The sequence below is a fragment of the Microbacterium sp. gxy059 genome, assembly GCF_050958665.1.
Classification (GTDB): Bacteria; Actinomycetota; Actinomycetes; order Actinomycetales; family Microbacteriaceae; genus Microbacterium.
In genome coordinates, this window is the sequence record NZ_JAMXWT010000002.1 from 110681 (window position 1) to 221070 (window position 110390).

116 protein-coding genes, 3 tRNA genes and 1 pseudogene (2 of these 120 running past the window's edge) are annotated in these 110390 nt (G+C 72.5%); 77 read left to right on the top strand and 43 right to left on the bottom strand.

Annotation, left to right across the window (positions count from 1 at the left end; translation table 11 throughout):
• On the top strand, positions 1 to 14 hold the 3' portion of the coding sequence (fabG, locus tag NHL53_RS02040; protein ID WP_433774650.1) for a 3-oxoacyl-ACP reductase FabG. 709 nt of this gene lie to the left of the window's left edge; only the last 14 of its 723 coding nucleotides appear in the window; its start codon lies off the left edge, out of view; the stop codon is at positions 12 to 14.
• Positions 15 to 71: 57 nt separating this feature from the next.
• On the opposite strand, the gene serB is transcribed toward fabG, so the two are convergent.
• Entirely contained in the window at positions 72 to 704 is a 633-nt protein-coding gene (gene serB / locus NHL53_RS02045) for a phosphoserine phosphatase SerB (protein ID WP_433774651.1), read from the bottom strand.
• Positions 705 to 783: 79 nt separating this feature from the next.
• On the opposite strand from serB, the gene NHL53_RS02050 reads away from it, so the two are divergent.
• The gene (locus NHL53_RS02050; protein ID WP_433774653.1) at positions 784 to 1581 is read left to right on the top strand and encodes an ABC transporter ATP-binding protein; all 798 of its coding nucleotides are present in this window, start codon (positions 784 to 786) and stop codon (positions 1579 to 1581) included.
• A gap of 106 nt (positions 1582 to 1687) precedes the next feature.
• Complete coding sequence (locus NHL53_RS02055; protein ID WP_433774655.1) at positions 1688 to 1936, top strand: type B 50S ribosomal protein L31; 249 nt, start codon at positions 1688 to 1690, stop codon at positions 1934 to 1936.
• A 57-nt stretch (positions 1937 to 1993) separates the two neighbouring features.
• Here the strand turns inward: NHL53_RS02055 and NHL53_RS02060 are convergent, their stop codons facing one another.
• Positions 1994 to 2191 (bottom strand): hypothetical protein, encoded by a 198-nt coding sequence (locus tag NHL53_RS02060; protein ID WP_433774657.1) that lies wholly within the window; start codon positions 2189 to 2191, stop codon positions 1994 to 1996.
• Between the two features lie 21 nt (positions 2192 to 2212).
• The gene (locus NHL53_RS02065; RefSeq protein WP_433774659.1) at positions 2213 to 3151 is read right to left on the bottom strand and encodes an exonuclease domain-containing protein; all 939 of its coding nucleotides are present in this window, start codon (positions 3149 to 3151) and stop codon (positions 2213 to 2215) included.
• A 68-nt stretch (positions 3152 to 3219) separates the two neighbouring features.
• Here NHL53_RS02065 and NHL53_RS02070 point away from each other — a divergent pair, with 68 nt between their 5' ends.
• On the top strand, positions 3220 to 4101 hold the full coding sequence (locus tag NHL53_RS02070) for an alpha/beta fold hydrolase (protein WP_433774661.1): 882 nt from the start codon (positions 3220 to 3222) through the stop codon (positions 4099 to 4101).
• Here NHL53_RS02070 and NHL53_RS02075 read toward each other — a convergent pair.
• From NHL53_RS02075 to NHL53_RS02100, 6 genes are all read right to left on the bottom strand, one after another.
• On the bottom strand, positions 4072 to 5061 hold the full coding sequence (locus NHL53_RS02075) for a COG1470 family protein (protein ID WP_433774663.1): 990 nt from the start codon (positions 5059 to 5061) through the stop codon (positions 4072 to 4074). The genes NHL53_RS02070 and NHL53_RS02075 overlap by 30 nt on opposite strands.
• A gap of 65 nt (positions 5062 to 5126) precedes the next feature.
• A complete protein-coding gene (locus tag NHL53_RS02080) occupies positions 5127 to 7085 on the bottom strand; it encodes a glycerophosphodiester phosphodiesterase (RefSeq protein WP_433774665.1) in 1959 nt (652 codons plus the stop codon).
• A 154-nt stretch (positions 7086 to 7239) separates the two neighbouring features.
• Positions 7240 to 7998, bottom strand: a complete 759-nt coding sequence (locus NHL53_RS02085; RefSeq protein WP_433774667.1) for a GntR family transcriptional regulator — start codon at positions 7996 to 7998, stop codon at positions 7240 to 7242.
• A gap of 98 nt (positions 7999 to 8096) precedes the next feature.
• Positions 8097 to 8576: an Lrp/AsnC family transcriptional regulator gene (locus tag NHL53_RS02090; protein WP_433774669.1), complete on the bottom strand. Its 480-nt coding sequence runs from the start codon at positions 8574 to 8576 to the stop codon at positions 8097 to 8099.
• A gap of 118 nt (positions 8577 to 8694) precedes the next feature.
• Positions 8695 to 9258, bottom strand: coding sequence for a histidine phosphatase family protein (locus NHL53_RS02095; RefSeq protein WP_433774671.1), 564 nt, complete (start codon positions 9256 to 9258; stop codon positions 8695 to 8697).
• A gap of 10 nt (positions 9259 to 9268) precedes the next feature.
• Positions 9269 to 10129 (bottom strand): Sir2 family NAD-dependent protein deacetylase, encoded by an 861-nt coding sequence (locus tag NHL53_RS02100; protein WP_433774975.1) that lies wholly within the window; start codon positions 10127 to 10129, stop codon positions 9269 to 9271.
• 47 nt (positions 10130 to 10176) lie between these two features.
• Between NHL53_RS02100 and NHL53_RS02105 the strand changes: the two genes are divergently transcribed.
• A complete protein-coding gene (locus NHL53_RS02105) occupies positions 10177 to 11004 on the top strand; it encodes a TrmH family RNA methyltransferase (RefSeq protein ID WP_433774672.1) in 828 nt (275 codons plus the stop codon).
• Positions 11005 to 11020: 16 nt separating this feature from the next.
• On the opposite strand, the gene NHL53_RS02110 is transcribed toward NHL53_RS02105, so the two are convergent.
• From NHL53_RS02110 to NHL53_RS02120, 3 genes are all read right to left on the bottom strand, one after another.
• Positions 11021 to 11587, bottom strand: coding sequence for a TetR/AcrR family transcriptional regulator (locus tag NHL53_RS02110; protein ID WP_433774674.1), 567 nt, complete (start codon positions 11585 to 11587; stop codon positions 11021 to 11023).
• Complete coding sequence (locus tag NHL53_RS02115) at positions 11577 to 12176, bottom strand: sugar O-acetyltransferase (protein WP_433774676.1); 600 nt, start codon at positions 12174 to 12176, stop codon at positions 11577 to 11579. Before NHL53_RS02115 ends, NHL53_RS02110 begins: the two co-directional genes overlap by 11 nt.
• A gap of 220 nt (positions 12177 to 12396) precedes the next feature.
• Complete coding sequence (locus tag NHL53_RS02120; protein ID WP_433774678.1) at positions 12397 to 13227, bottom strand: SGNH/GDSL hydrolase family protein; 831 nt, start codon at positions 13225 to 13227, stop codon at positions 12397 to 12399.
• 113 nt (positions 13228 to 13340) lie between these two features.
• Between NHL53_RS02120 and NHL53_RS02125 the strand changes: the two genes are divergently transcribed.
• The 4 genes from NHL53_RS02125 to NHL53_RS02140 all read left to right on the top strand — a co-directional run bounded on the left by NHL53_RS02125 (position 13341) and on the right by NHL53_RS02140 (position 17097).
• On the top strand, positions 13341 to 15095 hold the full coding sequence (locus NHL53_RS02125; RefSeq protein WP_433774680.1) for a DEAD/DEAH box helicase: 1755 nt from the start codon (positions 13341 to 13343) through the stop codon (positions 15093 to 15095).
• A gap of 132 nt (positions 15096 to 15227) precedes the next feature.
• Positions 15228 to 16316 (top strand): VIT1/CCC1 transporter family protein, encoded by a 1089-nt coding sequence (locus NHL53_RS02130; protein ID WP_433774682.1) that lies wholly within the window; start codon positions 15228 to 15230, stop codon positions 16314 to 16316.
• Between the two features lie 117 nt (positions 16317 to 16433).
• Positions 16434 to 16519, top strand: a tRNA-Leu gene (locus NHL53_RS02135).
• A 161-nt stretch (positions 16520 to 16680) separates the two neighbouring features.
• Entirely contained in the window at positions 16681 to 17097 is a 417-nt protein-coding gene (locus tag NHL53_RS02140) for a DMP19 family protein (RefSeq protein WP_433774685.1), read from the top strand.
• A 199-nt stretch (positions 17098 to 17296) separates the two neighbouring features.
• On the opposite strand, the gene NHL53_RS02145 is transcribed toward NHL53_RS02140, so the two are convergent.
• The 6 genes from NHL53_RS02145 to NHL53_RS02170 all read right to left on the bottom strand — a co-directional run bounded on the left by NHL53_RS02145 (position 17297) and on the right by NHL53_RS02170 (position 21973).
• Positions 17297 to 17809, bottom strand: a complete 513-nt coding sequence (locus NHL53_RS02145) for a DUF1648 domain-containing protein (protein WP_433774687.1) — start codon at positions 17807 to 17809, stop codon at positions 17297 to 17299.
• A gap of 147 nt (positions 17810 to 17956) precedes the next feature.
• Positions 17957 to 18379 (bottom strand): hypothetical protein, encoded by a 423-nt coding sequence (locus NHL53_RS02150; protein ID WP_433774689.1) that lies wholly within the window; start codon positions 18377 to 18379, stop codon positions 17957 to 17959.
• A gap of 8 nt (positions 18380 to 18387) precedes the next feature.
• On the bottom strand, positions 18388 to 18834 hold the full coding sequence (locus tag NHL53_RS02155) for a hypothetical protein (RefSeq protein WP_433774690.1): 447 nt from the start codon (positions 18832 to 18834) through the stop codon (positions 18388 to 18390).
• A gap of 93 nt (positions 18835 to 18927) precedes the next feature.
• Entirely contained in the window at positions 18928 to 20142 is a 1215-nt protein-coding gene (locus NHL53_RS02160; protein WP_433774692.1) for a CHAT domain-containing protein, read from the bottom strand.
• Positions 20136 to 21719 (bottom strand): hypothetical protein, encoded by a 1584-nt coding sequence (locus NHL53_RS02165; protein ID WP_433774694.1) that lies wholly within the window; start codon positions 21717 to 21719, stop codon positions 20136 to 20138. Before NHL53_RS02165 ends, NHL53_RS02160 begins: the two co-directional genes overlap by 7 nt.
• Positions 21716 to 21973: a hypothetical protein gene (locus NHL53_RS02170; protein WP_433774696.1), complete on the bottom strand. Its 258-nt coding sequence runs from the start codon at positions 21971 to 21973 to the stop codon at positions 21716 to 21718. The genes NHL53_RS02165 and NHL53_RS02170 overlap by 4 nt, the downstream gene beginning before the upstream one ends.
• Before the next feature lie 86 nt (positions 21974 to 22059).
• Here NHL53_RS02170 and NHL53_RS02175 point away from each other — a divergent pair, with 86 nt between their 5' ends.
• The 3 genes from NHL53_RS02175 to NHL53_RS02185 all read left to right on the top strand — a co-directional run bounded on the left by NHL53_RS02175 (position 22060) and on the right by NHL53_RS02185 (position 23578).
• Positions 22060 to 22275, top strand: coding sequence for a hypothetical protein (locus NHL53_RS02175; RefSeq protein ID WP_433774698.1), 216 nt, complete (start codon positions 22060 to 22062; stop codon positions 22273 to 22275).
• 129 nt (positions 22276 to 22404) lie between these two features.
• Positions 22405 to 23121 (top strand): DUF1361 domain-containing protein, encoded by a 717-nt coding sequence (locus NHL53_RS02180; protein ID WP_433774700.1) that lies wholly within the window; start codon positions 22405 to 22407, stop codon positions 23119 to 23121.
• A 22-nt stretch (positions 23122 to 23143) separates the two neighbouring features.
• Entirely contained in the window at positions 23144 to 23578 is a 435-nt protein-coding gene (locus NHL53_RS02185; RefSeq protein WP_433774701.1) for a hypothetical protein, read from the top strand.
• Between the two features lie 11 nt (positions 23579 to 23589).
• Here the strand turns inward: NHL53_RS02185 and NHL53_RS02190 are convergent, their stop codons facing one another.
• Both NHL53_RS02190 and NHL53_RS02195 read right to left on the bottom strand, forming a co-directional pair.
• On the bottom strand, positions 23590 to 23904 hold the full coding sequence (locus NHL53_RS02190) for a DMT family transporter (protein ID WP_433774703.1): 315 nt from the start codon (positions 23902 to 23904) through the stop codon (positions 23590 to 23592).
• Complete coding sequence (locus NHL53_RS02195; RefSeq protein ID WP_433774705.1) at positions 23901 to 24290, bottom strand: DMT family transporter; 390 nt, start codon at positions 24288 to 24290, stop codon at positions 23901 to 23903. The genes NHL53_RS02190 and NHL53_RS02195 overlap by 4 nt, the downstream gene beginning before the upstream one ends.
• Before the next feature lie 75 nt (positions 24291 to 24365).
• Here NHL53_RS02195 and NHL53_RS02200 point away from each other — a divergent pair, with 75 nt between their 5' ends.
• Positions 24366 to 25688: a M20/M25/M40 family metallo-hydrolase gene (locus tag NHL53_RS02200; protein WP_433774707.1), complete on the top strand. Its 1323-nt coding sequence runs from the start codon at positions 24366 to 24368 to the stop codon at positions 25686 to 25688.
• 32 nt (positions 25689 to 25720) lie between these two features.
• Positions 25721 to 26563, top strand: coding sequence for an undecaprenyl-diphosphate phosphatase (locus NHL53_RS02205; protein WP_433774709.1), 843 nt, complete (start codon positions 25721 to 25723; stop codon positions 26561 to 26563).
• A 22-nt stretch (positions 26564 to 26585) separates the two neighbouring features.
• Here NHL53_RS02205 and NHL53_RS02210 read toward each other — a convergent pair whose 3' ends face one another.
• Positions 26586 to 27440, bottom strand: coding sequence for a PAC2 family protein (locus tag NHL53_RS02210; RefSeq protein WP_433774710.1), 855 nt, complete (start codon positions 27438 to 27440; stop codon positions 26586 to 26588).
• Positions 27441 to 27543: 103 nt separating this feature from the next.
• Between NHL53_RS02210 and NHL53_RS02215 the strand changes: the two genes are divergently transcribed.
• From NHL53_RS02215 to NHL53_RS02275, 13 genes are all read left to right on the top strand, one after another.
• Complete coding sequence (locus NHL53_RS02215; RefSeq protein WP_433774712.1) at positions 27544 to 28239, top strand: HAD family hydrolase; 696 nt, start codon at positions 27544 to 27546, stop codon at positions 28237 to 28239.
• On the top strand, positions 28236 to 29240 hold the full coding sequence (locus NHL53_RS02220; protein WP_433774714.1) for a tRNA (adenine-N1)-methyltransferase: 1005 nt from the start codon (positions 28236 to 28238) through the stop codon (positions 29238 to 29240). The genes NHL53_RS02215 and NHL53_RS02220 overlap by 4 nt, the downstream gene beginning before the upstream one ends.
• A 9-nt stretch (positions 29241 to 29249) precedes the next feature.
• A complete protein-coding gene (locus tag NHL53_RS02225; RefSeq protein WP_433774716.1) occupies positions 29250 to 30182 on the top strand; it encodes an FKBP-type peptidyl-prolyl cis-trans isomerase in 933 nt (310 codons plus the stop codon).
• A gap of 34 nt (positions 30183 to 30216) precedes the next feature.
• Positions 30217 to 32196 (top strand): helix-turn-helix transcriptional regulator, encoded by a 1980-nt coding sequence (locus NHL53_RS02230; protein ID WP_433774718.1) that lies wholly within the window; start codon positions 30217 to 30219, stop codon positions 32194 to 32196.
• Positions 32197 to 32228: 32 nt separating this feature from the next.
• Positions 32229 to 32471, top strand: coding sequence for a twin-arginine translocase TatA/TatE family subunit (gene tatA, locus NHL53_RS02235; protein WP_433774720.1), 243 nt, complete (start codon positions 32229 to 32231; stop codon positions 32469 to 32471).
• 6 nt (positions 32472 to 32477) lie between these two features.
• Positions 32478 to 33308 (top strand): twin-arginine translocase subunit TatC, encoded by an 831-nt coding sequence (tatC, locus tag NHL53_RS02240; RefSeq protein ID WP_433774722.1) that lies wholly within the window; start codon positions 32478 to 32480, stop codon positions 33306 to 33308.
• Between the two features lie 44 nt (positions 33309 to 33352).
• Positions 33353 to 35761: a DEAD/DEAH box helicase gene (locus tag NHL53_RS02245; RefSeq protein WP_433774724.1), complete on the top strand. Its 2409-nt coding sequence runs from the start codon at positions 33353 to 33355 to the stop codon at positions 35759 to 35761.
• 126 nt (positions 35762 to 35887) lie between these two features.
• The gene (chvE, locus tag NHL53_RS02250; RefSeq protein WP_433774727.1) at positions 35888 to 37045 is read left to right on the top strand and encodes a multiple monosaccharide ABC transporter substrate-binding protein; all 1158 of its coding nucleotides are present in this window, start codon (positions 35888 to 35890) and stop codon (positions 37043 to 37045) included.
• Positions 37046 to 37135: 90 nt separating this feature from the next.
• Positions 37136 to 38689: a multiple monosaccharide ABC transporter ATP-binding protein gene (mmsA, locus tag NHL53_RS02255; protein WP_433774729.1), complete on the top strand. Its 1554-nt coding sequence runs from the start codon at positions 37136 to 37138 to the stop codon at positions 38687 to 38689.
• Positions 38686 to 39912 carry a multiple monosaccharide ABC transporter permease gene (gene mmsB, locus NHL53_RS02260; protein WP_433774731.1) on the top strand — a complete coding sequence of 409 codons (1227 nt, stop codon included), beginning with the start codon at positions 38686 to 38688 and terminating at the stop codon, positions 39910 to 39912. The genes mmsA and mmsB overlap by 4 nt, the downstream gene beginning before the upstream one ends.
• 89 nt (positions 39913 to 40001) lie before the next feature.
• A complete protein-coding gene (gene trmD / locus NHL53_RS02265; RefSeq protein WP_433774733.1) occupies positions 40002 to 40688 on the top strand; it encodes a tRNA (guanosine(37)-N1)-methyltransferase TrmD in 687 nt (228 codons plus the stop codon).
• 67 nt (positions 40689 to 40755) lie between these two features.
• Positions 40756 to 41553, top strand: coding sequence for a molybdate ABC transporter permease subunit (locus NHL53_RS02270; protein WP_433774735.1), 798 nt, complete (start codon positions 40756 to 40758; stop codon positions 41551 to 41553).
• Positions 41550 to 42725 (top strand): ATP-binding cassette domain-containing protein, encoded by a 1176-nt coding sequence (locus NHL53_RS02275; RefSeq protein ID WP_433774737.1) that lies wholly within the window; start codon positions 41550 to 41552, stop codon positions 42723 to 42725. Before NHL53_RS02270 ends, NHL53_RS02275 begins: the two co-directional genes overlap by 4 nt.
• A 15-nt stretch (positions 42726 to 42740) precedes the next feature.
• Here the strand turns inward: NHL53_RS02275 and map are convergent, their stop codons facing one another.
• The gene (gene map / locus NHL53_RS02280; protein ID WP_433774739.1) at positions 42741 to 43520 is read right to left on the bottom strand and encodes a type I methionyl aminopeptidase; all 780 of its coding nucleotides are present in this window, start codon (positions 43518 to 43520) and stop codon (positions 42741 to 42743) included.
• A gap of 248 nt (positions 43521 to 43768) precedes the next feature.
• Here map and rplS point away from each other — a divergent pair, with 248 nt between their 5' ends.
• From rplS to NHL53_RS02320, 8 genes are all read left to right on the top strand, one after another.
• Positions 43769 to 44119, top strand: coding sequence for a 50S ribosomal protein L19 (rplS, locus tag NHL53_RS02285; protein ID WP_433774741.1), 351 nt, complete (start codon positions 43769 to 43771; stop codon positions 44117 to 44119).
• 78 nt (positions 44120 to 44197) lie between these two features.
• Positions 44198 to 44935, top strand: a complete 738-nt coding sequence (lepB, locus tag NHL53_RS02290) for a signal peptidase I (RefSeq protein ID WP_433774743.1) — start codon at positions 44198 to 44200, stop codon at positions 44933 to 44935.
• Positions 44932 to 45621 (top strand): ribonuclease HII, encoded by a 690-nt coding sequence (locus tag NHL53_RS02295; protein ID WP_433774745.1) that lies wholly within the window; start codon positions 44932 to 44934, stop codon positions 45619 to 45621. The genes lepB and NHL53_RS02295 overlap by 4 nt, the downstream gene beginning before the upstream one ends.
• Before the next feature lie 12 nt (positions 45622 to 45633).
• Positions 45634 to 45960 (top strand): DUF2469 family protein, encoded by a 327-nt coding sequence (locus NHL53_RS02300; protein WP_433774747.1) that lies wholly within the window; start codon positions 45634 to 45636, stop codon positions 45958 to 45960.
• A gap of 110 nt (positions 45961 to 46070) precedes the next feature.
• Entirely contained in the window at positions 46071 to 46439 is a 369-nt protein-coding gene (locus tag NHL53_RS02305; protein ID WP_433774749.1) for a YraN family protein, read from the top strand.
• On the top strand, positions 46436 to 47965 hold the full coding sequence (locus NHL53_RS02310; protein WP_433774751.1) for a YifB family Mg chelatase-like AAA ATPase: 1530 nt from the start codon (positions 46436 to 46438) through the stop codon (positions 47963 to 47965). The genes NHL53_RS02305 and NHL53_RS02310 overlap by 4 nt, the downstream gene beginning before the upstream one ends.
• Entirely contained in the window at positions 47962 to 49092 is a 1131-nt protein-coding gene (gene dprA, locus NHL53_RS02315; RefSeq protein ID WP_433774753.1) for a DNA-processing protein DprA, read from the top strand. Before NHL53_RS02310 ends, dprA begins: the two co-directional genes overlap by 4 nt.
• A gap of 53 nt (positions 49093 to 49145) precedes the next feature.
• Positions 49146 to 50048, top strand: coding sequence for a tyrosine recombinase XerC (locus tag NHL53_RS02320; protein WP_433774755.1), 903 nt, complete (start codon positions 49146 to 49148; stop codon positions 50046 to 50048).
• Between the two features lie 13 nt (positions 50049 to 50061).
• Here the strand turns inward: NHL53_RS02320 and NHL53_RS02325 are convergent, their stop codons facing one another.
• On the bottom strand, positions 50062 to 50646 hold the full coding sequence (locus NHL53_RS02325) for a peptidoglycan DD-metalloendopeptidase family protein (protein ID WP_433774756.1): 585 nt from the start codon (positions 50644 to 50646) through the stop codon (positions 50062 to 50064).
• Between the two features lie 331 nt (positions 50647 to 50977).
• On the opposite strand from NHL53_RS02325, the gene rpsB reads away from it, so the two are divergent.
• The 9 genes from rpsB (at position 50978) to NHL53_RS02370 (ending at position 57826) form a co-directional block, all read left to right on the top strand.
• Positions 50978 to 51853: a 30S ribosomal protein S2 gene (gene rpsB / locus NHL53_RS02330; protein WP_433774758.1), complete on the top strand. Its 876-nt coding sequence runs from the start codon at positions 50978 to 50980 to the stop codon at positions 51851 to 51853.
• A gap of 105 nt (positions 51854 to 51958) precedes the next feature.
• A complete protein-coding gene (gene tsf, locus NHL53_RS02335; RefSeq protein ID WP_433774760.1) occupies positions 51959 to 52786 on the top strand; it encodes a translation elongation factor Ts in 828 nt (275 codons plus the stop codon).
• Between the two features lie 195 nt (positions 52787 to 52981).
• Positions 52982 to 53710 carry a UMP kinase gene (gene pyrH / locus NHL53_RS02340; RefSeq protein WP_433774762.1) on the top strand — a complete coding sequence of 243 codons (729 nt, stop codon included), beginning with the start codon at positions 52982 to 52984 and terminating at the stop codon, positions 53708 to 53710.
• Positions 53711 to 53786: 76 nt separating this feature from the next.
• Positions 53787 to 54341, top strand: coding sequence for a ribosome recycling factor (gene frr, locus NHL53_RS02345; RefSeq protein WP_433774764.1), 555 nt, complete (start codon positions 53787 to 53789; stop codon positions 54339 to 54341).
• A gap of 102 nt (positions 54342 to 54443) precedes the next feature.
• Positions 54444 to 55370 (top strand): phosphatidate cytidylyltransferase, encoded by a 927-nt coding sequence (locus tag NHL53_RS02350; protein WP_433774766.1) that lies wholly within the window; start codon positions 54444 to 54446, stop codon positions 55368 to 55370.
• Positions 55367 to 55930, top strand: coding sequence for a DivIVA domain-containing protein (locus NHL53_RS02355; protein WP_433774767.1), 564 nt, complete (start codon positions 55367 to 55369; stop codon positions 55928 to 55930). The genes NHL53_RS02350 and NHL53_RS02355 overlap by 4 nt, the downstream gene beginning before the upstream one ends.
• A gap of 70 nt (positions 55931 to 56000) precedes the next feature.
• Complete coding sequence (locus NHL53_RS02360) at positions 56001 to 56783, top strand: transglycosylase SLT domain-containing protein (protein WP_433774769.1); 783 nt, start codon at positions 56001 to 56003, stop codon at positions 56781 to 56783.
• 9 nt (positions 56784 to 56792) lie between these two features.
• Positions 56793 to 57086 (top strand): hypothetical protein, encoded by a 294-nt coding sequence (locus tag NHL53_RS02365; RefSeq protein ID WP_433774771.1) that lies wholly within the window; start codon positions 56793 to 56795, stop codon positions 57084 to 57086.
• 20 nt (positions 57087 to 57106) lie between these two features.
• Positions 57107 to 57826 carry an alpha/beta hydrolase gene (locus NHL53_RS02370; RefSeq protein WP_433774773.1) on the top strand — a complete coding sequence of 240 codons (720 nt, stop codon included), beginning with the start codon at positions 57107 to 57109 and terminating at the stop codon, positions 57824 to 57826.
• 6 nt (positions 57827 to 57832) lie between these two features.
• On the opposite strand, the gene NHL53_RS02375 is transcribed toward NHL53_RS02370, so the two are convergent.
• Positions 57833 to 58882 (bottom strand): AI-2E family transporter, encoded by a 1050-nt coding sequence (locus tag NHL53_RS02375; protein ID WP_433774775.1) that lies wholly within the window; start codon positions 58880 to 58882, stop codon positions 57833 to 57835.
• 182 nt (positions 58883 to 59064) lie between these two features.
• Between NHL53_RS02375 and NHL53_RS02380 the strand changes: the two genes are divergently transcribed.
• From NHL53_RS02380 to ligA, 5 genes are read left to right on the top strand one after another with little or no spacing between them, the layout of a single operon-like run.
• Positions 59065 to 60867 (top strand): glycosyl transferase, encoded by a 1803-nt coding sequence (locus tag NHL53_RS02380; RefSeq protein ID WP_433774777.1) that lies wholly within the window; start codon positions 59065 to 59067, stop codon positions 60865 to 60867.
• A gap of 40 nt (positions 60868 to 60907) precedes the next feature.
• A complete protein-coding gene (locus NHL53_RS02385) occupies positions 60908 to 61837 on the top strand; it encodes a tetratricopeptide repeat protein (RefSeq protein WP_433774779.1) in 930 nt (309 codons plus the stop codon).
• 17 nt (positions 61838 to 61854) lie between these two features.
• Positions 61855 to 63015, top strand: coding sequence for a cysteine desulfurase family protein (locus NHL53_RS02390; RefSeq protein WP_433774781.1), 1161 nt, complete (start codon positions 61855 to 61857; stop codon positions 63013 to 63015).
• A gap of 49 nt (positions 63016 to 63064) precedes the next feature.
• Positions 63065 to 64168 carry a tRNA 2-thiouridine(34) synthase MnmA gene (gene mnmA / locus NHL53_RS02395; RefSeq protein WP_433774783.1) on the top strand — a complete coding sequence of 368 codons (1104 nt, stop codon included), beginning with the start codon at positions 63065 to 63067 and terminating at the stop codon, positions 64166 to 64168.
• 40 nt (positions 64169 to 64208) lie between these two features.
• A complete protein-coding gene (gene ligA, locus NHL53_RS02400; RefSeq protein WP_433774785.1) occupies positions 64209 to 66608 on the top strand; it encodes an NAD-dependent DNA ligase LigA in 2400 nt (799 codons plus the stop codon).
• A gap of 9 nt (positions 66609 to 66617) precedes the next feature.
• Here ligA and NHL53_RS02405 read toward each other — a convergent pair whose 3' ends face one another.
• From NHL53_RS02405 to NHL53_RS02420, 4 genes are read right to left on the bottom strand one after another with little or no spacing between them, the layout of a single operon-like run.
• Entirely contained in the window at positions 66618 to 68378 is a 1761-nt protein-coding gene (locus tag NHL53_RS02405) for a choice-of-anchor G family protein (protein ID WP_433774787.1), read from the bottom strand.
• Complete coding sequence (locus NHL53_RS02410; protein WP_433774789.1) at positions 68375 to 69094, bottom strand: hypothetical protein; 720 nt, start codon at positions 69092 to 69094, stop codon at positions 68375 to 68377. The genes NHL53_RS02405 and NHL53_RS02410 overlap by 4 nt, the downstream gene beginning before the upstream one ends.
• Entirely contained in the window at positions 69091 to 69711 is a 621-nt protein-coding gene (locus NHL53_RS02415; RefSeq protein ID WP_433774791.1) for a signal peptidase I, read from the bottom strand. Before NHL53_RS02415 ends, NHL53_RS02410 begins: the two co-directional genes overlap by 4 nt.
• Positions 69712 to 69751: 40 nt before the next feature.
• On the bottom strand, positions 69752 to 70426 hold the full coding sequence (locus NHL53_RS02420) for a SipW-dependent-type signal peptide-containing protein (protein ID WP_433774792.1): 675 nt from the start codon (positions 70424 to 70426) through the stop codon (positions 69752 to 69754).
• Positions 70427 to 70685: 259 nt separating this feature from the next.
• Here NHL53_RS02420 and putP point away from each other — a divergent pair, with 259 nt between their 5' ends.
• Together putP and NHL53_RS02430 are read left to right on the top strand one after the other, a co-directional pair.
• Positions 70686 to 72203, top strand: coding sequence for a sodium/proline symporter PutP (gene putP / locus NHL53_RS02425; RefSeq protein ID WP_433774794.1), 1518 nt, complete (start codon positions 70686 to 70688; stop codon positions 72201 to 72203).
• Between the two features lie 92 nt (positions 72204 to 72295).
• Positions 72296 to 73987 (top strand): long-chain-fatty-acid--CoA ligase, encoded by a 1692-nt coding sequence (locus NHL53_RS02430; RefSeq protein ID WP_433774795.1) that lies wholly within the window; start codon positions 72296 to 72298, stop codon positions 73985 to 73987.
• Here the strand turns inward: NHL53_RS02430 and NHL53_RS02435 are convergent, their stop codons facing one another.
• A complete protein-coding gene (locus tag NHL53_RS02435) occupies positions 73988 to 74425 on the bottom strand; it encodes a MarR family winged helix-turn-helix transcriptional regulator (RefSeq protein ID WP_433774797.1) in 438 nt (145 codons plus the stop codon).
• 43 nt (positions 74426 to 74468) lie between these two features.
• Between NHL53_RS02435 and NHL53_RS02440 the strand changes: the two genes are divergently transcribed.
• The 8 genes from NHL53_RS02440 to NHL53_RS02475 are packed head-to-tail and all read left to right on the top strand — an operon-like array spanning position 74469 to position 81425.
• A complete protein-coding gene (locus tag NHL53_RS02440; RefSeq protein WP_433774799.1) occupies positions 74469 to 74693 on the top strand; it encodes a hypothetical protein in 225 nt (74 codons plus the stop codon).
• A 9-nt stretch (positions 74694 to 74702) separates the two neighbouring features.
• Positions 74703 to 75002 carry an Asp-tRNA(Asn)/Glu-tRNA(Gln) amidotransferase subunit GatC gene (gene gatC / locus NHL53_RS02445; protein WP_433774801.1) on the top strand — a complete coding sequence of 100 codons (300 nt, stop codon included), beginning with the start codon at positions 74703 to 74705 and terminating at the stop codon, positions 75000 to 75002.
• Between the two features lie 2 nt (positions 75003 to 75004).
• Positions 75005 to 76516 (top strand): Asp-tRNA(Asn)/Glu-tRNA(Gln) amidotransferase subunit GatA, encoded by a 1512-nt coding sequence (gatA, locus tag NHL53_RS02450; protein WP_433774803.1) that lies wholly within the window; start codon positions 75005 to 75007, stop codon positions 76514 to 76516.
• The gene (gatB, locus tag NHL53_RS02455) at positions 76516 to 78030 is read left to right on the top strand and encodes an Asp-tRNA(Asn)/Glu-tRNA(Gln) amidotransferase subunit GatB (protein WP_433774805.1); all 1515 of its coding nucleotides are present in this window, start codon (positions 76516 to 76518) and stop codon (positions 78028 to 78030) included. Before gatA ends, gatB begins: the two co-directional genes overlap by 1 nt.
• Positions 78031 to 78040: 10 nt before the next feature.
• A complete protein-coding gene (locus NHL53_RS02460; RefSeq protein WP_433774807.1) occupies positions 78041 to 79201 on the top strand; it encodes a glycoside hydrolase family 3 N-terminal domain-containing protein in 1161 nt (386 codons plus the stop codon).
• 39 nt (positions 79202 to 79240) lie between these two features.
• A complete protein-coding gene (gene dinB / locus NHL53_RS02465; protein WP_433774808.1) occupies positions 79241 to 80503 on the top strand; it encodes a DNA polymerase IV in 1263 nt (420 codons plus the stop codon).
• Positions 80504 to 80544: 41 nt separating this feature from the next.
• Entirely contained in the window at positions 80545 to 80871 is a 327-nt protein-coding gene (locus NHL53_RS02470) for a hypothetical protein (protein WP_433774810.1), read from the top strand.
• Entirely contained in the window at positions 80850 to 81425 is a 576-nt protein-coding gene (locus tag NHL53_RS02475; RefSeq protein WP_433774812.1) for a hypothetical protein, read from the top strand. The genes NHL53_RS02470 and NHL53_RS02475 overlap by 22 nt, the downstream gene beginning before the upstream one ends.
• A gap of 16 nt (positions 81426 to 81441) precedes the next feature.
• Here NHL53_RS02475 and NHL53_RS02480 read toward each other — a convergent pair whose 3' ends face one another.
• The 3 genes from NHL53_RS02480 to NHL53_RS02490 are packed head-to-tail and all read right to left on the bottom strand — an operon-like array spanning position 81442 to position 82528.
• Positions 81442 to 81942: a DUF2017 family protein gene (locus tag NHL53_RS02480; RefSeq protein ID WP_433774814.1), complete on the bottom strand. Its 501-nt coding sequence runs from the start codon at positions 81940 to 81942 to the stop codon at positions 81442 to 81444.
• Positions 81939 to 82247: an ATP-dependent Clp protease adapter ClpS gene (gene clpS, locus NHL53_RS02485; protein ID WP_433774816.1), complete on the bottom strand. Its 309-nt coding sequence runs from the start codon at positions 82245 to 82247 to the stop codon at positions 81939 to 81941. Before clpS ends, NHL53_RS02480 begins: the two co-directional genes overlap by 4 nt.
• Positions 82247 to 82528 (bottom strand): metallopeptidase family protein, encoded by a 282-nt coding sequence (locus NHL53_RS02490; RefSeq protein WP_433774977.1) that lies wholly within the window; start codon positions 82526 to 82528, stop codon positions 82247 to 82249. Before NHL53_RS02490 ends, clpS begins: the two co-directional genes overlap by 1 nt.
• 291 nt (positions 82529 to 82819) lie before the next feature.
• Here NHL53_RS02490 and NHL53_RS02495 point away from each other — a divergent pair, with 291 nt between their 5' ends.
• The 5 genes from NHL53_RS02495 (at position 82820) to NHL53_RS02515 (ending at position 89734) form a co-directional block, all read left to right on the top strand.
• Complete coding sequence (locus tag NHL53_RS02495; protein WP_433774818.1) at positions 82820 to 84241, top strand: basic amino acid/polyamine antiporter; 1422 nt, start codon at positions 82820 to 82822, stop codon at positions 84239 to 84241.
• 35 nt (positions 84242 to 84276) lie between these two features.
• Entirely contained in the window at positions 84277 to 84963 is a 687-nt protein-coding gene (locus NHL53_RS02500; protein ID WP_433774820.1) for an esterase/lipase family protein, read from the top strand.
• A gap of 318 nt (positions 84964 to 85281) precedes the next feature.
• Complete coding sequence (locus NHL53_RS02505) at positions 85282 to 86127, top strand: DUF4132 domain-containing protein (protein WP_433774822.1); 846 nt, start codon at positions 85282 to 85284, stop codon at positions 86125 to 86127.
• Positions 86124 to 89093 carry a hypothetical protein gene (locus NHL53_RS02510; RefSeq protein WP_433774824.1) on the top strand — a complete coding sequence of 990 codons (2970 nt, stop codon included), beginning with the start codon at positions 86124 to 86126 and terminating at the stop codon, positions 89091 to 89093. The genes NHL53_RS02505 and NHL53_RS02510 overlap by 4 nt, the downstream gene beginning before the upstream one ends.
• Positions 89094 to 89323: 230 nt before the next feature.
• Positions 89324 to 89734: a VOC family protein gene (locus NHL53_RS02515; RefSeq protein ID WP_433774826.1), complete on the top strand. Its 411-nt coding sequence runs from the start codon at positions 89324 to 89326 to the stop codon at positions 89732 to 89734.
• 55 nt (positions 89735 to 89789) lie between these two features.
• On the opposite strand, the gene NHL53_RS02520 is transcribed toward NHL53_RS02515, so the two are convergent.
• The 4 genes from NHL53_RS02520 to NHL53_RS02535 form a co-directional block, all read right to left on the bottom strand.
• Positions 89790 to 90284 (bottom strand): GNAT family N-acetyltransferase, encoded by a 495-nt coding sequence (locus NHL53_RS02520; protein ID WP_433774828.1) that lies wholly within the window; start codon positions 90282 to 90284, stop codon positions 89790 to 89792.
• A gap of 154 nt (positions 90285 to 90438) precedes the next feature.
• A tRNA-His gene (locus tag NHL53_RS02525) sits at positions 90439 to 90514 on the bottom strand.
• A gap of 37 nt (positions 90515 to 90551) precedes the next feature.
• Entirely contained in the window at positions 90552 to 91181 is a 630-nt protein-coding gene (gene orn / locus NHL53_RS02530) for an oligoribonuclease (RefSeq protein WP_433774830.1), read from the bottom strand.
• A gap of 35 nt (positions 91182 to 91216) precedes the next feature.
• Positions 91217 to 91288: transfer RNA gene (locus NHL53_RS02535), tRNA-Arg, on the bottom strand.
• 149 nt (positions 91289 to 91437) lie between these two features.
• On the opposite strand from NHL53_RS02535, the gene msrA reads away from it, so the two are divergent.
• From msrA to ettA, 3 genes are all read left to right on the top strand, one after another.
• The gene (gene msrA, locus NHL53_RS02540; RefSeq protein ID WP_433774832.1) at positions 91438 to 91983 is read left to right on the top strand and encodes a peptide-methionine (S)-S-oxide reductase MsrA; all 546 of its coding nucleotides are present in this window, start codon (positions 91438 to 91440) and stop codon (positions 91981 to 91983) included.
• Positions 91984 to 92126: 143 nt separating this feature from the next.
• The gene (locus NHL53_RS02545) at positions 92127 to 92657 is read left to right on the top strand and encodes a single-stranded DNA-binding protein (RefSeq protein ID WP_433774834.1); all 531 of its coding nucleotides are present in this window, start codon (positions 92127 to 92129) and stop codon (positions 92655 to 92657) included.
• Between the two features lie 65 nt (positions 92658 to 92722).
• Complete coding sequence (gene ettA / locus NHL53_RS02550; protein ID WP_433774837.1) at positions 92723 to 94405, top strand: energy-dependent translational throttle protein EttA; 1683 nt, start codon at positions 92723 to 92725, stop codon at positions 94403 to 94405.
• Between the two features lie 152 nt (positions 94406 to 94557).
• Here ettA and NHL53_RS02555 read toward each other — a convergent pair whose 3' ends face one another.
• Positions 94558 to 95457, bottom strand: a complete 900-nt coding sequence (locus NHL53_RS02555) for a glycine betaine ABC transporter substrate-binding protein (protein ID WP_433774839.1) — start codon at positions 95455 to 95457, stop codon at positions 94558 to 94560.
• Between the two features lie 153 nt (positions 95458 to 95610).
• Here NHL53_RS02555 and NHL53_RS02560 point away from each other — a divergent pair, with 153 nt between their 5' ends.
• Complete coding sequence (locus tag NHL53_RS02560; protein ID WP_433774841.1) at positions 95611 to 96288, top strand: GntR family transcriptional regulator; 678 nt, start codon at positions 95611 to 95613, stop codon at positions 96286 to 96288.
• A gap of 55 nt (positions 96289 to 96343) precedes the next feature.
• On the opposite strand, the gene NHL53_RS02565 is transcribed toward NHL53_RS02560, so the two are convergent.
• The 3 genes from NHL53_RS02565 to NHL53_RS02575 form a co-directional block, all read right to left on the bottom strand.
• Complete coding sequence (locus tag NHL53_RS02565) at positions 96344 to 97252, bottom strand: glycine betaine ABC transporter substrate-binding protein (RefSeq protein WP_433774843.1); 909 nt, start codon at positions 97250 to 97252, stop codon at positions 96344 to 96346.
• A 101-nt stretch (positions 97253 to 97353) separates the two neighbouring features.
• Positions 97354 to 98307, bottom strand: a complete 954-nt coding sequence (locus NHL53_RS02570; RefSeq protein WP_433774845.1) for an ABC transporter permease — start codon at positions 98305 to 98307, stop codon at positions 97354 to 97356.
• A complete protein-coding gene (locus NHL53_RS02575) occupies positions 98307 to 99641 on the bottom strand; it encodes a quaternary amine ABC transporter ATP-binding protein (RefSeq protein ID WP_433774848.1) in 1335 nt (444 codons plus the stop codon). Before NHL53_RS02575 ends, NHL53_RS02570 begins: the two co-directional genes overlap by 1 nt.
• Before the next feature lie 277 nt (positions 99642 to 99918).
• Between NHL53_RS02575 and NHL53_RS02580 the strand changes: the two genes are divergently transcribed.
• The 4 genes from NHL53_RS02580 to sufU all read left to right on the top strand — a co-directional run bounded on the left by NHL53_RS02580 (position 99919) and on the right by sufU (position 102793).
• Positions 99919 to 100398, top strand: coding sequence for an acyl-CoA thioesterase (locus NHL53_RS02580; protein WP_433774851.1), 480 nt, complete (start codon positions 99919 to 99921; stop codon positions 100396 to 100398).
• Positions 100399 to 100469: 71 nt separating this feature from the next.
• Positions 100470 to 101030 (top strand): acyl-CoA thioesterase, encoded by a 561-nt coding sequence (locus tag NHL53_RS02585; RefSeq protein ID WP_433774853.1) that lies wholly within the window; start codon positions 100470 to 100472, stop codon positions 101028 to 101030.
• Between the two features lie 75 nt (positions 101031 to 101105).
• Positions 101106 to 102359 carry an aminotransferase class V-fold PLP-dependent enzyme gene (locus NHL53_RS02590; RefSeq protein ID WP_433774856.1) on the top strand — a complete coding sequence of 418 codons (1254 nt, stop codon included), beginning with the start codon at positions 101106 to 101108 and terminating at the stop codon, positions 102357 to 102359.
• The gene (gene sufU, locus NHL53_RS02595; RefSeq protein ID WP_433774858.1) at positions 102356 to 102793 is read left to right on the top strand and encodes a Fe-S cluster assembly sulfur transfer protein SufU; all 438 of its coding nucleotides are present in this window, start codon (positions 102356 to 102358) and stop codon (positions 102791 to 102793) included. The genes NHL53_RS02590 and sufU overlap by 4 nt, the downstream gene beginning before the upstream one ends.
• On the opposite strand, the gene NHL53_RS02600 is transcribed toward sufU, so the two are convergent.
• Positions 102790 to 103623 (bottom strand): acyl-CoA thioesterase, encoded by an 834-nt coding sequence (locus NHL53_RS02600; RefSeq protein WP_433774979.1) that lies wholly within the window; start codon positions 103621 to 103623, stop codon positions 102790 to 102792. The genes sufU and NHL53_RS02600 overlap by 4 nt on opposite strands.
• Before the next feature lie 110 nt (positions 103624 to 103733).
• Between NHL53_RS02600 and NHL53_RS02605 the strand changes: the two genes are divergently transcribed.
• The gene (locus NHL53_RS02605) at positions 103734 to 104396 is read left to right on the top strand and encodes a hypothetical protein (RefSeq protein ID WP_433774860.1); all 663 of its coding nucleotides are present in this window, start codon (positions 103734 to 103736) and stop codon (positions 104394 to 104396) included.
• Positions 104397 to 104400: 4 nt separating this feature from the next.
• Here NHL53_RS02605 and NHL53_RS02610 read toward each other — a convergent pair.
• Both NHL53_RS02610 and pepN read right to left on the bottom strand, forming a co-directional pair.
• Positions 104401 to 104804, bottom strand: a pseudogene (locus NHL53_RS02610) (globin).
• On the bottom strand, positions 104804 to 107377 hold the full coding sequence (pepN, locus tag NHL53_RS02615; RefSeq protein WP_433774862.1) for an aminopeptidase N: 2574 nt from the start codon (positions 107375 to 107377) through the stop codon (positions 104804 to 104806). The pseudogene NHL53_RS02610 and the gene pepN overlap by 1 nt, the downstream one beginning before the upstream one ends.
• Positions 107378 to 107541: 164 nt before the next feature.
• Between pepN and NHL53_RS02620 the strand changes: the two genes are divergently transcribed.
• The 4 genes in view from NHL53_RS02620 to NHL53_RS02635 are tightly spaced (at most 34 nt apart) and all read left to right on the top strand, a layout consistent with a single transcriptional unit that may run on beyond the window.
• Entirely contained in the window at positions 107542 to 108768 is a 1227-nt protein-coding gene (locus NHL53_RS02620) for a ferrochelatase (protein ID WP_433774864.1), read from the top strand.
• Positions 108769 to 108802: 34 nt separating this feature from the next.
• Positions 108803 to 109300 carry a ribose-5-phosphate isomerase gene (locus NHL53_RS02625; protein WP_433774866.1) on the top strand — a complete coding sequence of 166 codons (498 nt, stop codon included), beginning with the start codon at positions 108803 to 108805 and terminating at the stop codon, positions 109298 to 109300.
• A 1-nt stretch (position 109301) separates the two neighbouring features.
• Entirely contained in the window at positions 109302 to 110303 is a 1002-nt protein-coding gene (locus tag NHL53_RS02630; protein ID WP_433774868.1) for an Fpg/Nei family DNA glycosylase, read from the top strand.
• Between the two features lie 8 nt (positions 110304 to 110311).
• On the top strand, positions 110312 to 110390 hold the beginning of the coding sequence (locus NHL53_RS02635) for an amidohydrolase (protein ID WP_433774870.1). 1433 nt of this gene lie beyond the right edge of the window; only the first 79 of its 1512 coding nucleotides appear in the window; the start codon lies at positions 110312 to 110314; its stop codon lies off the right edge, out of view.

The following is a 110390-nucleotide window of genomic DNA, read 5'->3' on the forward strand; positions in this document are numbered from 1 at the left end:
GCATGGGTCACTGACCCGCGTCCTCCGCGCCCCGGACGCCGCCGCAGGCGGATCGTCCGGGGCGCGTCGCGTCAGGGGAGGAGCGGGATGACCTGCGCGAGGTCGACGGGGCCGACCACGACGGGCGCCTCGCCGCGGACGCGGGGTTTCGCGTTGAAGGCGAGGCCGAGCCCGGCCGCCGCGATCATCCGCAGATCGTTGGCGCCGTCGCCGATCGCGATCGTGCGGTGCGGGGCGACGCCGTGCTCGGCGGCCCACGCGGCGAGCTGGTCGGCCTTGGCCTGCGCGTCGACGATCGCGCCGGAGACCTCGCCGGTCAGCGCCCCGCCGGAGGTCGCTAGGCGGTTCGCCCGCCAGAGGTCCACGCCGAGCCGGGGCGCGAGGTCGTCGAGGATCTCGTGGAAGCCGCCGGACACGACGCCGACGAGCCCGTCGCGCGCGTGGACCGCGTCCACGAGGTCGCCCACGCCGTGCGTCGGCTCGACGCGCGCTCGCACGCGCTCGAACGCCCCGGTCTCGACGCCCGCGAGCGCGGCGACGCGCGTGCGCAGGCTCGCGGCGAAGTCGACCTCGCCGCGCATCGCCGCCTCGGTCGCCGCGGCGACCTCGGCCCCGCGCCCCGCCTCGTCGGCGAGGAGCTCGATGACTTCGTTGCGGATGAGGGTCGAGTCGGCGTCGAGGACGATGAGGAAGCGCGCGGTCACGAGACCCGAGCGTACCGGGAGCGACGGGCGCGAGGGTGTCGCGTGCGCCCCGGGGCTCCGCGGTCGGTAGGCTCGAGGCATGACCCGTGTGCTCGAGATGAACGACGTCATCGTGCGTCGAGGCGGCCGTCACATCGTCGATCGGCTCGACTGGAGCGTGGAGGACGACGAGCGCTGGGTGATCCTCGGGCCCAACGGCGCGGGCAAGACGACCGTCCTGCAGATGGCCTACACGCTCATGTTCCCCACGAGCGGCTCGGTCGACGTGCTCGGGGAGCGGCTCGGGAAGACCGACGTGTTCGGGCTGCGCCCCCTCATCGGCTTCGCCTCCACGGCGCTCGCGCGGCGCATCCCCGCCGACGAGACGGTGCTGAACGTGGTGCTCACCGCGGCCTACTCGGTCATGGGGCGGTGGAACGAGGAATACGAGAGCATCGACGAGCGCCAGGCCCTCCGGGTGCTCGCCGACTGGAAGCTCGAGCACCTGGCCGATCGGCTCTTCGGCACGCTCAGCGACGGCGAGCGCAAGCGCGTGCAGATCGCCCGCGCCGTCATGACGGATCCCGAGCTGATGCTGCTCGACGAGCCCTCCGCGAGCCTCGACCTGGGGGCGCGCGAGGAGCTGCTGCAGCTGCTCAGCGCCTACGCGACGGCGCCAGGGACCCCGGCGATGGTCATGGTCACGCACCACGTCGAGGAGATCCCGATCGGGTTCACGCACGTGCTCCTCCTGCGCGAGGGCCGCGCCGTGGCGCAGGGTCCGATCCGCGAGACCCTGACCAGGGAGAACCTCTCGGAGACGTTCGGCATGCCGATCGCCGTGGTCGAGATGGGCGGTCGCTGGATCGCCCGCGCCGACGCGTCGTCTCGCTCCTGACGGCCGGATCCGTTCTGCTAGAATCGACGGCTGGCGCTCGAGGTGCGCCGGCATCGCCCCCGGCGATGCGATTCCCTCCTCACACACGCACCCGCAAGGACTCCGCATGAAGACTGACATCCACCCCACGTACAACGCGGTCGTTTTCCGCGACCTCGGCTCGGGCGACACGTTCCTCACCCGCTCGACCGCGACGAGCGACAAGACCATCGAGCTCGACGGCGTCGAGTACCCGGTGATCGATGTCGAGATCTCGTCGGCGTCGCACCCGTTCTACACGGGCAAGCAGCGCATCATGGACTCGGCCGGTCGCGTCGAGAAGTTCAACCAGCGCTTCAAGAACTTCGGCAAGTAAGCCGCGTACGACGAGGGCCCCGCTTCTTCGGAAGCGGGGCCCTCGTCGTACGACCGGTCAGAGGCGCAGCGTGGCCGTGCCGGCCTCGAGGTCGATGCCGTCGGGGCCGCCCGACGCGGTCGGGACGGGCGCGATGAGCATCCTCTGGGTCTGCCGTTCGCCGTCGGCGTCGTGCGCGCTCGGGCGCCACACGGCGTCGAACGATCCGCCGATGGCGGAGAGCCGGTACCGGCGGGCGAGACGATCACGGGGCATGGCGCGACCGTATCAGGGGGATCAGCGGATCGGCCAGCCGCCCTCGAGGGTTTCGCCCGGCTGCAGCTTCCCGATCTTCACGAAGTAGGCGCCGAGGCTGTCGGCCTGCGCGCGGGCCCAGCCGACCTGCTGCGCGTGCAGCTCCGCCGGGGTGCCGGGCAGGTCGGCGGCGTAGCGCTCCGCCTGGGCGAGGGCGATGCGGCCCGCGGCGATCGCGTCGGCCGACGCCTCGTGTGCGTCGTCGAGCGAGACGCCGTAGTGCGCCGCGACGATGTCGAGCGTGCGCTTCCCGCGGCGGTAGGTGTCCTGCTGCTTGTCGATCACGAGGGGATCCACGACGGGCGACGGATCCGCGAGCGGCGCGAAGCCGTGGCGGCGCGCCTCGTTCGCCAGCACGGAGAAGTCGAAGGGCGCGTTGTAGGCGACGACGGGGATGCCGGCGTCGAGCAGGCGGCCGAGGGAGGCGACGATCTCGCCGACGACCTCGCGGGCGTCGCGCCCCTCCGCGCGGGCGCGCTCGGTGGTGAAGCCGTGCACGGCCGCGGCGCCGGCGGGGATCTCGATGCCCGGATCGGCGATCCAGCTCTCCGCCTCCAGCACGGCGCCGGTCTCGTCGAGCACGCCCACGAAGGCCGTGACGATGCGGTCGGAGCGCACGTCCACTCCGGTCGTCTCGAGGTCGAACACCGCCACGCGGGAGAAGAGGCGCCCCGGCTGGGGGGCGAACTGCGCGGCGAGCTGCTCGAAGGCCATCGTGATCTCCTGATCGGCGGTGTCGGGGGAGTCGGCCGGGATCCGGCCGTCGGCGTCGAAGAGCGCCTCGACCAGCGCGTCGTCCCGACGCGTCGGGCGTCGGCGCGCGCCCGACGCGGGGCGCGGCAGCCAGCTCGGCTTCTCTCCGGGGTGGTCGAGATCGGACACCGCGAACAGCGGCGGCGGATCGGGCCACGTGGTGGTCATGCCTCGACGGTAGGCGCTGGCGGGCGGCGCACAGGGCACGCCACTCCGTGCGCCTTAGACTTGCGGCCGTGCCGGTGCCCTCTCCCTACGACGCGCTCCTCGCGCGGGTCCCCGTCGTCCGCCGCGAGATCGAGGCGGGGGGAACGCGCACGGCGTTCTGGGAGTACGGATCCTCCGACGCCCCCGTCACGATCCTCGCGGTCCACGGCTTCCGGGGCGACCACCACGGGCTCGAGCCCGTGGTGGCGCACCTCCCCGAGGCCCGATGGATCATGCCCGACCTCCCGGGGTTCGGCGAGACGCCGCCCGTCGCGGGACGCGAGCACGATCTCGACTGCTACGTCGACTGGCTCCGGGCGTTCGCGTCCCGCATCGCCCCGGGGGCGGTGGTGCTCGGGCACTCGTTCGGGTCGATCGTCGCGGCGGAGGCGGTGGCCCGCGGGCTCGAGACGCCGCGGCTCGTGCTCGTCAACCCCATCGGCGCGCCCGCCCTGGCGGGTCCGCGCGGGCTGCTCACGCGCCTCGCGATCCTCTACTACTCCGCGAGCGCACGTCTCCCGCGACGCATCGGCGAGGGACTGCTGCGGTCGCGCGTCATCGTGCGGATCATGAGCGTCGCGATGGCGAAGACGCGCGAGAAGCGGCTGCGGCGCTGGATCCACGACCAGCACGACCGGTTCTTCTCGGGGTTCAGCGACCGAGACACCCTGCGCCAGGCGTTCGTGACGAGCGTGTCCCACGACGTGCGCGCCGCCGCCCCGCGCGTCGCGCAGCCGACGCTGCTCGTCGCCGCGGTGCAGGACGACATCACGCCCATCGAGGCGGAGAGGCGCCTCGCGACGATGTTCGCCCGCGCCGAGCTCGTGGAGATCGACGGCGTCGGGCATCTCATCCACTACGAGAAGCCGGCAGAGGCCGCCTCAGAGATCCGCGGATTCGTCGGGGCGTGAGCGCTTCCTCGCCCGTGCGACGCGGGTGACGATCACGGCGACCACCAGCACGGCGGCCGCGAGGATCATCCACCAGCCCGGCGCGATGGCGAGCGCCTCGATGGCGAGGGTCTGCTGCTCGACGACGGGTGCGGTGCCGGATGCGGTGGCGGGGACCACGGGCGAGACGGCGACCGCGGCGCGGAAGAAGGGCGACCACGACGAGAGGCCGTCGAGCTGGGTGCGGACCGTGACCTCGGCGGCGGGCAGCATCTCCTCGAGGTCGTGCAGATCGGCTGCGGAGCCGGCCGTGGAGATCAGCTCGACGTCCTGCATGCGGATCAGCTGCGCCGCCGAGAGCCGCGTGTTCCCCGCGTTCTGCGCGGTGTAGGCGACCTCGGCCGATGCCGGATCCCAGGGCCAGAACCCCGTCTCGACCGCGAGCCCTCCGTCGGCGAGGCGGAGGGATGCGCGGAGGTCGCCCGCGACCTCCACGGTCACGCGCGTCGCGTATCGCATATCCGCCGAGACGGCGTCTCCTGAGCTCTCCAGGACGGTGAGCAGGGCAGCCGCGTGCTCTCCCGGCTCGGCGTCGTCGGGCACGGCGACCGAGAACGGGAGCCGGGCGGTGTCGCCGGGGGCGATCGTGAGCTCGTCGAGCTCGGGACGGATCCATGCTCCCGCTCCGTCGGGTTCGGCATCGGCGATCTCGAGACGCCCGATCTCGTCGGTGAGGGCGTCGGCCGCGGCGACGTCGAGGGTCAGCTCATCTGCTCCCGCGTTGCGGACGAGCACCGCGTCGGAGACCTGCTCTCCCGCGTCGACCGCGTAGGCGAACGAGGTGCGCTCCTCTCCGACGTTCGTGATGACGGGGGTCATGCTCCAGGCGACATCCCCGTCATCCGCGGCGGCGGGGCTGGGAGCCCAGAGGACGGCGGATGCGGCGAGGGCGGCGAGCAGAGCGAGGGACGTGCGGTGCATGGTCGGTTTCCTTCGGAAGGGGCGGGGAGGGGAGGGGCAGGCAGACTGCCCCTCCCCGCCGGGGATCACTGGATGACGGTGACGGACAGCGTCGAGGTGTAGTCGCCCGCCGCCTGGCCGAGGGGCAGGCGCAGCAGCAGGTCGGCTCCGATCACGGCGGTGTCGAGGCCCTTGAACTCGTCGCTCGGCGCGGCGGCGAGCACGGAGCTCTCGGCGAGTCCGCCGTCGACGCGCGGCGTGACCGCCTCGCCGGCGACGGCGCCCGCGCCCTCGTGTCGGACGGCGGGCGTCCAACCGAGCGCTTCGGACCCGAACGACTCGTCGCCCGCGCGGAACTCGTCCGCGCGGCCCGTGATGCTCCAGGTGCCGACCGGGTGCGCACGCGTGTCGGTGACCTCGATGTCGTTGAGGACGCCGGAGGCGACGTAGCCGTCGCCCAGCTGCCGGGCGGTGCCGAGCGAGACGACGTCCTGCGAGCGGAAGCGCCAGGTGAACTCGCCGCTCGGCCGGGGAGCGTCGGGCACGGAGACGGCGAGCGCCTGCTCGTTCTCGGCGAGCTCCGGCTCCTCGGGAGGCACAGCGCCGCCCTGGTTGTAGCGCAGGTTCCAGCCGACGAGCTGGTCGGGGCGGTCGGTGATGATGCCGTCGACGCCCATCGCCGTGAGGTCGGCCCAGCGCGACGCGTCGTTGTGCGTCCACGAGAACACCCCCATCCCCGCCTCGTGGGCGGCGGCGACGGCCTCCGGCGTCGGCGCGGACGGGTTCACGGCGTCCGCGCCGAGCGCGGCCGCTCGCTCGATCGTCTGCTGGTCGAGGCCTCCGACGAGCCACCCGAGCGTGAGATCCGGGGCCGCGGCGGCGACGTTCTCGACCGTCGTCGCGCTGAAGCTCTGCGCGAACACGCGGTCGGCGAGGTCGTAGTCGCCGATCATCCCGATGGTCATCTCGACGTCTTCCGGCGACCAGTCGCCCTTGTACTCGAGCAGCAGGTCGGCGCCGCCGTTCGAGACGTAGGTGAGGACCTCGTCGAGCGTCGGGATGACCGTGCCCGCGTAGGCGGGCGAGAACCACGAGCCCGCATCGAGCGCGCGGATCTCCTCGAGCGTCAGGTCGGAGACGCGGCCCGTGCCGTCCGTGGTGCGATCGACGGTGTCGTCGTGGATGACGACGGGCACGCCGTCCTTCGTGAGGTCGATGTCGATCTCGAAGTAGTCGGCGCCGGCGCGGGTCGCCGCGACGAAGGCGGGCATGGTGTTCTCGGGGGCGAGCGACGAGTTGCCGCGGTGCGCGGCGACGACGCCGGTCTCGCCGGGGCTGCGGTGCTCGATCGCAGGCAGGGGCTCGACCTCCTCGACGACGAGGTTGTCGAAGCGCACGCGGGAGCCGTTGACGATGAGCCCGAGCACGCCGTCGCCCGAGCGCACGAGCTGGCGGGTGCGCATGATCTCCTGGCCGTCGACGTACCAGATGCCCGTCGATCCGCGCACCTCCACCCGCAGATGCGCGTCGGCGCCGACGCCGATCGGCTCGGCCGTCGATCCCGTGTCGGTGACGTTCCAGGTCTGCCCCGCCGTGCGCTGGGCGAACTCGACGCCGTTCGGAGCGCTCGAGCCGTTGCGCAGCGCGGCATGCTGCCAGGGGACGGATCCGTCGGCCGGGGCGTCGAGCACGAGCGCGAGCCAGCGCGCGCTGTCGCGCGCGTCGTCGAAGCGGATGTCGACGTCGATCGCGTAGTCGCGGTGGTGGGAGCCGAAGAGGATCTTCGCGTCCTTGTCTCCGCTCGTCCCGACGAGCGCGCCGTCCTCGACCGCCCAGTCTCCGTCGATCACGGTCCAGTCAGCAGGGATCTCCCCGTCGTCGAACGACTCGGAGAGGAGGGTGCCGTCGTCCTCCGCGGAGGCGGGCGCGGGCGGGGGATCGGCGATGTCGGCGGAGGCCGGGGCGGACGCGAGTCCGGCGATCAGAGTCGCGGCGATCGCGCCGACGGCTCCGGACCGCACGAGATGCGCAGTGCGCATGGTCATGTGGTTCCTTCCTGAGCGGTGAGGTCGCGGGCATGTCGCCCGGGACCTCACCAGACAAGAAGGCGTCGGCGTCGCGCGGCTGTCGATCGGGCGACGTCCGGATCGCGTCGCGGCGAAGAACGGGTGTCGCGCCTCTGACGGTTCCGCCGAGCGGTCATGCGTCGTCGTCACGGGCCGAGTTGACGATGCTGATCGCCGTCGCGGTCGCGAGGTACCGATCGTCGCTGCTCTCGAAGGGGCGGCCGTCGAACGTGCGCGCGGCGCGCTGGATCCGCAGCAGCGGGGTCGTGCGGCTCACGCCGAGCAGGCGCGCGTCTTCGGATGTCGGCAGCGTCGCGGAGATGAGGTGCTCGCCGTGCGCGAGCTGCGGGCCGTGCTGACGCTCGACGATCTCCATGATGGATCGCGCGTCGTCCGGCAGATCGGAGATCGTCGGGATCAGCCACTCCGGGTAGGTGGTGCGCTTGACCATGACGGGAGCGTCGTCGATCGACTGCAGGCGCGTGAGGCGGAACACGGGGCTGCGCGGACGGATCCCGAGGGTGCGCGCCTCGGTGGCGGTCGCCCGGCCGAGGGCGCCGGACACGGTGCGTCCGCCCGGCTCGTGGCCGATCGCGCGCGCCCACTGTCCGAAGGAGCGCAGGCGGGTGGCGTCCTGAGCGAGGATGCGTCGGTGGACGATCCAGCGATTGCCCTGCCGGGAGAGGAGCTCCCGCGCGTCGCTCAGCTCGTCGAGTGCGCGCCGCACGGTTCCTCGCGCGACCCCGAAGCGGCGGGCGAGCGCCGACTCGCTCGGCAGGAAGTCACCTGGGCGCAGGCGTCCGGCGTCGATGTCGGCGGCGAGCGCGGACGAGACCGTGCGGTGCTTCGGAGCCGGGACGGATGCGGGGTCGTCGTCCGGGGAAGCGAGCATGGCGACCATCGTGGCGATGGCTCATGAACGGCGGGTGTCCTCCCGGTGCCGTGCGGCGGCCGCCTCAGCGATCCGCGGATTCGTCGGGGCGTGAGCGCTCAGCGGGTCGGCTCGCGGCGGGCGAGCTCCATGAGGCCGGAGACGCGGTAGGGGATCGCCTCGCTCATGACGAGCTGGGTCTCGGTGCGGGAGACCCCCGCGATGGCGAGGATCCGCGCGTCGACGTCGAAGAGGTGCCTCGCGTCGCGGCAGGCGACGAGCGCGACCATGTCGATCTGACCGGAGACGCCGTGCACCTGCACGATCTCGGGCACGCGGCTCAGCTCGTCGGTGATCGCCTGGAGGGCCGACTGGGTGACCCCGATCGAGATGAACGCCTGCAGCGGGAAGCCGAGGGCGGCGGGCGAGATCGAGCGCTCGGCCGATTGGAACACGCCGGCCTTCTCGAGGCGCGACATGCGCGCCTGCACGGTGTTGCGCGACAGACGCAGCTTCTCGGCGAGCGCGACGACGGTCGCGCGCGGGTCGGCCGACAGCGCGGCGACGAGCTCGAGATCGACGTGATCCAGGGAGGTCATAGTGCGGAACGCTACCAGCTCTCCGCGACGTCGAATGCACAGAATGCTCATCCGTTATCGGAACGATTGCGCGTCGTGCGCGTCTTCCCGCACAGAACTGCGGGTAACGCGCGGTGCGTCAGGACCCGCTGTAGGACACGACGCGCAGATCCGAGCCCGCGACCTCGATGACCTGCTGCGACCCGTTCCCGATCCGCTCGCCCGTGCGGGGCAGGCGCCCGCCCGTGACGTCGCGCAGGAGCCGGGCGATCAGGCCGCCGTGCGCGACGGCGATGACGGGCCGCCCCTCGGCGTCGTCGGCGATGGCGCGCAGCTCCCTCCGCGCCCGGGCGACGACCTCCTCGTCGGTCTCGGCGCCGGGGATCTCGACGCCGCCCGGGTAGCGCTCCCAGTACTCCTCGAGGCGCATGCCCTCCGCGTCTCCGTAGGCGCGCTCGCGCAGGTCGGGCCGCACGGCGGGCTCGCCCAGGCCCAGTGCGCTGCCGATGATCTCGGCGGTCTCGCGGGCGCGCACGAGCGGGCTGGCGACGAGCAGCTCCCAGTCTCCGCCGCGCAGTGCCTCGGCGGCCGCGGCCGCCTGCGCGCGCCCCGTGTCGTTGAGCGGGATGTCGCTCAGTCCCTGCAGCCGCCCCTCGCGGTTCCACTCGGTCTGTCCATGGCGTACGAGAGCGATGAGAGTCACGCCCGTGAGCCTATCGGGCGGCGTCGCTCCCCAGCGCCGCGGCGAGGCTGGAGAGCGCCTCGCTCGTCCCCGCATCGATCCTCAGGTCGACGCGCGCGTCCGCCTTCGTCTCGCCGCGGTTGACGACGACGATCGGCAGCCCGCGTCGTCGCGCGCGCTCCACGACGCGGATCCCGCTGTTGACGGCGAGCGAGGATCCGGCGACGAGCAGCGCGTCGGCCGAGGCGACGAGCTGCTCCGCGGCGCGGAACCGGGCCCGCGGCACGAACTCCCCGAAGAACACCACGTCGGGCTTGAGCACGCCGGAGCAGACCGAGCAGACGGGGACGGTCGCGTGATCCGCGGTCTCGGGCACGACATCGCCGTCGGGCCCGAGGGGCACGTCGTCCGGCACGGCGAGCCACGGATTGTCGCGCTCCATCCGCGCGGCGATCGCTCGCCTGTCGAACACCTGCCCGCAGCGCAGGCAGAGCGCTCGGCGCATCGTGCCGTGCACCTCGACGACGCGGGACGAGCCGGCGCGCAGGTGCAGGCTGTCGACGTTCTGGGTGATGACGCCCGTCGTCCGCCCGTCGGCCTCGAGCCGCGCGAGCGCGAGATGGCCGGGGTTGGGGCGCGCGGCCTGGAACGCGCGCCATCCGAGGTGGGATCCCACCCAGTAGCGGCGCCTGGCCGCCTCGTCGGAGAGGAACGTGCGCCACGTCATGGGCGTGCGCGGGCGGGCGTCCGCGCCGCGGTAGTCGGGGATCCCCGAGTCGGTGGACACGCCGGCGCCCGTGAGGACGGCGATCCGCCGGCCGTCCAGCAGATCGGCGGCGCGCGAGACGCCCTCGGAGAGGGGGAGGATCGTCGGAGACGTCACGGTCCCGATCCTAGGAGTCACGGAGGGCGCGCAGGCCGGTGCGCGAGGATGGTCGCATGCAGATCGAGCGGATCGACGACCCTGCCCACCCGAGCCTGTCGGACTACCGCGACCTCACGGACGTCGCGCTGCGCCGGGTGCTCGAGCCCGCGGAGGGGCTCTACATGGCCGAGTCGGCGAAGGTGCTCGGGAGGGCGATCGCGGCGGGGCATCGGCCGCGGTCCGTGATGACCGCGGAGAAGTGGCTGGACGACGCGACCGCCCTCGTCGGGGATCTCGACGTGCCGGTCTTCGTCGTGCCCGACGCGGTGGCCGAGCAGGTGACGGGATACACCGTGCACCGGGGGCTCCTCGCGGCGATGCGCCGGCCCGCGCTCCCGGCCGTGGCGGACGTCCTCCGCGATGCCCGCACGGTCCTCGTGCTCGAGGACATCGTCGACCATACGAACGTGGGGGCCGCGTTCCGCGGCGCCGCGGGGCTCGGAGCTGACGCGGTGCTCGTGACGCCCCGGTGCGCCGACCCCCTCTACCGTCGCAGCGTGCGCGTGTCGATGGGCACGGTGTTCCAGGTGCCGTGGACGCGTCTGCCCGACTGGTTCCCGAGCGAGGGAGAGGGGGCGCGCGACCTCCTGCACGCGAGCGGGTTCCGCATCGCGGCGATGGCGCTCGACGACGACGCGATCCCCCTCGACGCCTACGCCGCGGATCGACCCGAGCGGGTCGCGTTCGCGATGGGATCCGAGGGGCCGGGGCTCTCGCGGCGCGCGCTCGCCGCGGCCGACGACACGGTCATGATCGCCATGGCGGGCGGGGTGGACTCCCTCAACGTCGCCTCGGCGAGCGCCGTCGCGCTCTGGGCGCTGCGGCACCCGCCGGCGCGCTGACGCCTCGCCCGGGGCGTCAGGCGCCTGCCGTCAGGCGCGCGACGGCCCGCGCGACCTCCCGCGGGTCCCGGTCGCCGTCATCGAGGGCGCGATGGATCGTGAGCCCCTCGATGAGCGCGTCGAGGAGACGGGCGGTCTCGGCGTCGAAGTGGCGCTCGAGCGCGGCGCGGCTGCGGGCCATCCACGCGGCGGTGAGCGCTCGATAGGCCGGTTCGCGGGCCGCGAGCGTGTACAGCTCGTGGGTGAGCACGAGCTCGCGCGGACTCCCGAAGACGTCGTCGAGGACGATCGACACGATCGCGTCGCGGGCCGAGGCGGGGTCCGGGGCGTCGGCCATGCGCCGGGCGAAGCGGTCGCTGACCGCGGAGGAGAAGCGGGAGAGCGCCTCGTGCAGGAGCTCGTCGATCCCGTCGAAGTGGTAGGTCATCGACCCCAGAGGCACGCCAGCGGCGTCGGCCACGCGGCGGTGCGAGACGCCGGCGACGCCCCGCTCGGCGATGACGTCGAGACAGGCGTCGATGATGCGGTCGCGCCGGTCGGGGTCGTTGCGTCGGCCGCGGCGGCTCCCGGGCTCAGGCGTCATCGTCCGCCTCCCGGACGCTCCGGATCACGCGCGCGGGGTTGCCGACCGCGACGACGTCCGCGGGGATGTCGCGCGTGACGACGGATCCGGCACCCACGACGCTGTTGTCGCCGATCGTCACACCCGGGCAGACGATGACCCCGCCGCCGAGCCAGACGTTGTCGCCGATGACGATCGGCTCCGCGGCCTCGAGCTTGTCGCGTCGGGGGTCGGGGGCGATCGGGTGCGTGGGGGTGAGGAGCTGCACGTGGGGGCCGATCTGGCAGTCCTCGCCGATCGTGATCGGGGCGACGTCGAGCGCCGTGAGACCGTAGTTGGCGAAGCTGCGCGCTCCGATCGAGATGTTCTCGCCGTAGTCGACGAACAGCGGCGGCTTCACGTACGCGTCGTCGCCGAGGCTCCCGATGAGGTCGGCCAGCACCTCGCGGGCGGAGGCGTCGCCCGCGGCCTCCCGGCGGGCGTAGAGCCCCATGAGACGCACCGCGCGGCGCGCCCGGCGCTCGTTCTCCGGATCGTCGGCGATGTAGAGGTCGCCCGCCAGCATGCGCTCGCGGTTCGTGCGGGGGTCTCCGGCGAAGTGGTCGGTCATGAGCAGGACGCTACCATCTTATGCGTACGATCGTACGCACAAGATGACAGGTCGAGCGGATCCGGTTCGCGGGTCGTCCGCTGTGTGGGCGGGCGCCGTGGGGTCCTGGCGGTGATCGCGAGAACGGCGGATCCCGGGGCGACGGGGTTCGCTGTTCTCGGGTCGTCCGCTTTCCCGGGGCGCGTCGTGGTCTCAGGCGGTGAGCGCGGGTCCGTCGCGGTCAGGCGCCCGCGTCGCCCCCGGCGAACGGCGCCGCGTCGGGGCGCTTCGGCTGCAGGCCGTCTCCCGACGACTGGTGACGCAGGCGGCGCAGCACCCACGGCACGAGATGGGTGCGCGCCCAGACGAGATCCTCGCCGCGCGCCGCGCGCCAGGTGCGGGCGGGGAGGGGATCCGGCTCGAGGTGCGCGAGATCGTTCGGCACGTTGAGCGTGCGCAGCGCCATGCGCGCGACCTCGTGGTGGCCGAGGGCATTCAGATGCAGCCGGTCGTCGGCCCAGAAGCGCGGATCCTGGATCTCCCGCAGCGCCCAGAGGTCGGCGACGATGGCGTCGTGCCGCTCGGCGACGGCGCGCACGTTCTCGTTGTAGATCGCGATCTTGCCGCGCATCGCCCGGAAGACGGGGTTCCAGCCGACGTCGAAGCCCGTGAACACGACGACCGCCGCGCCCGTCGCGGACAGGCGCGAGACCGCGCCGTCGAGGAGATCCGCGATCTCGTCCGGATCCGTGCCCGGCCGCAGCACGTCGTTACCGCCCGCGCAGATCGTGAGGAGATCCGGCTGGAGCGCCACGGCGGCGTCGATCTGATCGTCGAGGATCTGCCGGATGAGCTTGCCGCGCACGGCGAGGTTCGCGTACGAGAACCCCTCCGCCTGCTGCGACAGCACCTCCGCCACGCGATCGGCCCAGCCGCGGTGCCCTCCCGGGGCGGACGGCTCGGGGTCGCCGATGCCCTCCGTGAACGAATCGCCGACCGCGACGAAGCGCCGCCAGGGGTGGGAGTCGTCGTTCGGCACGTACGGCGTGCGCGGGTCGTTCGGATCGGTCATCGCTGCTCCTCATCGGTCGACCAGCCGAATCTAGCCGCTCGACATGTGCGGCGGGGCGGCGCCTGTGAGGATCCGCGTCTCGATGTCGGAGGTCGCGACTATCGTGGACGCTCGTGGTTCTGAGTCCGTCCTTCCCCCAGAGAGCCCCGCGGGGCACCGCGGGCAGGCTGCGCGCCTGGCAGCAGGAGGCCCTCGACCAGTTCTTCGAGGCCGACAAGCGCGACTTCCTCGTCGCGGCGACCCCCGGCGCCGGCAAGACGACCTTCGCCCTCACCGTCGCGCGCGAGCTGAGGCAGCGCGGGGAGATCGACCGCGTCATCGTCGTGTGTCCCACCGAGCACCTCAAGACGCAGTGGGCCGACGCCGCCGCGCGCGTGAGCATCCGCCTCGATCCGACCTTCTCCAACAGCGCGCCCCACCTGGCGCGCCACTACCACGGCGCCGTCGTCACGTACGCGCAGGTCGCCGTGAAGTCCGCGCCGCACACGAAGCTCACGAAGGAGGGGCGCACGCTCGTCATCCTCGACGAGGTGCACCACGGCGGCGACGCGCTCAGCTGGGGCGACGCGATCCGCGACGCCTACACCCCGGCGAAGCGCCGGCTGCTGCTGAGCGGAACGCCCTTCCGCAGCGACGACGCGCCGATCCCGTTCGTCGAGTACGCGCCCGATGCGCAGGGCCTGCGCACGTCGGTCACCGACTACAACTACGACTACGGCCGCGCGCTCGCCGACGGCGTCGTGCGGCCCGTGCTGTTCCACGTCTACTCCGGCCACATGACCTGGCGCACGCGCGCCGGAGACGAGTACGAGGCGCACCTCGGCCAGGACAACACGAAGGACATCACGAGCCAGGCCTGGCGCACGGCGCTCGACCCCGAGGGCGACTGGATGCCCGCCGTGCTCCGCAGCGCCGATCAGCGCCTGTCAGAGATCCGCCACCACGTGCCCGACGCGGGCGGCCTCGTGATCGCCACGGATCAGCAGAACGCGCGCGCCTACGCCGAGATCCTGCGGCGCCTCACGGGGCAGCGGCCCACGGTCGTGCTCAGCGACGAGGCCGACGCGTCGAGCCGCATCGAGCAGTTCTCCCAGAACGCCTCCCGGTGGATGGTCGCCGTGCGCATGGTGTCGGAGGGCGTGGACGTGCCGCGCCTCGCCGTCGGCGTGTACGCGACGAGCTCCTCGACGCCGCTGTTCTTCGCCCAGGCGATCGGGCGCTTCGTCCGGGCTCGCCGCCAGGGGGAGGCCGCGAGCATCTTCCTGCCGCAGGTGCCGCAGCTGATGAGCCTCGCGAGCGAGATGGAGAAGCAGCGCGATCACGTGCTCGATCGTCCGAAGGGCGACGAGGACGGCCTCGACGACGGGCTCCTCGCCGAGGCGGAGCGCGAGGAGCGCGCCTCCGACGATCTCGCGCAGGACGAGGAGTTCTCGTTCCAGTCGCTGTCGTCGACCGCGCACTTCGACTCGGTCGTGTTCGACGGGCAGCAGTTCGGACAGCTCGCGGTGCCCGGATCCGAGGAGGAGCAGGAGTTCATCGGGCTACCGGGCCTGCTGGATCCCGAGCACGTGCACGACCTGCTCATGCAGCGCCAGGCGCGGCAGTCGAAGCACCGTCAGGCGCGGGAGGCTCAGGAGCAGCAGACGGGCGTCGAGCCGAGCCTGCCTGCGCCCCTGCATCGCACGCTGAAGGAGCAGCGCCAGCTGCTGAACAGCCTCGTCGGCGTCTACGCCAACCAGACGGGCGAGGCACACGGGCAGGTGCACGCCTGGCTGCGGCGCACGTGCGGAGGGCCCGCCGTCGCGCAGGCGACCGTCGCCCAGCTGCAGGCCCGCATCGACCTGCTGCGCAAGCGCGTGCGCCGCTGATCCCGGGCGCTCTTCGGCGCCCCGAAAAGCTTCGAATGCGGCTGACCGCGGCACGGCGGGCGGGGGCGTCGGCCTACGTTGGGTGAGGCCCCGCGGAGCATCCCGCGGGGCGAGCCACGACCCGGGAGCGACATGCCCACCCCCGCAGCAGACTCCGCACCCGCGACGGCATCCGACCGCCGCCGCTGGGCGCAGTACCTCGCAGACGAGCGCGCCGAGGGCGCCGTCTACCGCAGCCTCGCCGCGCGCCGCGCGGGGGAGGAGCGCGAGATCCTCCTCTCCCTCGCCGAGGCCGAGAAGCGGCACGAGGAGCACTGGCTGGGCCTGCTCGGCGGGGAGCCCCAGAGGATGCCGCGCGCCAGCCTGCGCTCGCGCTCCACGGCGTGGCTCGCGCGCCGCTTCGGGTCGATCTTCACGCTCGCGCTCGCGCAGCGCGCCGAGGCGCGCTCGCCGTACGACACCGACCCGCACGCATCGCCGGCGATGGCGGCCGACGAGAAGGTGCACCACGAGGTCGTGCGCGGGCTCGCCGCCCGGGGGCGACGCCGCCTGTCCGGCACGTTCCGCGCCGCCGTGTTCGGCGCCAACGACGGCCTCGTCAGCAACCTCGCCCTCGTGATGGGCATCGGCGCCACGGGCGTCGCGCCGCAGTTCGTGCTGTTCAGCGGCGTCGCCGGGCTCCTCGCGGGCGCGCTGTCGATGGCGGCGGGGGAGTTCGTCTCCGTGCGATCGCAGCGGGAGATGCTCGACTCGACGGAGCCGAGCGACTACGCCGACGCCGGTCTGCCCGACCTCGACCTCGACGCCAACGAGCTCGCTCTCGTCTATCGGGCGCGCGGCATGGGCCAGGACGATGCGCTCGAGCAGGCGAACCGCGTGCTCGCCCGCGCCCGCGCCGGCAAGACGCCCACCCGCCCGACGGCGATCGACGGACACGAGGTCGTGGGCGGCGCGTGGAAGGCGGCCGCGTCGAGCTTCCTGTTCTTCGCGGGGGGCGCGATCATCCCGGTGCTGCCGTGGATCTTCGGGCTGTCGGGCATCGCGGCGGTCGCGCTCGCGCTCGCCCTCGTCGGGCTGGCGCTCCTCGCGACGGGCGCGACGGTCGGCCTCCTGTCGGGGGCGGCGCCGCTGCCGCGCGCCCTGCGCCAGCTGGCGATCGGCTTCGGCGCCGCGGCGGTGACCTACGTGCTGGGCCTCGTCTTCGGCGTGTCGCTCGGCTGACGGGAGTGTGGCGCGCCCGGGATCCGCTCTGGTTCGCCCGCGCCCCGGAGGGGTGGTAATGTTTTCTCTTGGTTCGCCCCGCGGAACGAAACGGGAAGCGAGCGGACCACACCCAATGCGCGGGTGGCGGAATAGGTAGACGCGCTAGCTTGAGGTGCTAGTGCCCGTATTAGGGCGTGGGGGTTCAAGTCCCCCCTCGCGCACAGAGTTCGAAGGCCCCGGATCCTGATGGATCCGGGGCCTTCGGCGTTGGCGGGAGGTACCGCCGCGCTCAGCGTACGATCTGCGGAGGACGCCTGCTCACGTGCCGCACGGGGACGGCAGGCTGCGTGCAGGGCGCACCGAACGCCACGAGGAGCGCGAGATGGACACGGATCACCTGGAGAGCATCATCGACGCGTATCAGCGCGGCGAGGCCGATTCGGATGCGCTGCGGCATGCGGGAGCGCTCTTCGCGTTCGACGGGATCGCCGGGAACGGCGGCCTCGTGGGCGGCGCGATCGAGAACTGCTTCCACGCCGGTGATGAGGACACGCTGGTGCGGGACGCGGTCGAGGCGTTTCGCTGGTACGGCCTGGGCGACGTGGCCGACCTGATCGAGCGCGCTGACCGGGAGTACCGGCGCTTCCGGCCGACGGGCGGGGAGGACATCGACGAGGCCGACGAGAAGCTCTGGGACGAGCTCGACGAGCTCTACGAGGAGGTGGCGTCGGACGAGGCGATCGAGTCCGTCGTGCGTCGGCGGATCCCGGAGCTGTTCGTCGGCGACGCACCGCAGTAGCGGCGGGGGACTGCCGGCAAGGTCGCGGAGGCCGTCGGATCGGTCCAGGCCACCCGAGGCCGGCAGGGGTGCGTGGTGCTCAGGATGCTCTGGCCGATGCGGCTGGCGATATGCGCGACGCGTTCGGTTCCGTCCGGGCGGAGGCGGACAGCCGTATGCTGCGCTCGCGGCCACGCCAGCCCGATTCCGAGGCCCTCGCCTACGTCGTCCCCGCGACCCGGAGCGTGTCGATGAGAGCCCAGACCACCATCACGGCGAGCAGCGGGAGGGCGAGCACAGTGGCCGGCACGCCGAAGGAGCCGAGGACGAGGATCGCGTCGAGGCCGACGAGGAAGAGCAGGATGCGGACCATCATCCGCTCGCTGCGCCGATGGAACTCCTCCGCCTCGTCCTCCTCGACCCTCGGCGCGTTGTTGTGCAGGTCGGTGCGGCGCGACAGCCATGCGACGCCCACGATGACCGCGAGGAGGACCGCCCCGAGCAGCAGCGCGACCCAGCGCGGACCGAATCCGTCGGCCCGACCGAGAAGGTCGAAGTGCGTCGGGATCGTCGCGGGCAGGAACGGGAACCGGACGACGAGCGCGACGGAGAGCACCGCGGCGACGATGAGACCCCCGCGGCGGGCCGGAGGCACCCAGCGGATGCTCGTGAACCGATCGCGCCCCGCGTGCACGTGGTTCACGTGCCGGGGCGCGGGATCGCTCGGGGTCATGCGTCTTCCTCCTCGCCGGCGTGCGTCGCTCCCTCCACGGTAGGGCAAGGATCCGCGATGGTGCGTCCCGTCTGAGTCCCCAAGTCTTCGCGAAGTCCCCAGCCAATGGCGGGGGAATTCGCGAAGACTTGGGGACTTGTGGGGCGCTCACCCCAGCAGCAGCGCGTGGGGGTCGGCGGGGGAGACGCGGAACGGGAGCACGCGGCCCGGCTGCCAGTTCGGCAGGGCCGCCGCGGCGATCACCGTGCGGTACGCGGTCTCGTACGGCTCGCGGCCGTCGATGCGCACCTCGAGCCGCACGTCGTAGACCGTCGCGCCCTCGAACGCCTCCGCAGTCGGGGCGAGCGAGAGCACCCGCCCCGATGCGGCGAGGCCCCGCTGGTGGAAGGCGAGGTTCGCGAACGGATCCGGCACCGCGGCCCCGTACACTCCGCGCGACGCGTCTCGCGCGACGCGCGACCAGTGCTCGGCGGCGTCGGCCGACACCCGGATCGACTCCGCGATGTCCATGTGCCGCCGGTTCTCGCGCGCGACCGCCCAGAGCCGCCGCAGGTCGCGGAAGAGGCCCATCGGCCGGCTCAGCTCGTGAACGCGATGCGCTGGCGGTCGGCCGGATCCACGGCCACCGCGTGCGCGGATCCCGCGGCGTAGTTCGCGACGAACTGCGCCGGCACCATCTCGCGCTTGCGCACCGTGTAGGGCGCCTCGCCCGGCAGCGTCACCTCGACTTCGAGGAGGAACCACGCGTTGCCCGCCGTGCGCTCGCCCGTGTCCGTCGCCTGGACGATGACCGACTCGCCCGGCGCGCCGACGGCGATGATGCGGTTCAGCTCCCGCCCGTAGGCGTTCAGCTCATCGTGGTCGGCCTGCATCTGCGCCCCGACGGCCGGAGCGGTCGCCATCGTCGGCAGCGAGCCGTCGGTCCAGCCGGCCTGGGCCATCTGCTCCGCCGCGAGCCGCTGCGCCGCCTGCGCCTGAGCCGCCGCGTCGCCGGCCGCCTTCTTCGCTCGGTCGAACAGTCCCATGATCCGCTTCCTCTCGGTTCCGCCGGGCGCGGGTGCGTCCGGCGGAACCAGCCTCGCGGCGCCCTGCGCCTCCCGATCACGGATTCGGCGGCGTCAGGGCGCCCACGCCGTCGTGAACGCGGCCCAGAGGAGGGGCGAGCGCGCCGGATCCCCCGTTGCCGCCCACTGCTCGGCCTGTGCGCGCTGCCATGCGCCGAGCGCGGCCACCGGATCCGGGCGATCCTGCGCGTCGTCGACCGCGCGCACGGCCTCCGAGAACGCGAGGACGGGCGACCCCGTCGCCTGGGCGATGCCCGCGTCGGTCGGCAGCGTCCACCGCGCGGCCGCGACGTGCTCGGTACCGCGGCGCACGAACGCCGACACGAGGCCAGACGGCTCGACGAACCCGTGATCGCCGCCCGACGCGCACGCGAGGAGCGCGACGCGTGCCGGGGCGCGCCACGGGCCGTCCCGATCGCCGTGCACGATGTCGGCGGCGCTCAGCGGGCGGTGCGCCCCGACAGGCTCGGCCCGCCCGGGCGCGTCCGCCGCATCCGAGAGGTGCAGACGTACGTCGAGGCCGTGCGCAGCGCCCGAGACGTGACCGACGTAGAGCAGGCGCCCTGCACCCTCCAGCATCACGCGCAGCCGCGTGCGGTCGAGCGCGCCGCCGACCGCCGGATCCGGGCCGCGAAGGCGGGCGCCGAGCCGCTCGACGACCTCCCGGATGGGGCCGGCCGACGGATCCAGCACCCGCCCGAGCACATCGCCGGGGATCGCGGGATCCAGCGCCGCGACGACGGGCGCGCCGGCCCGGAAGCGCGACACCCGCCGACCCCGTGCGTTCCGCACCGGGGCGGGCGGCAAGAGCGACACGTCGGCCTCGTGCACGAAGCGGCGTCCGTCGTCGACGAGGAGCGCCTCCCACGGCACGAGGGCGACCGACCGCGACGGCTGGATGCGCACGTGCGGGCGCTCGCCGTGGAGGAGCACCGCGTTGAGCTCCGCGCCGAGACGCGCCGGGATCAGCGCCCCCGCGAGCGAGGTCGCGAGATCCGACTCGCGGGCGGGATCCCCGAATGGGCCGTCGACGGCGCGCTCCAGCGCCCGCGCTACGTCCTCGTCGGGCCGCGGGGTGGGCACGGCCCCCGCCAGCGCGTCGAGGGCCGGCTGCACGGCCTCGCGGGGGATCGCGACGGCCCGGGGCCTGGCGATGTCGTCCTCCCAGCGCCACGTCGCATACAGGTCGCCCGCGTCGACGAAGGAGAGCTGCACGCGCGGCGACCCGGGCCGAGGGATGCCCGTCGTAGCGATCCGGTCCGTCACCACGCGACGACCTCCTCGTCGGCGCGCACGCGGAGGCCGTAGCGGTCCTGGGCGATCGCGATCCACCCGTCGAGCTCGCCGCCTTCGGGCAGGGCGCGGATCCGGGGCGGGAGGTCGGCGCCGTCCCACCCGGACGACCCCGTGGAGGGATCCCCGCCCGCCGTCAGCGAGAACGCGCCCGCGAACGGCGACGCCGGGTGCGCCGCGACCCCGACGGTGGGACGCGTCGGCGCGGGGGAGAGATCGGGCGACGCCGCGGCGAACGCGAGCAGCTCGATGACGAGCACGGGGCGGGGGAGGCGCTGCGGGATCCCGAGCGCCGCGCTCAGCGCGACCGTCGCGACCTCCGAGATCCATCGCTCGCGCACCGCGCCCGGCGGGAAGCCCGCGCGCATCGCGTCGGACGCGAGCGCGGCGGGCAACGCCAGGTCGAGCGCCTGTTCGAGACGCCGTCGCGCGTCGTCCGGGCGGATCGCGGCCGCGGCGGCGGCGTGGGCGATCACCGCGCGGCGCGTGTCGATGCGCGCGGCCTCGTGGGGGAGCCCGCGATCCGCGGCCTGCTCGCGGGCGCGCACGAGGTGCCCCTCGGCCTCGTCGAACCGGTGCGCCCGCGCCGCGATCTCCCCGAGCAGCACGAGCGTCTCGACCTGCGCGGCCCTGTCGCCCTGCGCCTCGGTCTCCCGGAGCGCCTCCTCGGCGAGAGCCTGGGCGGCGGCCAGCTGCCCTCGCGCGACGAGCGTCGCCGCGCGCCCGTACCGGGTGTGCGCGGCGCGCCGGGGGAGCCCGCCGCGCGCGTATCCCGTCTCCGCCCGGGCGAACAGCTCCTCGGCGGCCTCGACGTCGCCCTGATCGATCAGCAGCCGCGCGAGCCCCTCGTCGGCGCTCGCCGCGGAGGCCCGATCCGTCGCCTGCAGGCCGCGGGCGAGCTGCGCGTGCTGGCGGGCGCCGGCCGAGTCGCCCGTGCGCTGGGCGACCGCCGAGAGCCCGGCCACGGCGTGCGCGGCGAGGCGGGGGTCGTGGGCGAGGGCGGCGTCGAGCGCGCGCCGGAAGGCGTCTTCGGCCGCGGCGAGCCGGTCGAGGGCGAGGAGCGCGTTCGCCCGCGTCGTGATCAGGGAGATCGTCAGGAGCGGCGGGGAATCGGCGTCGAGCGCGGACTCGGCGGCGTCGAGATCCGCGAGCCCGTCGTCGTGGGCGCCGACGAGCGCGTGCGTCTGCGCGCGCCCGATGAGGCAGGCCGCCCGCGCATCGGCCGACCGCCGCGCGTCGCCGAGGTCCCGCTCCGCGCGCAGGAAGAGCGCGACGGCGTCGCCTGCGAAGCGCAGCGACGCATCGAGGTCGCCGCGCGCCTCCGCGATCGCCGCGAGGTTCGTCGTCGCCCTGGCGCGGATGTCGAGCCCGACCGCGTCGACGTCGCCCGCGACGGCGGAGAGGATCCGGATCGTCTCCTGCTCCGCCGCGGCCGGGCCGCCGCCTCTGAGCGCCTGCGCCATCTCGTCGAAGAGCGGCTCGACGTGTCGCCAGCGGTCGGGGAGACCGCCGGGCCCGCGCAGCCCGACGAGCGCCTCCGCGTCGCCGCTCATCGCCGCGTCGCGGCCTCGCGCTCGGCCGCCGTCGCGAGGGGAGCGCCCGGCGCGAGTCCCGCGCGGGCCGCCGCGAGGAGCGCCTCGACGTCGGCGGCCCCTCCGTCGCCGAAGCCGGGGGAGGAGACCCGGAGCACGCGCTGCTCGGGGCGGGCGAGCAGGATCCGGGACGAGCCGGGAACCCTCACGACGAACCGCGCGCGCTCCGGGGCGAGGGCGACGCCGACCCCGCCGAGGTGCAGGCGGTCCTGCACCGCGTGCGGCTCGCGCAGGGGCTGCTCACCCCCCCCCCAAGCAGCTCCGCATCGCCGAGGAGCGGGTCGACGCCCAGGCCGTCGTGATGGAGATGCGGTCGACGGGCGAGGTGCGCCGCGGCTCGGCCGTCGTCGACCTCCTGCTCCGGGTGACGCGGCCAGACGGCTCGACGTACGACGCACGGGTCGAGAAGGCGCTCCCGGCCGTGGCGCTCGCCGACGTGCGGCCGGGCGCCGTGCTCGCGGCGAAGTACCTGCCCGAGGCGGAGCACGACGTGTCGATCGTCGTCCGCGCGGCGTGAGGGCGGGACACCCCCGGGCCTCAGTCTCCACGTCTTCGACATGTCCGCTGCCATTGGCGGAGGACTTGTCGAAGACGTGGGGACGTGTGCGTCGCGGGACGGAGCGCCGCGCTCCTCTAGGCTGAGAGCGTGCTGCTGCTGTTCCTCGGCGCGGTCGCGTTGAACCTCTACGCCGCGATCCTCGTCGTCCTGCGCGCCGTCGTCTACCGCACGCGCCTGTACCGGCCGATGCTCTGGAACATCGCCCTGTCGATCCTGCCGGTGCTCGTGCTCGTCGGGGGCATGCTCGTGTGGGTGGCCACGGCCGTCGTGGCCCCGCCGCTCGCGATCGCGGCCCTCGTCGTCGCCGGGCTCGCGTGGCTGCTCGCGCTGCCGAACGCGAGCTACCTCATCACGGAGCTGAACTTCTCGCACCGCCCGCAGGGCGAGGAGAGGGTGCCGCTCTGGTACGACATCATCCTCGTCATCACCCTCGCGATGTCGGGGGTCGTCAACACCGTGCTGAACGTGTTCCTCGTGCACGCCTTCTACGCGATCGTCTTCATGGACGACGGCCGCGCCTTCGCGGACGCGCGGGTGCTCGGCGCCGTCGGCATCGTGATGCTCCTGCTCGGGTTCGGTATGTACCTGGGCCGCTACCTCCGGCTCAACAGCTGGGACGTGAAGCACCCCGCGTCGTTCGCGCACAAGGTGATCGACCACTTCCGCACGGGCGCGAACGTCTGGGCGTGCCTCGGCTTCACCCTCACCTACGCGCTGTTCCTCGCCATCATCTACGTCGTCGTCGCGGGCCCGCTCATCGAGGGGCTCATCCGCCTCGGCGACGCCGTCACCGTCACCGGGTGATCCCCGAGAGAGAAGGAGCGCGATGACCGCGTCGCACGTCCACGACCGGGCCGACTGGCACCTCGACGAGGACTTCCCCGACGACCTGCCTGCCCGGGCGGCGACCACCCACATCGGGATTTTCCTCGGCTGGGTCGTCGCCCGCGGGCTCGAGAGCGACGCCTGGCGTGCGGAGGCGGCGCAGGAGATCGCCCGCGTGCGGGAGGGGACGGCGCAGGGATCCGCGCTCCTCGCGCTCGCCGACGACGCCCTGAGCGACGACCTCCTCGGCGCCGAGGCCGCGGCGTTCGCCCGCGACTACTACGCGCAGCAGTACCTCGACGACTACGTCGACCTGTCCGACGACGCGCTGCCGACGATCTACCACGAGCCGGACACGGCCGCGAAGCAGGAGCAGGTGTCGGAGATCCTCGACGCGCGCCTCGCCGTATGGCGCTCGCGCGGCGGCAGGGGCTGAGCCCGGCCCGCTCAGCCGATCTCGACGAGCACGACCCCGATCACGATGAGCGCGATGCCGAGGAGCATCCGCTTCGTCAGCGGATCCCGCCAGATGGCGCGGGCGAGCAGCGCCACCATCGCGACGCCGGTCGCGCTCCAGATGCCGTAGGCGACGCCGACGGGCATCCCCGCGGCGAGCGCGAAGCCGAGGAACGTGAAGGCCGCGCCGTAGCCGAGGGCGACGGGGATGAGCCAGAGCCGCCTGCGCATGCCGTCAGAGGCGCGCAGGCTGAGCGTCGCCAGCAGCTCGAACGCGATTGCGCCGGCCAGCCACAGCCAGGTCACGAGGCCGACGCCCTCGCCTCGCCCGACGGAGCCCCCGTCTCGACGATCACGACCCCGATGACGATCGCGGCGATGCCGACGATCGCCGTCGCGCTGAGGGCCTCGCCGAACAGCCAGGCGCCGAGGATCGCCGTGAGCGCGACGCCGAGAGCCGCCCACACGCCGTAGGCGACGCCCACCGGCATCCCCGCGCGCAGCGTCAGCCCGAGCATCGCGAACGCCGCGATGTAGGCGACGGCGACCAGGCCGACCCATGCGGGGTGGTCGAGCACGGCGCGCAGCGCCATCGTCCCCGTGACCTCGGCGACGACCGCGCCGACGAGGAGCGCCCACGTGCGCCCCGCCCCCGCGGATCCCCTGCTCTGCGTTCGCGTCCCTCCTGTCACGTCCGCGAGGCTAGCGAACGCGGCGGAGCGTCCGGTGGACGCCGGACCTCGAGGGCCGCCCGGTAGCGTGGGGACATGGCAGAAGAGCACGGCACAGGCGACGCCGCGGCGGACGCCCTCCCCGAGGTCGCCCGGATCGCCCGCGACCTCATCCGGATCGACACGACGAACTACGGCGGGGGAGACGCGAAGGGCGAGCGGGAGGCCGCGGAGTACGTCGGCGCCCAGCTCGAGGCGCTGGGGCTCGAGGTCGCCTCCTACGAGCCGGTGCCGCGCCGCACGAACGTCTGCGCGCGCGTGAAGGGACGCAACCCCGATCGTCCCGCTCTCGTCCTGCACGGCCACCTCGACGTCGTGCCCGCGATCGCCGAGGACTGGAGCGTCGACCCCTTCGCGGGCGTCGTGCGCGATGGGATGCTCTGGGGGCGCGGCGCCGTGGACATGAAGAACATGGACGCCATGATCCTCGCCTCGGTCGCCGACCTCATCCGCTCCGGCGAGCAGCCCGACCGCGATCTCGTCCTCGCCTTCTTCTCCGACGAGGAGAACGGCGGCGTGGAGGGATCCGCGCGGGTCGTCGAGGACCGTCCCGAGTGGTTCGCGGGGGCGACGGAGGCGATCAGCGAGGTCGGCGGCTACTCGATCCCCGTGGGCGACGACTCCGCCTACCTCCTGCAGGTGGGGGAGAAGGCGCTCCTCTGGATCACGCTCACGGCGAGGGGCCGCGCGGGGCACGGCAGCCGCGTGCACCCCGACAACGCCGTCACGCGCCTGGCCGAGGCCGTGGCCGCGCTCGGCCGCACCGCCTGGCCCGTCGAGCTGACCGACACGACGCGCCAGCTGCTCGCCGGCATGTCCGAGATCTGCGGCGACGCGACGGGCGACCCCGACACGATCGCCCGCGCGGCGGGTCCCGCCGAGGCCTTCCTCGCCTCCACATGGCGCACGACGGCCAACCCGACCGGCGCGACGGCCGGCTACAAGCACAACGTCATCCCCGACCGCGCGACCGCGACGCTCGACGTGCGCGTCCTCCCCGGCACGGAGGACCGCGTGCTGGCCGAGATCCAGCGCATCGTGGGCGACGACATCGAGATCGGGATGTTCCACCGCGACATCGGGCTCGAGCTGCCGTTCGAGGGGGAGCTCGTCGACAAGATGGTGCGGGCGATCGGACGCCACGACCCGGGCGTGCCGGTGCTGCCGTACCTGCTCGGAGCGGGGACGGACAACAAGGCCCTCGCGACCATCGGGATCGCCGGATACGGCTTCGCACCGCTGAGGCTTCCCCGTGAACTCGACTTCACCGGCATGTTCCACGGCGTCGACGAGCGCGTCCCCGTGGATGCTCTGGTGTTCGGCCAACGCGTCCTGACGGATCTCATCCGCAGCGCCTGACCCTCCAGACAACGACAGAAAGCACGCATTCCATGCAGATCATCGAGGCGATCATCCTCGGTCTCGTCCAGGGCCTGACGGAGTTCCTCCCCATCTCGTCGAGCGCGCACATCCGCATCGTGGGCGAGTTCCTCCCGTCGGCGGCCGACCCCGGCGCGACGTTCACCGCGATCACGCAGATCGGCACCGAGCTGGCCGTCGTCGTCTACTTCTGGGGCAAGATCGTGCGGATCGTGCGGCAGTGGGCGCTCTCCCTGGTCGGCAGGGTGCCGCGCAGCGACCCCGACGCGCGCATGGGGTGGCTCGTGATCCTCGGATCCGTGCCCATCGGGATCCTCGGCTTCACGCTGCAGGACTACATCCGCGACACGTTCCGCAACCTCTGGGTCGTCGCGGCCGTCCTCATCGTGTTCGGCATCATCCTCGGCGCCGTCGACCGCGCGGCGCGGCGCGACCGCGAGATGGACGACGTCACCTATCCGCACGGCCTCGCGATCGGCGTCGCCCAGGCGCTCGCCCTCGTGCCCGGCGTGTCGCGCTCCGGCGCGACGACGACCGCGGCCCGCGCGTTCGGCTACACGCGCACCGCCGCGGCGGAGTTCGCGTTTCTCCTCGCCGTGCCCGCCGTGTTCGGATCGGGCCTGTACGAGCTGAAGCACGGGCTCGAAGAGGGCAGCGCGGGACCGTACGGCTGGGCGGGGACGATCGCCGCCACGCTCGTGGCCGGGGTCGTCGGGTGGCTCGTCATCGCCTACCTCATGCGCTACCTGAAGACGGGCAGCTTCCTGCCGTTCGTGGTCTACCGGATCGCGCTCGGCGCCGTCGTCATGGTGCTGCTCGCGATGGGCGTGCTGACGCCCTACGGCACGGCCTGACCGCGCGCGTCGCGCCCTCCGCTCAGGCCGGAGGGCGCCCCTTGCCCGGGTCGTCGCGCAGGTAGCGCTCGAACGCCTGGGCGATCGCGTCGCCCGACGCCTCGGGGGAGTCCCACGCGTCGCGCGCCTCCTCCAGCTGGCGGATGTAGTCGGACATCTCGTCGTCGTCCGCGGCGGCGATGTCGACCGTGGCCTCCCACGCCGCGGCCTCCGTGGGCAGCGTGCCCGGGTCGACCTCCCGCGCGGTGAGGTCGCCGAGGCGCTCGACGAGCGCGAGGGTCGCCTTGGGGGAGGGCGTGGTGCCCGCCACGTAGTGGGGAACGCTCGCCCACATGGTCGCCGTGGGGATGCCGGCGTCCTCCGCCGCGGCCGACAGCACGCCGAGGATCCCCGTGGGGCCCTCGTAGCGGCTGCGCTCGAGCTCGAGCTGGTTGCGCAGGAGGGCGTTGTCGGTCGAGGTGTGCACGGCGATCGGACGCGTGTGCGGCACGTCGCTCATCATGGCGCCGATCGTGATGAGGCCCGTCACGTCCTCCGCGAGGAGCGCGTCGACGAACTCCGACGTGAAGCTGCGCCACGCCCGCGCCGGCTCGACGCCCGAGAGCGTCCAGAACCCCTCGGGGGCCTGCGGGCGGTGCAGGGTCGCCTCGGGCCAGTCGACGACCCTCCTGCCCTCGCCGTCGAGCCGCAGAGCGGGGCGCGTGTACTGGTAGTCGAAGAACAGCTCCGGATCGACCGCGGCGACGAGCTCGTGAGGCTGGGCGGCGCGGAGCGCCGTGACGACGCCGCTCGCGGCCTCGCCCGCGTCGTTCCAGCCGTCGAAGGCGGCCACCGCGATCCGCGGTCCGAACGCCTGCTGCGTCGTGCTCTCCTCCACCGGGCTCCCTCCTGGTCGGGCGTCACCCCAGGGTAGTCCCCGGCGCCTCGCCCGGGGCCGCCCGCGGGCGAGGCGCCCAGGCTCCCGCCCTTAGGCTGGTCGGGTGACTCCCCGCGAAGCCCCCGCCCCCGAGGCCGTCCTGTGGGACATGGACGGAACCCTCGTCGACAGCGAACCGTACTGGATGGCCGCGGAGGGGCCGCTCGTCGAGAGCTTCGGCGGCACGTGGACCCACGACGACGCCCTCCGGCTCGTCGGCAGCGACCTCGAGGGATCCGCGAGGATCCTCCAGGGCGCCGGGGTCCGGATGGGCGTCGAGGAGATCATCGAGCACCTCACGGACGAGGTCCTGCGCCAGATGTCCGAGCAGGGCGTCCCCTTCCGCCCCGGGGCGAAGGAGCTCCTGCGCAGCCTCCGCGCCGCCGGCGTGCGCACCGCGATCGTCACCATGTCGCGGCACCGCATGGCGCAGAGGGTCGTCGAGCTCATCGACTTCGACGCGTTCGACGCCGTCCTGGGGGGCGACGACGTGCCGCGTCCCAAGCCGTTCCCCGACCCGTACCTGGCGGGCGCCGAGGCCCTGGGCGTCGACATCGCGCGATGCGTCGCGATCGAGGACTCGCCGACCGGCCTGCGTGCCGCGGTCTCGTCGGGTGCGGTGTCTCTCGGCGTCCCCCACCTCGTCTCCCTCGACGGCCTGGGCGCCGACGCCCTGTGGCCGAGCCTCGAGGGCGCGGACGCCGAGGCGATCGGCGCGCTCTGGCGCGGCGCGCGCGTCGGCGAGGGGGCCGGGCGGTGACGGGGGCGACGCCCCGCGGTCCGTTCCGGTACGGCGACCGCGTGCAGCTGACGGGGCCGAAGGGCAAGCTGCAGACGATCACGCTCCGCGAGGGCGGCGAGCTGCACACCCATCTCGGCGTGCTCAGGCACGACGAGATCGAGGGCCGGCCGGACGGGTCGGTCGTGCGCAACAGCGGCGATCACGAGTTCCTTGCGCTCCGTCCGCTGCTGCGCGACTTCGTCATGTCGATGCCCCGCGGGGCGGCGATCGTCTACCCGAAGGACGCCGCGCAGATCGTGCAGCAGGCCGACATCTTCCCCGGCGCGGTCGTCGTCGAGGCGGGCGTCGGATCCGGGGCGCTGTCGATGTCGCTGCTGCGGGCGGTCGGATCCTCCGGGCGCCTCATGTCGTTCGAGCGCCGGATGGAGTTCGCCGAGGTCGCGCAGGCGAACGTCGAGACCTTCTTCGGCGAGCTGCCGGAATGGTGGTCCCTCCACGAGGGGGACCTCGCCGAGGCGCTGCCTCGCGACGTCGAGGACGGGGCCGTCGACCGGGTCGTGCTCGACATGCTCGCCCCTTGGGAGGTGCTGCCGGCCGTGAGCGACGCGCTGGCGCCCGGCGGCGTCGTGCTCTGCTACGTGGCGACCGCGACCCAGCTGAGCCGGATCGCGGAGTTCCTGCGCGGGATGGGGAGCTTCACCGAGCCCGAGGCGACCGAGACGATGGTGCGCGGATGGCACGTCGACGGCCTCGCCGTGCGCCCCGACCATCGCATGGTCGGGCACACGGGCTTCCTCATCACGGCCCGCAAGCTCGCCCCCGGCTCCATCCCGCCCGAGGTGAGGCGCCGCGCGTCGAAGCGCAGCTACGGCGACGAGGACCAGGAGATCTGGACGCCGGGCGCCGTCGGCGACAGGGAGATCACCGACAAGAACCTCCGCAAGCGGATCCGCGAGGCCGAGAGGGCCGCCGACGGCGCGCGGCACGCCGCGGCGCTGCGTGCGCGCGACGACGCTTAGACTGTTCCGGTGCGTAAGACGACTGCTGTGGCCGGAGTGCTCGGCCTGACCGCCCTCGCTCTCGTCGGCTGCTCGTCGCAGCCGCTGACACCCGAGGGGTGCGGCCGCGTCGCCGACTCCGCGCCCTCGGTCATGGGCGCGGTCGACGCATCGGGGGCCTCGACCAGCGTCCCCCAGAGCTTCGTGGCCGACGAGGCCGCCCACCTCGACCTGGAGGAGGGCGCGGGCGCCGTCATCGAGTCGATCGATCAGGCGGCCGTCGTCGACATCTCGCTCGTCGACGCCGCGACCGGCGCCGAGCTGCCCTACGTCGTCACGGAGGGCGACGAGACGAAGGTGGTCCCGCTCTCCGCCCTGACCGCGCAGATGCCCGGGCTCGAGCCGGCTCTCGCCTGCGCGGGCGAGGGATCCCGCTTCGTCGCCGCGCTCGGCGACGGCGGCATCGACGAGGCGCTCGCGGCGCAGCTGCAGCAGGCGGGCCTGTCCGGAGACGCCTCGCGCATGCTCGCCGTGGTGGACGTGCACCGCGTGCTTCCTGGCGCGGCCGACGGCTCGCCCGTCTACAACGCGGGCCACGGTCTTCCCTCGATCGTCCGCAGCCCCGAGGGCGTGCCGGGCGTCGTCGTCCCCGATGCGGCGGCGCCGACGTCGACGGCCGTCGAGACGCTCCTGAAGGGCGACGGTCCGGCCCTCGCCGAGGGCGACGTCGTGACGCTCCACGTGCAGAGCGTCGACTGGACCTCGCGCAGCGTCGGCACCTCCACGTGGACGCGCGAGTCGCCGGCCACCGCGCCGCTCGCCGAGATCGGACTCCCCGAGGAGGTCGTCTCTGCGCTCGACGGTGCGACGGTCGGATCGCAGGTCCTCGTGGTCGTCCCCGACGGCGAGAGCGGTGCGACGATCTGGGTGGTCGATCTGCTCGGGGCGGCCGCCGCGAGCTGAGCGGGGAGTCCCGCGCGAGCGATCAGGAGGCGCAGTGAGCGATCGGATCCCCGCGGAGGAGCGGCTGATGAACCTCACGGTCGCGCTGCTCGGGACCGAGGTCGGCCTCACCCGGCAGCAGATCTTCGACAGCGTGTCGGGGTTCTTCGAGCGCGCGGACGCCGGGACGGGCAGGGAGGCGCTCGAGCGGATGTTCGAGCGCGACAAGGAGACCCTCGTCTCCCTCGGCATGCGCATCGAGGTCATCGGAGACCCGGCGAACCCGCAGGATCTGCGGGGCGCGCGCTACCGCATCCCGCGCGAGGACAACGCCCTCCCCGACGACATCGACTTCGCGCCGGACGAGCTCGCGCTGCTGAGTCTCGCGGCGGAGGCGTGGGGCGAGGCGGCGATGTCGGGCGAGGCGCGCGCCGCGCTGCGGAAGATCCGCGCCCTCGGCATCGACGTCGACGAGCCGATCCTCGGGTTCGCTCCGCGCCTCGCGGTGCGCGAGACCGCGTTCGGGCCGCTGCAGCAGGCGATCGACGCCGCGCGGGTCGTGCGGTTCTCCTACCTCAATCCGGGGCGGTCGGAGGCTCTGGCGCGCGTCGTGCGGCCGCTCGCACTGGTGCAGTTCGAGGGGCGCTGGCACCTGCGCGCCTGGGACGAGGAGCGCCGAGCGGCGCGCACCTTCCTCCTCCGCCGCATCACGAGCGACGTCGCCGATGCGGGACGCGGCTTCGATCCGGCCGAGCGATCCGGCGCCGCGGATCGGGCGATCGCCGATCTCGCGGCCCTGGCCCGTCGACAGAGCGCCCTCATCGAGGCGTCGCCCGGATCGGAGGCCGAGCTGCGGCTGCGCCGTCGGGCGACCCGCGAGAGCGACGGCGCGCTCGCCGTGCCGTACGTCGACGAGGAGGTTCTGGCCGACGAGATCGCCTCCTACGGCCCGGAGGCCAGGGTCGTCGCCCCCGGCGGGCTGCGCGACCGGGTGATCGCCCGGCTGCGGGGCGTGCGGGCGGCGCACTCGGGCGCGGCGGACGCGGCCGACCTCCAGATCGAGCCCGCGCGCCGGCGCCGGCGCACCCCCCTCGCGTCGTCGGATCGCGTGCGCATCTACCTGACGCTCGTCCCCTGGCTGCTCGAGCGGGGCGACGCCCCGCTCGCCGAGGCGGCCGCGGCGTTCGACGTCGCGGAGCGGGAGATGCGCGTCATGATCGAGCGGCTCGCTCTCGTCGGCGAGCCCGCCCGCGGCATGTACACGGGCGACATGTTCGACATCGACTGGGATCTCCTCGACGAGCGCGGCATCATCCGGCTCACGCACGCCGTGGGCATCGAGCGGGTGCAGCGGCTCACGACCCGCGAGGCCGCCGCCCTCATCGCCGGCCTGCAGCTGGTCCAGGCGCTGCCCGGCGTCGACGCGGCGCGGATCGCGGCGCTCCGCGACAAGCTCGGCCGCGGCTCGTCGGCGATGCCGGCCGAGCCCGTCGTCGTGCCGACGGAGATCGACGAGCTGCGCACCGACCTCACGCGCGCGGTTGCCGAGCGGCGCGTCGTGCGCTTCTCCTACCGCCCGCTCCGGGGCGACCGCGCCGACAGGGCCGTCGATCCGTCCGGGCTCCTCCTCGCCGACGGCGAGTGGTATCTGCAGGGGTGGTGCCACCTGCGCCGCTCCGTGCGGACGTTCCACCTCGAGCGGATGAGCGAGGTGGCCGTGACCGAGGAGCCCGCCGCCCGCACCGAGCGCATCCGGGCCTCGATGTTCCAGCCGGCGGACGACGACGAGATCGCGATCCTCCGCTTCCCGACCGCGATGCGCCCCGTCGTCGCGGACTTCCTCGAGCATGCCGAGGAGGACGCGCGCGGGGAGCGCACCATCGCGCGGCTCCCGGTCGGCGACGCGCGGGTCCTCAAGCGGCTCGCGGGCCGCGGCGGGGGAGCGATCGAGGTGCTCGCCCCGGCCGCCGCGCGAGAGGCGGCGAGAAACTGGGCCGCGGATGGGGAGACACTGCAGATCGCGGCGTTAGACTGACCGCACCATCTCTCTCGACGACCGGAGAAATCATGCCTTTCGGGAACGCCGGCATCTGGCAGATCCTGCTGATCCTCGTGATCATCCTCCTCATCTTCGGGGCCTCCCGCCTTCCGGCGCTCGCGAAGAGCATCGGCCAGTCGGCTCGTGCCTTCAAGGGAGAGATGAAGCAGCTCAAGGACGACGACGGCAAGACGGAGAGCACCGAGGCTCCCTCCGCCGAGACGTCGAACGGGCGCGGGTCGTCCGATACGACGCCCGACGCCAAGCCCTAGCCCGACGTGGCACGTCCCCGCCGCGGCGCGGGCGCATCCGCCGATCCCGACCTCCCCCGCGAGCGGCGGATGACGCTCATCGAGCACCTGAAGGAGCTCCGCAAGCGCCTCACGATCGCCGCCGTCGGCCTCATCGTCGGAATGATCGCGGCCTTCCTCATCACCGACTGGGTGATCATGTGGCTCGGGTATCCGATCGAGCAGGTCGCCGACAAGCTCGGCGACGACTCCATCCGCCTGCAGTACACGACCGTCACCGGGCCGTTCAACATGCGGATGCAGATCTCGTTCGCCATCGGCCTCATCATCTCCGCGCCCGTGTGGCTCTGGCAGATCTGGGCGTTCATCATGCCCGGGCTGAAGAAGCGCGAGGTCTGGTACACGGTCGGGTTCATGGCCGCCGCGATCCCGCTGTTCTTCGGCGGCGTGGCGGTCGCGATCATGCTGCTGCCCAACATCATCACGATCATGTCCTCGTTCATGCCAGACACCCATGTCGCCGGGCAGTTCTACGAGGCGGACAAGTACTACAGCTTCGTTTTCAAGACGCTGACGGTGATCGGCGTCTCGTTCGTGCTGCCCGTCTTCCTCGTGGCTCTCGATCTCGCGCAGGTCATCACGGGCAGGCAGGTGTTCCGCGCCTGGCGCTGGGCGCTCATCATCTCGCTCGTCATCGGCATGTTCGCCTCTCCGCCCGCCGACATAGTGACGATGGTGCTCGTCGCCGGGATCATGTTCGGCCTCTACGCGGCCGCGGGGATCGTCTGCCTGATCTTCGACCGGGTGCGCCGCAGGAGGGATCCGGACACGTACGTCGATCTCGACGCCGCATCCTGAGCGCGTCCGTCCCCCTCGCCCTCCCGGGGTGATGGGATGGGGACATGACCCCCTCACCGGCCGACCGCTCCGCGGAGGCCCGCGACGTGCGGACCCATCCCCTCACGGCCGCGTTCGCCGCGTCGCAGCGCTTCGAGCTCGATCCATTCCAAGTCGAGGCGTGTCGCGCGCTCGAGGGCGGCACGAGCGTGCTCGTCGCGGCGCCCACCGGTGCGGGCAAGACGATCGTCGGCGAGTTCGCCGTGCACCTCGCGATGAGCGCGCCGGGCGACAAGGCGTTCTACACCACCCCCATGAAGGCGCTCTCGAACCAGAAGTTCCGCGAGCTGCAGGCCGTCTACGGACCGGACGAGGTCGGTCTGCTGACGGGCGACACGAACATCAACGGGGGCGCGCGGATCGTCGTCATGACGACGGAGGTGCTGCGCAACATGATCTACGCGCAGTCGTCGGCGCTCGACGGGCTGCGCTACGTCGTCATGGACGAGGTGCACTTCCTCGCCGACCGCTTCCGCGGTGCGGTGTGGGAGGAGGTCATCATCCACCTCCCGGAGAGCGTGCGCCTCGTGTCGCTGTCGGCCACGGTGTCGAACGCGGAGGAGTTCGGCGACTGGCTCGGCACGGTGCGCGGCGAGACCGAGGTCATCGTCTCGGAGACGCGGCCCGTTCCGCTCGAGCAGCACGTCCTCGCGCGCGGCGACCTCCTGCCGCTGTTCGACGAGGCCGGCGCGGAAGGCGAGGTCAACGCCGAGCTCGCCCGCCTCGGACGGGCGCTCCCCGGCGCGGGCGGGCGGCGCGGGCGCGGCGGACCGCCGCGTCGACGGAGCGGTCCGCCGCGCGGGGGAGGACGGCTCGACCGCGCGCAGGCGGTGGAGCTGCTCGAGCGGCAGAACCTCCTTCCGGCGATCTTCTTCATCTTCAGCCGCGTGGGCTGCGATCAGGCGGTGCAGCAGGTGCGCCGCGCCGGGATCCGCCTCACCACGCGGGAGGAGCGCGACGAGATCCGCGAGATCGTGCGCAGGCGCACCGCGACGCTGCCCGAGCAGGACCTCGGCGTGCTGGGCTTCTACGAGTGGGCGTCCGACCTCGAACGCGGCCTCGCCTCCCATCACGCGGGCCTGCTCCCCGCGTTCAAGGAGGTCGTGGAGGAGCTGTTCCAGCGCAAGCTCGTCAAGGCCGTCTTCGCGACCGAGACCCTCGCTCTCGGCATCAACATGCCCGCGCGCACCGTGGTGCTCGAGAAGCTCGAGAAGTTCAACGGCGAGGCGCGCGTGCCGATCACCTCGGGGGAGTACACCCAGCTGACGGGGCGCGCCGGGCGCCGCGGAATCGACGTGGAGGGCCACGCGGTCGTGCACTGGACCGACGGGCTCGACCCCCACGCGGTCGCCTCGCTCGCCTCGCGGCGCACCTATCCGCTGAACTCGTCGTTCCGCCCGACCTACAACATGGCGGTCAACCTCATCGACCAGTTCGGCCGGGGAGCGGCGCGCGAGATCCTCGAGTCGTCGTTCGCCCAGTTCCAGGCCGACCGCTCCGTCGTCGGTCTGGCCCGGGAGGTGCGGCAGGCGGAGGAGTCGCTCGAGGGGTACCGCCGGTCGATGGCGTGTGAGAAGGGCGACTTCGCGGAGTACGCCGGTCTGCGCCGCGAGCTCAGCGACCTGGAGAAGAAGAGCCGCAGGGATCAGGGCGCCTCGAAAGCGCGCCAGGAGCAGCGCCGGCGGCAGATCGCGACGCTCAAGCGGCGCCTGCAGACCCACCCGTGCCACAACTGCCCCGATCGCGAACGGCACGCCCGGTGGGGGGAGCGTTTCCACAAGCTCAAGCGCCGCACCGACAGGATCCGGCGCCAGATCGAGGGGCGCACGGGCAGCGTCGCGCGCCAGTTCGACCGCATCGTCGACGTGCTGGCCGACCTCGACTACGTGCGGCTCGACGGCGGCGAGGCGCGGCTCACCGACAGCGGCCGGCGGATGAAGCGGATCTACGGCGATCGCGACCTCCTCGTCGCCGAGGCGCTGCGGCAGGGCATCTGGGCGCGCCTGGATCCCGCGTCCCTCGCCTCCCTCGCCTGCGCCCTCGTGTACGAGCCCCGCCGCGACGAGCAGAACGGCGAGGCGCCGCTGCCGCGGGGCGCCTTCCGCGAGGCGCTCGACCGCACCGAGCGCCTCTGGGCCGAGCTCGACGACCTCGAGCAGGATCATCGGCTCCCCGGCACCTCGCCGCTCGCGGCCGGGCTGTCGCACGCGATGCATCTCTGGGCGCGGGGGCAGCTCCTCGACCGGGTCCTCGGCGACGCCGACATGGCGGCGGGCGACTTCGTCCGCTGGGCGAAGCAGACGATCGATCTGCTCGATCAGATCGGCCAGGTCGCGGAGGGCGACCTCGCCCGCACGGCTCGCCGCGCGGTCGACGCGGTGCGCCGCGGCATCGTCGCGCACACGAGCGTCTGACGCGCGGATCCGCGAACATCACGATGCGGTCTCAGCCGCAAGATCGTTGATATCTCGCCGATGGAAGCGTTAACATGGCCGAAGAACGCCGGTGTTCTCCGGCTCTCGATGAAGAGAGGTAACCCCATGAAGCGACCCCTGATGCGAACGATCGCGACATCCGGCGCGATCGCCCTGGCGCTCGGTCTCGCCGCGTGCTCGAACGACGCCGAGACGGGCGGAGACGACGGCGGCGACGCGCAGGAGGCGAGCGACATCACCGTCGGCGTCGCGATGCCCACGGAGACCTCGGAGCGCTGGATCGCCGACGGCGAGGCCGTGCAGTCGCAGCTCGAGGAGGCCGGGTACGAGGTCGACCTGCAGTTCGCCAACGACGACATCCCGCGCCAGCAGCAGCAGCTCGACCAGATGATCACGAACGGCGCGGACATCCTCGTCGTCGCCTCCATCGACGGCACGGCTCTCGCGACCCAGCTCGAGAACGCGCGCAGCAAGGGCATCCCCGTCATCGCCTACGACCGCCTCATCAACGGCACCGAGGCCGTCGACTTCTACGTCACGTTCGACAACTACACGGTGGGCGTGCAGCAGGCGCAGTCGCTCCTGCGCGGGCTCGGGTACCTCGACGAGAACTACGAGGAGACGGACCTCTCGGACGAGAAGATCATCGAGCTGTTCGCCGGCTCGCCCGACGACAACAACGCGACCTTCTTCTACCAGGGCGCGATGGACACGCTCGAGCCCTACCTCGAGGACGGGCGGCTGACGATCGGATCGGGTCAGGACGACTTCGACACGATCTCCACGCTGCGCTGGGATCAGGCCACGGCGCAGAAGCGCATGGAGGACCTCATCACGAGCACCTACGACGGCGGATCCCGCCCCCTCGACGGCGTGCTGTCGCCGTTCGACGGCATCTCGCGCGGCATCATCACCGCCCTCGAGAACGCCGGCTACGGCTCGACCATCGAGGAGGGGCTGCCGGTCGTCTCGGGCCAGGACGCCGAGATCGCCTCCGTCAAGATGATCAACGACGGCGTGCAGTACGCCACGATCTTCAAGGACACGCGCAAGCTCGCGGCGCAGGCCGTCGAGGCGGCGACGTCGTACGCCGAGGGCGAGGAGCCCGAGGCGAACGACACCGAGACGTACGACAACGGCGTCAAGGTCGTGCCGTCGAACCTGCTCGAGTCCGACATCGTCGTCCAGGACAACATCCAGGAGCTCCTCATCGACTCCGACTACTGGACCGAGGACGAGGTCTCCTCGGGCGTCGCGGACTGACTCCCGCTCGCGTGCTCGCCGCCCTCGACCGTCGGGGCGGCGAGCACGCGGGACGACCCGCATCCGTCATGCACAACGACAGGAGCACCGATGTCTGACGCGATCCTCGAGATGCGCAACATCACCAAGGACTTCCCCGGCGTCAAGGTCCTCAAGAACGTGACGCTCGGCGTCGACCGCGGCGAGATCCACGCGATCTGCGGCGAGAACGGAGCCGGCAAGTCGACCCTCATGAAGGTGCTGAGCGGAGTTTACCCGCACGGCTCGTTCGAGGGCGAGATCGTCTTCGACGGCGAGACGCAGCGCTTCGACGCCATCAAGGACTCGGAGCGCGCGGGTATCGTCATCATCCACCAGGAGCTGGCGCTCGTGCCGGCGCTGTCGATCGCCGAGAACATCTTCCTCGGCAACGAGATCACCCGTCGGGGGCTCATCGACTGGAACGAGGCCAACGCCCGCGCGATGACGCTCATGCACCGCGTCGGCCTCGACGAGAACCCGACGACGCCGGTGGGGCAGCTCGGCGTCGGCAAGCAGCAGCTCATCGAGATCGCGAAGGCGCTCACGAAGGACGTCAAGCTGCTCATCCTCGACGAGCCGACGGCGGCGCTCAACGACACCGACTCCGAGCACCTGCTGAACCTGCTCCGCGACCTGCGCGAGCAGGGGATCACCTGCATCATCATCAGCCACAAGCTCGGGGAGATCGTCGACATCGCGGATCGGACGACCATCATCCGCGACGGCGAGACCGTCGAGGTGCTCGACATGTCCGCTCCCGACGCGACGCAGGACCGCATCATCCGCGGGATGGTCGGGCGCTCGCTCGAGAGCCGCTTCCCTGATCGCACGCCGAACGTCGGCGAGGAGATCTTCCGGGTCGAGGGGTGGCGCGTCATGCACCCCACCCAGGCGGGCCGGGTCATCGTCGACGACGCGTCGATCTCCGTCCGCGCGGGCGAGATCGTCGGCATCGCGGGGCTCATGGGCGCCGGCCGCACCGAGTTCATGATGAGCGTCTTCGGCCGCAGCTACGGGCGCGACGCGTCGGGTCGCGTGCTGCTGCGCGGGAAGGAGATCTCGACGCGCACGGTGCGCGACGCGATCGCCAACGGCATCGCGTACGTCTCGGAGGACCGCAAGCAGTACGGGCTCAACCTCATCACCGACATCAAGACGAACATCTCGTCGTCCGCCCTCGGCAAGCTCTCGACGGCGTCGATCTTCGTCGACGGCAACGAGGAGATCCGCGTGGCGGAGCAGTACCGGCGAGACCTCAACATCAAGTCGCCGACGGTCGCGCAGATCGTCGGCAACCTCTCCGGCGGCAACCAGCAGAAGGTCGTGCTGTCGAAGTGGCTGTACACCGACCCCGACGTGCTCATCCTCGACGAGCCCACCCGCGGCATCGACGTCGGGGCGAAGTACGAGATCTACGAGGTGATCGGCGCCCTCGCCGCGGCGGGGAAGGCCGTCATCGTGATCTCGAGCGAGCTGCCCGAGCTGCTCGGGCTGTCCGACCGCGTCTACGCCCTCGCCTACGGCCGCATCACGGGGCAGATGCCCGCGGCCGAGGCCACCCAGGAGAAGCTGATGGCTCTGATGACCATGGAACGCACGTCGCCGAAGGAGACCGCGGCATGAGGAACAACATCTTCGCCGAGGTCAGGGATCTGCTCACGCACAACCTGCGCACCTCCGGCATCTACATCGCCTTCGTCGCGATCATCCTGCTGTTCACGATCCTCACGGGCGGCACGCTGCTGAGCCCCGAGAACGTCACGAACATCATCCTGCAGAACGCCCACATCCTCATCATGGCTCTGGGCATGATCCTCGTGATCGTCGGCGGGCACATCGACCTGTCGGTCGGCTCCGTCCTCGCCTTCGCGTCAGCGGTCTCCGCGGTGCTCGTGATCCGCATGGGGATGCCCTGGTGGGTGGGCGTGATCGCGGCGATCGTCACGGGCATCGTCGTGGGCGTCTGGCAGGGCTTCTGGGTGGCGTTCGTCGGGATCCCGGCGTTCATCGTGACGCTCGCCGGCATGCTCCTCTTCCGCGGGCTCACCTGGCTCGTGCTGGGCAACGTGTCGCTGTCGCCGTTCCCCGCGCAGTACCGCGAGGTCGCGAGCGGGTTCCTCGACGGGCTGTTCGGATCGATCACGATCAGCCAGGGGGAGGGGCTCCTGGCCGTTCCGCAGACGGTCGACGTGTTCACGCTCCTCATCGGCGTCCTCGCGGTCGGCGGCCTCGTCGTCAGCTCCTGGCGCACCCGCCGGGCGCGCCAGGGCTACAACCAGACGGTCGAGTCGATGCCGCTGTTCGTGCTGAAGCTCGTCGCCGTCTCGGCCGTGCTGCTGGCGTTCGCCTGGGCGCTCGCCTACAACCGCGGCTTCCCCGTCGTGCTGATCCTCGTCGCGGTGCTGATCCTCGTCTACCAGGTCGTCACGAACCGCACGGTGTTCGGCCGGCACGTGTACTCGGTGGGCGGCAACCTGTCGGCCGCGCGCCTGTCCGGCGTGAACGTCCGCAGCGTCAACTTCTGGATCTTCGTGAACATGGGCCTGCTCACCGGCATCGCCGCAGCGGTGTTCTCGTCGCGGTCGAACGGCGCGCAGCCCGGCATGGGCAACATGTTCGAGCTCGACGTGATCGCGGCGTGCTTCATCGGCGGCGCCTCCACGATGGGCGGCGTCGGCCGCGTCGGCGGAGCGCTCGTCGGCGGCCTCGTGATGGCGGTCATGACCAACGGCATGCAGCTCATGGGCGTCCCGCAGTCGAGCCAGCAGATCGTGAAGGGCCTCGTGCTCCTCCTCGCCGTCGCGTTCGACATCTACAACAAGCGTCGCGCGGGCGCCGTGCGCTGACCGCGCGGCTCTCCTCTCCGCCCCGTCCGCTCCTCGCGGGCGGGGCGGCGCCCGTCGGGGCGAGAACCGGGCGGAACTAGGATGGGAAGATGCGCATCGACATCGTCACGATCTTCCCGACGTTCTTCGACGTGCTGGGCGTGTCGCTCATCGGGAAGGCGCGCGACAGGGGGCTCCTCGACCTCCGCGTGCACGATCTGCGCGACTGGACCCACGACCGCCACCGCACGGTCGACGACACCCCCTACGGCGGCGGCGCGGGGATGGTCATGAAGCCCGAGCCATGGGGCGAGGCGCTCGACGAGATCCTCACCGAGGGCGCGCTGCTCGTGGTGCCGACCCCCTCGGGCGAGGTGTTCTCGCAGCCCGTCGCCCGCGAGCTGGCCGGCGAAGAGCACATCGTGTTCGCCTGCGGCCGGTACGAGGGCATCGATCAGCGCGTCATCGACCACTACGCGGACAGCGGGCGCGTGCGCCTCGCGAGCATCGGCGACTACGTGCTCAACGGCGGCGAGGTCGCCGCGATGGCGATGATCGAGGCCGTCGGCCGCCTCGTGCCCGGCGTCGTGGGCAACCCCGAGAGCCTCGTCGAGGAGTCGCACGAGCAGGGGCTGCTCGAGTACCCGATCTACACGAAGCCCGCCGAATGGCGCGGGCGCGCCGTGCCGGACGTGCTGCTGAGCGGCAACCACGGCCGGATCGCCGAGTGGCGCCGCGAGCGCTCCCTCGAGCGCACCCGGGAGCGCCGTCCCGACCTCCTGCCGGACGGAGCGTGACGCCGCGCCGCGCGCTCGATGGCACATGGGCGGGATATCGGGCAGGATCGTGGGGGAGGAGGAACGCATGACACGCACCGCGCAGGACGCGCCCGCGCGCGTCGGATTCCCCGGGGCGCTGGCCGTCCCCGCCGTCCTGGCGGCGCTGCTCGTCGTCGCCCCGATCGCGTTCATCGCCCTCCTCGCCGATCCGGGAGCGCTCCCCGGCGCGCTCGCCGCCCCCGAGACGCTCGCGGTCCTCGCCGCGTCCGCCGCCTTCGCGGGCGTCGCGACCGCGCTGTGCCTCCTCGTCGGCCTGCCGCTCGCCGTCGTCATCGGGCGCTCCCCTCGCGTCGTCGCCGGCTTCCTGCGCGTCCTCGCCGCGCTGCCGCTCGTCGTGCCGCCCTTCGTCGTGGGCGCGGGGATCGCGTCCGCCGCGTCCGGAGGCGGGCCCGTCGCCGGAGCCCTGCGCGCGTTCCTGCCCGAGCAGATGCTCGCGCCCGCCGGCGTCGTCCTCGCGCAGAGCGTCGTGGCCCTGCCCTTCCTCGTCCTCGTCGCCGAGCGGGCCCTCTCGGGCGGCCCGGCGTTCGAGCGCGCCGCCGGCCAGCTCGGAGCGGGACGCTGGGCGACGCTCTGGCGGGTCACGCTGCCGCTCGCGCGCGGCGGGATCGTCGCGGGCGTCCTGCTGTGCTTCGCCCGCGCGTTCGGGGAGTTCGCCGCGACGGCCTTCATCGCGCCGGGCGAGCAGACCGCTCCGCTCCTCGCCGTCTCGTCCCTCGCGGCCGGCGACCCCGCCGTCGCCGTGGCGCTCGGGGGCGTCTTCGTGCTCGTCGCCCTCGCCGCCGTGCTCGGCGCCAGGGCCTGGCGGACGGGGAGCGACCGATGACGGCCTCGCGCCGCGCGCGGCGTCGTCAGGAGCGCGCGCCGGAGGGCGCCGTGCTGTCGGGCCGGGTCGTCGTGGCGCGGCGCAGCGGGGCGCAGGTCGACGTCGCCCTCGAGGTGGCGCGCGGCGAGACCCTCGCGATCCTCGGTCCGCGCGGGGCGGGCCTGTCGACGCTGCTCGGCGCGATCGCCGGTTCGGTGCCGCTGACGGGCGGCGAGCTGCGCATCGGCGAGCAGCGCGTCTCGCGCCGCCGCCGCGTCGCGCCGAAGCGCAGGGGGACGGTCCTCGTCGACTCGGATCCCCGTCTGTTCCCGCACCTCACGGCGCGCGAGAACGTCGCGTTCGGCATGCGCACCCGCGGGGTCTCCCGTGCGCTGGCGCGGAAGGACGCCGACGAGTGGCTGTGGCGCGTGGGGCTTCCGGGCCTCGGCGATCGCCGGCCGCGCGACCTGGACGACGAGCAGCGCCTGCGGGCGGCTCTCGCGCGGGCCTTCGCCGCCCGCCCGCAGATCGTGCTGCTCGACGACCCCGTCGCGGGGCTCGAGCCCGGCCCGGCCGCCGACGTGCGCGCGCTGCTGCACGACATGCTCGTGGGCACGCACGCGACCGCCGTCGTGGCCGTCCACGAGGCGGTCGACGCCGTGGCCGTGGCGTCCCGGGTCGTGGTCGTCGAGGACGGCCGGATCTCGCAGAAGGGCGATCTGCGCCACGTCCTCGCCCGTCCCGCGACCCCGTTCGTCGCCCGCGCATCGGGGCTGAACCGCCTGCGGGGCACGGCGGATCGCGGCGGATGGGTCGCCGAGTCCTTCGGCGTCCCGGTCCGGCTCGACTCGGCGGAGCCGGGGCCCGCTCCCCGCGACGGCGAGCCGATCGTCGCGGTCTTCCGCCCCGCGGACGCGCAGATCGCGCGCGCCGAGGAGGAGACGTGGACGGGCGCCCTGCGCGTCGTGCGCGGCGCGGACGAGATCGATCAGAACCCGGAGCCGGGGCGCTGGCTGGCCCGCGTCGAGCGCATCGAGCCGGCGCCGGGCGGCGCGCTCGTGCACGTCGCCCAGCCCGAGCTCGCGGTCGACATCCCGAGCGCTCAGCTGGCCGCGCTGGGGATCCGGCGGGGCGACCCCGTGCACGTGTGGGTGCCGGCCGAGGCCGTGCGGCTCATCCCCGCGACGAGCTGATCGCGGGGCGGGCGCTCAGCCCAGGTGCGAGCGATCCGTGAGGATGATCGGCCCGTCCTCCGTGATCGCGATCGTGTGCTCGCTGTGCGCGCCGCGCGAGCCGTCGGCGCTGCGCAGCGTCCAGCCGTCGCGGTCGTCGGTGACGAGCTTCTTCGTCGTGTGCAGGAACCAGGGCTCGATGGCGATCACGAGACCCGGCTTGAGGGGGAATCCGCGCCCCGCGCGCCCGTCGTTCGGCACGTGTGGGTCGCCGTGCATCGTGCGGCCCACCCCGTGTCCGCCGAAGTCGGTGTTGATCTCGAGCCCCTCGGCGCGCGCGATCTCGGAGATCGCCGCCGAGATGTCGCCGACCCGGCCGCCCGGCTGCGCCGCGGCGATGCCCGCGGCGAGGGCGCGCTCGGTCGTGTCGATGAGGGCGAGGTCCTCGTCGCGCGGCGTTCCGACGACGAAGGAGACGGCCGAGTCGGCGACCCAGCCGTCGACCGCGACGGCGAAGTCGAGCGTCACGAGGTCGCCGTCCTTCAGGGCGTAGTCGTAGGGGCGTCCGTGGAGGACCGCGTCGTTGACCGAGGTGCAGATCACCTTGCCGAAGGGCCCGGAGCCGAACGACGGCGCGTAGTCGAGGTAGCACGACTCGGCGCCCGCGCGCCGGATGAGATCGTGGGCTCGGCGGTCGATCGCGAGCAGGTTGGTGCCGACCTTCGTCTCCTCGCGGAGCGTCGCGAGCGTCTCGGCGACGAACCGGCCCGCCGGTCGCATCGCATCGATCTCGGCCGGTGTGCGCAGTTCGATCATGGGAGTCCTCTCGTTTCCGTCCATTCTCCCGCACGCGGCCGCACGGCGGCTGGGGGAGCGCTGTCGCGGGAGCGGCGGAAGATGTGGCAGAATAGACGTTCGTGCCTTGGTCGGCGCGCCCGTCGGTGCGCCAGGCTTCGACTCTGCCACAGGGGAGTCGAGGATCGCCCTCCGCGATCTCAGAGCACACGCGAACCCTTCTCATCTCGACGCAGGCGGCCCGTGGCGCCCGCAGGAAGTGACATCCCATGAACATCATCGATGCCGTTGACTCCGCCTCGCTGCGGAACGACATCCCCGAGTTCGGCCCCGGCGACACCGTCAAGGTGCACGTCAACATCGTCGAGGGCAGCCGCTCGCGCGTCCAGGTCTTCCAGGGCGTCGTGCTCGGCCGCCAGGGCGACGGCGTGCGCGAGACGTTCACCGTCCGCAAGATGAGCTTCCAGATCGGCGTCGAGCGCACGTTCCCCGTGCACTCGCCGATCATCGACAAGATCGAGGTCGTGACGCGCGGCGACGTGCGCCGCGCCAAGCTCTACTACCTGCGCGAGCTCCGCGGCAAGAAGGCGAAGATCCGCGAGAAGCGCGACAACGCCTGACCCGAGTCGGACTCCCGACTTCCGCCCCGTGACGTCCGCGTCGCGGGGCGGAAGTCGCATGTGGGATCCTGGAAGATGATGACAGCCGAACACGTCCCGTCCGACGAGCCCCGCCCCTCCCGGGGCAGGGGCTTCGCCTCGTTCCTCCGCGACATCGTCGTGATCGTCGTGGTGGCCGTCGTCATCTCGGTGCTCATCAAGACCTTCGTCGTCCGGTCGTTCTACATCCCCTCGGCCTCGATGGAGGACACGCTCATGACGGGGGATCGGATCCTCGTCGACGAGCTCACCGTGCGCTGGAACGAGTACGACCGCGGCGACGTGGTGGTCTTCGAGGACCCCGGCGGGTGGCTTCCCTCGTCGGCGCAGAGCGGCCCGGAGAACCCGATCGCCGCCGGGGCCGACTGGGTGCTGCGCGCGGTCGGCCTCGCGCCCGACGGCGACGACCACCTCGTCAAGCGCATCATCGGGCTGCCGGGCGACCACGTCGAGTGCTGCAACGCCGTCGGACAGGTCGAGGTGAACGGCGTCGGCGTCGACGAGCTGTCCTACCTGCGTCTGCCCGACGGCAGCTCGCTCGCGTCGGCGGACGACTTCGACGTGACGGTGCCCGAGGACGCCATCTGGGTGATGGGCGACAACCGCAATCGCTCGCAGGACTCCCGCTATCACGCGCAGCAGCCCGGCGGGGGCTTCGTGCCCCTCGAGAACGTCGTGGGGCGCGTCGTCCTGCTCACCTGGCCGTTCGACCGCTTCGGGCCGTTCCACGGCGGCCGCGACGCCTTCGTGGGCGTGCCGTCCGCGAGGGACGAATGAGCCCCGCCGTCCCCACGCTCGACCTCGAGAGCAGACTGCTCGGCGCGTCGCCGCTCGTGATCGGACTCGACGAGGTCGGCCGGGGCGCGCTCGCGGGGCCGGTGGCGGTCGGCGCGGCGGCGGTGGACGCGGGGGTCGCGGCGACCCCGCTGCCCGAGGGGCTGCGCGACTCCAAGCTCGTCTCCGAGAAGCGGCGCCCGGACCTCGCCGAGCGGACGGCCGACTGGGTGCGCGCCGGCTCCGTCGGGTGGGCGACGCCGGGGGAGGTCGACGAGATCGGCATCCTCGGCGCGCTCGGCCTCGCCGGGACGCGCGCTCTCCTGCGCCTCGCGGAGGCGGGAGTCGACGTGCCGGCGGGCGTCGTCCTCCTCGACGGAGACCGCGACTACGTCTCCCGCCCGGCCAGAGACGAGTTCGGCGCGCTCGATGTGAGGCCCGTCGTCAAGGGCGACCGGGACGCGGCGTCGATCTCGGCGGCGTCGATCGCCGCGAAGGTCGCGAGGGACGCCGTGATGGTCGACCTGCACGAGCAGTTCGCGCCGTACGGGTGGGATCGGAACAAGGGATACGCGAGCGCCGCGCATCGCCAGGCGATCGCCGAGCACGGGCTCACCCCGCACCACCGCGCCTCATGGGCGATCGCGCCCGCCGCGGGGCTGTTCGGACGGCGCCCCGTCGGATCGTAGGATGGAGGAACCATGGACGACGATATGTTCGACGACTTCGACCGTGAGCTCGAGCTGGCGCTCTACCGCGAGTACCGCGACGTCGTCCGCCAGTTCCAGTACGTCATCGAGACGGAGCGGCGCTTCTACCTCGCGAACGAGGTCAACGTGGTGCGGCACGACACCCCGCACGACTTCTACTTCGAGCTGACGATGCGCGACGTGTGGGTGTGGGACATCTATCGCGCCGACCGCTTCGTCACCTCCGTGCGGGTCCTGACGTTCAAGGACGTCAACATCGAGGAGCTCTCCCCGCGGGATCTCGAGCTGCCCGACGACCTGGCGCTCGGCAAGGACTGACCCTGCCACTCCGCGTCACACCCGGGGATCCGCGCCGCCGATCCCCGCCACCCGCATGATCCCGGGGATCCTCGGGAACGCGCGCCCCGGGATTCGCTCATGCTGGGCGCATGCTCCGCACCCACAACGACTCCCTCGGCCGCGCGGGCGAGGCGCGCGCGGCGTCCTACCTGGAGCGCGCCGGGTACCGCGTGCTCGACCGCAACTGGCGCTGCCCCGACGGCGAGATCGACATCGTCGCGACGCGCGACGGCACGATCGCGATCGTCGAGGTGAAGACCCGCACGAGCCGCCGGTACGGGCACCCGCTCGAGGCCGTCGACGACGGGAAGGTGCGGCGCCTGTGGCGTCTCGCCTTCGCCTGGGCGCGCGAGCACCCCGATGCCTGCGTCGGCCGCGAGCTGCGCGTCGACGCGATCGCCCTCACGGGGCGCGACCCCGCGACCGCCGATCTCGAGCACGTCAGGGGCCTGCGATGATCGTCGTGCGCACCTGGTCCGTCGCCCTGACAGGCCTGAGCGGCGCGCTCATCGAGGTCGAGGCCGACATCACCTCGCATCGCCCGGACTTCCGCATCATCGGGATGCCGGACAAGGCGCTCGGCGAGGCGGCGCGGCGGGTGATGAACGCGAGCGAGAACACGGGGCTCCCGCTGCCCGACCGGCGGCTCACCGTCAACCTCTCTCCGGCGGGGCTGCCCAAGCAGGGCGCGGGGTTCGACCTCGCGATCGCCCTCGTCGCCCTCGCGACCGACGGGCGGATCGACCCCGACTCGCTCGCCAGGACCGCGCACATCGGCGAGCTCGGGCTCGACGGCCGCGTGCGCTCCGTCCCCGGCGTCCTCCCGGCGGTGCTGGCCGCCGTCCGCGCCGGACGGCCGCGGGTCGTCGTCCCCGAGGCGAACCGCGCGGAGGCCGAGCTCGTCCGGGGCGCGGAGGTGCTCTCCGTGCGCACCCTCGCGGAGGCCGCCCGCCTGCACGGTGCCGAGGTCGACGACGCGATCATCGAGGGCGCGGGAGAGGAGCCGGCGGCCGACGAGACAGCGTCTCCGGAGGAGCGGGCCGACCTGGCGGACGTCGTGGGGCAGCCCCAGGCGGTCGAGGCCCTGCTCGTCGCGGCGGCCGGCGGGCACCACGTGCTCATGTCGGGGCCTCCTGGCGCGGGGAAGACGATGCTCGCCCGTCGGCTGCCCGGCATCCTCCCCGAGCTCGACGACGAGGAGGCGCTCGAGGTCGCCGCGATCCGCTCGCTGTCCGGGCAGAGGATCTCCTCCCTGTCTCGCACCCCTCCGTTCGAGGCGCCCCACCACTCGGCCACCCTCGCGGCCCTCGTCGGAGGAGGATCCAGGCGAGCCGCTCCCGGCGCGGTCGCGCGCGCCTCCCGGGGAGTGCTGTTCCTCGACGAGGTGGCGGAGACGCCGCGCTCGGTGCTCGACGCGCTCCGCCAGCCGATCGAGCACGGCGTCGTCGACATCCACCGGTCCGGGTTCACCGCCCGGTTCCCCGCGCGATTCCAGCTCGTGCTCGCCATGAACCCGTGCCCCTGCGGCGAGTTCGGCGCGGCCGGCGGCGCCTGCACCTGCTCGCCGACCGAGGTGCGCCGGTATCAGGGGCGGCTCTCCGGGCCTCTCCTCGACCGGGTCGACATCGACCTGCGGATGGAGCGCGTCGTCCGGCTCGACGACGGCTGGCGCGCGCCCTCGTCCGCGGAGGCGCGCACGCGGGTCGAGGAGGCGAGGGATCGGGCGGCTCGGCGACTCGCGCAGACGCCCTGGCGCCGCAACGCCGAGGTCTCCGGCAGGTGGCTGCGCGACGGCCCGCACGCGCTGGAGGGAGCGGCCAGGGGCACGCTCGACGCGGCTCTGGAACGCGGCCTCATCACCCTGCGCGCCTACGACCGCATCACCCGCGTCGCCTGGTCGATCGCCGATCTCGAGGGGCGCGACGCGCCGAACGCCGTCGACATCGGGCGCGCCCTCTTCCTGAAGAAGGGAGTGCGGGCATGAGCGCGTTCGAGCACGACCTGCTCTCCGCCGATCTCGTCGACGCGGTCGCCGACTGGCTCGGCGCCGACGACGCCGAGGATCGCGCGGCGCGCGCGGCGTGGTCGGTGCTCCTCGAGCCGGGCGACGGCACGGCGGGGGAGCTCATCGCGCAGCACGGCGCCGCGGGCGCCCTCCTCCGCGCGCGTCGGGGCGCGGTGCCCGAGGCCGCCGAGCGATGGAGGCCCCGCTGGGATCCCGACCTCGTGCGCGCCGCGGTCGCGCGAGCCCGCTCGCGGGGGATGACGCTGGTCGCTCCGGGAGACGAGGCCTGGCCGTCGGGACTCGACGATCTCGGCCCTCACGCTCCCGCGGCGCTCTGGGCGCTCGGAGACCCCGGAGCGTCGCCGTCCGCGCCCTCGGTCGCGATCGTGGGGGCGCGCGCCGCGACCCCGTACGGAGAGCACATCGCCGCCGAGCTGTCCGGCGCGCTCGCCGCGGAGGGCGTCGCGATCGTCTCGGGCGCCGCCTACGGCATCGACGGCGCGGCGCACCGCGCCGCCCTGCGGGCGGGAGGGCGCACCGTCGCGTTCGTCGCCGGCGGCGCGGATCGCGTGTATCCCGCGGGACACGCGCATCTGCTCTCGCAGATCTCCTCGTCGGGGGCGGTCGTCGCCGAGTGCGCGCCGGGCACGACGCCGACGCGGTGGCGGTTCCTCGCGCGCAACCGGCTCATCGCGGCGATGACCGACGCGACGATCGTCGTCGAGGCGGGCGCGCGCAGCGGGTCGATCAACACGGCGGGGCATGCCTCGGCGCTCGGTCGCCCGGTCGGCGCCGTGCCCGGCCCCGTCACGAGCTCGACCTCCGCGGGCTGCCACCGGCTGCTGCGCGAATACGGCGCGGTCTGCATCACGGGGCACGGCGACGCGCGTGAGCTCATCGGCCGCACCGAGGCGCCCGCGTCCCTCGGCCGCGAGGCCGCGGAGACGGTGCGCGTCTCCGACGCCCTCTCGCGCCGCACGCCGCGCACGATCGACGAGCTCGCCCGCCGGAGCGGCATGGCTCCGCGCGAGGTGTCCGCGGCGCTCGGGCTCCTCGCGCTCGAGGGGAGGGCCGCGGAGAGCGGGGCCGGCTGGCTCGGAGCCTGAGGGCCGCGGCGCGGCGTCCCCCTCCGGCGGCGCGCCCGCGCGATCCTGGGCGGATGATGCTCTCGCAGGCGACGGCCGACTTCGTCGCGCATCTCGAGCAGGTGCGCCGGCTCTCGCCCGCGACGGCGCGCGCCTATCGCGCGGACCTGGCCGACCTCGCCGCGACGACGGGGGACGTCGAGATCGGCCTGATCGATCTCGAGCAGCTGCGCGACTGGCTGTGGCGGGCCACGCAGCGCGGCGACGCGCGATCCACGATCGCCCGCCGCACCTCGTCGGCCAAGGGGCTCTTCCGCTGGGCGCTCGATGCCGGGCTCGTCGACGCCGATCCCTCCCTCCGTCTCGTCGCCCCCAAGCGCGGGCGCACCCTCCCGCGCGTCGCGACCGCCGATGGGCTCGACGGGGTGCTCGCGGACGCCGAGCGCGCGGCCGCCGACGGCGATCCGGTCGCGCTGCGCGACCACGCGATCCTGGAGACCCTCTACGGCTCCGGCGTGCGCGTCGCCGAGCTCTGCGGCCTCGACCTCGACGACGTCGACCTCGACCGGGCGACCGTGCGGGTGCTCGGCAAGGGATCCCGCGAGCGCACCGCGCCGTTCGGGCGGCCCGCGGTCCGCGCTCTCTCCGCCTACCTGACCCGGGGGCGTCCCGCCCTCGCCGCGCGGACCGACGAGACGACTCCCGCGGTCTTCCTCGGCGCCCGCGGGCGGCGCATCGGCCCGCGCTCCGTCTACGACCTGGTCGCCCGGGCCGTCGGCCCCCTCGTCGGCAGCTCCGCCGTGGGGCCGCACGCCCTGCGGCACTCGGCCGCGACGCACCTGCTCGACGGCGGGGCCGACCTGCGCGCCGTGCAGGAGCTGCTGGGGCACGCGAGCCTCGGCACGACGCAGATCTACACCCACGTGTCGAACGAGCGGCTCGCCGCCGCCTACCGTCAGGCGCACCCCCGCGCCTGACCCGTCCGGGCCCTCAGCCGCAGCAGGGCAGGAGCACCGGCCGCTCGGCGGCGCCGAGCAGCGCCGACGGATCGATGTAGCGTCCGTCCCGCCGCGCTCCGAGGTGCACGGCTCCCGCCGGCGCGTGCCCGCCCTCCGCGAGAGCGCCCACGACCTGACCGTGCGCGACCGCGTCGCCGGAGGAGAGGCCGCTCGCGACGGGCTCCAGCGTGGAGACGAGGCCGCCGCCGTGGTCGATCGTGATCAGGGGGCGGCCGGCGACGACGCCGACGAACGCGACGACGCCCGCGTCGGGGGAGACGATCTCGTCGCCGGAGACCGCCAGGTCGACCCCGCGATGCCCGGGACCGTATTCGTGCTCCGGGGCGACGAACTCCCTCACGATGCGCTCCTCTCCGCCCGGCCACGCCCACGTGCCCGACGCGCGCACGGGGGAGGGCGCGGTCGCTGCGTGAACCGCGCCGTCGACGCCCCTCGCGCCCGAGGCCTGCGCGGGGGAAGCATGCGCCGTCGGGGGCGCCGCGACCGCGGGCGGCCCTGTGAGGGCGACGAGGGGGAGGACGACGGCGATCGTGAGGGGGCGGAGGAGAACGGGCATCTCCCCAGCGTGGCCGGGCGGGCTGATCCCCGCGCGCCGCACCCCGCAGAATGGGGAGAACGCGGCCGGATCGGCGCCCCGGGAGGCGACGTCGAGGCGCCCGGAGCGCGGGCGCGCACGGGGATCCCTCCTGCTACACTGGAGGTCGCATCCCGTGTGCACGGGATGACTTCGCGTGTCTCGCGCGGCCCTCGCGGTCGCGGAAGCGCTTCCCACGGTCCCTCCTCGCGGAGGGCGGGAGCGCGCCGAGGCACCAGGCTCGCCGACGTCGTCGGCGATATCAACCGGAACAGGCGCGGCTCGCCGCGCCCAGACGCAAGGAGAACGGCACATGGCCGTCGTCACCATCCGCCAGCTGCTCGACAGCGGCGTGCACTTCGGACACCAGACCCGTCGGTGGAACCCGAAGGTCAAGCGCTTCATCCTCACGGAGCGCAGCGGCATCCACATCATCGACCTCCAGCAGTCGCTCGCGTACATCGACCGCGCGTACGACTTCGTGAAGGAGACCGTCGCCCACGGCGGCACGATCCTCTTCGTCGGCACCAAGAAGCAGGCCCAGGAGGTCCTCGCCGAGCAGGCCACCCGCGTGGGTCAGCCCTACGTCAACGAGCGCTGGCTCGGCGGCCTCCTCACGAACTTCCAGACGGTGTCGAAGCGCCTCGCGCGCATGAAGGAGCTCGAGGAGCTCGACTTCGACGACCCCGCCGGCACGGGCTTCACCAAGAAGGAGCTCCTCCTCAAGAAGCGCGAGCTCGACAAGCTCCACAAGTCGCTCGGCGGCATCCGCAACCTCACGAAGACGCCGTCGGCCCTCTGGGTCGTCGACGCCAAGCGCGAGCACCTCGCGATCGACGAGGCCCGGAAGCTGGGCATCCCGGTCATCGGCATCCTCGACACGAACGTCGACCCCGACGACCTCGCCTACCCGATCCCCGGCAACGATGACGCGATCCGCTCCGTCTCGCTGCTGACGCGCATCATCGCCGACGCCGCCGCCGAGGGTCTCCAGCAGAAGCACAACCCCGAGAGCGACGCCGAGGCCGAGCCCCTCGCCGAGTGGGAGCGCGAGCTCCTCGAACAGGGCGCGCAGGCCGAGGAGGGCGCCGAGGCTCCCGCCGCCGAGGAGGCTGCCGAGACGCCCGCCGCCGAGGCGCCTGCGGCTGAGACCGAGGCTCCCGCAGCCGAGGCTCCGGCCGCCGAGTGATCGTCCGAGGGCGGGTGCCGAACAGGCATCCGCCCTCGCTCGCGGCGCACCCCGCCGCTCCCACCCACTTTCCGGTCCACCACCGACACCAAAGGGAAGCCACGCATGGCAAACTTCACCATCGCTGACATCAAGGCGCTGCGCGAGCAGCTCGGCACGGGCATGGTCGACACGAAGAAGGCGCTCGAGGAGGCCGACGGCGACCTCGAGAAGGCCGTGGAGATCCTCCGCCTCAAGGGCGCCAAGGGCAACGCGAAGCGCGCCGACCGCGCCGCGACCGAGGGCCTCGTGGCCGCGGTCGAGAACGACGGCACGGCGACGCTCATCGAGCTGGCCTGCGAGACCGACTTCGTCGCGAAGAACGACAAGTTCATCTCGCTCGCCGACAAGGTCCTCGCCGCCGCGGCCGCGACCGGAGCGAAGACCCCGGCCGAGGCCCTCCAGGCCGAGGTCGACGGCCAGACCGTCGAGCAGCTCATCGCCGACGAGGCCGCCGTCATCGGCGAGAAGATCGAGCTGCGGGGCGTGTCGACGCTCTCCGGCGACGCCTTCCAGATCTACCTGCACAAGACGAGCAAGGACCTGCCCCCGCAGGTCGGCGTCGTCGTGGCGTTCTCGGGAGACGACGCGGAGACCGCGCGGTCGATCGCGCAGCACATCTCGTTCGCCGCGCCGCAGTACCTCACGCGCGACGAGGTGCCGGCCGACGTCGTCGAGAAGGAGCGCGAGATCGTCACCGAGATCTCCCGCAACGAGGGCAAGCCCGAGGCCGCCCTGCCGAAGATCGTCGAGGGCCGCGTGAACGCGTTCTTCAAGCAGGTCGTCCTGCTCGACCAGCCCTACGCGAAGGACAACAAGCTCTCGATCCAGAAGGTCGCGGACGACGCGGGCCTGACGATCCAGGGCTTCGCCCGGTTCAAGGTCGGCGCGTAAGCGCGACCCGGTCGCACCGGCATCCGAACGGGGCCGGGAGCTCTCCCTCCGGGGAGGCTCCCAGCCCCGTTCGCGCGTTCTCGGCGGGTCGTGGGGCGTCTGCACAGCCATGACTCGGCAGGATGGATCAGACCCCCTCTCTCGACCGCGCGGGATCCGCGCGCGAGAGGGAGACGACGAGAGGAATCCGACATCGTGACGACCGACCAGACGACGTCCCCCGCCACCCGGCGCGTCCTGCTCAAGCTCTCCGGTGAGGCGTTCGGAGGAGGCCAGCTCGGCGTCGCCCCGGATGTCGTGGGCCAGATCGCGCGGGAGATCGCCGAGGCGGCGCGCGAGGTGGAGATCGCGATCGTCGTCGGCGGAGGCAACTTCTTCCGCGGCGCGGAGCTCTCCAAGCGCGGCATGGACCGATCCCGCGCCGACTACATGGGCATGCTGGGCACCGTCATGAACGCCCTCGCCCTCCAGGACTTCCTCGAGCAGGCCGGAGCGGAGACCCGCGTGCAGTCGGCCATCGAGATGCGCCAGGTCGCGGAGCCCTACATCCCGCGCCGCGCCGAGCGCCACATGGAGAAGGGCCGCGTCGTGATCTTCGGCGCCGGCGCGGGCATGCCCTACTTCTCCACCGACACGGTGGCGGCCCAGCGCGCTCTGGAGATCCGCGCGACCGAGGTGCTCGTCGCCAAGAACGGCGTCGACGGCGTCTACACGGCCGATCCCCGCACCGACGAGAGCGCCGTGCGCCTCGACCACGTCACCTACGGCGAGGCGCTCGTGAAGGGCCTGAAGGTCGTCGACTCGACCGCGTTCAGCCTCTGCATGGACAACGGGATGAGCATGCGGGTGTTCGGCATGGAGCCCGCGGGCAACGTCACGAAGGCGCTCATGGGCGACCAGATCGGAACGCTCGTCACGCGCTGACGCCGCGAGCCGTGCGCGCGGGGGCCGCCCGTGCGCCGATAGAATCTTCTGAGCACACCGACGAATGGAGTCTCCCGTGATCGCCGACGTTCTGGCCGAAGCAACCAGTCGCATGGACCGCGCTGTCGAAGCCGCGAAGGAGGACTTCGCGACGGTGCGCACCGGTCGCGCGAACCCGCAGCTCTTCCAGCGCGTCATGGTCGACTACTACGGCACCCCGACGCCGCTGCAGCAGCTCGCGGCGCTCGCGAACCCCGAGGCGCGCACGGTCGTCATCACGCCCTACGACAAGTCGGCGCTGAAGGCGATCGAGGAGGCCGTCCGCGAGATGCCGAACCTCGGCGCGAACCCCACCAACGACGGGAACCTCGTGCGGGTGACGATGCCCGAGCTCACCGAGGAGCGGCGCAAGGAGTACGTGAAGCTCGTGCGCACGAAGGGCGAGGACGCGAAGGTCCGTCTGCGCGGCATCCGGCGCCAGGTGAAGGACGATCTCGAGGCGCTGAAGGACGAGATCGGCGAGGACGACGTCGCGCGCGGCGAGAAGGAGCTCGACGCCCTCACGAAGAAGCACGTCGACCTCGTCGACGAGGCGCTCAAGAACAAGGAAGTCGAGCTCCTCGAGGTCTGAGCCATGACCGACGCGCCGGAGACCAGTGACCCGCGGCACGACGTGCCGTCGGGCGCTGACCCGTCGCCGCCTACGGGCTCCTCGGGCTCTCTGCACGACCGTATGCAGACGGCCAGGGACGAGCTGGAGGATCGCGTCGAGCACGCTCGCGACCAGATCGAGGCCGCGAACGAGAAGATCAAGCAGCGCACGGGCCGCGACCTCTTCGCCGCGATCGGCGTCGGGGTGCTGGCCGGGGGAGCGGTGCTGGCCTCGCTCGTCTTCCTCAAGTGGATCTTCGCCGTGCTGGCGATCGCGATCGCGGTGCTCGCCGTGTTCGAGTTCGCCCGGGCGCTCCAGGCCAGGGGCAGGCGGATCGACCTCGTCCCGCAGATCGCGGGCGCCGTGCTCATCATCGCGGCCGCGTTCTGGTTCTCGTCGGTCGTGCACTGGATGTCGCTGTTCATCGCGCTGGCGCTGGTGATCGTCTGGCGCGTGCTCGCGCAGATGACGGCGCGCGACGGGCGCGTGTACGCGTCGATCTTCAGCGACATCCTCATGGGGTGCTTCGTCGTCCTCTACGTGCCGTTCTTCGCGAGCGCCGCCCTCGTGCTGCTCGCCCAGGACGGCGGGGAGCGATGGGTGATCGGCTTCCTCATCAGCGTCGTCGTCGCCGACACGGCGGCGTACGCCTCTGGCCTCCTCTTCGGGCGCGGGAGGAAGCACCCGCTCGCGCCGCGCATCAGCCCCAACAAGACCTGGGAGGGCTTCATCGGGGCCTTCGTCGTGTCGCTCGTCGCCGGCGCACTCATCGCGCACTTCCTCCTCGATCTGCCCTGGTGGGCCGGGCTGATCTTCGGCGTCGCCCTGCTCGCCTCTGCGACGCTCGGCGACCTCGGCGAGTCGATGATCAAGCGCGACCTCGGGGTGAAGGACATGAGCTCCTGGCTGCCGGGTCACGGCGGCGTCCTCGACCGCCTCGACAGCATCCTGCCCTCCGCGGTCGTGGCGCTCGCCCTCTTCCACGTACTGGAGCCGCTCGCCTCATGACCGAGACCGCACCCGCCGATCCCTCGCCCTTCACGCGCGTGGGGCCGCGTCGCCGAGGCTACGACCCCGAGGCGGTGGACGCCTTCCTCGCGTCCGCTCGCGCGACGTTCCACGGCATGGACCGCACGACCACGAGCGACGACGTGCGCGCCGCGTCGTTCCCGATGGTGCGCGACGGATACGCGGTGCGCGCGGTCGACTCCGCGCTCGCGCGCCTCGAAGACGCCTTTGCGCAGCAGGAGCGGGCCGACGCGATCGAGGCGGCCGGCGCGGAGCGGTGGGTCGGACGCGCGCGAGAGGAGGCGCAGGAGCTGCTCGCGCGCCTGACGCGTCCGCCGAAGCACCGCTTCGAACGCGTCGGGTGGATGCACAAGGGGTACGCCGTCGACGAGGTCGACGCGGTCTCGGCGAGACTCGCGCGATTCTTCGCGGAGGGCGCCCCCGTCTCGATCGAGCAGGTGCGCCACGCCGCGTTCCATCCCCAGCGCCGCGGCTACCGCGAGGATCAGGTCGACGCCGTCCTCGACGCGGTCGTCCGCGTGATGCTCGCCGTCCGATGACGACGATTTCCCGTGAGTTCGATGCGGGATGGTCACGTTCGCGTAACGCTCGGGTAGACTTCATGGCACTGTGACTTCTGCTGACAACGACTCCCGAGCCATGACCCGCCGTGAAGCGCGAGCGATCGAGCGATCCGCCGTCGCCGAGGCGCGACAGATGAGCCGTGCGACGGCCGCCGCGCGGCGGGCACGTCACCAGCCTCGCCGCTGGGGCGTCCGCCGGGTCGTCGGAGCGTCGTTCGGCGTGATCGCGGCCGCGGGCGTCCTGGCCGCCTCCCTGGCGCCGGTGATCGGCACGCAGGTCGCGAGCGCGAATCAGGACGCGCGTCTGTCGGTCTACGCCTCGGCCGCCGACGAGGCGCAGGTCTTCGCGGCATCCGCCAAGGGCGGCACGCTCTCGGCGCTGGCGACGGTCTCCTACGAGGTCGAGGTCGTCACGCCCGAGCCGGAGCCCGAACCCGAGTCGGAGCCCGAGGTGGCGGCGGCCGGAGAGGTCGAGGCCGAGTCCGCCGGCGACGAGCAGCCCGTCGAGGAGACGCTCCCCGCGCCGATGGCGCCCCCGATGTACGAGGGCGGCGGCTCCAAGGAGGAGTGGATGACGGCAGCCGGCATCGCCGAGTCCGACTGGGGGTACGTCGACTACATCGCCACCCGCGAGAGCGGATGGAACCCGAACGCGACCAACCCCTCGTCCGGCGCGTGCGGCGTCATCCAGGCCCTGCCGTGCAGCAAGGTGCCCGGCAACGGCTACGACCCCGTCGACAACCTGCGCTGGGCGCAGGGGTACGCGGTCGACCGCTACGGCAGCTGGGCCGCGGCGTACGAGTTCTGGACCGCCAACCACTGGTGGTGACCCGCGACGGTGCCCCGCTCCCGACGCCGTCGCCCGCAGGACCGTCAGCAGCGCGCTGACGCCTCGTTCGACCGCCTCCTCTCCGGCTGGCGCCGCACCGAGACGCGGCGCGGCGCGGAGTGGTCCGTGCAGCCCATCGGGCCCGGCCGCTCCGAGAAGCCGTACACCTGCCCCGGCTGCGGGCGCACGGTGGAGGCGGGCATCGCGCACGTCGTGACCTGGCGCGAAGACGGCGTGCTCGGCGCGCGCGCCGACCTCGAGGCGCGGCGGCACTGGCACACGCACTGCTGGACCATCTTCTAGGAAGCGGAGAGAGACCGGTCATGGAGATCCGAGCATCCGTCGTGCTGCCTGCACGGCGCGAGGACATCGAGCTGCGCACCTCAGACGGGCTGACGCTGGTCGGCGAGCTCGCTCTGCCCGCGTCGACGGAGCCGGTCGCGACGCTCGTGACGCTCCATCCCCTGCCGACGCACGGCGGGTTCATGGACTCCCACATCATTCGCAAGGCCGCCGCCCGGCTGCCCGCGCTCGCGGACCTGGCGGTGCTGCGCTTCAACACCCGCGGCACGTCGTCGCCGCGCGGGACGAGCGAGGGCTCCTTCGGGGACGGCGTCGCGGAGGAGGCGGATGTCGCCGCCGCGATGGCGTTCGTCGCCGATCGCGGCCTGCCGCGCCCGTGGCTCGTCGGCTGGTCATTCGGCACCGAGCTGACGCTGAAGTACGGGCGGCAGCACCCGATCGAGGGCGCGATCCTCCTGTCGCCCCCGCTGCACCGCACGACCGACGCCGAGCTCGCCGCCTGGGCGGGGGAATCGCGCCCCCTCGTCGCGCTCATCCCCGAGCACGACGACTACCTGCGTCCGGAGGAGGCGGCCGAGCGCTTCGCGTCGTGCCCGAACGCGCGCCTGATCCCCGTCGAGGGCGGCAAGCACCTGTGGGTCGGCGAGACGCAGACCGCGCGCGTGCTGAACGAGATCGTGGGGGTCGTGAACCCCGGCGCCGCCCCGCTGCCCGTCGAGTGGAGCGGCGAGACCGTCTGACGCGCCTCAGCGGGCGTTCATCCGGGGGATGAGCACCTGGCGGTAGACGATGAGCACGCTCGCCGCGACGGGGATCGCGATGAGCGCCCCGAGCAGGCCGAGGATCGCGCCGCCCGAGAGCGCGGCGACGACGACCACGCCGCCTGGCACCGAGACGGCCCTGCTCATGATGCGCGGCGAGAGGACGTACGCCTCGATCTGCATGTACACGAGGTAGTAGACCGCGGCGATGAGCGCGGTGGTCGGGGTGCCGACGGCGGGCAGCAGGCACACGAGCACGATGATCGTGGAGCCGCTGATCGTGCCGACGAGGGGGATCATCGACCCGAGGAAGGCGACGACCGCGAGCACCATCGGGAAGGGCGCACCGATGATCGACAGCACGATCGCGCTGAGGAATCCGTTGATCGCCGCGAGCGTCACCTGCCCCATCACGTAGTAGCCGACGGAGTCCGTGATCTGCTCGGCGATGTGCCGGAAGCCCTCCCGCTTGGAGGCGGAGACGATCTGGTAGATCGCGTTCTTCAGCGACGGCGTCGAGGCCGTGAGGTAGATCGTCAGGATGAGGATGATGAGCGCGCCGAAGAGCCCGTTCGCGACGCTCACGGTGAGGCTCACGAGGCTCTCGCTGATGGAGAAGATGTTGCGGGTCAGCCAGCCGTTGAACGCGTCGAACACGACGGCGACGTCGACGTTGGGGAAGGTCTCCTCGACCCAGGCCTCGGCGTCCGCCTGCCAGTCGGAGCGGTTGAGGAGGTAGGTGATCCGCCGCACGAACTGCGTGACCTGCTCGACGAGGACGGGGAGGACGATGAGCAGGATCCCCGTGACGGCGCCGAGCACGCCGACGACAGCCGCGAGCACCGCGGCCCAGCGGGGGAGGCCCCGGCGCTCGAGCCAGGAGACCACGGGGTCGAGGCCGAGCGAGAGGAACAGCGCGGTTCCCACGTAGAGCAGCACGCTCGAGAGGCTGGCGACGCTCTGCAGCAGGATGATCGCCAGGCCGACGCCGAGCGTCGCGACGAACGCGAGTCGGAACGGGTTGTGGATCTTCATGCGGCTCCCCGGTCGACGGTCACGTCGCGAGGCTACCGCCGCGAGGGCCCGAGGCCCGCGCGCCCCGCCCGAACGTCGCTCGAGACGCGTCGCTGACGGCGCTTTCAGCGGGCCCCGTTACCCTGGTGCGTCTGAGCTGTCGGGGTGAAGCGCCCCGGCGCGCGAACGAGGAGAGCTGATCGGTGCGATTCGTATGGGCCGTCGTGGCGTTTCTCGCGGCTGTGGGACTCATCGGGGGAGGCGTCGCGCAGCTGACCGTGCTGCGCGGGCCCGATACCGTGACGAGCGAGGTCGCCCCCGCTGACGAGGAGCTGGCGTACACGCTCGTCGACTCGGCGGTCCTCGCGCAGCATCCGGGTCAGCAGACGCTGACCGCCGCCGCGGACGGCGAGGTGTTCGCCGCGTACGGGCGCACGACCGACCTCGAGGCCTGGCTGTCGGATGTCTCGTACAACCACGCCACGCTGGACGAGGGCGAGGTGAGCGTCGAGTCCGTCGACGCGACCGACGTCTTCGCCGATCTCGGCGAGCGCGGCACGGTCGATCCCCGCGGCAGCGATCTCTGGATCGAGGAGCAGGTGGCCGACGGCGAGCTCACCGAGCAGTTCACGCTGCCCGAGGGCATGAGCCTCCTCCTCGCGACCGACGGCGCCGCCCCCGCTCCGCAGGAGGTGAGCGTGTCGTGGCCCGTCACGGTGACGACGCCGTGGGCGGGGCCGCTCATCGTCGCGGGCGGGATCGCGCTCGTCATCGGCCTCGTGCTCTGGGTCCTCGGCATGATCCACCTGCGCCGTCGCCGCGGACCGCGGCGCAAGGGGCCGCAGCAGCCCTCGCGGCGCGCGATCGGCGGACGTCGCGGCGGGCGCCGCGAGGTGGGTCCCGGCGCGCGGCGCGCGTTCGCGGCGATTCCCGCGTTCGTCCTGGCGGGCGCCGTGCTGGCGGGGTGCTCGCCGACCGCGTGGCCCGACCTCTCGTCGGCGCCGGCGCCGACGCCCACCGAGGAGGAGACGGCTCAGCCCGATGAGGAGCAGCAGACTCCCGCGATGACGCAGGCGCAGTCGGAGCGCATCGTCACGAGCATCGCGCAGACCGTGCAGAAGGCCGACGAGGAGCGGGACCTCGACCGGCTCGGCAGCCGGATGACCGACACGGCGTACGAGCTCCGGAGCGTCAACTACGACATCCGCGGCGAGGTCTCCGACCACGCGATGCCCCCCGCGATCCCCGAGGGGCCCGTGCAGGTGCTGCTCCCGCAGGCGAACGACGGCTGGCCGCGTACGGCGCTCGTCGTCGTCGGCGAAGAGGACGGCGAGACGAGCCCGACGATCTTCACGATGACCCAGAGCGACCCCTGGTCGCGGTACAAGGCGTCGTACATCGGCACGATCGGCCCGAACGTCGAGATCCCGGCGCTCGCTCCGGCCTGGCTCGGCGCGGCGCTCGTGCCGCCGGACTCGTCGTTCCTGCAGATCGCGCCCGACCAGATCGGCCGGGCCTACGCCGACGTGATCGCGAAGGGCGAGGACAGCGAGTACGCGTCGCTGTTCGACCTCGAGAACGACCCGTTCCGGGCGGCGCTGAAGGAGAAGCGCGACACGACGCGCACGCACTTCGACGAGACGGCGGAGAGCGACGATCTCGGCGAGCGCACGGCGGAGATCGACTTCTCGCAGGGAGCGAGCGACGCCGCGCCGGTCGCGCTCGCGACGCTCGACAGCGGGGCGATCGTGTCGGTCGCGCTGCGCGACTGGGAGACGATCCGCGCGACGAACGAGGACGCGACGATCCAGATCACGGATCCGCTCGTGCAGCACCTCACGGGCGAGGAGGAGACCGCCACGGGCGTGCAGACGCGCTACGAGAGCGAGCTGTTCTTCTTCGTGCCCGCGCGCGCCGCGGAGGAGCCGATCCGCCTCCTCGGCTTCGGATACGGCATCGTCGGCTCCGAGATCCTGCCCGAGGAGGACGAGGATGCGGGAGAATAGGGGCACGTCTCCCCACACCCGAACCACGGAAAGGTGATCGATGTCTGACGCCTCCCTCGGAGCCGCGCTGCGCGGCGCCGTCGACCTGTCGTCCCTGCGCAACCGTCCGCAGGATCAGCCCCCGCAGGGCGGATCCGCGCCCGCGGGCGCGGGCGGCGTCGTGATCGACGTCACGGATCAGACCTTCGAGCAGCTGATGCAGCTGTCGACGCAGGTGCCGGTCGTCATCCACTTCCGCACCGACCGCAGCGCGGCGTGCGGCGAGCTCGATCCCGTGCTCGAGAAGGTCGTGCGCGAGCACGGCGGCCGTCTCGTGCTGGCGCGCGTCGACGTCGATCGCAACCCGCAGATCGTGCAGGCCTTCCAGGTGCCGCAGGCGCCCATGGTGGTCGCGCTCGTCGGGCAGCGGCCCGTGCCGATGATGAACAGCGCGGCGCCGGAGGAGCAGGTGCGGCAGGTGTTCGATCAGCTGCTGCAGCTCGCCCAGCAGGCGGGCGTGACGGGATCGGTCGACGTGTCGGAGGACGACGCGGCGCCCGAGCCCGAGGAGCAGCCCCTTCCGCCGCTGCACCAGGCGGCGTTCGACGCGATCGCCCGCGAGGACTACGACGCCGCGATCGCCGCCTACGAGAAGGCGCTCACGGAGAACCCCCGAGACGACGAGGCGCGAGCCGGCCTCGGACAGGTGCGCCTGCTGCGCCGCGTGCAGGGCGTCGACCTCGACGCCGTCCGCCGCGCGGCCGCGGAGTCGCCGGCGGACGTCGACGCGCAGCTCGCCGTCGCGGATGCCGACATGGCGGGCGGGCACGTCGACGACGCCTTCTCGCGGCTCCTCGACCTGTTCCAGACCTCCTCGCCCGACGACCGCCCCCGTGTGCAGGAGCGGCTCGTCGAGCTGTTCGGCGTGGTCGGCGCGGCGGACCCCCGGGTCGTGTCGGCGCGCGGACGCCTCGCGAGCCTGCTCTTCTGACCGGAGGCGCGCGAGGAGTGACGGTCTATCTCGACCACGCGGCCTCGACCCCTCTGCGCCCGGAGGCGCGCGAGGCGTGGCTGGAGGCCCAGGTCGCGGGGAATCCGTCGTCGGTGCATGCCGAGGGCCAGCGCGCGCGTCGCCTGCTCGAGGATGCGCGCGAGCGCCTCGCGCGGGTTCTGGGGTGCGAGCCGATCGAGGTGGTGCTCACCTCGGGCGGGACGGAGTCGGCGAACCTCGCCCTCACGGGCCTGTGGGGCGCGAGGCGCCAGGGGCGCGACGCGATCGTCCTGCCGGACGGCGAGCATCATGCCGTGATCGAGCCGGTCGATCACCTCGCCCGGGAGGAGAGCGCCGACGTGCGGGCGGTGGTGCTCGACGCGGAGGGGCGCATCCTCCCGGAGCGCCTGGCCGACGCGCTCGCCCCGGGCGACGCGGCGCTCGCGACGGCCCTCGTCGCGAACAACGAGGTCGGCACGCTGCAGGATGCGGACGCGCTCGCGCGGGTCGCCGCCGAGGCGCACACGCCGCTGCATCTCGATGCGGTGGCGGCCCTTGGCCACGCGCCGGTCGACTTCGCCCGCTGGCGGGGCGACGCGCCGGGCGGATCGGGGCTCGTGGCGATGAGCATCAGCGGGCACAAGATCGGCGCCCCGGCCGGCACGGGCGCCCTGGTCGTCTCCCGCACGGCGGCGCTCGCTCCGCTCCTGCGGGGCGGCGGACAGCAGCGAGCCCTGCGGGCGGGGACGCAGGACGTGGCGGGAGCGATGGCGCTCGCGACGGCCGCGGAGCTCGCTGAGGCGGAGCGGGAGGAGGCGGGCGTCCGCCATGCCGCGCTGCGGGAGCGGCTCCTCGCCCGTCTCGCGCGCCGCGCGCCGCGGATCCGCGCGCTCGGCGACCCCGTGCGGAGGGTGTCCGCCAACGTGCATCTCCTGCTTCCGGGCGCGGAGGGGGAGTCGGTGCTGTTCCTGCTCGACGTCGCCGGCGTGGCCGCGTCCACGGGATCCGCGTGCCAGGCCGGCGTCGCGCAGGCGTCGCACGTCGTCCGGGCGATGGGGTTCTCGGAGACCGAGGCGCGTCAGGTGCTGCGGATCACGATGGGACGCGACACGACCGAGGCCGACGTCGATCGCGCGGCCGACGCGATCGCCGACGCCTGCGCGCGTCTGACCGGGTGACGCCGATCCGCGGATCCCGCGGTCAGGCGCCGAACCTACAATCGGAGGTATGCGTGTTCTGGCGGCGATGAGCGGCGGGGTCGACTCCGCGGTCGCGGCCGCGCGGGCGCTGGAGGCCGGGCACGACGTCGTCGGCGTGCACCTCGCGCTCTCGCGAGCCGGAGGGACGCTGCGCACGGGCAGCCGCGGGTGCTGCACGATCGAGGACGCGATGGACGCCAGGCGCGTCGCCGACCGGCTGGGCATCCCGTTCTACGTGTGGGACTTCTCGGAGCGGTTCCGCGAGGACGTGATCGACGACTTCGTCGCCGAGTACCGCGCGGGTCGCACGCCCAACCCGTGCATGCGCTGCAACGAGCGCATCAAGTTCGCCGCGCTGCTCGAGCGCGCGCTCGAGCTCGGCTTCGACGCCGTCTGCACGGGCCACTACGCGACCCTCCGCGAGGGGCCGCGGGGTCTCGAGCTGCACCGGTCGAGCGAGGAAGCGAAGGACCAGTCGTACGTGCTGGGCGTGCTCACCGCCGAGCAGCTCGCGCACACGCTGTTCCCCCTCGGGGAGACGCCGTCGAAGGACATCGTGCGCGCGGAGGCGGAGCGCCGGGGCTTCTCCGTGGCGTCCAAGCCCGACAGCTACGACATCTGCTTCATCCCCGACGGCGACACGCGCGGCTACCTCGCGGAGAAGGTCGGCGCGGAGCCGGGCGAGATCGTCGACCGGTCGGGCGAGGTCGTCGGCTCCCACGAGGGCGCGCACGCCTTCACGGTGGGCCAGCGGCGCGGGCTGAAGATCGGCGTCCCCGCGCCCGACGGCAAGCCGCGCTTCGTGCTCGAGGTGCGCCCGGTCGACAACACGGTGGTCGTGGGTCCGAAGGAGGCCCTCGCGGTGTCGGAGATCGCGGGATCCCGCTGGACCTGGGCGGGAGCGGAGCCGGACGACCAGGCGACGCCGTTCGCGTGCGATGTCCAGATCCGCGCCCATGCGGATCCCGTCCCCGCGGTCGCTCGGATCGACGGCGGCGAGCTCGTGATCGTCCCCGACGAGCCCCTGACGGGCGTGGCGACGGGGCAGACGGCGGTCGTCTACATCGGCACGCGGGTCCTCGGGCAGTGCACGATCGACCGCACGGCGAGCGCCGCGCCGGTCGAAGCCTGATCGGAGCTTCTTCGTCGGAGGGGAAATCTAGACTCGCTGTGTGACCGATTCCGACAGCTCCCTCAGCCTCGCAGGCGCCCGCGCCGAGGTCGACGACCTCACGGCGCGCATCACGGACGCCAGAGACGCCTACTACGGCTCAGACACGTCGCCCGTCGACGACGGCACCTACGACCGATGGGTGCGGCGGCTGGAGCAGCTGGAGCAGCTCTTCCCCGTGCTCGCCAGCCAGGACTCGCCGACGCAGGTCGTCCCCGCCGCCGTCGGAACGGGCCTCGAGACGATCGCGCACGCCGAGCGCATGCTCAGCCTCGACAACGTGTTCTCCGTCGACGAGCTGAGGGAGTGGTGCGACAAGACCGAGCAGGCGGCCGGTCGGCGCGTGCGGTGGCTGACGGAGCTGAAGATCGACGGGCTCGCGATCGCGCTGCGCTACGAGGACGGCGTGCTCACCTCGGCGGCGACGCGCGGAGACGGCCGCGTGGGGGAGGTCGTGACCGAGAACGCCCTGCGCGTGGAGGGCATCCCCGAGCGCCTCGCCGGCGACGGGCATCCGCCTCTCGTCGAGGTGCGGGGCGAGGTGTTCATCCCGGTCGAGAGCTTCCACGAGCTCAACGCCCTCCAGGCGTCTCTCCGCGACCGCGCGGTTTTGGAGGCGAGGGAGAGGTGGGAGGCGATCCGCAGCGCCGCCCGCAAGCCGTTCGACGAGGAGAGGCAGCGGCAGGCGGCCGAGCGGCGCTTCCCGTCGTTCGCCAACCCCCGCAACGCGGCGAGCGGCGGCCTGCGCCAGCAGCTCGACAAGAAGCAGGGGCTGGAGCTCGAGGCCGGACGCGCGCGTCTCGGCGCTCTCCGGCTGTTCGTGCACGGCATCGGCGCGTGGCCCGATCCTCCTGTCCGGGCGCAGAGCGAGGTCTACGAGCTGCTCGCCTCGTGGGGGCTGCCGACGAGCCCCTACCTGCGCGTCTGCGACGAGGTCGACGAGGTCGCGGAGTTCGTGGCCCACTACGGCGAGAACCGCCACGCGGTCGCGCACGAGCTCGACGGCATCGTCGTCAAGGTCGACGAGCTCGCGCTGCACGACGAGCTCGGCGAGACGAGCCGCGCGCCGCGCTGGGCGATCGCCTACAAGTACCCGCCGGAGGAGGTGCAGACCCGGCTCCTCGACATCCGGGTGGGCGTCGGCCGCACGGGGCGGGCGACCCCGTACGCCGTCATGGAGCCGAAGCTCGTGGCGGGCAGCGTCGTCCGCCAGGCCACGCTCCACAACCGCGACGTGGTGCGGGAGAAGGGCGTGCTCATCGGCGACGTCGTCGTGCTGCGCAAGGCGGGCGACGTGATCCCGGAGGTCCTGGGACCGGTGGTCGATCGCAGAGACGGCTCGGAGCGCGCGTTCGTCATGCCCGAGGCGTGCCCCGAGTGCGGCACGCCGCTGCGGCCGATGAAGGAGGGCGACGTCGATCTGCGCTGCCCCAACGGCGAGGACTGCCCTGCCCAGGTGCGCGGGCGCGTCGAGCACATCGGATCGCGAGGCGCCCTCGACATCGAGGCGCTCGGCGAGGTGACGGCCGCGGCCCTCACGCAGCAGGGGTTCTCGACCGAGACAGGGGAGGCCTCCGCGCCGCCCCTGCGCACGGAGGCGGGCCTGTTCGACCTCTCCCTTCCGGAGATCGTCCCGATCGAGGTGGTCGTCCGCGACGCGGAGACGGGGGAGGAGCGCACCGACCCCGAGACGGGCGAGCCCGTGCGCCGCGCGCCGTTCCAGCGCATCGAGCTGACCTATCCTCCGGGCTGGGAGGACGCGACGCCGGCCGAGCGCCGCAAGGCGGGCATCCGCAAGGACCACCGCGTCGTCCATCCGTCGGCGCAGGCCGAGAAGCTGCTCAGTGAGCTCGAGACGGCTAAGACGAAGGACTTCTGGCGGCAGCTCGTCGCGCTCAACATCCGCCACGTCGGCCCCGTCGCCGCACGGGCGCTCGCCCAGCACTTCGGCTCGCTCGACGCGATCCGCGAGGCGAGCGCCGACGACCTCGCGGCCGTCGACGGCGTCGGCGAGACGATCGCCGCCGCGCTCGCGGCGTGGTTCGAGGTGCCGTGGCACCGGGAGATCGTCGAGCGCTGGACGGCGTCGGGCGTGTCGTTCCGCATCCCCGGCCATCCCGGGCCGGGGCGGCTCGACGATGGGGGAGGCGTGCTCGCCGGCCTCACGGTCGTGGCGACGGGAACGCTCGACGGGTTCACTCGCGACGGGGCGAAGGAGGCGATCATCGCCGCGGGCGGCAAGGCGGCGTCGAGCGTGTCGAAGAAGACCGACTTCGTCGCGGCGGGTCCGGGCGCCGGGTCGAAGCTCGCGAAGGCCGAGGATCTCGGCATCCGGGTGCTCGACGCGGAGCAGTTCCGGCTGCTCGTCACGGAGGGGCCGGACGCCCTGCCCGAGGCCTGACCTCGGCGATCAGTACCCGGGGCAGTCGGTCGCGGCCCGCGCGAGGGAGCAGAAGGGCCCGACCGACCCGCGCCCCAGATAGAGGCGCACGTTCGCGGCTCCCGCGGCGTCGAGCACCCCGACCCGCAGCCCGGCGACGTCGTACCTGCCGGGGTCGAGGCCCGCCCAGTCGGCGGGCTCGGGCGATCCCGTGAGCGGATCGCTCTGGGCGTTGACGGTGAGCGCGACGACGCCCGAGAGGAACAGACGGTCGTACACGCCGCTGACGGTGCCGAGGAGCGCGGAGACGGCGGTCGTGAGCCCCGACACGAGATCCCCGACCGCGGGGAGGAGACCCGTGACGAGGTTCGCGACGACGGGGCCGAGCCCGGAGACGAGCGCGCTGACGAGGCGGTTGAGGATCCCCGCGTCGATGATCCCCAGAATGCGCGCGGACGCGGTGACGCCCTGTCCCGCCGCGAGCGCGTCGAGCCCGACGCCGTCGATGGCGATGTCGATCTCCGCGACGGGGAGGATCCCGAGCGCGCGGATGGCCACCGTGGCGGTGAGATCCACCTCGATCGTGCGCAGCGCCTCGTCGAGCGCGTCGACGACGTCATCGAGCCAGGCGTCGAGCGCGTCGCCGAGCGCGTCGGTGAGGGCGCGGAGCACCTCCTCGCTGCCCAGGAGGTCGGTGTTGGGATCGAGCCCGTTGAGGGTCTCGCCCGATCCTCCGTAGGCGGCGCCGAGGAGCGCCGCGGTGCTCACGCGGATCGTCCCCGCCTCGAGGTCGATCGAGACGACGCCGCCGTCGTCGGAGATCTCCGTGGTGGCGAGCGTCAGGACGTCGCCGAGGGGGACGGAGAGGGCCAGGCTGTCGATGCTGATCGTCCCGAGCCGCAGGGTGCCCAGCAGGCCGCTCAGCAGGCCGGAGATGCCGCTCGTGAGGCCGTTCAGCAGCCCCTGATCGCCGGCGAGGCCGCTGACCAGCGTGTCGAGGCCGCCCGCGACCCCGATCAGGGTCGACGACAGGGTCTCCACCGCCGGAGACGAGAGCTCGAGGGCGACGTCGCTCGCGAGGTACTCGCGGGCGAGGCTGGCGGCGAGATCGCCGGTCCAGGCGCTCCGACAGCCGTCGAGCTCGGCACGGCCCGCGACGGCGCCGATGTCGAGCGACAGCCCGGTGATGCCATCGACGAGCTGCGCCGCATCGGCGTTGACGCTCGACAGCAGGGTGAACAGGTCGAGGCGTCCCAGCTCGGGATACGCGTTTCCGGGATCGAGGCGGATCGCGCCGCTGTCGCTGACGTATCCGGAAGCGCCCGCGGCCGTGCCGTCGTCGTCCGCGCGGCCGTACTGCGCGAGCACGCCCGTCTCGGTGTCCGTCGGCAGCGCCAGCAGGTCAGTGAGGGGCAGGTTCAGCGCGCTCAGCGCGGTCACGTCGAGGGGGTTCGCGTAGGCGTGGTCGCCCACGGGGCTCGCGGTGCCGGGAGTGACGCGCGAACGGCTCCCGTCGTTCGTGACCTCGACGCCCGAGGCCTCCGCGACGGCGTCGAGATCGATGCCGAGGAGGCCTCCGCTGAGGGCGTGTCCCTCGCCCCGGGTCGCGAACGCGCCGTCGGCGTCGGCGCAGTCGACGGCGGCGACGGGCGCGGAGTCCCACTCGTCGTCGCGCCAGCTCGCCTCGGTCGTGACGGCGGTCTGCGCGAGCAGGGAGGAGGCGACGACGACCGAGACGGCGGCGAGCGCGCCGCGCCGGACGGCGCGCAGGATCCCGGCGCGGCGCCTCATGCGCCAGCCTCCGTCCGCCGGGCGCTGCGTCGGAGGGCGAGGCAGATCCCGGCGCCGACGGCGCCGAGTGCGAGGAGGCCGAGCGCGATCGCGTCGGCGGCGAGGTCGCTTCCCGTGGGCGCGAGCGGATCGGGCGAGCGGGCGTCGTCTCCCGCGGCGTGGAGGCCCACGCCGATGCGGGCGCGGGCGTCGGCGATGCCGGCGGGATCCGCGTCGGGGGAGAGCGCGAGGGTGACGAGCAGGTGCCGAGGCGCGTCGCGGCGCAGGTCGGCGAGCGCGATCCGGTCGGCGTCGGCGGAGATCTCGGCGAGCGAGGTCGCGGGGAGCACGACGGCGCCCCCGGGCTCCGCGCAGCGCGGGACCGCGCCGTCCTGGAAGGGCGCGGGGCAGGAGGAGACGCTCGCGGTCATCCCTCCGCGGTCGACGAGCGCGCCGTCGGCGCGCAGCTCGAGGCTCAGCGAGCCGATGTCGGCGTCGGCGAGCGACGCCTCGATCAGCCAGTGCACGCGGTCGCCGGGGCGCAGGTGCGACCACGCGGGGGCGGCGGGATCGCTGCGCAGCGCCAGGAGCCCCGGCTGCCCCGTCTCCTCGACGCGCTCGAGCGCGGCGGCGGCCCGCTGGACCACGAGTGCGCCTCCCGCGAGCGCGACGAGCAGGAAGACGAGGGCGAGCGCGCCGGCGGCGCGGCGGCGGAGGGCGCGCTGCGCGGGGTTCATCGGCGGCTCCCCTCGAGGAGCGCGCGGTGCTCGCGGCGCGTGAGCGGGCCGGGAGACGCGGCCGCGGGAGCCGGATCCTGCGGCTCCTCGTCCTCGTCGTCGTCCTCGTCCGGTCTCCGCGGCCAGAACGCCCAGGCCGTGAGGGCGCCGGCCACGAGCGTCATGGCGCCCATCCCGAGGGGGGACTGCAGCACCATGAGAGCCGCGCCGACGTGCGGGACGGCGACCGCGACGCGGCGCGCCTCCGTCACCACGTAGGGGTGCAGATCGACCGCGTCGTTGTCGTCGCCGCGCATCACCAGCTCGCGGCCGCCCTCGGGGAGGGGATCCGCGCTCGTCGCCTCGGCGTCGTCGCGCACCTCGACGACGCGGTGCGTGACGGGGAGCGATCCCTCGCCCTGCGAGACGGTGACGACGTCTCCGACGCGGATGTCGGCGGCCGAGATCGGGAACGCGACCGCGACGGCGCCCTGCGGCATCGTCGGGGACATCGAGCCGGTGCGGAACGTGATGAGCGTCGCGCCGGTGAGGGCGGAGAACAGATACCAGAGCACGACGGAGGAGGCGGTGACGACGAGGATCGTCGTCACCGCCGTGCCCAGCGCGCGCCGCAGCATCCGGCTCACCCTCCCCGGGTGATCGCGTCAGGCGCCGCGATCAGGGAGCGACCGACTCGGACGCGAACTCCCACGCGGGCGAGATCTGCTGGCCCTGGAGCGCGTCGTCCGCGCCCTCCGGCAGCGTGATCGCGAAGCAGTAGTGCTGCGTCGACCCCGCGTCCGCGTCGAGGCTCTGCGGCCCGGACGACGTGGTTCCGAGGGGCTGGTCGGCGAGGATCTGGGTCCAGCCGGCCGGGTCGAAGGTCGCATCACAGGCGGGAGGAGCCGCCGCGTCGGTCGTGTAGACGGAGACCTGCACGGCCGCGGCGAGCGCCGCGTCGTGGGTCGGCGCGGGGGAGCCAGCGGCGGGCACGGCCCCCTGCAGCTCGACGCTCGCGGCCTCCGAGCCGGCGGTGGTGCGCAGCGCCACGGGGGCGTACACGGTGTCGCCGGGGGTGAGGGCGAGAGCACCCGGGGAGAACTGCAGCTCGCCTCCCGGGTTCTCCTCCTCGTCCGTCCAGCCCGCGGCGTCGTCGAAGGGCGCCGTGGTGTTCTGCTGCACTTCGAAGGTCGCCGTGCCGATGCCGGGGTCGCCGTCCGCGCCTCCCCAGACCCACTCCGAGTCGTTCCACGAGGCCAGCGTGTAGGCGGCCCCGAGGCCCACGACGAGCGCTCCGGCCGCGATCGCGGCGATCTTCCTGTTCCTGCGCGAACGCGCGATGTCTCCGGCCATGTGCCCGAGCCCTTCTCGATATGGGGGTGAGGGGAGGGATGGACGTCCTGCTCTTCCGCGTCGTTGCGGAATATCGGCTCCCAGGGCAACAGTAACCCGGGGAGGTCTTCCGGACAAGCTCGGGGATCTGCATGATGAGCGCAGGAGGGTCTACGCGTACGCGCGAGTACCAGGAGCGACGTGTCGGGTCCAGTTGGAGACGACCGCGATCCGGTCGTATGGTGGGGCGCTGCAATCACGGGTTCTGGAGGTTCCCTGAATGACTGACATCACGATCTACCTGATCGCGCTCGGCGTCTACTTCGCCGCCATGATCGCGATCGGCTTCTACGGCTACAGCCAGACGAAGAGCGGCGAGGACTATGTGCTCGGCGGGCGGAGCCTGCCGGCGCCGGTCGCGGCGCTCAGCGCCGGCGCGTCCGACATGTCCGGCTGGATGATGATGGGCCTTCCCGGCGCCATCTACCTCAGCGGGCTCATCGAGGCGTGGATGGCCATCGGCCTGACGCTCGGCGCCTACCTCAACTGGAAGCTCGTCGCCCCGCGTCTGCGCGCCTACACCGAGGTCGCGAAGAACGCGGTCACGGTGCCGACGTTCTTCGAGAACCGCACGCACGACAAGACGCACATCCTGCGCATCGTCGCGGGTCTCGTCATCCTCGTGTTCTTCACGCTGTACGTCTCGAGCGGCATGGTCGTCGGCGGCAAGTTCTTCGTGAGCTCCTTCGGCGGCGAGTACCTGGCCGGCATGCTGCTCATCGGCGGCATCACGATCCTCTACTCGCTCTTCGGCGGATTCCTGGGCGCGTCGTTCACCGACGTCGTGCAGGGGGTCATGATGATGCTCGCGCTCGTCGCCATCCCGATCATGGCGTTCATCGCCGTCGTCAACGCCGGCGAGGCGAGCGACATCGTGAACAACATCACCCCCGAGCAGGCGTCGTTCTTCGGCGGGGAGATCTCGGGGCCGACGATCCTCGCGATCGTCTCGGCGTTCGTCTGGGGCCTCGGCTACTTCGGTCAGCCCCACATCATCGTGCGCTTCATGGCTCTCCGCAGCGCTCACGAGGCGAAGGTCGCGCGCCGCATCGGCATCGGCTGGATGGCGCTGTCGCTGCTGGGTGCGGTGATCTCGGGCTTCATCGGCATCACCTACCTGCAGACGCAGGGCATCGTGCTCGACGACGTCTCCGCGGAGACGGTCGTGCTCGAGATGGCGAAGCTGCTCTTCCACCCGTTCATCGCGGGCCTCGTGCTCTCGGCCGTGGTCGCAGCGATCATGTCGACGATCTCGAGCCAGCTCATCGTGTCGTCCTCGGCGCTCGTCGACGACATCGCGAAGATCTTCTTCAAGAAGCAGCTCTCGGCCAAGGCGGGTCTGTGGCTCGGCCGCGCCGGCGTGCTCCTCGTCTCGGTCATCGCGGTGCTGCTCGCCCTCGACGACGAGAGCTCGATCCTCGGCCTCGTGAGCTTCGCCTGGGCCGGATTCGGCGCGGCGTTCGGCCCGATCGTGCTGCTGTCGCTGTTCTGGCGCAAGCTCACGAGCTGGGGCGCGATCGCGGCGATGGTCGTCGGCTCGGTCACGGTCTTCACCTGGCCGCTGCTCGAGACGGGGCTCTACGAGATCCTCCCCGGATTCGTGTTCGCCCTCGTCGTGGCGATCGTCGTGAGCCTCGCGACGTACAAGCCGGGCACGAAGGACGACGACGAGATCCAGAAGGAGTTCACCGACACGGGCGCGATCGCCATCCAGGGCGCGCCGTCGAAGGACGCCTGACCTCTCATCGCGACGAGGGCGCCTCCGCGGGATCCGTTCCCGCGGAGGCGCCCTCGTTCGCTCCCGCCGTGCGCGGCCCGTAGCATTGTCGGGTGACATCGACGTTCGACCCGCCTCGTCCCTGGGTGAGCTCCTACGCCCCCGGAGTGCCCGCTGACCTCGGCCCGCTGTCGGGATCCCTCATGGATCTCGTGGCCGCCTCCGCCGCCGACTATCCCGACGCCCCGGCCCTCGAGTTCTTCGGGCGCGCGACGACGTACGCCCAGCTCGCCGAGGCGATCGACCGCGCGGCGGCGGGCCTGTGGGCGCAGGGCGTGCGCGCGGGCGACCCGGTCGCGATCATCCTGCCGAACTGCCCGCAGCACATCGTCGCGTTCTACGCGGTGCTGCGCCTCGGCGCGATCGTCGTCGAGCACAACCCCCTCTACACCGCCCGTGAGCTGCGCAAGCAGTTCGAGGATCACGGCGCGGCGCACGCCATCGTGTGGAGCAAGGTGGCCCACGTGCTGCAGGAGTTCCCGGACGACCTGGCGCTCGACACGCTCATCTCCGTCGACGTGACGAAGGGCATGCCGCGGGCGATGCGGCTCGCGCTCCGGATCCCCCTGCCGCCGCTCGCCGAGAAGCGCCGGCAGCTCACGACGAGCGTGCGCGGCGCCGTGTCGTGGGAGCTCGTCGTCGCGTCGGATCCGATCGCGGCCGACCACCCGGGCCCGTCGACGGACGACATCGCGATCATCCAGTACACGAGCGGCACGACGGGCGACCCGAAGGGCGCGACGCTCACGCACCGCAACCTGCTGGCGAACGCCGCGCAGGCGCGCGCGTGGACCCCCGAGGTCGGCCGCGGCGAGGGCACGGTCGTCTACGCGGTGCTGCCGATGTTCCATGCGTACGGGCTGACGCTGTGCCTCACCTTCGCGATGTCCCAGGCGGCGCGTCTCGTCCTGTTCCCGAAGTTCGATCCCGACATGGTGCTCGCCGCCGCGAAGCGGCACCCCGCGACGGTGCTGCCGCTCGTGCCGCCCATCGCCGAGCGGCTCCTGGCGCGGGCGAAGGAGAAGGGCGTCTCGCTCGCCGGGACCGGCATCGGGGTGTCCGGGGCGATGGCCCTCGACGACGCGCTCGTCACGCCCTGGGAGGCGGAGACCGGCGGCATGCTCGTCGAGGGGTACGGGCTCTCCGAGTGCTCGCCCGTCATCGCGGTCAACCCCGTGTCGGACGCGCGCCGGGCCGGATCGATCGGGCTGCCCCTGCCGGGCACGGAGTGCCGCGTCGTCGATCCCGAGGAGCCCACGCGCGACGTCGCGCCGGGCGAGGCGGGGGAGCTCCTCGTGCGCGGGCCCCAGGTGTTCGGCGGCTACTACGGCCGGCCGGAGGAGACCGAGCGGGTGTTCGTCGACGGGTGGTTCCGCACGGGCGACGTGGTCGAGATGGACGAGCGCGGCTTCTTCTCCGTCGTCGACCGGATCAAGGAGCTCATCATCACGGGCGGCTTCAACGTGGCGCCGACCGAGGTGGAGATCGCGCTGCGTCAGCATCCCGCGATCGCCGACGCGGCGGTCGTGGGCCTGCCGGGCAGGAACGGCGAGGAGGTCGTCGCGGCGGTCGTGCTCGACGGTCAGCCGGACTTCGAGCCGGAGGAGGTGCGCGACTTCGTCAAGCGCGTCCTGACGCCTTACAAGGCTCCGAGGCGCTTCGTCGTCGTCGACGAGCTGCCGAAGTCGATGATCGGCAAGGTCATGCGGCGCACCGTGCGGGAGAGGCTCCTCGAGGAGGGCTGATCACCCGCTCCAGCGGGAGAACGGCGCGAGGGCGTCGCGCAGGGCGGCGATCTGCTCGGGCGCGGTGCCCGTCGCGGCCATGACCTGGGAGGGCACGTCGAGCGCGCGTTCGCGCAGCTCGCGCCCGGCGTCGGTGAGCGTGATGTCGAGTCGTCGCTCGTCTCCCTGCCGTCGCTCGCGTCGGACGAGCCCGTGCTGCTCGAGACGCTTGACGAGGGGGGACGCCGTCGCCGGCTCGAGCGACAGCGCGTCGGCGAGGTCGCGCAGGCTCCGGGGGCTGTCCTCCCAGAGCGCGAGCATGACCAGGTACTGCGGATGCGTGAGCCCGAGCGGCTCGAGGATCGGGCGGTAGATGGACACGACGTTGCGCGCGGCCGTGACGAGCGCGAAGCAGAGCTGGTTGTCGAGCTTCAGGAGATCGTCCCGCGGATCCGTCATGCTCCGATCCTAGTGCGCACGAAAAGTTCGTACACTAATCCTTATGACGAAGAAGAAGCCGCTGCGAGAGCGGATCCGCGAGGCGGGTGGGTTCTACCACTGGTTCAACTCCCGCCTCATCCGGTTCGCCGGGCCGCCCCAGGTGGGCCCGTACGGCCCGGATGTCCCTCCGCCGTGCGGCCGGTGCGGTCAGGCGAAGAGCGCGCACGAGGAGACCGCCGACGGCGCGCTCCGCTGCCCCGAGGGAGCACCGACCGACGCCGCGTAGACTGGGGGCGTGTCTGACATCACCCCCGATCTCGTGCGCCATCTCGGCGTGCTCGCCCGGATCCAGCTGACCGACGAGGAGGTGACCAGCCTCACCGGCGAGCTCGGCGCGATCGTCGAGAGCATCCGCAAGGTGAGCGAGGTCGCCACCGACGACGTCGCCGCGACGAGCCACCCGATCCCGCTGAAGAACGTGTTCCGCGACGACGAGCCCGGCGACATGCTGACGCTCGAGGAGGCGCTGAGGAACGCGCCGGACGCCGAGGACGGACGCTTCCGCGTGACCGCGATCCTGGGGGAGGAGCAGTGACCATGAGCGACATCACCCGTCTCACCGCGGCCGACCTCGCGGCGAAGCTCCGCTCGGGCGAGGTCTCGAGCGCCGAGGCGACCCGCGCCCACCTCGACCGCATCGCGCAGGTCGACGGCGACGTGAGCGCCTTCCTCCACGTCAGCGACCACGCCGTGTCGCAGGCGGAGGAGATCGACGCCCGCCGCGCGGCGGGCGAGGAGCTCGGAGAGCTCGCCGGCGTGCCGCTCGCCGTCAAGGACGTGCTCGTCACGACCGACATGCCGTCGACCTCGGGCTCGAAGATCCTCGAGGGCTACATGTCGCCCTACGACGCGACCGTCGTCGAGCGCGCTCGCGCGGCGGGCCTCGTCGCCCTCGGCAAGACGAACATGGACGAGTTCGCGATGGGCTCCTCCACCGAGCACTCCGCATACGGCCCCACCCGCAACCCGTGGGATCTCGACCGCATCCCCGGCGGCTCGGGCGGCGGATCGGCCGCGGCCGTCGCCGCCTTCGAGGCGCCCCTCGCGCTCGGCTCCGACACGGGCGGATCCATCCGCCAACCGGCGCACGTGACGGGCACCGTCGGGGTCAAGCCCACCTACGGCGGCGTCAGCCGGTACGGCGCGATCGCCCTCGCGTCGAGCCTCGACCAGATCGGCCCCGTCACCCGCACGGTGCTCGACGCCGGTCTGCTGCACGACGTGATCGGCGGCCACGACCCGCACGACGCGACCTCGCTCGCGACCGACTGGCCGTCGTTCGCCCAGGCCGCCCGCGAGGGCGCGAGCGGCGAGGTGCTGAAGGGGCTGAAGGTCGGAGTCGTCTCCGAGCTCCCGGACGCCGCGTTCCAGCCCGGCGTCGCGGCGTCGTTCCGCGCGTCGCTCGCGCGCCTCGAGGCGGCGGGCGCCGAGATCGTCGAGATCAGCGCCCCGCACCTCGAGTACGCGGTCGCGGCCTACTACCTCATCCTCCCCGCCGAGGCGTCGAGCAACCTCGCGAAGTTCGACTCCGTGCGCTTCGGCCTGCGGGTCGAGGGCGGGGGGACGGTGGAGGACGTCATGTCCGCCACCCGCGAGGCGGGCTTCGGCCCCGAGGTCAAGCGCCGCATCATCCTCGGCACCTACGCGCTGTCCGCGGGCTACTACGACGCCTACTACGGCAGCGCCCAGAAGGTGCGCACGCTCATCCAGCAGGACTTCGCACGCGCGTTCGCGGGGGTCGACGTCATCGCGACCCCGACGGCGCCGACGACGGCCTTCCGCCTCGGCGAGAAGCTCGACGACCCGCTGGCGATGTACGCCAACGACCTCACGACGATCCCCGCGAACCTCGCAGGGATCCCCGGCATCTCGGTCCCCTCGGGCCTCGCGGAGGAGGACGGGCTGCCCGTCGGCATCCAGTTCCTCGCGCCCGCCCACGAGGACGCCCGCCTCTACCGCGTGGGCGCCGCGCTCGAGACGCTGCTGACGGATGAATGGGGAGGCGCCCTGCTCGATCGGGCGCCCGAGCTCACGGGAGGGGCGCGCTGATGGCCGCCGCCAAGCTGATGGACTTCGACCGCGCGCTCGAGCTGTTCGAGCCGGTGATCGGGCTCGAGGTGCACATCGAGCTGAACACGAAGACGAAGATGTTCTCGGCGGCGGGCAACCCCGCCAACGAGGAGTTCCACGGCGCCGAGCCGAACACGCTCGTCGCGCCCGTCGACCTCGGCCTGCCCGGCTCGATGCCCGTCGTGAACCGCGAGGCCGTGCTCGGCTCGATCCGCCTCGGCCTCGCGCTCGGCTGCTCGATCGCGCCATCGAGCCGGTTCGCCCGGAAGAACTACTTCTACCCGGACCTCGGCAAGAACTACCAGATCAGCCAGTACGACGAGCCCATCGCCTTCGAGGGATCCGTCGAGGTGGAGCTCGAGGACGGCGAGATCGTGGTCGTGCCGATCGAGCGCGCGCACATGGAGGAGGACGCGGGCAAGCTCACGCACGTGGGCGGATCCGCCGGCCGCATCCAGGGCGCCTCGTCGTCGCTCGTCGACTACAACCGCGCGGGGGTCCCTCTCGTCGAGATCGTCACGAAGCCGATCTTCGGGGCCGAGCACCGCGCGCCGGAGCTCGCGAAGGCGTACCTCGGGACGATCCGCGACATCGCCCGCTCCCTCGGCATCTCCGAGGCGCGCATGGAGCGCGGCAACGTGCGCTGCGACGCGAACGTGTCGCTGCGCCCGCGCGGGGCGGAGAAGCTCGGCACGCGCACCGAGACGAAGAACGTCAACTCGATGCGCTCCGTCGAGCGCGCCGTGCGCTACGAGATCCGCCGTCAGGCCGCGATCCTCGCAGGCGGCGGCGTCATCACGCAGGAGACCCGCCACTGGCACGAGGACACGGGGGAGACCTCGCCGGGACGCCCGAAGTCGGACGCCGACGACTACCGCTACTTCCCCGAGCCCGACCTGCTGCCGGTCGCGCCGAGCGCGGAGCTCGTCGAGGAGCTGCGCGGGACGCTGCCCGAGGCGCCCGCCGCACGTCGCCGTCGGCTGCGCGAGGAGTGGGGCTTCACCGCTCTCGAGTTCCAGGACGTCGCCAACGGCGGCCTGGTGGACGCCGTCGAGGCGACCATCGCGTCCGGCGCCGCTCCCGGCGCGGCGCGCAAGTGGTGGACGGGCGAGATCACGCGCATCGCCAACGCGCGCGAGGCCGAGCCCGCCGACCTCGTCAGCCCCGCGCACGTCGCCGCGCTGCAGAAGCTCGTCGACGAGGGCGTGCTCACCGACAAGCTGGCTCGCCAGGTGCTCGAGGGCGTCATCTCGGGCGAGGGCGACCCGCGGCAGGTCGTCGACGCCCGCGGCCTCGCGGTCGTCAGCGACGACGGGGCGCTCATCGCCGCCATCGACGAGGCGCTCGCGGCGCAGCCCGACGTGCTCGAGAAGATCCGGGGCGGCAAGGTCCAGGCGGCCGGAGCCATCATCGGCGCCGTCATGAAGGCGATGAGGGGTCAGGCCGACGCGGCGCGCGTGCGCGAGCTCATCCTGGAGCGCGCGCAGGCGTAGTCTCGTGCCCATGCACAGGAGGCGGCCGCTGCTCATCGGGGTGGCGGCCGCCTCTGTCGTCCTCGCGGGGTGCGCGCCGTCCGCGGAGAGCGGGGAGGCGCCTGGCGCGCCGCCCGCAGAATCCGCATCGCCGGCGCCTGAGACCTCCGAGACGCCCGATCCGGAGACGCGCGGGGCGGAGGAGATCGTCGCGGAGATGACGCTCCGCGAGCGCGCCGAGACGGTGGTGATGGGATACGTGCCCGGCACCGACCCCGGGGCGATGGCCGCCGGGAGCCCGCAGGCTCTCATTCTGATGGGAGACAACGTCCCCGACGCCCCGGAGGCGCTCGCGGAGCTCACCGCGCGCGTCTCGGAGAGCGCATCGCCCGCTCCGCTCATCGCGATCGACCAGGAGGGCGGCGTCGTCTCCCGTCTGCCATGGGACGACCTCCCCTCCGCAGGAGAGCTGCAGGGTGCCTCGCCCTCGGCCGCCGCCGACGCTTTCGCCCAGCGCGCCGAGCTCGTCGCCGATGCGGGCGCGACCATCAGCTTCGGTCTCGTCGCCGACGTGCCGCGCAGCGAGGGGTCGTTCATCTTCGAGCGCTCGTTCGGCACGGATCCGGGGGCCGTCGCCGACCGGGTGGCGGCCGTCGTGGAGGCGGAGAGGGGAACGGTCGCGACGACCCTCAAGCACTTCCCCGGACACGGCGCGGCCGAAGGCGACTCGCACGAGGCGATCCCCTCGACCGACCTCGACGAGCAGACCTGGCGCGAGACCGACGCGGTGCCGTTCCAGGCGGGCATCGATGCCGGCGCGGAGCTCGTGATGGCCGGGCACCTCCGGTTCACCGCGATCGACCCGGACGCGCCCGCCTCCCTGTCGAGCCGCTGGTACGAGATCCTCCGGGACGAGCTCGGGTTCGACGGCGTCGCCGTGACGGACGACCTCGGGATGCTCCTCTCCTCCGGCGACAAGCGGTACGCCGACCTCGCGCAGGACGCCGTGCTCGCGCTCGCCGCCGGCGCGGATCTCGCGCTCGTCATCGCCGGATCCACCCCCGAGACGCCCGCGCAGGTCGCCGACGCGATCGCGGCCGCGGTCGAGGGAGGCGAGCTCCCCGAGGAGCGGCTCGACGAGGCGGCGACGCGGGTGATGCAGCTGCGTCTCGATCTCGATCCCGAGCTCTGATCGCGCGCGAGGGCCGCCCGCGCGCGGGAGAATGGATCCGTGGGACGACAGGACGGCACCGGGCGGCTCGTGTCGCGCGACGGCGCGGATGACGAGGGCGCGACGATCCTGCACGCCGACATGGACGCCTTCTACGCGTCCGTCGAGGTGCGCGACGACCCCTCGCTCGCGGGGAAGCCGATCGTCATCGCCCACCGCGACGGGCGCTCTGTCGTCTCGAGCGCGTCGTACGAGGCGCGCCGGTTCGGCGTGCGCTCCGCGATGCCGCTCGGCCGCGCGCTGGCGCTCTGCCCGCACGCTGTCGTCGTGCCGCCCCGCTTCGAGGCCTACCGCGAGACGTCGTCGCGGGTGATGGACGTGTTCCGCGGGGTGACCCCGCTCGTCGAGCCGCTGTCGATCGACGAGGCCTTCCTCGATGTCGCGGGCGTGCGGCGCCTCTGGGGTCCGCCGGGGGACGTGGCGCGGCTCGTGCGCCGACGCGTGCGCGAGGAGACGGGCATCGTCTGCAGCATCGGGGCGGCCGCGACGAAGCACGTGGCGAAGATGGCCTCGACGCTGTCCAAGCCCGACGGCCTGCTGATCGTCCCGGCCGCCCGCACGCAGGAGTTCCTCGATCCGCGTCCGGCCGGCGCCATGTGGGGCGTCGGGCCGAAGGCGGCGGAAGCCCTCGCCTCGCGGGCGATCCGCACCATCCGCGACGTGCGCGAGACGCCCGTCGGGGTGCTCGCGCGCATCGTCGGGCAGGCGCAGGCCGCCAGGATCCACGACCTCGCGCACGGCAGGGATCCCCGCGGCGTCGAGACGCAGCGGATCGAGAAGAGCGTGTCGCACGAGGAGACCTTCCACGAGGACGTCTCGGACGTCGGGCTGCTGCGCGCCGAGCTGCTGCGGCTCGCCGACCGCGTGGCGGTGCGGCTGCGGCGGGGAGGGGTGGAGGCGGCGGGCGTCGCGATCAAGGTGCGATACGCCGACTTCACGACCGTCACGCGCTCGCAGACCCTCGCCGAGCCGACCGCGGTCGGCCAGCGGATCGGCCGGGCGGCGCGGGATCTCTTCGACGCGCTCGACCTGCGCGGTGCGGTCCGCCTCGTCGGGGTCCGCGCGGAGCGGCTCCTGCCCGCGGGGTCGTCGGCTCCGGCGCTGTGGGACGAGGACGGCGAGTGGAAGCAGGTCGAGGGCGCCCTCGACCGGGCGAGCGAGCGCTTCGGCGCAGGGGCCGTCACACGGGCCGCGTTCCTGGCGTCCCGGGATCGGGACCGCCACGTGCCGACCCACGCCCGCCCGCCCGAGGATTCGGACTGACGCGCGCGTCGCGCGGGCGCGAATCGGGGTACCGTGGGGCCATGCCCAACATCGCGATCGAACTCGGCAAGCTCTCGTCCAACCTCGGCGTCACCGCGGCGTACGGGGAGCAGCAGGATCTCGACGGCGTGAAGGTGCTGCCCGTCGCGGCCGCGTGGTCGGGATTCGGCGGCGGATCCGATGAGGCCGGCAACGGCGGAGGCGGCGGCGGCGGATTCTCCGTGCCCGTCGGCGCGTACATCCGCCGCGGCTCCGAGTTCCGCTTCGCGCCGAACGTGGTGACGCTGCTCGCGGTGCTCACGCCCTTCGTGTGCGTCGCCGGCCGCGCGCTCGGCTACGTCATCAAGTGCCTGAAGAAGCGCCGCTGACCGTTCCGCCCGCCGCGAGCGCCGTCGTCGAGACGGCGCTCGCGGCGGTGCGAGAGGCGGGCGTCGCCGCTCCTCGGATCGTCATCGACGGCCGCAGCGGAGCGGGCAAGACGACGGTGGCGCGCGCCCTCGCCGCCGCGTGGCCGGGCGCGTGCCGGCTCGTCTCTCTCGACGAGTTCTATCCGGGCTGGTCGGGGCTCCGCGAGGGATCGCGCATCGCGGCCGGGCTGCTCGCAGCACACGCCTCGGGGCGGACGGGCCGATACCGCCGGTGGGACTGGGAGCGCGGCGTCTGGGACGCCGAGGGCGACCCGGTCGATCCTGCCGTGCCGCTCGTCGTCGAGGGGTGCGGAGCGCTCAGCGTCGCGGCGGCGCGGCACGCGACGGCATCGATCTGGATGGACGGCGACGCCGGTCTGCGTCGCGAGCGCGCGCTCGCGCGGGACGGAGAGGGGTTCGAGCCCTTCTGGGACATGTGGGCGGACCAGGAGAGCGCGCACATCCGGCGCGAGGATCCGCAGGCGCTCGCGACGACCGCGATCACGGCCTGCTGAGGAAGCAGGCGCCGGATCAGTCCTGGTCGCCGTCCTCGCGCTGCTCGGCGACCTGGATGAGGCCCTCGAGGCGGTAGCCGAGCCAGTTGTACAGCGCGACGCGAGGATCCTCCTCGTCGCGCTCGGCGTCGTCGTCGGACGCGATGCCGAGGCGGCTCGCGAGCACGAGACGCAGGGCGGCGAGAGTGCGCAGCCACGGGTCGAGGTGCTCCGCGGCGATCGCGACGTCGACGGGGGAGAGCGCCTCGTCGAGCTCCGCCTTCTCGATGCGGTCGAGGTCGGCCGACACGGTGGCGGCATCGTGGGCGCGCCGCCCGAGCAGCTCGCTGCGGGTGACGTGGCGGAAGTCGGTCGAGGCGTCGGGGTCGTCGGGGTACGCGTCGGGCGTGAGACGCTGCACGGCGGGGTCGCCCGCGGTCGGCTGCTCCGTCACGAGCTCGGAGAACTGTCCGACCAGGTCGCGCAGGTGCGTCGCCTCGATGCGGGTGAGGGTGAGGATCACGAGCGGGTCGCTCATCGGGGGGCCTTTCTCACGGTGGCCCAGAGGCCGTAGTCGTGCATCGCCTGCGCGTGCAGCTCCATCTGCTCGCGGGCGCCCTCCGCGACGACCGCGTGGCCGTCGTGATGCACCCGCAGCATGAGCTCGGTCGCCTTCTCGGGGGAGAACCCGAAGTACTCGCGGAACACCCGCGCGACGTAGCTCATGAGGTTCACCGGGTCGTCCCAGACGACCGTCTGCCAGGGGCTCGCGGGAGACGGCGCCTCGGCGCGCTCCGTCTCCTCGTCCCGCACGGGCGAGGCGAACACGGCGTGCGCGCCCATCAGGCCCACCCCAGCTCGTGCAGCCGCTCGTCGTCGATCCCGTAGAAGTGGGCGATCTCGTGGACGAGGGTGGTGTGCACCTCGTCGCGCAGCTCGTCGAGCGTCTCGCACTGGGCGAGGTGCGGCTCGCGGTAGACGATGATGCGATCGGGCAGCTCGCCCGAACCGTAGCGCTCGCGCTCGGTGAGGGCGAATCCGTCGTAGAGGCCGAGGAGGTCGAGGGATCCGTCCTCGGGGCGGTCCTCGACGACGAAGATCACGTTGTCGAGGCCGTCGATCATGTCGTCGGGGAGGGCGTCGAGCTCGGAGACGACGAGCGCCTCGAACCGCTCCGCGTCGAGATCGAGCGCGGCGTCCGTCCGGTCGTCCTGCTGCTCCTGCACGTGATCCACCCTATCGCCCGGCGCCTCCGGGAGGCCCGGACGCCGCGGGCCGGGCCGGGGCGGGATCCGCTCCTCCTGCCGTCCCAGCGGTTCGGCAGGAGGAGCCGCGTAGTGTTCTGCCCGCGCGAGAACGGCCGAGGCGTCCGCCGCCGCGCGAGCTGACGGACACCCGGCGAGAAGGAGCCCTCCATGGCGCAGAGCGCGCAGGCGCCGTCGCGCGCGACCGTCTCGCTCGTCGGGCTCATGGCGATGGTCGTGGGATCGATGATCGGCGCGGGCGTCTTCTCGCTTCCGCAGCGCTTCGCCTCCTCGACGGGCATCGCCGGGGCGCTCGCGACCTGGGCCGTCGCCGGGGCGGGGACGCTGGCGATCGCGCTGGTGTTCCAGCGGCTCTCGACGCGCCGCCCCGACCTCGACGCCGGCATCTACACCTACGCCCGCACGGGATTCGGCGAGTACGTCGGCTTCCTCTCTGCGGCCGGCTACTGGGCGAGCTCGTGCATCGGCAACGTCACCTACTGGGTGCTCATCATGTCGACGCTCGGCCAGTGGATCCCGGCGCTCGGCGCGGGAGACACGCCCCTCGCGATCGCGTGCTCCTCCGTCGGGCTGTGGCTCTTCTTCCTGCTCGTGCGCGCGGGGGCGACGCAGGCCGCCGCCGTGAACCGCATCGTGACGGTCGCGAAGATCATCCCCATCGTCGTGTTCCTCGCCGTCGCGGCGGCGGCGCTCGACCCCGCGGTCCTCGCCGAGAACTGGCGCAGCGGCCCCGAGGCGGGGACCTTCTTCGAGCAACTGCGCGGCACGATGCTCCTCACGGTGTTCGTCTTCCTCGGCATCGAGGGGGCGAGCGTCTTCTCGCGGCACGCTCGGCGCCGGTCGGACGTGGGTCGGGCGACGGTCCTCGGCTTCCTCACGGTCCTCTCGCTCTTCGCCGCCGTGACGGTGGTCTCCTACGGCGTGCTCCCGCGCGAGGAGATCGCCCGTCTCCAGGAGCCCTCGATCGCGGGCGTCATGGAGGCCGTCGTCGGGCCGTGGGGCGCGGTCTTCATCGCGGCGGGGCTCATCATCGCCGTGCTCGGCGCGTACCTGTCGTGGACGCTCATGGCGGCCGAGGTGATGTTCGCGGCCGCGAACGACGGGGTGATGCCCCGCGTGCTCGGCAGGGAGAACCGTCGCGGGGCTCCGGGGAACGCGCTGCTGATGAGCACGCTCCTCGCCCAGGTCGTGCTGATCCTGACCGTCTTCGCGGAGGACGCCTTCGCGTTCGCCCTCGACATGACGGCGGTGATGGCGCTGTTCCCGTTCCTCCTGACCGCGCTCTTCCTGCTGCGCATCAGCGGGGTGCGTCCCCGGGCGGCGCACCGCGGCGACGCGGCGATCGCGCTCGCGGCGAGCGCGTACGCGATGCTCCTGCTCGCCTCGGCGGGCGTCGAGCTGGCGCTGCTCGCGTCGCTCTTCGCGGCGCCGATGACGCTGCTGTACGTCTGGACCAGGCGGCAGAGAGGACGGCGCCCGTTCCGCACGGGGGAGGTGGCGCTGTTCGCCGGGATCGCGCTGACGGCGGTCGTCGTCGTGTGGGCTCTCGCGACCGGGCGCCTCGCGATCTGACGCGCGTCCTCCGCGCGGTCCCGTAGATTCGACGCATGCCGAAGCCGAGCGGACGCGTGCGCATCGGGCTCGAGCGCGCCGCGGCGCGAGCCGTCGACTACGGCTGGTCGCTGCGGGAGATCGGCGCGGGGATCCTCCGTCCGCGGATGCCGCCGGAGTTCGCCGCGGGAGAGCGCGCTCCCGTGCTGCTCCTGCCTGGCGTCCTCGAGAACTGGACGATGATGCGCCGGATCGCCCGGAGCCTCCACGCGGCGGGCCACCCCGTGCACGCGCTTCCGGAGCTGAGGCGCAACACCGTCTCCGTTGCGGAGGCGGCGGATCTCGGATCCGCGTTCCTCGCAGCGGGAGCGCTCGAGGGGGTCGTCCTCGTCGCGCACAGCAAGGGCGGCCTGATCGGCAAGCTCATGATGCTCGAGGACGACGGGCGGCGCATCGACCGGATGGTCGCCATCGCCACGCCGTTCGCGGGCTCGACGCTCGCCCGCCTCGTGCCGCACCGCACGATCCGCGCCCTGCGTCCCGATGACGCGACGATCCTCGACCTCGCCGCGCGCCGCGACGTCGACGCCCGGATCACCTCGATCTTCCCGCGCTTCGACCCGCACATCCCCGGCGGCTCCCGCCTCGAGGGCGCGACGAACGTCGAGATCGACGCCGCCGGCCACTTCCGCGTGCTGGGAGATGACGCGGTCCTCGCCGCTGTCCACGCGGCGGCGGACTGAGGGTCCGCGCGGTGCGCCACCGCTCGGCGGGCGAGAGGGCGGGGCTGCTCCTCGATGATCAGCTCGGCCGCGGCGCGGCGGATCTCCTCGCGTCGACCTGCGGGGCCCCTGGGGGCGTCGTGTCGGTCATGCGACCTCGTCTCGGTGCGGATGCACCGGCGCATCTGCGCCGAAGGCTGTGAGGGCATGGACCCGTCGCACTGAGGGCCCGCGGGCGTCTCCGCGGCGTGTGGCATTCTGGCACGGATCAGCCGCAGGCATCCGCGCGACCCCGAACGGGGCGAGGAGCGGAGTGACCGAGAGGATCCCATGGCCTGGATGACCGTCTCCACCGGACACGAGATCACCCTGCGCGACGGTGCGATCGTCGCGCGCAGCGCCGCGGGCCGCGAGCTGAAGTCGGTTCCCGTCGCTGTGCGGAAGACAGAGGAGCACGCGCAGCTCGACGCGCTGCGCGGGTTCCTCGCTCGGCACGACGAGGAGGCGGGAGCGACGGTGCAGGGGTGGCTGCTCGGATCCGAGCCGGTGAGCCGCCTCCTCCTCGCGGAGGTCTGGACCGATCCCGTGTGGCGCAGCTGGCTCGCGGACCTCGTCGTCACGGAGGCCGATGTCGCCGCGCCGCGCACCGGCTTCCTCCGCGCGGCGGACGCCGATGGGCTCGGCGTCGTCGACCTCGACGGCGACTCCGTGCGGCTCGCCGCCGACGCCGTCCTGCTGCCGCACCCCGCTCTGATCGACGATCTCGACGAGCTCCGCGCGTCCGCCGCCGATCTGGGGATCGAGCAGCGGTTCGACCAGCTGTTCCGCGACGTGCACGCCCGGCCCGAGGATCCGCCCGCGGGCGTCGACCGCGTCGACGACTGCGCCGGGGGAGAGTTCGCGGAGCTGCGGCACGCCACGGCGCGCGCCGTGGCGGCGGGATACCGCATCCGGGGCGGCTTCGCGGTCGTCCGCGTCGCGGAGGGCGGCCGCACCGTCACCGCCGCGTACTGGGTGGGAGCCGAGCACCCCGAGGCGCCCACGATCACGGGGCATCTCCAGTGGACGGCGGACGGCGCGCGCCTGCCGCTCGGCGACGTCGGCCCCGTCGCCTGGTCGGAGGGGATGCGGATGGCCGCGCACATCTTTGCGGGCCGCACGATCGAGCAGGAGGAGGAGCGATGAGCGTGCGCCCCGTCGAACAGGTCCCCGTCGCCGCCCGCGCCTCCGCGCATCCCGTGTTCGAGGACGTGCGCGTCGTGCGCCTCGTCCAGGAGCCGCTCGTGGAAGCCTCGGATGCCGAGCTCGCCGCGGTGGGCCTCGTGCCCGCTGAGAACGCCACGGGATCCGCGCCGCCCGTCGTGGGCCGCGCCCCCGCGCGGGCCGTCGGGTTCCCGGCGTGGCCGATCCTCACCGATCCGGACAACGCGCCGCACGCGCTCGCCCTCGTGGGGGACCTGCGCCGCATCGAGCGCCGCGCCGGATCGAAGCCGGGCGCGGCCGCCCAGCTCGCGCTCGACGCGGCAGAGACCCTCGACGGCACGGCCCCGCACTTCCTCCCCACCTTCTACGAGGAGGTCGCGCGGATCTTCCTCACCCACGACCAGCCCGCTCAGGCGGGCCGCTTCTTCAGCCGTGCCCGCGACGTCGAGCGCACCCACGCCCTGGCGATCGACGAGGCGCGCCACCGGCAGGCGCTCCTCGAGTTCGCGCTCGCGGGCGCGCTCCCCGTAAAGGCCCTCACGGCGGAGTCGAAGGATCTCCCGAGCCGGATGGCGCCCGCCGACGCGCTGGAGGAGTTCCTCACCCTGCTCATCGAGCGCACTCGCGCCGGCCTCGCTCCCTACGCCGGCGCCATCGCCGACCTCGGGCGGCTCATCCGCGGGGCGAAGCTCTCCGCGCCGGAGCGCGCGCAGACCGAGGCGAGGCTCTTCGACGCGCTCCTCGACGCCCCGGCGCTGCAGCGGGCCGCGGCGGGGTTCTGGAAGAGCGCGAGGGATCCGCTCGGCGCCTATCTCGCCGCGCGTCCGGACGCCGCAGACGCGCTCTTCTCCGAGATCCCCGCCGAAGCCGAGCCCGCCGACTGGCTCGACCTCGTCGAGCGCAGCGGCGCCGCGGATCGGCTGCGCGACGGCTCCGCGGATCCGGTCGTCTGGATCGAGGGCTTCCTCGCGCACGTCGCCGCATGGGGGACGAAGCACCGATCCGCGCCCGACTCCGCGCGGGGGACGGAGAAGCTCGTCGCGCTGATCGAGACACTGCCCGACCTCGACGGCGCGCGCCTGACGGTGCCCGCCGCGATCGACCGCATTCCCGTGCGTGTGCTCGACGCGATCCTGGACCGCGGCGCGTCCACGCTGCACGTGGCCGAGCCGCGTCGTCTCTCCGACAGCGATCGCGCCCTCGACATGGAGGGGTGGCTCGCAGACGACGCCCGCCTGCCCCTGGACCGGCTGGCGGCGGATCCGGAGATGCGCGTCCGCGCGGCGCTCGCGCTCCTGCCCGAGCCCGGGCATCGGCGTTCGGGACCGCCGCGGGCGAACCCCGCTCTCGTCCGCGCGCTCGCGCAGAGCCCGAGCGGCCGGGCCGTCATCGCCCAGGCGCTGGAACCGGACTGGAGCAGCGATGCGCACCTGCGGAGCCGGTGGATGCCGGATGCCCGGCAGACGCGCTCGCCCTCGCGAGAGCGCGGGGAGGGCCTGCTCTCCGCCGATCGCGCGGGGAGGCGCCGCCCCACGCTCGCCCAGGCGCACGCCCGTCTTCCCCGGCTGTCCGCGCTTCTCGCCCCGGACCTCCTGGGCCTTCTCGAGGACGCGTGCCCGGAGGCGATCGCCGCCCTCCGGCGCGACTACGACCCCGCGCGCCTGACGGCGAGCGCCCTGCGCCAGGGCCTGCGGACGGAGCTGACCTGGCCCGCGTTCGAGGCCGCGTACGCCGAGCTGGCGCGCGCGCACGCGTCGGACGACGGACCGCCGAGCGGCGTCGGCGGTCCCGTCGAGGCGTTCCCCGCCGTGGGGCTGTGGACGACGGAGGGACGCGTGGTGTTCGTCGACGGAGCGCGCCGCGTCGCCGAGCACGTGTTCGACGCGCCGCGGGGCGACGAGTACCGCGACTTCTCGTTCGCTCTCTCGGACGGGCGGATCCTCTTCTCCGTCAAGCGGTCCGTCCGAGGGAAGACGCAGACGGTGCTGCGCTGGTCGCACCAGGATCGCGAGGGCGTGCTCGACGGCGGGGACTGGCGTGCGTGGAACTCCGACGAGAGCATGTCGATCGTCGTCCCGGGCGGCCGCCTCACCGACGTGGGGCTGCTGCGCGCCGGCGAGATGATGCTTCCCGAGAAGCAGCGGGCGGGTGCGGTCGTCCACGACGACGGCGCCTTCGCCACAGGGGCGGGCCTCGCGCTCGACCCGGAGACGGGCGAGATCGGGGCGAAGCGCTGGCCCGACGCGATCGCGGAGCTGCTCGCCCCGCACGACGCCGAGGGGTACGTCGTGCACGCGGTGCGGTGGCAGCCGGTCACAGAGACCACCGCCGACTCGCTGTTCGATACGCACGACGGTCGGCACGCGACCGTCGTGCTCGCCCGCAGCCGCTCCGAGGGGCGCCTGCGGGGAGTGACCGACGAGCGCATCATCCACGCCGACGGATCCGTCGACGATCTGCCGGACGCGGAGCGCATCGGCGCCGGGCGTCTCGTGCGTCCGGGCGGAGGCCACTGGGACGTGCTCGACTGGCACGAGCAGTTCGCCGACGACGAGGGGTTCGTCGTCCCCACCTCGCTGACCCGCTGGGGCACCCCGCACGCGGTCCACCGCACCAGCCTGGCGGGGATCCATCAGCTGAGGGTGCGCGACGCGGCCGTGAGCGCGCGCATGCGGACGCTCACGGAGACCGACGTCGCGCCGCTGGCCGACGCGGCCCGCGCGTGGGTGAGCGGGATCGACGCGGATCTGCTCCCCGGGCCGCAGGATCTCTTCCAGGCCCCGGCGGAGCGCACCCTTCCCGACGAGCTCATCGCGCAGGCCGCGGCGGTGCTCGGCACGGACGACCCCGCGCTGACCGAGGCGGCCGCGTGGGTCGCGGCGGAGGCGGCGGCCGTCGCGGAGCGCAGTGGGCTCGCCGTCGACTCGCGGGAAGAGGAAGGGCCGTGACCGGTCGCCGTCGCTCTTCGCCGACGCGGAGCCTTCCGCCGCACTCCTGCACGGACGCGTGATCCGCGAGCTGCCTCCACGATCCTCGCGTCCCTTCACGCGCGCGGAGATCGTCGAGCTCACCGCGCGTCTGCGGCTCGGCGCGGGAGAGCGGACCGCGCCGTACTGAGGTCGAGCAGGTCGCGCCCGACCGGTGGAAAGCGGATCGCGCGACCCCTACGGTGAGGGGCATGCCTCTTCTGGACCATCTCGGGATCTCCGTCGTCGACCTCGAACGCGGGCGCGAGCAGTTCGATCCGGTGCTCCGCGCCCTCGGCTACGAGCGGTTCGACGCCGACGGCAGCACGGCGTGGAGCGTCGGCGACGAGTCGGAGTTCATCATCTTCGGCGCGCGGGGCGAGGACGCGCCGCCGCACGCGCACGGCGAGGTCGGCTGGCAGCATCTCGCCTTCGCCGTCGACTCCCGCGACGACGTGGATCGCCTGCACGCCGTCGCGATGGACGCGGGCTGGACGGCCGTGCGCGACCCGAAGACGTACCCGCGGTTCTCCGAGCGCTACTACGCGTCGTTCGTCGAGGACGACAGCGGCATCCGCATCGAGTTCATGCACAACCCGCCGAAGGAGGCCGCCGTAGGCTGAGCGCCCTCGGGCCGTCCCGAATCGCGGATCGAACGCCCCGGTCGACGAGACGGCGTCAGAGCAGGGCGAGCGCCCAGACCCGCGTGCGCAGCACGACTCCGCGGAAGGGGACGTCCCGTTCCCCGAGGTCGTCGAATCCGGCGCCCCGGCAGAGGGCATTGGACGCGGCGTTGTCCACGGAGGGGTGGGCGAACAGGCGCTCCCGCGGCGGCGCCTCGTCCGCGATGAGCGGGATGAGCGCGCGGACGGCCGTGCCGGCGACGCCCTTCCCCTGCCACCGCGGCAGCACGTTCCACCCCGTCTCGTACGCGGCCTCGCCGTCGTGGTCGATCGGCCAGAAGCCGATGCCGCCCGCGGGCTCGCCATCGGCTTGGATGGCGTACATCCGCGCCCCCTCGCTCCCATCGAGCCGCAGATAGCGCTGGTGGCGTCGACGGATCTCCTCGTCGCTCTCCGGACCGCCGAGATGGCGCGTCATGGGCGCGGTGTTGGCCGCGATCAGGAGCGGGAGGTGCTGCGGAGCCCAGGGCGCCAAGGTCACATCGGTCACGACGACAGGCTATGCCGCACCTCTGACACCCGAAGACGGCGTCTCAGCGCACCGGCGACACGCCGCGCGATCCGCGGGCGCGGGGCGACGCGCCCACCTGGGGTCGACGCGAGAAGCGGATCAGCCCCAGCATCGAGATGCTGGGGCTGATGAGTGGGGTGGCTAACCGGGCTTGAACCGGCGACCTCCTGGACCACAACCAGGCGCTCTACCGACTGAGCTATAGCCACCGTGGCCGCGCCGTGACGCGGCAACCCGACTATCTTGTCACAGGTTCGGAGCGAACTCGCTCACGACATTCTCAGCAATCGCCTTGACCTCGTCGGTCGTCGGGCCGGGCTCGGGGAGGAACGCCGCGCGGCGGTAGTAGCGCAGCTCGCGGATCGACTCGAGGATGTCGGCGAGGGCGCGATGGCCGCCGTTCTTCTCAGGCGCGTTGAAGTACACGCGGGGCATCCAGCGGCGTGCGAGCTCCTTGATGCTGGAGACGTCGACGTTGCGGTAGTGCAGGAAGCCGTCGAGCTCGGGCATGTACTTCGCCAGGAACATGCGATCCGTTCCGATCGTGTTGCCGGCGAGCGGAGCGCGGCGCTCCTGGCCGACGAAGCGGCGCACGTAGGCGAGCACCTGGTCCTGGGCCTCGGCGAGCGGCACGCCGTCCGGGATCTCTCGGTCGAGCCCGCTCGTGCGGTGCATGTTCGTCACGAACTCGTTCATGTTCGCGAGCGCGGCGTCGCTCGGGCGGATCACGATCTGCAGCCCGGGGTCGAGGATCCGCAGCTCGAAGTCGGTGACGACGACGGCGATCTCGACGAGCTCGTCGACGGCGGGGTCGAGACCCGTCATCTCGCAGTCGATCCAGACGAGCCGATCGTTCTCGGACGCACCTGCAGCCATCTCGGGCCTCTCCTCGTGTTCGCGATAGGACGGAGTCCCCCCGGAGAGATTCGAACTCCCGACCGTCGGATTAGAAAGCCGCTGCTCTTCCACTGAGCTACGAGGGGTGAGCGGGGCGGAAGCGCCGCGAGCCGCCAGACCAGGGTAGCGCCCTCCGCTCCGCGCGCGCCGGAGCCGGGCGCCCCACGCGGGCGTACCGTGGGAGGGAGGCGCCCGGTTCCGGGCGCGGCGCAGATACGCGAGGAGCGGGATCGACATGCAGACGTTCGTGCTGGCCGGGGGATGCTTCTGGTGCCTGGACGCGGCCTACCGCGCCCTCCGCGGCGTGGAGGAGGTCGTCTCGGGGTACACCGGAGGAGCCGCGGCGAGCCCCACCTACGCGCAGGTCTGCACGGGGACGACGGGGCACGCGGAAGCCGTTCGGGTGACGTTCGATCCCGAGGTCATCCCGGCCGAGGTGATCCTCGACGCGTTCTTCACGATGCACGACCCGCGTCAGCTGAACCATCAGGGCGCAGACAGGGGCACGCAGTACCGCTCGGCCATGTTCCCGGAGGATGAGGCGCAGCGCGAGCTGTTCGAGACCGCGCGGCGCCGCGCGAGCGATCTGTGGGATGCGCCGATCGGCACGCGAGAGGGCGAGATCGTCACGACGATCGAGCCGCTCGGGGTCTTCTGGGACGCCGAGGAGGACCACCAGGACTTCTTCGCCAAGAACCCGGGCCAGGGCTACTGCCTCGCCGTGGCCGTGCCGAAGGTCAACAAGGTCCGCGCGCGCTTCGGCGAGTACGCCCGGGCCTGATCCCGCCCGACTCCGCCTCCACAGCCGCGGATCCGCCGGATCCGTTCCCCTTTCGGCCGATCCGGCCTGCGAACAGGCCTGCGGACGGGCCAGCCTGGCCTCACCCGGTCGAAGCGCGGCTGGGCGAGGCGAAAGGGAAGAGCATGTCCGACAGCATCACCGTCATCGGAAACATCGCGGAGCACCCGATGCTCATGACGAGCAGCACCGGCTCCCCGTACACGCGGATCCGCATCGCGAGCCCCAGCAGGCGCCGGGATCCGCGCACGGGGGAGTGGCGGGACGCGGCGCCCAACTGGTACTCGGTCGTGCTGTTCCGCGCGCTCGCCGAGAACGCGGTCTCCTCGCTCGAGAAGGGGCAGAGGGTGATCGTGACCGGCAAGCTGAACGTCGAGCGGTGGGAGCGCGACGAACGCTCCGGCACGCACGTCGAGATCCTCGCCGACGGCATCGGACCCGATCTCCGCTTCGGCACGGCGCGGTTCGCCCGAGCGGTCGCTCAGGCGAGCGCCGAGCGGCCGGCGGACGACCAGGCGCCGTCGGGGGCCGCCGCCCCGCAGGCGTCCGACGCGCGCGCCGCCGCTCCGCCGAGCGAGTGGGCCGCGCCGGGTGAGGAACGGGCGACGAGCGAGACGCCGGAGCACTCGCTCGAGGACGCCCCGGTCCCGTACTGATCCGGGCGCGGCGCACCCGCCCGATCCGCCTTTTCCCGGGCGATCGCCGTAGACTGAGCGGCAACATGGCTGAGTACATTTTCCAGATGGTCCGGGCCCGCAAGACCGTGGGCGACAAGGTGATCCTCGACGACGTCTCGATGTCGTTCTTCCCGGGGGCGAAGATCGGCATGGTCGGCCCGAACGGCGCCGGAAAGTCGACGATCCTGAAGATCATGGCGGGTCTCGACCAGCCCTCGAACGGCGAGGCGACGCTGACGCCGGGCTTCACGGTCGGCATCCTCATGCAGGAGCCCGAGCTCGACGAGTCGAAGACCGTGCTCGAGAACGTCGAGATGGGCGTCGCCGACATCAAGGGCAAGATCGACCGGTTCAACGAGATCTCCGCCGAGATGGCGAACCCCGACGCCGACTACGACAAGCTCCTCCCCGAGATGGGCGAGCTGCAGGAGGCGATCGACGCCGTCGACGGCTGGGAGCTCGAAGGGCAGCTCGAGCAGGCGATGGACGCCCTGCGCACGCCCCCGGGCGACGCGCAGGTCGCTCATCTGTCGGGAGGCGAGAAGCGCCGCGTCGCGCTCTGCAAGCTGCTCCTCGAGAAGCCCGACCTGCTGCTCCTCGACGAGCCCACCAACCACCTCGACGCCGAGAGCGTGCTGTGGCTCGAGCAGCACCTGCAGCAGTACCCGGGCGCCGTCATCGCGATCACGCACGACAGGTACTTCCTCGATCACGTCGCCGAGTGGATCGCCGAGGTCGACCGCGGCCGCCTCATCGGCTACGAGGGCAACTACTCGACCTACCTCGAGAAGAAGGCCGAGCGCCTCGACATCCAGGGCAAGAAGGACGCGAAGCTCCAGAAGCGCCTGAAGGACGAGCTCGAGTGGGTGAAGTCGAACGCGAAGGGGCGCCAGGCCAAGTCGAAGGCGCGCCTCGCCCGCTATGAGGAGATGGCCGCGGAGGCCGAGCGCACCCGCAAGCTCGACTTCGAGGAGATCCAGATCCCGCCGGGGCCGCGTCTCGGCAACCTCGTGATCGAGGCCAAGAACCTGCAGAAGGGCTTCGACGGCCGCACGCTCATCGACGGGCTCAGCTTCAGCCTGCCGCCGAACGGCATCGTCGGCGTCATCGGCCCGAACGGCGTGGGCAAGACGACGCTGTTCAAGACGATCGTCGGCCTCGAGCCGCTCGACGGCGGCGAGCTGAAGATCGGCGAGACCGTGAAGCTCAGCTACGTCGACCAGTCGCGCGGCGGCATCGACCCCGAGAAGACGCTCTGGGAGGTCGTCTCGGACGGGCTCGACATCATGATGGTGGGCAAGACCGAGGTTCCCTCGCGCGCCTACGTCTCGAAGTTCGGCTTCAAGGGCCCGGATCAGCAGAAGAAGGCCGGCGTGCTCTCGGGCGGCGAGCGCAACCGCCTGAACCTCGCGCTGACGCTCAAGCAGGGCGGCAACGTGCTGCTCCTCGACGAGCCGACCAACGACCTCGACGTCGAGACGCTGCAGTCGCTCGAGAACGCGCTGCTGGAGTTCCCGGGATGCGCCGTGGTCGTCACCCATGACCGGTGGTTCCTCGACCGCATCGCGACGCACATCCTCGCCTACGAGGGGACCGACGAGGACCCCGCGAAGTGGTACTGGTTCGAGGGCAACTTCGAGTCGTACGAGCAGAACAAGATCGAGCGTCTGGGTCCGGACGCGGCGCGCCCGCACCGCACGACCCACCGCAAGCTCACGCGCGACTGAGCCGAGAGGTGCCCGAGCTTGCTCGGGCACCCGAGGCGACTGAGTGCGTCGACGAGCGAAGCGAGGACTACGCGCGACTGAGGTCGAGCGCACAAGACGACGGCGCGCCCCGAGGAGAGATCCTCGGGGCGCGCCGTCGTCTGCGCGGGGAGTCAGTCCGCGACGAGCGTGTCGTACGCGTCGGGGTTCTCCTCGATCCACTGCGCGACGGCGTCGGCCTCCTGGCCCTCGTCGTAGTCGTTGACGACGGTGTTCTCGAGCGAGCTCCACTGGTCGTCGTCGAGCACGAAGCCGGCGAAGTACTCCGCGGCCTCGGGGAACTCCTCGGCGAAGCCGGCGTGCGCGAAGGTGTGCATGGTCTCGGGCTCGCCCATCCCGCCCTTCGGGTCCTCGAGCTCCTTCAGGTCGAACGCCCCGTTGGCCCAGTAGGGCTTCCAGAGCGTCACGACGATGTCCTCCTCGTTCGCGATGCGCGCTTCGAGCTCCGTGAGCATCGCGGCCGTCGACGAGGTGACGAGCTCGAAGTCGCCGTCGAGCCCGTACTCGGGCATCGCGACCGTCTGCGTCTGCTCGGTGAGGCCCGCGCCCGACTCGATGCCGATGATCTCGCCGTCGAACATGTCGGGGTTCTCCGCGAGATCCTCGATCGAGTCGATGTCGGTGTAGGTCGGCACGGCGAGGAAGTTCTGCGCCTGATCGTAGAACGTGCCGAGATCCTCGAGATCGCCCTCGTACTGCTCCACGTACGTCGCGTGCGTCATGTCGGGCCACGCGGACGGGTAGATGTCGAGGTCTCCGTTGGCCAGGGCGGTGTAGACCACGCCGACCTCGGACAGCTCGGTGAGCTCCACCGAATAGCCGAGGCGCTCGAGCTGGTCCTGCGCGAGGAAGGCGGTCACGAGGGTGTCGGTGTAGGAGGGGATGTAGCCGATCGTGAGCTCCCCGAGAGAGTCGCCGTCCGACCCGCCGCCTCCGTCGCTCGAGCATCCCGCGAGCACGAGGGTCGCGGCCGCTCCGAGGGCGAGTGCTCCGGTCAGATGGCGCTTCGTCATGGGTCGTTCCTTTCCTCCCGCTCTCCGCGGGCCGAGGTGGAGCATCGCGACCCGGTCCGATTGCTCATCGGACGACGAGACGCAGATGTGATCTGTGATCACACGCCACGTTAGCGCAGTCGGAACCGGGATCCGAATCCCTACAATGAGCGCATGGCACTGCCCCCGCTCGACCCCGGCTCGCGGGTCGCCGACCGCGCATTCGAGGCGATCCACGCCGCGATCCTCGACGGCGACCTTCCGCCGGGCGCCCCTCTGCGCATCCGCTCGCTCGCCGACGAGCTCGGCACGAGCATGATGCCGGTGCGAGAGGCGATCCGCCGGCTCGAGGAGCAGGGGCTCATCGTCTCGAGCCCCTATCGCGGAGCCGTCGTCCGGGGCTTCACGCCCGGCGAGATGCTCGACGTCTACGCGGTCAGGCGCCTTCTGGAGGTCGAAGCCGCGCGTCTCGGGGCGTCGGATGCCGAGCGAGAGGAGACCGCGTTCCGGATGGAGGAGTCGTACGGGGCGGCTCGACGGGCGCTGGGGGAGGTCCGCGCCGCGGAGTACCTGGCGCGGGACGAGGAGATGCTGGAGACGCTGTATGCGGCGTCGCGCAACCTCGTGCTCGTCTCCTCGATCCGCGCCCTGTGGCACCGCTCGCGCGCCTACAAGCTCGTCGGGGTGCGCGAGTCCGTCGACGCGGGGGAGAGCGCGGCGCTGCTCGACTACCAGCCGGCCCTCATCGCCGCGGTGCGCTGCGGAGACGGCGCGCGCGCCGCCGAGGTCACCGCGTCTGCGATCGACGCCGCCATCGCGCGCATCGGCGGCGCGCTGACCGAGGCCGGATGACAGCGAAGGAGCCCGCTCCCCGAGGGGAGCGGGCTCCTTCCATCGCGTCAGCGCGTCACTCGGAGACGACCCAGTCGTACTGGTCGCCGTTCTCCTCGAGCCAGACGTCGATGGCCTCGTCGGCCTTGCCCTCGTACTGCTCGTCGGTGACGATCTCCTCGAGCGAGCCGTACTGGTCGTCGTCGAGCTTGATCTGCGCGACGAGCTCGGCGGCCTCGGGGAACTCCTCGGCGAAGCCGTCCTTGCCGAGGAAGTTCAGCGTCTCGGCCTCGCCCATCGCGCCCTTCGGGTCCTCGAGGTCCTTGACGGGGTAGGCGCTGTTCGCCCAGAAGGGGCGCCACAGCGTCACGACGATGTCCTCCTCGGCGGCGACCGCCGAGTCGAGCTCCGCGAGCATCGCCGCCGTGGACGAGGTGACGAGCTCGTACTCGCCATCGAGCTCGTACTCGGGGATCATCTTCTCCGCCGCCCCGGTGAGGCCCGCTCCCGGCTCGATGCCGATGATCTTGCCGTCGAACCGGTCGCCCTGGCCCTTGAGGTCCTCGATCGAGTCGATGTCGTCCATGTAGTCAGGGACGGCGATCGTGAGCACGGCGCCGTCGTAGTACGCGCCGAGATCCTCGATGCTGTCGCCGAACTGCTCCATGTACTCCGCGTGGGTGACCTCGGGCCAGCCCGACGGGTACATGTCGACGTCGCCCTGGGCGAGCGCGGTGTACAGCGGTCCCGCCTCGGTGAGCTCCTGCATCTCGACGTCGTAGCCGAGCTTGCCGAGCTGGTCCTCGAGCAGGTAGGCGGTGCTCAGCCCGTCCGTCCACGAGGGGAGGAAGCCGAGCGTGATCGTGCCCTTGTCGCCATCGCCTTCGCCGCTGCCGCCGCTGCCGCCGTCTGAGCTGCAGCCGGAGAGCACGAGGGCGCCGGCGGCGCCGATCGCGAGGATGCCGGTCAGGTGTCGCTTGTTCATGAGGTGTCCTTTCCTCCCGCGTGCTGTGTCGCGGGTGTAGGGGAAGCGCGTCCGAACGGAGCCGGGCGCAGAGCGGGTGAGCCCGCTCGATCTGAGGTGGATCACGGCGCGGCGCGGCGCATGGACTGCTGGGCCTGCCCGGCCTCCTGGCGCGCCTCCTCGTCGGCCGCGAGCTGCCGGCGCGCGTCGCGACGACGCGCGAGGATGCCGAGGAGCGACGAACGGTAGTCGGCGGGATTGCCCATCGCGGCGGTGACGCGGTCGAGGAAGACCGCGATGAACACGACGCAGAGGCCGGCCTCCGCGCCCTGCGCGACGTTGACGGTCGACACGGCCTGGACGACCTTCTGGCCCAGCCCGGGAGCACCGGCCATGCCGGCGATGACGGCCATCGACAGCGCGAGCATGATGACCTGGTTCACACCGGCCATGATGGTGCGCATCGCGAGGGGCAGCTGGATCCCGAACAGGATCTGACGCGGGGTCGCGCCGAACGCGTGCCCGGCCTCGACCGTGTCGGCGGCGACGCTGCGGATGCCCAGCTCCGTGAGGCGGACGCCAGGGGGGAGCGAGAAGATCACGGTCGCGATGACGCCGGGGACGAACCCGATGCTGAAGAACATGATGACCGGGATCAGGTACACGAAGGCCGGCATGGTCTGCATGAAGTCGAGCACCGGCTTGAGCACCGCGCTGACCGTGTCGTTGCGCGCCGCCCAGATGCCGAGCGGGATCGCGATCACGAGCGTCACGAGCGTCGCGATGAGGACGAGCGCGAGGGTCTGCATCGTCTCGTCCCATTGATCGACGCCGATGACGATCGCGAAGGTGATCACCGTGCCGACGGCGAGCTGCCATGAGCGGAACAGCCACGCGATGAGCGTCAGGACGACGATGATCGCGATGGCCGGCGGCGCGAGCAGCAGGTCGGCGAGTCCGTCGACGAGGAAGCTCACGACGGACGAGATGACGTCGAGCAGGCCCTTGAGATTGTCGCGGACCCAGTCGACGACGACGCTCACCCAGGAGCCGAACGGAACGCGGAAGCCCTCCATCAGCGCACCTCCCCCTTCTCGGCGGCGGGATCCTCGGATGCGGCGAGGACCTCGTCGATGACGTCGTTGGACAGCGGTGCGGTCGGCAGGGTGATCTCCTGGGTCTCCGAGCTGCTCGGCCCGAGAGCCGCGAGCAGGGTGATGCGGGGGATCACGCCCACGAGGCGCTCCTCCTCGTCGAGCACGGCGAGAGGCAGCGGGGTCTCAATCGCGGGGACGAAGATGTCCATCAGCACGTCGGTGTCGCGCACGGTCGCCGGGGCCGGCTTGATGCGGGAGGCGATCGAGCGCTCGCCCTTCTGCACGAGCCGCATGGCGTCGTGGTCGGTGATCATGCCGATGAGGTGGCGCTTCTCGTCCACGACGTAGGCCGCGCCGAGGAACGGATCGCGCATGGCGCGCAGCGCGACGCGCGGTCCGGCCTTCTGGTCGACCACGGGACGCGGGCGCTCCATGACGTTCGCGGCGGTCAGCACGCGCGTGCGGTCGACGTCCTGCACGAACTGCTCGACGTAGTCGTTCGCGGGGTCCGTGAGGATGTCCTCGGGCGAGCCGATCTGCACGATGCGGCCGTCGCGCATGACCGCGATCCGGTCGCCGAGGAACATCGCCTCGTTGAGGTCGTGCGTGATGAAGATGATGGTCTTGTTCAGCGTCTTCTGCAGATCGACGAGCTGCTCCTGCATCTCGCGGCGGATGAGCGGGTCGAGCGCGCTGAAGGCCTCGTCCATCAGGAGGATCTCGGCGTCGGAGGCGAGGGCGCGTGCGATGCCGACGCGCTGCTGCATGCCGCCGGACAGCTCGGACGGCAGCTTGCTGCCCCAGCCGCCGAGCCCCACGAGATCGAGGATCTCGTTCGCGCGCGCACGGCGCTGATCCCGGTCGACGCCGCGCAGCTCGAGCGGGTATGCGACGTTGTCGATGACGGTGCGGTGGGGGAGCAGCGCGAAGTGCTGGAACACCATCGAGACGTCGTCTCGACGGATCTCGCGCAGCTCCCGATCGGACACCTGCGTGATGTCCTTGCCCATGATCGTGATGGAGCCGGCCGTGGCGTCGTGCAGGCCGTTGACCATGCGGATGAGGGTGGACTTGCCCGAGCCGGACAGGCCCATCACGACGAAGATCTCTCCCCGTCGCACCTCGAAGGAGGCGTCGATGACGGCGGCTGTCGCGCCGTCGAGCTCGTCGCGCGGGGTCCCCGCGCGGAGTCGGTCAACTGCTTCGCGCTGCTTCCGGCCGAAGACCTTGTAGAGTCCCTCGGCTCGGACGAGCACATCATTCGGATTGTCGGTCACGTTCCCCTGCAACGAGCGCGGTCTGCGGCGCACCATGCGCGCTCGGCCCCTGTTCGAATCGTGAAGAGATGGTCAGCCTGCGGTCGTGTCGGACGCGTCGCCGCGGCGGTGTCGGAGACGTCGGGTTGCGCGTCGACGCCTCTTCAGCGGATACAGCCTACCCGCAGGATCAGGACTTTCTCGAAAATCGGTGATCAGCCCCGGGGTTTCGGGGGCGCTCGGGAGCCGTGAGGACCCCGAGCGGTCGCCGATAATGAGCCGTGGGCGCGTCGCTCGGCGCGCCCTCTCGAACGCGACGAAGGGACCGCAGGCGATGACGCGGATCCGCATCTCCCTCCCCATGCGCTGGGGCGATCAGGACGCCCTGGGGCACCTCAACAACGTGACCCTGCAGCAGCTTCTCGAGGAAGCGCGCATCCGCGCGCTGTGGCAGCACGAGGATGCCGAGCGGCGCCTGCCCTGCCAGGTGTTCGGGGAGGGCATGCTCGTCGACGGAGAGGGTCCGTATGCTCCCCTCATCGGGCGGCAGAGCGTGGAGTACCTCGCTCCCGTCGTCTACCGGCAGCTGCCCCTCGACATCGACGTCTGGTTCGGGCGCCTCGGCGGGGCCAGCGCGGATCTCTGCTACGAGATGTCGGGCATCGAGCGCGGGGAGCGGGTCGTCTACGCCCGGGGCATCACGACCATGGTGCTGACGGACGGCGAGACGATGCGTCCCGTGCGCCTGCCGCGAGTCGTCCGCGCGGCGTGGGAGCCGCTCGTGGAGGAGCCCGTGGCGCTGCGCGGGGCCTGAGGTCGGCGGGCGCTGGAGGAATTCTCCAACGCTTTCGGGGAAACGGGGGAGGATCGATACGATCCTGCTCCGTGAACGTGATCTGGCGCACCCTCCTGACACTCCTCCGCGCTCGTCTCCGCGTCCGCCGCGGCGAGGCGCTCGACGCCATCGACGTGGGGCGGATCCGCCTCACGACGCTGCCGACCGATCTCGACCTGCTGCGGCACATGAACAACGGCCGCTACCTGTCGCTGGTCGATCTCGGACGCTGGGACCTGCTCATCCGCACCGGCCTGTTCCACGCCATGAAGGAGCGGGACTGGTACGCCGTCGTGGCGAACGAGACCATCACGTTCCGCCGCTCCCTGCAGCTGTGGCAGCGCTTCGACGTCGAGACGCGCTTCGTCGGGTACGACGATCGGGCGCTGTTCCTCGAGCACCGCGTCGTCGTCGACGGGGAGGTCTTCGCTCGCGTGATCGTGCGGGCTCGGATGCTCCGCCGCTCCGGCGGCACGGTCCCGCACGACGAGCTCTTCGAGGCGCTGGGGCATCCCGAGGGCCTGCCGGGCGTGGACGGCTGGGTGCACGACTGGGCGCAGGCGTCGTCTCTCCCGTCGACGAAGAGGCCAGCGCCGAGCGTCTGGGAGTGAGGCCATCCCGCGCCTCGCGGCGCGGGATGGGGGAAGATGGAGAGCACACCCCATCCACCCTCGGGAGTCCCTCGCATGCCCATCACCCCCGGAGCATCGGCGCGAGCCGCCGTTCCCTTCTTCCAGGCCAACGCCGGCGTCGCGTATCTCGATTCGGCGGCGACGTCGCAGCGACCGGAGCGGGTGATCTCCGCCGAGGCCGACTTCGCGCGGCGCGACTACGCCGCGGTGCACCGCGGATCGAGCCTCGCCACGGGCGAGGCGACCTGGGCCTTCGAGAACGCGCGGGCCGCGGTGGCGCGGCTCGTCGGGGCCGGTGACAGGGAGATCGTCTGGGCAGAGAACGCGACCGACGCGCTGAACATGGTCGCCCTCGGCATGGCCGACGCATCCGCGGGGCTCGGGGGCGAGCGCTTCGCGCTGCGTCCCGGCGACGAGATCGTCGTGACCGAGGCGGAGCACCACGCCGACCTCATCCCATGGCAGCGCCTCGCCGCGCGCACGGGCGCGACGCTGCGCTGGGCGCCGGTCGACGAGCGAGGCGTCTGGACGCTCGACGGGCTGCGCGGGGTCGTCTCGCCCCGCACGCGGGTCATCGCGTTCTCGCACGTGTCGAATGTGACGGGCCTCATCGCGCCGGTCTCCGACGTCGTCGCGATCGCGCGCGAGGTCGGCGCGCTCACGGTGCTCGACGCGTGCCAGTCCGTTCCCCACCTCCCGGTCGATCTGCGGGGGCTCGGCGTCGATTTCGCGGCCTTCTCCGCGCACAAGATGCTCGGCCCGACGGGCATCGGCGCCCTCTACGGGCGCGATGAGCTGCTCGACGAGCTGCCCCCGGCCCGCACGGGGGGATCCACGATCACGACCGTCACGATGGAGCGCGCCGAGTTCCTTCCCGCGCCGCTCCGCTTCGAGGCGGGGACCCAGCCGGTCGCCCAGGCGATCGGGTTCGGCGCCGCGGCGGAGATGCTCTCCGAGATCGGCATGGACGCGGTCGCCGCGCACGAGCGCGAGCTCGCCGGCCTGCTCGTCGACGCGGTGAGCCGCGTGCCGGGGGTGCGTCTCGTCGGTCCCGAGCCGGGTCAGGAGCGCGCCGCGCTCGTCAGCTTCATCGTCGACGGCGTGCACGCGCACGACGTCGGCCAGTTCCTCGACGACAAGGAGATCACCGTGCGCACCGGACACCACTGCGCTCAGCCGCTGCACCGCGCCATGGGCGTCACCGCCACGACCCGCGCGAGCGCATCGATCTATACGATCCCCGACGAGGTCGCCCGCCTCGGCTCCGCCCTGTCCGACGTCCGCGGCTTCTTCGGAGCCGACCGATGAGCGGTCTGGAGGGGATGTACCAGGAGCTCATCCTGGATCACTCCCGCTCTCCCGAGGGCACGGGGGATCCGCATCAGCACCCCTACGTGCACCATGAGCTGAATCCCTCCTGCGGCGACGAGATCACGCTCGGCATCACCGTCGAGGACGACGTCATCACGGGGCTCGCGTGGGACGGCCAGGGGTGCAGCATCTCGATGTCGTCCGCGTCCATCATGAGCGAGCTGCTCACGGGCGCGACACGTCAGGAGGCCCTGGCGCGCATCGCCGAGTTCCGCGAGATGATGCGCTCCCGCGGCGCGGTGGAGCCGACGGAGGAGCTCGGCGACGCGGCCGCCTTCCGCAACACCGCCAAGTACGTCATGCGCATCAAGTGCGCCATGCTCGGCTGGGTGGCGCTCGAGGCGGACCTCCACGCGTCGCTCGTGAGCTAGCTCGCGGGCTCCGCGTCGTTCGGCACGCGGGCCATGATCTCCTGGGCGACGCTCGCGACGAGTACGCCTTTCTCCGTGAACAGGCGCCCCGTGCTCAGACCCCGCCCGCCCTGCGCGCTGGGCGACTCGGAGACGTACAGGAGCCACTCATCGGCCGGCGCGAAGCGGTGCCACCAGATCGCGTGGTCGAGGCTGGCCGTGCGCAGCCCCGGCGTGCGCCAGGAGATCCCGTGGGCGCGCAGCACCGACTCCTGGATCGTGAAGTCGGTCATGTAGGCGAGGACGGCGCGATGCAGGGCCGGGTCGCCGTCGAGGGGGCCGCGGATCCGCATCCACACGGCCTGGCGCGGTCGCGCGTCCGCCACCGACTGCCAGATGTCGCCCTCGACGTGGCGCGCCTCGATCGGGTTCGCCCGCAGCAGGGGGGAGCCGGGGTCCCCGGCCTCGATCTCCTCGGGGCGCGGCACGTCTGGCATGCCCTGCTGATGCTCCATCCCGGGATCCTCGTCCTGGTACGACACGATCGACGAGAAGATCGGCACGCCCGACTGGAAGGCGCGGACCCCGCGACGGGAGAACGAGCGGCCGTCGTGCATGCGGTCCACCGCGAACGTGATCGGCAGGTCCGGATCCCCCGGACGCAGGAAGTAGCCGTGCAGGGAGTGGGGGAAGCGGTCGTCCGGCACGGTCCTGGTCGCCGCCGTCACGGCCTGCGCGGCCACCTGGCCGCCGAACACGCGCCCGCCCGGCATCGGGTGTGATCGTCCCACGAACACGTCCTCCCGCGTGCGCGCCCCGGTGTCGTCGAGGTCGAGGATCTCGCGGAGCATGCGGACGGGGTCGTGGGGGAGGTCGAACGGTGTCACGGGGCTCCTCGCGCGCGGTCGGTTCGGCCGTCCGGACGGAGCCCGGGCGTGCGCTGGCGAATAGTCTAGGAGGGATGGCTCCTCGTCTCCTCCTCGCCGACTCCGACTCCGCCCGCGACGCGCTCACCTTCGCCGGGCGCGCGGCCCGCATCGGCGACGAGGGCGTCCGCCTGCAGGCGCGGGGCGGCATCCTCGCGATGACATCGGCCGCGCTCGCCCCGCGCGGGCTGCTGGATCGCACGCCGACCGTGCTCGCGATGCGCGTGCTCGCCGCCGACCCCGAGCTCGAATGCGATCTCGTCGTCTCGGAGCTCGCGGAGGCCGACGAGCCGCATGCGCTCTCCCTCCCCGACCAGGCGACCTCCCCGGCCTGGGCCGGCATCGCCCCGCCCCGCGCCGGATGGTCGCATGCGGGGGAGGTGCAGGCCTCGGTGCTCGCCAGCCGCGCGCAGTGGGGCATCGCGGCGGTCGCCCATCAGGTCCCGAACGACGCCGGCGAGGACGCGGTGCGCGCCGTGCGGGCCTCCGTCTGGGGGCAGCCGGACGACGACCTCGGCGGCCTGCCGCTCGGCGTGGCCTTCGCGGCGTTCTCGTTCGGCTTCATCGGCGGAGAGGAGACCGCGCGCGTGCTCAGGGCGGGGAGATGGACGCGCCTGACGCTCTCCCGGGGGCACGTGCTGTCGCGCGGACCCGCCGTCTCGGGGCTCACGCCGGTCCGCGAGGCCGGCGCGTCCTGAGCGGTCAGCGCTCGAAGGTGTTCACCATCGCGTACGCCGCGCGCTCCAGGTAGTCCCACAGGGTCGCCTCGTGGAGGGGCGACAGATCCAGCTCGTCCACCGCGACGCGCATGCAGCGCAGCCACCTGTCGCGGGCGTCGGGCGTGACGCGGAACGGCATGTGGCGCTGACGCAGCCGCGGGTGCCCGCGCTGCTCGCTGTACGTCGTCGGGCCGCCCCAGTACTGCTCGAGGAACAGCAGCAGACGCTCCGCCGCCGGACCGAGGTCCTCCTCGGGATACATCGGCTTCAGGACCTCGTCGTCCGCGACCTCGCGGTAGAAGACGTCGACGAGGCGGCGGAACGTCGGCCGGCCGCCACCTGCTCGTAGAAGGTGGGCGGCCCGCCGGTCGGCTGGATGCGGACCATCAGGCCTCGAGGGGCTCCTCGTCGGCCTCGGCGTCGCGCGCCTGCGCGGCCAGCGCGCGCTCGACGCCCGCGAGGTTCTCGGCGACGATGCGCCGGAGCGCGGCGGGCGCCTCCGCGTTCTCCGACAGCCAGGCGCGCGTCGCGTCGCGCAGCTCCGCGTTCGCGAGCGTCGCGGGGTAGAGCAGCTCGATCAGGTACGACGCGATCTGGAACGAGCGCTCCTGCCAGATCGGCAGCAGCATCGCGAAGTACGGCTCGACGAAGGCCGAGAGGTCGTCGCGGCTCGACGGGTGCACGAACCCGGCGCACGACGAGCGCACGAGCGTGTTCGGCATCGTGTCCTGCTCGATGAGCGCCGACCAGGCCGCCTGCTTGGCGTCGCGCCCCGGCAGCGCGGCGCGCGCCTGGGCGGCCGACTCGGCGCCCTTGGAGGTGTTGTCCTCCGCGAGCGCGCGCTCGACGTCCTCCGCCGTCGCGGCGCCGTTCGCCGCGAGCGAGACGAGGAGCTGCCACGACAGGTCGGCGTCGATCTCGAGGCCGTCGAAGGAGATCGATCCGTCGCGCAGGCCCGCGACGCGCTGGGCGTGCTCCGGGCGGGAGGCCGCCTGGGCGAATCCCGTCGCGAGCTGCAGCTGCAGGTCGCTGCCCGGCTCCGCGCGCTCGAGGAGGCGCCAGAGGCTGTCGGCGACCCGCGAGCGCTGCGAGGCGCGCGTGTCGGGGGTCACGTAGGCGTCGGCGGCGAGGCGCAGCTGCTGCAGCGTCGTGCGGATCGTGGTCGACTCGGTCTCCGCGCCGATCGCGCCGAGCGCGAGCTCGATGTAGTCGCGCGCGGCCATCTCGCCGTCGCGGGTCATGTCCCACGCGGCGCCCCAGACGAGCGAGCGGGCGAGGGGATCCGCGATGTCGGCGAGGTGCGCGATCGCGGTGTCGAGGCTCTTCCGGTCGAGGCGGATCTTCGCGTAGGCGAGGTCGCCGTCGTTGAGGAGGATGAGATCCGGGCGGCGGCGGCCGACGAGCGAGGGGATCTCGGTGAGGTCGCCGTCGACGTCCACCTCGATCGCGTGGGTGCGGGTGAGCGCGCCGTCGACGAGGTCGTAGAAGCCGATGCCCATGCGGTGCGGGCGGATCGTCGGGTGGTCGCTCGGCGCGGTCTGCAGCACGGCGAAGCGGGTGATGTTCCCGTCGACGTCTTCGTCCACGGCCGGGGTGAGCGTGTTCACGCCCGCCGTCTCGAGCCACTTGGCCGACCAGGTCGCGAGGTCGCGGCCGCTCGTCTTCTCGAGCTCCGCGAACAGGTCGTCGCGCGTCGTGTTCTGGTAGGCGTGGGCGCGGAAGTAGGCGCCGACGCCGGCGAAGAACTCGTCGATCCCCACGTAGGCCGCGAGCTGCTTGAGCACGGAGCCGCCCTTGGCGTAGGTGATGCCGTCGAAGTTCACCTGCACGTCCTCGAGGTCGCGGATCTCGGCGACGACGGGGTGGGTCGACGGCAGCTGGTCCTGGCGGTAGGCCCAGGTCTTCTCCATCGCGTTGAACGTCGTCCAGGCGCCGGTCCACTCGGTGGCCTCGGCCGTCGCGATCGTCGAGGCCCACTCGGCGAACGACTCGTTGAGCCAGAGGTCGTTCCACCACTTCATCGTGACGAGATCGCCGAACCACATGTGGGCGAGCTCGTGCAGGATCGTGACGACGAGGCGCTCGCGCACCGCGTCGGTGACCTTGCCGCGGAACACGTAGCTCTCCGTGAAGGTGACGGCTCCCGCGTTCTCCATGGCGCCCGCGTTGAACTCGGGCACGAAGAGCTGGTCGTACTTCGCGAAGGGGTAGGGCACGCCGAACTTCTCCTCGAAGAACGCGAAGCCCTGCTTGGTCTTGGCGAAGATGTCGTCGGCGTCGATGAACGGCCAGAGGCTCTTCCGGGCGAACACGCCGAGGGGGATGACCCGCCCCTCGCTGTTCGTCAGCTCGTCGCGCACCTGCTCGTACGGGCCGGCGACGAGCGCGGTGATGTAGGAGGACATCCGCGGCGTCGGCTCGAAGCCCCACGTCGAGGTGCCGCCCTCCTCGTGCGCGATCGGCTCGGGCGTCGGCTGGTTCGAGACGACGGTCCACTCGGAGGGAGCGGTGACCGTGAACTGGAACGTCGCCTTGAGGTCGGGCTGCTCGAAGACCGCGAACACGCGGCGGGAGTCGGGCACCTCGAACTGCGTGTAGAGGTAGACCTCTCCGTCGACCGGGTCGACGAAGCGGTGCAGGCCCTCGCCGGAGTTCGTGTACTCGCAGTCGGCGTCGATGACGAGCTCGTTCTCCTCCTGCAGGTCGTGGAGGAGCACGCGCGAGTCGGCGAAGACGTCGGCGGGGTCGAGCTCGCGCCCGTTGAGCGTGACCTCGCGCACGTCGCGGGCGATGAGGTCGATGAACGTGCTCGCACCGGCGCGGCCGCCGAAGCGCACGACGCTGCGCGAGCCGAACACCTCGCCGCCCTTGGTGAGGTCGAGGGCGATCTCGTAGCTGTGGGTCTCGACGACGGCGCGGCGTTCCTCCGCCTCGAGGCGGGTGAGGTTCTCTCCAGGCACTGTGGCTGCTCCCATGAAGTTGTTCGGGGGAAGGACCCGGAGCACGCGATGGGCCCAGGGCAACTGGTACAGCCTACGCGCTCGATCGGTCCGCCGGATGGGAGTCTCGTGTCCCCGGCCGCGCTCGGGCCGGTCACAGGACGCGGAGTGGGACAATCGGATCCGTGAGCATCGAGGCGCCGCAGACGGCACAGCAGACAGAACCGACCGTTCTCCACGCATCCCCCGCGGCCCGCTCGGGAGCGCCCTTCGTGGAGACGCCGGTCGCATACGATGCGATCGTCCTCGCGAGCTTCGGCGGCCCCGAGGGGCAGGACGACGTGATCCCGTTCCTCCGCAACGTCACGCGAGGCCGGGGCATCCCCGACGAGCGGCTGGAGGAGGTGGCGACGCACTACCGCCACTTCGGCGGGGTGAGCCCGATCAACGAGCAGAACCGCGCGCTGAAGGCGGCTCTCGAGGAGGAGATCGCGCGCCGCGGACTCGACCTGCCGATCTACTGGGGCAACCGCAACTGGCATCCGTTCCTCGAGGACGCCGTCTCGCAGGCCCACGCCGACGGTCACCGCACGCTCCTCGCGCTGGCGACGAGCGCCTACAGCTCGTACTCGAGCGACCGCCAGTACCGCGAGGACTTCGCCCGCGTGCTCGGGTCGGACGAGGGCGGCACGGGCCTCGGCGAGGGCGACGACCCCGTCACGATCGACAAGGTGCGCCTCTTCTTCGACCACCCGGGCTTCGTGGAGCCCTTCTACGAGGGCGTGCGCGACGCGGTCGGGAGGTGGCTCGACGACGGATACGCGGCGAGCGGGATCCGCCTGCTCTTCTCGACCCACTCGATCCCCACGGGAGACGCCCAGCGCTCGGGACCGCGCGACCGCGACTTCGGAGAGGGCGGCGCGTACGAGGCGCAGCACCGGGCGGTCGCGGCGCACATCGTCGAGCGCCTGCGCGCCGAGCTCCCGCAGGCGCAGGACGTCGACTGGAACCTCGTGTTCCAGTCGCGCTCCGGCCCTCCCTCGCAGCCGTGGCTCGAGCCCGACGTGAACGACGTGATCGCCGAGCTGCCCGCTCAGGGCGTGCGCGCGGTGGCCGTGGTGCCGCTCGGCTTCGTCAGCGACCACATGGAGGTCCTCTGGGATCTCGACAACGAGGCGAAGCAGTCGGCAGCCGAGGCGGGGCTCGATTTCGTCCGTACGCGCACCCCCGGGGTCCACCCCGCGTTCGTCCGCGGTCTCGTCGACCTCATCGAGGAGCGCCTCGACGGCACGCCGGCCGCCGAGCGCCCGCACGTCACCGACCTCGGGCCGTGGTTCGACGTCTCCCGCCCCGGCGACTGCGAGAACGCCCGCCTCGGGTTCCGTCCTGCCGCCGCGGGCATCGCCCCGTGAGCGCGGCGCGCTGAATAGGGGAGAATCGGTTTCCATGCGCATCCACATCGCCACCGACCACGCCGGCCTCGAGTTCTCGACCCGCCTGCAGGACGAGCTCGCGGCCCGCGGCCACCAGATCGTCGACCACGGACCCGTCGCGTACGACGCCGTCGACGACTACCCCGCCTTCTGCATCCGCGCCGCGCAGGCCGTCGTCGCCGACCAGCGCGCCGGCGTCGAGGCGCTGGGCGTCGTCTTCGGCGGATCCGGCAACGGCGAGCAGATCGCCGCGAACAAGGTCGAGGGCGTCCGCGCGGCGCTCGTGTGGAACCTCTCGACGGCGGAGCTCGCCCGGGAGCACAACGACGCGAACGTCATCTCGATCGGCGCCAGGCAGCACGCGTTCGACGAGGTGCTGAGCTTCATCGAGCGGTTCGTCGAGACGCCCTTCTCCGGCGATGAACGGCACGTGCGCCGGATCGGCCAGATCGCCTCGTTCGAGAGGGACGGATCGCTCGTCGACGGCCCCGCGCCGCGCGCGAGGGGCTGAGATGCCGGAGGGGCACTCCGTCCACCGGATCGCGCGCCAGTTCGACCGCAACTTCACGGGCCGCGCCGTCGCGGTCTCGAGCCCCCAGGGGCGGTTCGCCGACGGCGCCGCGATGCTCGACGGCCGCGCATTGACGACGGCGCTCGCGGTCGGCAAGCAGATGTTCCTCGAGTTCGAGGACGACCTGTGGCTGCGCGTCCACCTCGGGCTCTACGGCGCGTGGGACTTCGCGGGGGAGATCCTCGTCGATCCCACGATCGCGTCGGCGAACGGCCGGATGGGGCAGACGAACCAGCGCGGCACGGACCTCGGCGACGAGTCGGTCCTCGACGACGCGGGGGAGAACTCGCTCGCCTCGATCGGCGCGCCCCGGAGGACCCGCGGCCGCGTGCGCATGTCCGAGCAGACGAAGAGCGTGGCGGACGATGACCTCCCGTGGCCGCCTCCCGTGGTCGGGCAGGTGCGGGCGCGCCTCATGACCGACGCGACCTGCGCGGACCTGCGCGGGCCGACGGCCTGCGCGGTCGAGTCGCCCGCGCAGATCCGCGCGGTGATGGAGCGTCTGGGGCCGGACCCGCTCGTCGGCGATCCGGCCGAGAACGAGGAGCGCTTCGTCGCGGCCGTCCGCCGCCGGGGCGTCGCGATCGGCCAGCTGCTCATGGACCAGCAGGTCGTGAGCGGCATCGGCAACGTCTACCGCGCCGAGATGCTGTTCCGCGCGCGCCTCAACCCGCACACGCCGGGGAAGGCCGTGCCGGAGGAGATCGTGCGCGAGCTGTGGCGCGACTGGGTCCGGCTGCTGCGCGTCGGCGTCGAGGTCGGTCAGATGATGACCATGGACGACCTCGATCCGGAGGCGTGGCGGCGAGCCATGTCCTCCCGCGACGACCGACACTGGGTCTACCATCGCGCGGGGCTGCCCTGTCGCGTGTGCGGCACCGAGATCGTGCTCGAGGAGATGCAGGCGCGCAAGCTGTACTGGTGCCCGCTCTGTCAGAAGTAGGAGGCGTCGTGGAACGCGGATCCGTCGTCGACGTCATCGCGAACGCCCACGTGGGAGGCGAGGGGCGCGAGCTGCTCAGCCACCCCG

Bases quoted from the DNA above. Each gene is read 5' to 3' on its own strand.
- NHL53_RS02050 (WP_433774653.1), top strand. From the start codon at position 784: ATGACCCGTGTGCTCGAGATGAACGACGTCATCGTGCGTCGAGGCGGC.
- NHL53_RS02055 (WP_433774655.1), top strand. From the start codon at position 1,688: ATGAAGACTGACATCCACCCCACGTACAACGCGGTCGTTTTCCGCGAC.
- NHL53_RS02060 (WP_433774657.1), bottom strand. From the start codon at position 2,191: ATGCCCCGTGATCGTCTCGCCCGCCGGTACCGGCTCTCCGCCATCGGC.
- NHL53_RS02065 (WP_433774659.1), bottom strand. From the start codon at position 3,151: ATGACCACCACGTGGCCCGATCCGCCGCCGCTGTTCGCGGTGTCCGAT.
- NHL53_RS02075 (WP_433774663.1), bottom strand. From the start codon at position 5,061: ATGCACCGCACGTCCCTCGCTCTGCTCGCCGCCCTCGCCGCATCCGCC.
- NHL53_RS02080 (WP_433774665.1), bottom strand. From the start codon at position 7,085: ATGACCATGCGCACTGCGCATCTCGTGCGGTCCGGAGCCGTCGGCGCG.
- NHL53_RS02085 (WP_433774667.1), bottom strand. From the start codon at position 7,998: ATGCTCGCTTCCCCGGACGACGACCCCGCATCCGTCCCGGCTCCGAAG.
- NHL53_RS02090 (WP_433774669.1), bottom strand. From the start codon at position 8,576: ATGACCTCCCTGGATCACGTCGATCTCGAGCTCGTCGCCGCGCTGTCG.
- NHL53_RS02105 (WP_433774672.1), top strand. From the start codon at position 10,177: ATGCAGATCGAGCGGATCGACGACCCTGCCCACCCGAGCCTGTCGGAC.
- NHL53_RS02110 (WP_433774674.1), bottom strand. From the start codon at position 11,587: ATGACGCCTGAGCCCGGGAGCCGCCGCGGCCGACGCAACGACCCCGAC.
- NHL53_RS02115 (WP_433774676.1), bottom strand. From the start codon at position 12,176: ATGACCGACCACTTCGCCGGAGACCCCCGCACGAACCGCGAGCGCATG.
- NHL53_RS02120 (WP_433774678.1), bottom strand. From the start codon at position 13,227: ATGACCGATCCGAACGACCCGCGCACGCCGTACGTGCCGAACGACGAC.
- NHL53_RS02130 (WP_433774682.1), top strand. From the start codon at position 15,228: ATGCCCACCCCCGCAGCAGACTCCGCACCCGCGACGGCATCCGACCGC.
- NHL53_RS02140 (WP_433774685.1), top strand. From the start codon at position 16,681: ATGGACACGGATCACCTGGAGAGCATCATCGACGCGTATCAGCGCGGC.
- NHL53_RS02145 (WP_433774687.1), bottom strand. From the start codon at position 17,809: ATGACCCCGAGCGATCCCGCGCCCCGGCACGTGAACCACGTGCACGCG.
- NHL53_RS02150 (WP_433774689.1), bottom strand. From the start codon at position 18,379: ATGGGCCTCTTCCGCGACCTGCGGCGGCTCTGGGCGGTCGCGCGCGAG.
- NHL53_RS02155 (WP_433774690.1), bottom strand. From the start codon at position 18,834: ATGGGACTGTTCGACCGAGCGAAGAAGGCGGCCGGCGACGCGGCGGCT.
- NHL53_RS02165 (WP_433774694.1), bottom strand. From the start codon at position 21,719: ATGAGCGGCGACGCGGAGGCGCTCGTCGGGCTGCGCGGGCCCGGCGGT.
- NHL53_RS02175 (WP_433774698.1), top strand. From the start codon at position 22,060: ATGGAGATGCGGTCGACGGGCGAGGTGCGCCGCGGCTCGGCCGTCGTC.
- NHL53_RS02185 (WP_433774701.1), top strand. From the start codon at position 23,144: ATGACCGCGTCGCACGTCCACGACCGGGCCGACTGGCACCTCGACGAG.
- NHL53_RS02200 (WP_433774707.1), top strand. From the start codon at position 24,366: ATGGCAGAAGAGCACGGCACAGGCGACGCCGCGGCGGACGCCCTCCCC.
- NHL53_RS02205 (WP_433774709.1), top strand. From the start codon at position 25,721: ATGCAGATCATCGAGGCGATCATCCTCGGTCTCGTCCAGGGCCTGACG.
- tatA (WP_433774720.1), top strand. From the start codon at position 32,229: ATGCCTTTCGGGAACGCCGGCATCTGGCAGATCCTGCTGATCCTCGTG.
- NHL53_RS02245 (WP_433774724.1), top strand. From the start codon at position 33,353: ATGACCCCCTCACCGGCCGACCGCTCCGCGGAGGCCCGCGACGTGCGG.
- chvE (WP_433774727.1), top strand. From the start codon at position 35,888: ATGAAGCGACCCCTGATGCGAACGATCGCGACATCCGGCGCGATCGCC.
- mmsA (WP_433774729.1), top strand. From the start codon at position 37,136: ATGTCTGACGCGATCCTCGAGATGCGCAACATCACCAAGGACTTCCCC.
- mmsB (WP_433774731.1), top strand. From the start codon at position 38,686: ATGAGGAACAACATCTTCGCCGAGGTCAGGGATCTGCTCACGCACAAC.
- trmD (WP_433774733.1), top strand. From the start codon at position 40,002: ATGCGCATCGACATCGTCACGATCTTCCCGACGTTCTTCGACGTGCTG.
- NHL53_RS02270 (WP_433774735.1), top strand. From the start codon at position 40,756: ATGACACGCACCGCGCAGGACGCGCCCGCGCGCGTCGGATTCCCCGGG.
- NHL53_RS02275 (WP_433774737.1), top strand. From the start codon at position 41,550: ATGACGGCCTCGCGCCGCGCGCGGCGTCGTCAGGAGCGCGCGCCGGAG.
- map (WP_433774739.1), bottom strand. From the start codon at position 43,520: ATGATCGAACTGCGCACACCGGCCGAGATCGATGCGATGCGACCGGCG.
- rplS (WP_433774741.1), top strand. From the start codon at position 43,769: ATGAACATCATCGATGCCGTTGACTCCGCCTCGCTGCGGAACGACATC.
- lepB (WP_433774743.1), top strand. From the start codon at position 44,198: ATGACAGCCGAACACGTCCCGTCCGACGAGCCCCGCCCCTCCCGGGGC.
- NHL53_RS02295 (WP_433774745.1), top strand. From the start codon at position 44,932: ATGAGCCCCGCCGTCCCCACGCTCGACCTCGAGAGCAGACTGCTCGGC.
- NHL53_RS02300 (WP_433774747.1), top strand. From the start codon at position 45,634: ATGGACGACGATATGTTCGACGACTTCGACCGTGAGCTCGAGCTGGCG.
- NHL53_RS02305 (WP_433774749.1), top strand. From the start codon at position 46,071: ATGCTCCGCACCCACAACGACTCCCTCGGCCGCGCGGGCGAGGCGCGC.
- NHL53_RS02310 (WP_433774751.1), top strand. From the start codon at position 46,436: ATGATCGTCGTGCGCACCTGGTCCGTCGCCCTGACAGGCCTGAGCGGC.
- dprA (WP_433774753.1), top strand. From the start codon at position 47,962: ATGAGCGCGTTCGAGCACGACCTGCTCTCCGCCGATCTCGTCGACGCG.
- NHL53_RS02320 (WP_433774755.1), top strand. From the start codon at position 49,146: ATGATGCTCTCGCAGGCGACGGCCGACTTCGTCGCGCATCTCGAGCAG.
- NHL53_RS02325 (WP_433774756.1), bottom strand. From the start codon at position 50,646: ATGCCCGTTCTCCTCCGCCCCCTCACGATCGCCGTCGTCCTCCCCCTC.
- rpsB (WP_433774758.1), top strand. From the start codon at position 50,978: ATGGCCGTCGTCACCATCCGCCAGCTGCTCGACAGCGGCGTGCACTTC.
- tsf (WP_433774760.1), top strand. From the start codon at position 51,959: ATGGCAAACTTCACCATCGCTGACATCAAGGCGCTGCGCGAGCAGCTC.
- NHL53_RS02350 (WP_433774766.1), top strand. From the start codon at position 54,444: ATGCAGACGGCCAGGGACGAGCTGGAGGATCGCGTCGAGCACGCTCGC.
- NHL53_RS02355 (WP_433774767.1), top strand. From the start codon at position 55,367: ATGACCGAGACCGCACCCGCCGATCCCTCGCCCTTCACGCGCGTGGGG.
- NHL53_RS02370 (WP_433774773.1), top strand. From the start codon at position 57,107: ATGGAGATCCGAGCATCCGTCGTGCTGCCTGCACGGCGCGAGGACATC.
- NHL53_RS02375 (WP_433774775.1), bottom strand. From the start codon at position 58,882: ATGAAGATCCACAACCCGTTCCGACTCGCGTTCGTCGCGACGCTCGGC.
- NHL53_RS02385 (WP_433774779.1), top strand. From the start codon at position 60,908: ATGTCTGACGCCTCCCTCGGAGCCGCGCTGCGCGGCGCCGTCGACCTG.
- mnmA (WP_433774783.1), top strand. From the start codon at position 63,065: ATGCGTGTTCTGGCGGCGATGAGCGGCGGGGTCGACTCCGCGGTCGCG.
- NHL53_RS02405 (WP_433774787.1), bottom strand. From the start codon at position 68,378: ATGAGGCGCCGCGCCGGGATCCTGCGCGCCGTCCGGCGCGGCGCGCTC.
- NHL53_RS02410 (WP_433774789.1), bottom strand. From the start codon at position 69,094: ATGAACCCCGCGCAGCGCGCCCTCCGCCGCCGCGCCGCCGGCGCGCTC.
- NHL53_RS02415 (WP_433774791.1), bottom strand. From the start codon at position 69,711: ATGCTGCGGCGCGCGCTGGGCACGGCGGTGACGACGATCCTCGTCGTC.
- NHL53_RS02420 (WP_433774792.1), bottom strand. From the start codon at position 70,426: ATGGCCGGAGACATCGCGCGTTCGCGCAGGAACAGGAAGATCGCCGCG.
- putP (WP_433774794.1), top strand. From the start codon at position 70,686: ATGACTGACATCACGATCTACCTGATCGCGCTCGGCGTCTACTTCGCC.
- NHL53_RS02435 (WP_433774797.1), bottom strand. From the start codon at position 74,425: ATGACGGATCCGCGGGACGATCTCCTGAAGCTCGACAACCAGCTCTGC.
- NHL53_RS02440 (WP_433774799.1), top strand. From the start codon at position 74,469: ATGACGAAGAAGAAGCCGCTGCGAGAGCGGATCCGCGAGGCGGGTGGG.
- gatA (WP_433774803.1), top strand. From the start codon at position 75,005: ATGAGCGACATCACCCGTCTCACCGCGGCCGACCTCGCGGCGAAGCTC.
- gatB (WP_433774805.1), top strand. From the start codon at position 76,516: ATGGCCGCCGCCAAGCTGATGGACTTCGACCGCGCGCTCGAGCTGTTC.
- NHL53_RS02460 (WP_433774807.1), top strand. From the start codon at position 78,041: ATGCACAGGAGGCGGCCGCTGCTCATCGGGGTGGCGGCCGCCTCTGTC.
- NHL53_RS02470 (WP_433774810.1), top strand. From the start codon at position 80,545: ATGCCCAACATCGCGATCGAACTCGGCAAGCTCTCGTCCAACCTCGGC.
- NHL53_RS02480 (WP_433774814.1), bottom strand. From the start codon at position 81,942: ATGAGCGACCCGCTCGTGATCCTCACCCTCACCCGCATCGAGGCGACG.
- clpS (WP_433774816.1), bottom strand. From the start codon at position 82,247: ATGGGCGCGCACGCCGTGTTCGCCTCGCCCGTGCGGGACGAGGAGACG.
- NHL53_RS02490 (WP_433774977.1), bottom strand. From the start codon at position 82,528: ATGATCGACGGCCTCGACAACGTGATCTTCGTCGTCGAGGACCGCCCC.
- NHL53_RS02495 (WP_433774818.1), top strand. From the start codon at position 82,820: ATGGCGCAGAGCGCGCAGGCGCCGTCGCGCGCGACCGTCTCGCTCGTC.
- NHL53_RS02500 (WP_433774820.1), top strand. From the start codon at position 84,277: ATGCCGAAGCCGAGCGGACGCGTGCGCATCGGGCTCGAGCGCGCCGCG.
- NHL53_RS02505 (WP_433774822.1), top strand. From the start codon at position 85,282: ATGACCGTCTCCACCGGACACGAGATCACCCTGCGCGACGGTGCGATC.
- NHL53_RS02510 (WP_433774824.1), top strand. From the start codon at position 86,124: ATGAGCGTGCGCCCCGTCGAACAGGTCCCCGTCGCCGCCCGCGCCTCC.
- NHL53_RS02515 (WP_433774826.1), top strand. From the start codon at position 89,324: ATGCCTCTTCTGGACCATCTCGGGATCTCCGTCGTCGACCTCGAACGC.
- orn (WP_433774830.1), bottom strand. From the start codon at position 91,181: ATGGCTGCAGGTGCGTCCGAGAACGATCGGCTCGTCTGGATCGACTGC.
- msrA (WP_433774832.1), top strand. From the start codon at position 91,438: ATGCAGACGTTCGTGCTGGCCGGGGGATGCTTCTGGTGCCTGGACGCG.
- NHL53_RS02545 (WP_433774834.1), top strand. From the start codon at position 92,127: ATGTCCGACAGCATCACCGTCATCGGAAACATCGCGGAGCACCCGATG.
- ettA (WP_433774837.1), top strand. From the start codon at position 92,723: ATGGCTGAGTACATTTTCCAGATGGTCCGGGCCCGCAAGACCGTGGGC.
- NHL53_RS02555 (WP_433774839.1), bottom strand. From the start codon at position 95,457: ATGACGAAGCGCCATCTGACCGGAGCACTCGCCCTCGGAGCGGCCGCG.
- NHL53_RS02560 (WP_433774841.1), top strand. From the start codon at position 95,611: ATGGCACTGCCCCCGCTCGACCCCGGCTCGCGGGTCGCCGACCGCGCA.
- NHL53_RS02565 (WP_433774843.1), bottom strand. From the start codon at position 97,252: ATGAACAAGCGACACCTGACCGGCATCCTCGCGATCGGCGCCGCCGGC.
- NHL53_RS02570 (WP_433774845.1), bottom strand. From the start codon at position 98,307: ATGGAGGGCTTCCGCGTTCCGTTCGGCTCCTGGGTGAGCGTCGTCGTC.
- NHL53_RS02575 (WP_433774848.1), bottom strand. From the start codon at position 99,641: ATGGTGCGCCGCAGACCGCGCTCGTTGCAGGGGAACGTGACCGACAAT.
- NHL53_RS02580 (WP_433774851.1), top strand. From the start codon at position 99,919: ATGACGCGGATCCGCATCTCCCTCCCCATGCGCTGGGGCGATCAGGAC.
- NHL53_RS02590 (WP_433774856.1), top strand. From the start codon at position 101,106: ATGCCCATCACCCCCGGAGCATCGGCGCGAGCCGCCGTTCCCTTCTTC.
- sufU (WP_433774858.1), top strand. From the start codon at position 102,356: ATGAGCGGTCTGGAGGGGATGTACCAGGAGCTCATCCTGGATCACTCC.
- NHL53_RS02600 (WP_433774979.1), bottom strand. From the start codon at position 103,623: ATGCTCCGCGAGATCCTCGACCTCGACGACACCGGGGCGCGCACGCGG.
- NHL53_RS02605 (WP_433774860.1), top strand. From the start codon at position 103,734: ATGGCTCCTCGTCTCCTCCTCGCCGACTCCGACTCCGCCCGCGACGCG.
- NHL53_RS02625 (WP_433774866.1), top strand. From the start codon at position 108,803: ATGCGCATCCACATCGCCACCGACCACGCCGGCCTCGAGTTCTCGACC.
- NHL53_RS02630 (WP_433774868.1), top strand. From the start codon at position 109,302: ATGCCGGAGGGGCACTCCGTCCACCGGATCGCGCGCCAGTTCGACCGC.